Source organism: Aeromonas sp. 3P (genome assembly GCF_051919745.1).
GTDB classification, from domain to species: Bacteria; Pseudomonadota; Gammaproteobacteria; order Enterobacterales; family Aeromonadaceae; genus Aeromonas; species Aeromonas veronii.
Window position 1 is genome coordinate 3,530,844 of record NZ_JBQBED010000001.1, and the last position, 113,924, is coordinate 3,644,767.

The window sequence follows — 113,924 nt, forward strand, 5'->3', positions numbered from 1 at the left end:
TTTGATCCGAATGAAATCTGTGTACAAGCAAGCTGTCGTTGCGCTGGCCGTAATGGTTGCTCTGAATGCGCAAGCTGCGGCACCGGTCAGCGATCTGGGCGGTGACTCGGGTGGTGGCGTTGTCCTTAGTGGCAACAACGGTGCCATCGTGCCCACCGGTAGCCTGGAAGATCGGGTTGCCCTGCTGGAGCGCACCCTCAATGCCCGTCTGCGACTGCAAGCTGAATTGCAGCAACAGGTCGACTCCCTGCAAGGGGAGGTCTCCGAACTGCGCGGTCAGCTGGAGCAGCAGACCTACCAGATGGAACAGTCGCAAGAGCGCCAGCGTCAGCTCTACCAGGAGCTCGACAAGGTTGCCAGCAGCCAGCAAGCTGCTCCAGCCGCCCCGGCCCCTGCTACTGCCACACCGGCTGCTGCCGCCAATTACTCAACCAATCAGGATGAGAATCAGGCCTACGACGCAGCGGTCAACATGGTGCTCAAAGAGAAGAACTACGACAAAGCCATTCCGGCTTTCCAGGGCTTTATCAAGCAGTACCCCAATTCGGGCTATGTTCCCAATGCACACTACTGGCTCGGCCAGTTGCTGTTCAACAAGGGTGACAGAGCCGGAGCCTCGGCCCAGTTTTCGACCGTGGCCAACAAATACAGCAAATCCCCCAAGCGAGCCGATGCGCTGCTGAAGCTGGGTATGCTGGCGCAGCTGGATGGCAAGAAGGCGGAAGCCAAATCCTTCTATGAGCAGGTGATCAAGGGCTATCCCAACACCTCGCCAGCCCAGTTGGCCAAACAGAGTCTGGCCAAGCTGTAACATTGCTGTATGTCACTGTTTTCGTAACGCTACTGTAAAAACAGCCTGCATTTGTACGCACAGTGAGCAAACGGATTTAAATTACGAATTTTCTGTTGCACCGGAAATTTAAATCCGTAATATAGGCCGCCGTCAGAGCCGAAGCAGTAATGCAGTCGGAACTGGTCGTGGTGAGGGTCGTTAGCTCAGTCGGTAGAGCAGTTGACTTTTAATCAATTGGTCGCTGGTTCGAATCCAGCACGACCCACCATTTTCTCCACTCGGTGGAGACAGAATTCCCAGGTCGTTTAGCTCAGCTGGGAGAGCACCTCCCTTACAAGGAGGGGGTCACTGGTTCGATCCCAGTAACGACCACCAGTTTGTAGAAAAAATGATTTAGATGGGTCGTTAGCTCAGTCGGTAGAGCAGTTGACTTTTAATCAATTGGTCGCTGGTTCGAATCCAGCACGACCCACCATCATTTCAAGAATCCCAGGTCGTTTAGCTCAGCTGGGAGAGCACCTCCCTTACAAGGAGGGGGTCACTGGTTCGATCCCAGTAACGACCACCAGTTTGTAGAAAAAATGATTTAGATGGGTCGTTAGCTCAGTCGGTAGAGCAGTTGACTTTTAATCAATTGGTCGCTGGTTCGAATCCAGCACGACCCACCATCATCTCAGAATCCCAGGTCGTTTAGCTCAGCTGGGAGAGCACCTCCCTTACAAGGAGGGGGTCACTGGTTCGATCCCAGTAACGACCACCAGTTTGTAGAAAAAATGATTTAGATGGGTCGTTAGCTCAGTCGGTAGAGCAGTTGACTTTTAATCAATTGGTCGCTGGTTCGAATCCAGCACGACCCACCATCATTTCAAGAATCCCAGGTCGTTTAGCTCAGCTGGGAGAGCACCTCCCTTACAAGGAGGGGGTCACTGGTTCGATCCCAGTAACGACCACCAGTTTGTAGAAAAAATGATTTAGATGGGTCGTTAGCTCAGTCGGTAGAGCAGTTGACTTTTAATCAATTGGTCGCTGGTTCGAATCCAGCACGACCCACCATCATTTCAGAATCCCAGGTCGTTTAGCTCAGCTGGGAGAGCACCTCCCTTACAAGGAGGGGGTCACTGGTTCGATCCCAGTAACGACCACCATATTTGCAGTAAAAAGTTTAAAAAATGATTTAGATGGGTCGTTAGCTCAGTCGGTAGAGCAGTTGACTTTTAATCAATTGGTCGCTGGTTCGAATCCAGCACGACCCACCATCATTTCAAAAATCCCAGGTCGTTTAGCTCAGCTGGGAGAGCACCTCCCTTACAAGGAGGGGGTCACTGGTTCGATCCCAGTAACGACCACCATATTCGCAAGCGAGGCTGAGATATCAGCTGCGATTGCAGAGAAAGTCCCCATTCAGATGGGGATTTTTTTTGCCCGCAATTCAGTACTCCAGCTTCTTCTGTTGCCGTTGTGGCGAGCCAAGCTCCACCTCTTATAGTGCCACTCTGCCACTCTGCCACTCTGCCACTCTGCCACTCTGCCACTCTGCCATTTCGCACATCCTCTACTCTGCTCTGCCGAGATTGCCCGACTGCACTCCTGTCCATCGTGATGCTGCTTATATGAACGCCTGTTAAAGCAAATGCCAGCAATAAAAAGGGCAGGCCAAGGCCTGCCCGCAAAGATGCGCAAGGTGTTACATGATCCCGCGGATCAGGATCCCGCTGATCAGCAGCGGCGCCACCACGCGCCAGCACCAGAGCAGCGCCAGACGCAGGGCGGGTGACAGGCCCGCAGGCAATATGGCATCACCCAATCGCCAGCCAAGCAGCAGGGTCAGTACCAGACCAAACAGCGGCATCATCAGGTTTGAGGTCAGATAGTCGAGCAACTCGAAGATGGTCTTGCCAAACAGGGTCAGATCGCTCCATGGGCCGAACGACAGGCTCACCGGAATGCCGGAGGCCATGATGAGCAGAGTCAGTACCCTGCAGGCGCCACGACGCGACCAACCCCACTCCTCGGTGGTGAAGCGCACCAGATGCTCCAGCATGGAGATGGAGGAGGAGAGAGCGGCGACCAGCAGCAACAGGAAGAAGATCACCCCCAGCCCCTGACCGAACGGCAGATGACTGAACACGGCAGGCATGGTCATAAAGGTGAGCCCTGGGCCCGCGGTGGGATCGATGCCGGTGGAGGCCAGCGCCGGGAAGATCATCAAGCCCGCCAGCACCGAGATAAGGCTGGCCAGTGTGACCACCCAGACCCCGGAGCGCAGCACCCCTTCGCTATTGGGCAGGTAGGCGCCATAGGTCGTGTGTACCCCGAGCCCGATGGAGAGGGAGAAAAAGGCCAGCCCCAGCGCGTCCAGCACGCTCTGGCCGGTCAGCATGGAGAAGTCCGGCAGCAGCAGCTGGCGCACACCCGCCATGGAGCCCGGCATGGAGAGACCGACCCCCACCAGCAACAACATCATGATGAAGAGCGCGGGCATCATCCAGCGCAGTGCCCGCTCCACCCCTTTCTGAATACCCCCCTGCACGAACCACCAGGTCAGGCCTGCGAAGATCAGATGGGTCAGCACCGGCCACCAGGGGTTGCTGACATAGCCGTTGAACAGGGCGGTGAGGGCGCTCCCCTCGCTCAGGTTGAGCTTGCCAGCCATCGCCAGCGCGGCGTAACCCACGGTCCAGCCACCGACCACGCTGTAGAAGCTGTAGATAAAGAAGCCGCAGGCGATCCCCATATACCCCATCCAGCGCCAGTTCGGCCCCACCAGTTTGCGAAAAGCGCCGAGCACCCCGCGCTGGCTATGGCTGCCGAGCAGGGTTTCGCCGACCTGTACCGCTACCCCCAGGGTGAAGCTGAACAGCAGAAACACCAGCAGAAAGGCGCCACCGCCATTGGTGGCGGTCACATAGGGAAACTTCCAGATGGCACCAAGGCCAATCGCTGTGCCTGCTGCGGCCAGCACATGACCGAGACGGGAAGACCACTGAACCTGGCTCATACAACCTCCGGGTAACACGACATCGAAGCAATACTCCTGAGTAGCAATAAACGACAGACCATAAAAAAGGCCGCCTGAGGCGACCTTTGCAATGAACATTCAGAAAAACTGTGCGTGCAAGGTCACCTCTCTTGCGAGCTAAAAAATCGACCAAACAGCACGAGGATGGCAGACATGAGGTGACAACCTGACTAATGAATGAGGAAACAGCCTAAACCATGGAAAGAATAATTGACACATAAAATCAAAAATTTTTTATGTGTGCCGCTGTCACCACTCTGGCTATACGTACAACTCAGTGGGGGAAAACCTCGCCGGGCCGTATCTTTTCTACCTTGTGGCTATTTACTGGGCGATAATCGACGTAGCTTCTTCTGGAACTAGTGACAGCTACATGGCGCTGACGGGAACAACGATGAGACAGGATGTCGTATGAGATGGATGGTGCTGCCCTGGTTACTGATCAGCCTGAGTGCGTCGGCGCAGCCCGGATTAACCCTGCTGAGCCACGACTTACCCCCGTTTACCGAATACCGCGACGGCAAGCTCGACGGATTCGCCATTCGTTTGATTGATGAGGTGCAGGAGGAGCTTGGCACTCGCTATCCGGTACGGATTTACCCGCTCAAGCGTGCGCTGGCGCTGGCACGGGTCGAGCCCGGCTATGGACTGTTCGTGGTACAGCGGCTCCCGGAGCGGGAGTCCCATTTCAAATGGGTTGGCCCGCTCTTTATCAATCGGGTCTTTATCTATCAGGCGCCGGATAGTCGCCACCCGCTGACCTCGCTGGCGCAGCTGCGAGATCTGCCCAGAGTGGGGGTAGTGCTGGGCAATGCCGATGATGTGCGGCTGACCCATGAGGGCTACACCAATCTGGTGCGCTACAAGACGGTCGGGGAGGCGATAGAGCGGCTGATGTTGGGCAAGATCGATGCCTTGCCGATGGCGGAGCTGGTGATGGAGGCCACCCTCGACAAGATGGGGTTATCCCGGCGCAGCATCGTCAGCAGTGGTGTACTGCTCCATCAGGCCGGTCTCTATATCGTCTTCTCCAAGGGAACGGATGATGCCGAGATCTCCCGCTGGCAGCATGCCCTGGAGGCCGTCAGAGCCGCCCAGGGGCGGGCCGATGAGCCCACCCGCGAAGAGTAACCGTCATACCAGACCGCGAATCAAGATCCCGCCGATCAGCAAGGGGGCAATCCAGCGCCAGCAGTTCATCAGCAAGTGATGCCAGTGGCTGGCAATCCCCTGCGGCAGTGCCTTGCGTCCCAGTTTCCAACCCAGCAGCAGCGTCAGCATCAGGCCGAACAGCGGCATCATCAGGTTGGAGGTGACAAAGTCCAGCAACTCGAAAATGGTTTTGCCAAACAGGGTGGCGTGTTGCAGCGGGCCAAACGACAGGCTGACCGGAACACCGCTAACCATGACGAATCCAGTGATGGCGCTACAGGCCGTGCGACGTGACCAGCCCCAGGTCTCGCACAGGAAGCACTGCAAATGCTCCAGCAGGGAGATAGCCGAGGAGAGCGCCGCAAAGACCAGCAGGGCGAAGAAGATCACCTCAAGCACCTGACCGAAGGGCAGCAGCTGAAACACCGCCGGCATGGTCATAAAGGTGAGACCGGGACCGGAGGCCGGATCGATACCGGTCGAGGCCAGCACCGGGAAGATCATCAAACCCGCCAGTACTGCCACCATGCTGGCCAGCAGCACCACCCAGAGGCTGGAGCGACCAACCCCTTCGCTGGTCGGCAGATAGGCACCGTAGGTGGTGTGGATGCCCAGACCGATGGAGAGGGAGAAGAAGGCCAGTCCCATGGCATCGAGCACGCCGGACATCCCCAGCTTGCTGAAGTCGGGCATCAGGAAGTGACGTACTCCCGCCATCGCATTGGGCAGGGTGAGGCCAAAGGCGACCAGCATCAGGATCATCAGGAACAGGGCCGGCATCATCCATCGCAAGGTGCGCTCCACCCCTTTCTGAATGCCGCCTTGCACCACCATCCAGGTGAGGGCGGCAAACAGCAGATGGGTGAGGATTGGCCAGACGTCGCCGCTGACATAGTCATTGAAACGGGCGGTGAGGGCTGCCGCATCCCCATGATTGAGCTGACCGGAGATGGCCATGCCGGTATAACCCAGGGTCCAGCCGCCCACCACGCTGTAGAAGCAGTAGATGAGCAGGGTAGAGAGCACCCCCATTACCCCAACCCAGCGCCACTGTTTGCCGAGCAGCTCGGAGAAGGCACCCACTACCCCGCGGCGACTCATGCTGCCGAGCAGGGTCTCCCCCATCAGTACCGCCACCCCCAGGGTGAAGCTGAAGAGCAGAAAGACCAGCAGGAAGGCGCCGCCGCCGTTGACGGCGGTGACATAGGGGAATTTCCAGATTGCGCCGATACCGACAGCGGAACCCGCTGCGGCGAGGATGTAGCCGAGTCGGGATGACCATTGGGACTGCTTCATAAGAACTCCAATCGAGCGCCCCTTGGCAGGGGCAGAATGGCGCTCATGTTACGGAGGTCACGGCGCAATCACTACGACGGTTATCAGGCGTAAATGCGATTTATTGGCACGATTGGCTAATTTAATTCTGTTTTTTGCCCAATCCTGCCACCAAATAAAAACCGGAGCGAGATTGCTCCGGTTTGGTCTCTGACAGCTGCTCGTCGGCGGACTAGATCACTCCCAGCTCCCGTAGCCGCTCCATCAGGTAGCTGTGGGCGGTATGGCGCTCGGAGAGCACCACATCCGGGCGCGGGTGGAGGAACAGCGGCAGGGAGATACGCGACTTGGCGGCACTGCCACCGGTCGGGTTGATGACGCGGTGAGTGGTGGAAGGGTAGTAGCCGCGAGAGGCCTCCTGCAGCATGTCGCCGATGTTGATGATGAGGGTGCCAAAGTCGCACGGCACGTCCATCCACTCGCCATCGGAGCCCTTCACCTGCAGCCCCGGCTCGTTGGCGGCGGGCAGAATGGTAAGCAGGTTGATATCCTCGTGGGCGGCGGCGCGGATGGCGCCCGGCTCCTCGGTGCCATCGAACGGCGGATAGTGCAGCACCCGTAGCAGGGTCTTCTGGCTCTCTTCGATCATCGAGGAGAGGGGGCAGCTGTAGTTGGCGGCGATATCGGCCGGGGTGTGCTGCTCGACCCAGCCCAGCAACTCGGCGGCCAGACCGTTGGCGAGACGGTAGTACTCCATCGCCTGCTCTTTCAGCTCTTCCGGCATCTGGCCCCAGGGGTAGATGTGGAAGTACTCCTTGATGTCTTTCTGGCTATGGCCCTTGGCCACCTCGGAGACCGAGGGCGGGAAGTAGCCATCCTGGGTTTCGCGGTTGAACAGGAAATCCTGCTTCTGCTCGCTCATGAAGAAGCGATACCAGTTGTCGTAGATGGATTGCACCAGCTCTTTCGGGATGGGGTGGTTGGTCAGCACACCAAAGCCGGTGGTACGCAGGGATTCGGTGAAGCGTTGGGCCGCATCGGGTGAGCGGTAATCGACGGTCAGGACTTTCATTGTTTTTGTTGCGCGCCAGTTAAAAGATGGCGCAGTTTACCTTGCACCTGATAACAAGGAAAGCGGGTTGGCCGCCCTGTCTGGCACGGCGTTGAATAGTGACAAAAACATCAAATAAACCGCGCCAGACCGCACGGGAGCGCATCCCTTGTTATGGCCTTTTATCCTCTCTAGAATGCCGGTCACTATCTTTTCCGGAGTCTGTTCATGTCCCCCAAAATCCTGTTGCTGACCCTGCCGGTATTGCTGGCGGGATGCAGTGCCCTGTCAGAAGATGAGTGCCGCACCATGAGCTGGTACAACCTGGGTTATCAGGATGGATCGGAAGGCAAAACCCGTCAGGCGACCCGCGATTACGTTTCGTCTTGCAGTGAATATGGCCTCAAAGTGGATGAAGCCGAGTGGAAACGGGGCTACGACAAGGGGCTGGAGCTCTACTGCATTCCCGAGCTGGCTTACAGCAAGGGCAAGGAGGGGCAGGCCTATCTGGGGGTATGCCCCAATGATGCCAGCTTCCTCAAGCAGTATCAGCGTGGCTACGAAGAGTACAAACTGGCTGCCCGCCTGCGGGAGATCAGCGACGAGCTGGAGCGTACCGAGCGGGATATCGATACGCTGGAGCGCAGCATCCGCAACGAAACCAACACGGAACAGCGCGACTACTACCGCGCCAAGCGCGATCGGGCCATTCGCCACTACGAATCCCTGCGCCGGGAGTACAACCGTCTGCGCTATCCGGATCGGGTGATCCAGTTCTCCTTCGGCGGTTAATCCCTCTCTTCATGGCCAGCCCGCGTGCTGGCCATGTTGCACCTTGTCAGATCAGGGTAGTACCCAGCGCTGCAGTGCCAGTGCGATACCATCTTCGTTGTGGTCGGCCGTGACCTGGTGTGCATGGCTCTGGATCTGCGGGGCCGCATTGCCCATGGCCACCGCCAGCCCCACCTGCTCGAACATGCTGATGTCGTTGTTGTTGTCCCCAAACGCCACCACCTGCTCCATCGCAATCCCTTCGCTGGCTGCCCACCGGGCAAGCCGGTTGCCCTTGCTGCAACCGGGCTGTACCAGCTCCACCGCATAGGGGGCCGCCCAGTCGCGGGTAAAGGGCATCTGCTCGACCACCTCGCCCATAAAGGTGTGCAGGCGTGCCGGATTCTGATTGAACAGCTCCAGTTTCCAGACCGGGTTGTCGAGCCAGCCTGCCAGCTCCTCGACCGGGTGGAGGGCGATCTTGAGGTGGTCCGGCTGATTGGCCGACCAGTGGCGGATGCGGGTGACATGATCTTCACAGCCGATGTAGCCAATGCCCTCGCTCAGGTGGAACAGGGCCCCCATTTGCTGCGCCTCGACCGCGGCCAGCAGCTCGGTAAGCGGGGCGGTCGCCAGCGGGTCGCCGCTGAGGATCCGGTTCTGCACCGGATCATAGAGATAGGCGCCATTGCTGCAGATGAGGGGGGTATCGAGGGCCAGCTCGTGGTGGAAGGGGCGTGCCGTCATGTAGTGGCGCCCCGTGACCAGCAGCACCTTGATGCCGTGGGCGCGGGCCTGCGCCAGGGTTGCCCGGGTGGCCGACGAGATCTTGTGATCCCGGGTCAGCAGGGTGCCATCCATATCGAGCGCGATGGCCTTGTATTCACTCATAGCTCCTCCAGCATCGAACAAATCCGCAAAGAGCTTTACCGTCCCAGACCCGGCGCTCCGATGCAAGTCTTGCCCGTGGCCGAAGCGCCGAACTGTGATCCCTTCGTGGCTCAGGTGCAGCTGGCCAGCTGTTGACGACGGTCGGCACGGCGGCGCAGCAGATAGAAACCGGCGGCACTGGCAAGGGAGCAGAGGGTGGCGAGATAGAAGGGCCACTCGGTACCGGCCAGCAGCACCAGACTGCCGAGCAGCACCGCCAGTATCTCGCTGCCTACGGCGAGGGCGCGGTAGAGCCCCATCGCCTGCCCCTGTTGCTCCGGGTGACTGCGGTTGGAGATCGCCACCGAAGTGGCCAGCTCTCCCAGACTCATTCCGATGCCAGCGGGAACGAAGGTAAGCGCCAGTCCCCACCAGTGCACGGGCAGGATAAAGAGCAGCATGCCGCTCGCCATCACCAGATGGCCGACAATGCCGAGGGAGCTGCCGCGCCAGTGGCGGGCGATGCGAGAGCCGAGCCAGGAGCCCGCCATCATGGGCAAACTCACCAGCACCGCCGCCTGCGCCAGCTGGGCCGGATCCCAGGCCAGCCGCTCCACCAGCCAGATATTGAAGTAGGTGAAATAGAGCTGCACGGCGCCATAGCTGATCAGGGTAAGCGCGAAGTAGGGGAGCAGGGCCGGTTGCAGCAACAGCTGGCGGCTGGAGAGGGTCGGGGCCTGCCGGGCGGCCGCCACCGGTGGACGATAGGGGATCAGCCAGTAGACCAGCAGCAGGTTGAGCAGGGTCATCATGACGGCCAGCCAGGCGGCCAGACTGTAATCCCCCGAGATCACCGCGGCGTAGCCCCCGATCACCGGCCCCACGACCCAGCCCAGATTCATGCCGATGTTGATCCAGGCGAAGCTGCGGGCCTTGTGCTCCTTGCCGGCGAGATCCGCTGCCATTGCCTGCACGATGGCGATGTTGCCGTTGCACAGCCCCTCCACAATCCGGCTGAGTAGCAACAGGGGGAGGGAGCGCCAGGCGATACCGAGTGCCATCAGGGCATAGCCTGCCAGAACCCCCGCCAGCGAGAGCAACAGCAGTGGCTTGCGGCCATAGCGGTCGGAGAGGCGACCGAGCCAGGGACTGCCCACCAGCTGGAACAGGGGATAGAGCCCCATGATGACCCCCAGCCACACCTTGCGGCTCCAGTCGGAGGCATCCGGCGTCAGCATGCCGTGGGCCGGATCCAGCAGCAAGGGTGCCAACACCGGGGAGGGGAGACTGAAACCTGCAACTGCCAGCGTGACCGTCATGACCAGCACCCAGAGGGGATTTTTGTGCCCGTGTTTCTCCATGTTGCACCCATTAAATAAAGTTATTTGTTTATTTATGCTGATTCATAGACGGGATTAAGTAAAGTGAATTGTTGATTTAATAAAGGGCGCTCCCCATAATGAGATCATGAACGCAAGCACCGACAAGATCCTGTTTCTGCTCAAGAGCCATGGCCCGCAGAGCGCCGCCGCGCTGGGGGAGCAGTTGCAGATGACCTCCATGGGCGCCCGCCAGCACCTGCTCGCACTGGAGCAGGAGGGGTGGGTCACATTCAGCGACGAGGCGCGTGGGCGCGGTCGTCCCGTGCGGCTGTGGCAGCTCACCGAGCAGGCCTGGCAGCGCTTCCCCGATAGCCATAGCGATCTGACCGTGCAGTTGATCGACAACGTGCGCGAGCTGTTTGGCGAGGAGGGGATGGAACGGCTGATCCAGCAGCGGGAGCAGCAGATGCTTGCTCGCTATCAGGAGGCGCTGGGGTCCCATGGTCTCTCTGGCCGGCTGGCGGTGCTCAGGGAGCTGCGTACTCGCGAGGGCTATATGGCGGAGATCCGCCGCGAAGAGGATGGCAGCTGGCTGCTGTGGGAGAGCCACTGTCCCATCTGTGCGGCGGCGCGTACTTGCCGCGGTTTTTGTCGCAGCGAGCTGGCGCTGTTTCGCCAGCTGCTGGCGCCAGCGACGGTGGAGCGGGAGCAATATCTGCTGGAGGGGGCACACCGCTGCCTCTATCGCATCACGCCGCCCGTGCTCTGATTTCGTCAAACGCCCAAAAACAACAAAGCAGGCGCCGGGATGCCTGCTTTGTTGCCTTCGGGGAGGGGGTTCTCTCGTTCCAGCCCGTCGTTTCCCGATAAGGTAAGACGGCTGATGGGGCTCTTGACCCGGTAAGGTCCTTCACCGCAGAGACCCGGTCAGGTATCTGCTTTGCCACCGGAAGATGTAACCATAGTATCCCTCCCGTGCCGGTGAGTGGTTGCAAAGTAACCACTTATTTCGGTTGTTTTTGCAATAGTTCACCCTTAATCTAGGAAAAGTGGATTAGTCATTGCAACGAGGAAGGGTAAATGCTGAAACTTGATCGCATAGACAGACATATTCTCGAGCTGATGCAGGAGAATGGCCGCATCAGCAATCTGGAACTGGCCGAGCTGGTCGGGCTCTCGCCGTCCCCCTGCTCCCGCCGGGTCAAGGCGCTGGAGGATGCCGGCCTCATCGACACCCACGTTACTCTGCTCAACGCCCGCCAGCTTGGCCTCACCCTCACCGCCTACATTCACATTTCCATGGACAGACACACGCCCGAGCGGTTCGAAAACTTCGATCGCGCCATCAGCGAACTGCCCGAAGTGCTCGAGTGTGATCTCATCACCGGCAATGATGCCGACTACCAACTCAAGGTGGTGGTGCGCGACATGGAGCACTATCAGCACTTCCTGCTGGACAAGCTGACCCATATTCCGGGGGTGACCGGAGTGCGCTCCAGCTTCGTGCTGCGTCGCATCAAGCACAAGACGGCACTACCGCTCAACCATCTGGGGTGAGCCCGCGCAAGCCGCTTATAGAAACAGAAAGAGGAGGCCAGTGGCCTCCTCTTTTGCTATTCGCTCTTGGTTATTCGGTAGTGGTTATCGGGTCTGGATTAGCTGTCGCGGTGACGGGGCGACTGCCGCTGTCAGACGCTGACCTGGCTGATGTCTTCCACCTGCAGCAGCCAGCCGCTCTGCTCCTGCTGCGGTTCGCCGCTGACTCGCAGCCGCTCGCCGGTCGGCACCCACTGCCCCTCGGGCAGGGAGACCAGCAGGCTCTCGCTGCCGTTGTCGAACAGCCAGCGATCTTCGCCAAGCGATTCAATCAGATAACCTTCCATCTCCACTCTGGACTCGGCTTGCCAGGATGGCGCAACGGAATCACGGCTCTCGATGAAATCCCCCTGAACACCAAAACTGGCTAGCCCCCACAGAATGGAGAGCCCGACGATGAGCCCGACGATGGATGTTTGCATCTTGTCTCTCCTCTTTTGGAACTGTAGGGCCAGTATGGGAACAGAAAACTGAGCGCACCATGAACAAGGTGGCAAAGTGCTGGCGAGATCGCGAAAAAATCCGGCCAACTGGCCGGCAGTGTCATTTTATGGTCCCTGGATCACACTATTTGGCGGCTTCTTCTGCCATCCGTTCAGCTCTTGGCTTATTCGTCCACATGGCTACCCCGCGATGATCCCCACAGATCCCCTCTGCCACCACGGCGCGAACCCGGGTGCCATCTTTGCAAATGGCCTGCCAGGCGTCGGCATCATCGATGGCGAGCGAGTTGGGGGGCGGCGTGGTTTGGCAAGCTGTGAGCAGCAGAGCGCACAGGGGGAGCAATTTTTTCATGGCGGACTCCTCGGGGTGATGGGGGACTGAGAGGATTGGGATGACCTCTCCATCAGAGCTTCACTCCCCAGCATCAGTGATAACCGGTTAAGGGGCAAGGGGAGACCACTGACGGTCGCAGGTGTCGTGCAGCCGGGGCTTGCCCTGTGCCCTCCTTGGGCCTAAGGTGGGGCCGTTTTACTGCCTGATTGAAGGAGCGTTTTCATGTCCACTCTCTATCCCCGCGTCGGGGTTGGCGTCATCCTGACCAACGCCCATGGCCAGGTGCTGTTTGGCAAGCGCAAAGGGAGTCATGCTCCCTACTGGTCGATCCCGGGTGGTCATCTGGAGTTGGGGGAGAGCTTCGAGTCGGCGGCGATCCGCGAGGTGGCCGAGGAGACGGGACTTAAGATCCATGGGCCCGAGGTGGTGGCGGTGACCAACAATCTGGAGACCTGGCGCGAGAGCGGGCTGCACTATATCTCGGTGACGCTGCATGCCAAGGCCGATGGCGAGCCGAAGCTGCTGGAGCCGGAGAAGTGCGAAGGTTGGGTCTGGTGCGATCCGCGCGCGTTGCCCGAGCCCCATTTCGACGCCAGCCGCCAATCCATCGCCTGCTGGCTGGCGGGACGCTGCTATCTGCCGAGTGATGTGCCAATAGTGTCAGCCTAATCAGTCTGATTGTCATAAAACGATCATCGCGCTGTCATAATATCCCCTCTCCATCGGGAGAAGAGAGATGAGGGAGAAGAGCGTGGGACAGGTATTTATTCAGTTTTTATGGCTGGGCTGCATCAGCTTTGGTGGTCCGGCCGCTCATATCGGCTATTTCCAGCGCACCTTCGTCCAGCGGCTCGGTTGGCTGACACAGGCCGAATTTGCCCGCCTGCTGGCGCTGTGCCAACTGCTGCCGGGGCCCGCCTCCAGCCAGCTTGGTTTCGCCATCGGTCGTCATCGCGCCGGTCTGGGCGGGGCGCTCTCTGCTTTTGTTGGCTTCACGCTGCCCTCATTTCTTCTGCTACTGGCGGCTGCGATCGGCATCGGCCAGCTGGGCAGCAATCTGTGGCTTGATGCGGCGCTGCACGGCCTCAAGCTGCTGGCGCTCATCGTGGTGGCCGATGCGGTGCTCACCATGAGTCGTCAGTTCTGTGCCACGGGAATGACCCAAGGGATCATGGTGGTGACCGCTGCTGCACTCTGGTGGCAGCCCGGTCTGCTGACTCAACTGTTGATGCTGGCGGGAGCGGCGCTGATCTGCGCCCGCAGCCAGCGCGGGGCGGGTAGTCGCCCAGCCTCCGCCGAGCTGCCTTCTGCCGCCAGCAGTCAGCCTCATTGGCCGACCCTTCTGCTGTTTGGCATCCTTTTTATCGGTCTGCCGCTGCTCGGTAGTCCGCTTGGTCAGCTGGTTGCCGACTTCTATCGCGCAGGTTGTCTGGTGTTTGGCGGTGGCCATGTGGTGCTGCCGCTACTGCAAGAGAGCGTGGGACACACTCTCAACGAGCAGCAGTTTCTGACCGGTTACAGCTTGGCCCAGTTGGTGCCGGGCCCCATGTTTACCCTTGCCACCTATCTTGGCGCCCAGTTGCAGCCCGAGATGCCGATGATCGGGGCCCTGTTGGCGACCCTGGCGCTCTTTGCACCCGGCTTTCTGCTGCTCTGGGCGGTGGGCCCCTGCTGGCAACAGTGGCTGGCCCGGCCCCGTCTGGCGGGGGCCGTCACCGGAATCAACGCCGCCGTGGTGGGCTTGTTGCTGGCGGCCCTCTATCAGCCGGTGTGGCAGAGCGCGGTGCTGGCGCCGACCGATCTGGCGCTGGCTGCCATCGGCTTTTATCTGCTGCGTGTGGTGAAGTTGCCGGTGCCGGCCATCGCGGCCCTGCTGGTGATGGCCGCCATCCTGCTGGCGTGAATGCGGTGAAATCCCGATAAAAAAACGGCGCCTCCATAACGGAGGCGCCGTTTTTATTGCAATGGGTAAACCGTTCAGACTTCGGGTTCGAAATCCAGACTCAGGCTGTTGACGCAGTAGCGCTGGCCGGTCTCGGTCGGTCCATCGGGGAAGACGTGACCGAGGTGAGAGCCGCACTGGCGGCAGGTGATCTCAACCCGCTTCATGCCGTGGCTGTTGTCTTCGGTGTACTCCACCGTCCCCTCGATGGCCTTGTCGAACGAGGGCCAGCCGCAGCCGGAATCAAACTTGGCACCTGAGTGAAACAGTACGCTCTTGCAGCAGACACAGAGGTAGTCGCCGCTCTTGCGATTGTGGAGCAGGGCACCGCTGTAGGGTCGCTCGGTGCCCTTCTCCCAGCAGACGTGAAACTGCTCGGCGCTTAGCTTGCTGCGCCACTGTTCCGGGTTGTTACTGCTCATACCGACTCCTTGCCATCAATCACGGGGCCCAGCATAGCGGCTACCCAAAGCTGACTCCAGTATGCCTGTTATGGTTTGCCCGCATTTGTGATCGAGGTGGCAGCCATGTCCGCACCGGACGCAGGGAGAAGCGCCTGCTGTGGTGGTTGGGCATCCTCCGCCGTGCTGGCCAGCGCCACCCGCTCCAGCAGCTTGAGGGAATGGGCGCGACCGACCGCCACCTGCCGTTTGATGTCATCGGGCAGGAACGGCAAGCCGTCGTTGGTGGCGGTGTCGATGGTCTGGATCCACTCCAGCCCTTCCCCCGGCGGCGGCAGGCGGAACTGGATGTCGTAGTCGCTGGCATTGAACAGCACGTACCAGCGCTCGCCGACACAGTTGATCATGCCGATATCCATGGCAAATGCCTGCCCCATGGGGGCGTGCCAGTCCTGATCGGTGAGCTGGTGGCCATCCGGGTGATACCAGTTGACCTGATGGCAGTTGGGCGTCGCACCGTTCCAGCTGTCATCGCTCAGTTGCAGGTTGGAGAAGACGCACGACTCCGCCCGCAGCGCCATCATCTGCTGGGTGAAGGCGAACAGCCGCTCGTCCTCCGGCCGCCACTGCCAGTTGACCCAGCTGATCTGGTTGTCCTGACAGTAGGCGTTGTTGTTGCCGAGCTGGCTGCGACCCATCTCGTCGCCGGCGAGGAAGTGGGGCGTGCCTTGGGAGAGCAGCAGGGTGGCAATCAGATTGCGCTTCTGCTGCTGGCGCAGGCTGTTGACCCGCGGATCCAGAGTCGGCCCCTCTACCCCGTGGTTATAGGAGAGGTTGTTGCCGTGGCCATCCCGATTGTCTTCACCGTTGGCCTGGTTGTGGCGCTGGTTGTAGGAGACCAGATCCTCCAGGGTGAAACCGTCGTGATAGCAGAGGTAGTTGACGCTGGTGTGGGGGGAGCGCCAGTTTTTCGGGAAGATATCCCGCGACCCCACCAGACGGGTGGCAAAGTCCCCCATCTTGCCTGCATCGCCACGCCAGAAGGCGCGCACAGTATCGCGATAGCGGTCGTTGATCTCCTGCCACTGGCTCGGGAACTGACCCAGCCGGTAGCCAAAGGGGCCGATATCCCAGGGTTCGGCGATCAGCTTGACCTGTGACAGCACAGGATCGGCCATCACCGCCTTGAAGAAGGCACCCATGGGCTCGAACTCGCCCGCTTCCCGCGCCAGTGTCACCGCCAGATCGAAACGGAAGCCGTCCACCTGCATCTCGGTGACCCAGTAGCGCAGGGCATCGAGCACCAGCCGCAGGGTGTTGGGGTGATCCAGATTGACGCTGTTGCCACAGCCGGTCACGTTGGCGTGACGGGTGTAGTCCGGGCCGTGGGGGCCCGCTTCGAACGCGTAGTAACCGGCGTTGTCAAAGCCCTTGAACGAGAGGGTGGGGCCGTCGAAGCCCGAGGCGGCAGTGTGGTTGTAGACCACATCCAGGATCACCTCGAGCCCGGCCCGGTGCAGCTCGCGCACCATGGTCTTGAACTCGGTCACCGCCTCGTCCGGCTTGGTGCTGTAGCGCGGCTCCGGGGCGAAGAAGGCGATGGGGTTGTAGCCCCAGTAGTTGGTTAGTCCCAGCTGCTCCAGTCGCGGTTCCGACATGAAGGCGGCCACCGGCATCAGCTGCACCGAGGTGATACCGAGGCTCTTCATGTGCTCGATAACCAGCGGGTGACAGATGCCAAGGTAGGTGCCCTGCAGTGTTTTGGGGATCCCCGGATGCTGCTTGGTAAAGCCCTTGACGTGGGTCTCGTAGATAATGGTGCGGGCCGGACTGATCCCGGGTTTGCCAACCCCTTGCCAGTCAAAACTGTCATCCACTACCACCGACTTGGCAATCATCCCGGCACTGTCACCCTGATAGAGGGCTTCATCCCAGTAGGTGGGACGACTGAGCGCCTTGGCGTAGGGGTCAATCAGCAGTTTTTGCGGATCGAACAGCATCCCCTCCTGCGGGGTGCCATAGACCCGATAGCCGTAGCGCTGACCGGCCTTTACACCGCGCACGTAGCCAAAGCGATACTGGCCACGGCGGCCGGGCAACTCCAGCCGCATCAGCTCCTGCTCCTGCTCGTCGTACAGGCAGATCTCCACCTTGTCCGACTGGGGGGCCCAGACGCAGAAGTGGCAACCGTTCTCGTCAAGGCGGGCCCCCAGCGGGTGGCCCACCCCTTTTTCCATTACAAGCATCAAGACTCCTGTTTGATAAACAAGGTCGCCAGCGGCGGCAGATCCAGCACTATGCTGTGTGCCATCCCCTGCCAGGGGGTCGGCTCGGCAGCGAACACCAGACCTACATCATAGTTACTGCCCCAGTAATACTCGCTGTCGGTGTTGAGCACCACCCGATAGTGGCCCGCAGCTGGGACGCCGATCCGATATTCGAGACGGGGCACCGGGGTGAAGTTGCAAGCCACCACAATAGCCTGCTTGCCCTCTTTGTCCGCCCGCAGCCAGGCAAAGATGCTGTTGTCGGCATCGTTGTGATCCAGCCAGCGGAAGCCGGTCTGCTCATAATCGGCCTGATACAAGGCAGGCTCATGACGGTAGAGGTGGTTGAGATCGTGGATCAGCCGCTGCTGACCGGCATGCTTGGGATATTGCAGCAGATGCCACGGCAGCTGGGCGTCGTGGTTCCACTCGTTGCTCTGGGCGATTTCGGTGCCCATGAAGTTGAGCTTCTTGCCCGGGTGGGCGTACATGAAGCCCATGTAGGCCCGCAGGTTGGCGGCTTGCTGCCACTCGTCGCCCGGCATCTTGTAGAGCATGGAGTGCTTGCCGTGCACCACCTCGTCGTGGGAGAGCGACAGGATGAAGTTCTCGTCATAGTGGTAAACCATGGAGAAGGTCATGTCGTTGTGGTGGTAGCGACGGTGGATCGGCTCTTTCTGCATATAGGTGAGGGTGTCGTGCATCCAGCCCATATTCCACTTGAAGCCAAAGCCGAGGCCGCCGAGGAAGGTGGGGCGGGAGACACCGGCAAAGGCGGTGGACTCTTCGGCTATGGTCATGGCGTGGGGATACTTGCCGTAGACCTCCTCGTTGGTCCACTTCAAGAGGCTGATCGCCTCGTAGTTGTGGTTGCCGCCATCGACGTTCGGTACCCACTCACCGGCGTTGCGGGAGTAGTCCAGATAGAGCATGGAGGCGACCGCATCCACCCGCAGTCCGTCGATGTGGAACTTGTCGAGCCAGAACAGGGCGCTCGCCACCAGGAACTGGCGCACTGTGTCGCGGCCAAAGTCGTAGATGTAGGAGTTCCAGTCCGGGTGCCAGCCACGGCGCGGATCTTCATATTCGTAGAGCGGGGTGCCGTCGAAACGGGCCAGTCCGTGGGCATCGGACGGGAAGTGGGCGGGCACCCAGTCCAGAATGATGCCGATGCCAGCCTGGTGGCACTGGTCGACGAAGTATTTGAAATCATCAGCGGTGCCGTAGCGGCTGGTAGGGGAGAACATTCCCACCGGCTGGTAGCCCCAGGAGCCGCTGAAAGGGTGCTCGGAGACCGGCAGCAGCTCGATGTGGGTGTACTCCATCTCCTTGACGTAGGCGACCAGCTCCACCGCCAGCTCGCGCCAGCTCAGGCTGTCGCCATTGGGGTGGCGTTTCCAAGAGCCGACATGCAGCTCATAGATGGAGAGCGGCTGCTCACGCTTGTCGTTGTGCTGGCTGGCAATCCACTCGGCATCCTGCCACTGGTACTGGGCGTGGTCATAGACCACGGAGGCGAACGACGGATACTGCTCGCAATAGAAGCCGACCGGATCGCTCTTGTGGGGCAGCCGGTTGCCCATGGGGTCCTTGAGCTCGAACTTGTAGCGATCCCCGGCCTTGAGGCCCGGCACAAACAGCACCCAGTGACCGCAGAGGCTGCGCTGCATCGGGTGGCGGCGGCCATCCCAGAAGTTGAAATCGCCGATGAGGCTCACGGCGGTGGCGCTCGGTGCATAGACCGCAAAACGCACCCCTTCTACCTGCAGGCCAAGATGCTCCACGGTGCGTAACTGGGCGCCAAGGGTGTGGTAGAGGTTTTCCGGTTGGGCGGTCAGTTCGGCCAGGCCTGCCCAGGCGGCATCCTGAAACTGATAGGGGTCGATGACCTCGGTGGTGGCATCTTGGTAGCTGGCGAGCAGCTGATAGGGGAAGGAGTTTTTGCGGCGGGTGAAAACAGTTTCAAAAAGACCCGATTCATCGGTGGGCGCCAGGGTGGCAACGACTTTGCCCGACTTGAGATCCTTGACGCGAACTTCGAGGGCATCAGGCAACCAGGCGGTCAGTTTGAGGCCGGGCCCATCCGGATTGGCCTGCAGGCCTAAGTGAGAGAAGGGATCGGAACAGCGGGCAGCAACCAAACGTTCAACGAGCATCGAGATTTCCTTTCATGACAGAGCATCCACTCCGGCCGAAGCCGGAGTGGATTTAGGTGAGAGCGCTGTGGGAGACAGCGTCTCAACGACTGGCCTCATCACGGGCTTGGCTCATCTTGCCAGCCAGTGCCTTGAGTGCCTCATTGGCAAAAATATCTTCCAGATCAGCGGAGAGCTTGCGGCGCCAGTTAGGGTATTCGTAACTGGTGCCCGGTACGTTGACCGGCTTGTCCATCTCCAGCCAATCTTCCAGCTGGGTACTGAACAGGGCGCAGCTGCCGCGGGACATGTGGATCTGCAGACCGTGGTTGAGTTCGGTGTTCATGCCGACCCAGTTCACGTCATGACTGATGTTGTCAGAGATGACCTTGTGGGCATGCAAGCTGTCGAGGATCCGCTGTTTGGCCTGGTGACGATCAGCATACAGAGTCTTCAACACATCTTCATCCGGATACAGACCCAGTTGACGGCCGAGCGCCAGATCGTCGCAATGCCAGAAGCCCTTGAGGGTCGGCATGTCGTGGGTGGTCAGGGCCGACATCGCCTGCTCGGTGTAGTGCGCCGGGGAGATAAAGCCGCCATCTTCCTTGGAGCGCTCGAAGAAGAACACCTTGTAGGAGTGAACGCCGTTCTCTTTCAGGGTCACGTCGATCCCCTCCGGCACGGTGCCCAGATCCTCGCCGATCAGCAGGCACTGGTTGCGGTGGGATTCGAGGGCCAGAATGCCCAGCAGATCGTTGACCGGATAGTAGATGTAGGCGCCCTTGGCTGCGGACGCTCCGGGCGGTACCCACCACAGGCGCAGCAAGGCCATCACGTGGTCGATGCGCAGTGCGCCGCATGAGCGCATGTTGGCACGGAACAAGTCCACCATCGGCTGGTAGGCCGCTTCAAACAGCTTGTTCGGGTTCATCGGGGGCAGGCCCCAGTTCTGACCGAGCGGGCCAAGGATATCGGGCGGCGCACCGACCGAGGCTTTCGGGCAGTAGAGATCCTGGTTGGCCCAGATCTCGGTGGAGCCTTCGGAGACGCCCACAGCCAGATCCCGGTAGATACCCATCACCATGCCGGCAGCCTTGGCGCGGGCATCGGCTTGCGCCAGCTGCTCGTCGGCCAGGAACTGCAGATAGAGGTAGAAGTTGACATCTTGCGGGTGCTCGGACATCCAGGCGGCAACGGCAGGGTTGTGGTAATCGCGCAGCTCCTGCGGCCATACCGGCCAGCCCCAGGCATTTTCGCCTTTGGCATAGAAGTGGGCCTGCAGGGCATCAAATGCTGCCTGCTGTTGCAGGCTGTCGCCACCGGCGGCCACGAAGGCATCAAAGGCGGCCTGACGCTCGGCGCCAAGGCTGGCTTCGTCGAACACCTGACGCAGCATGCCGAGTTTGGTCTGGATCACGCCGGTGTAATCGACGTTCTCTTTGGCGCGCAGATCGGCCAGATGTTGCTGGAAGGCAGGACTTGCCACTTCTGCTTTCAGGCGAGCGCTTTGCTGGAATTCGGGCACCGCTTCCACATTGATATAAGCCACGTTGAGCCAGCGACGGGAAGAGGGGCTGTAGGGACTGGCGCTCTCCGGATTAGCCGGATAGAGGGCGTGGATAGGGTTGAGGCCGACGAAGTGGGCACCCCAGGCGGCGGCTTTCTCGACCAGCTGGCCCAGATCGCTGAAATCACCGATACCCCAGTTGTGGCGGCTGCGCAGGCAGTAGAGCTGCACGCTCGGACCCCATACCTTGCGGCCATCGGCAATCGGCGCCTGCTTGTAGCAGGCCTTGGGGGCGACAATGAGGCGCATGGTGGCCAGCGGCTCGTCATTGCCCTCTTCCAGCAGCACCAACTGGTGATAACCCAGCTCCGGGGCCATATCCAGAGTGGCGCGATAGGCCTGGCACTCCATCTCTTCAAACTCGGCCACGCCGACCAGCTCACCCTCGATGGGGGTGAATTGACCGGACAGCACTGCACCCTGCTCCTGCTGGAGCTGCCAGGTGAGGGCGTCGTTGACGAATTCGATGGGGAGGCGAACCTCAAGGGTAACGGCGTCGCCGGTGCGAACCACCATCACAGGATCCAGCGCCCGCAGCCAGTGCTGGCGATGCTCCTCTTCCAGCTGCTGCACCAGTGCGGCCTCGTCATCGACGCGGTAGCCCATGGCGCCCAGCATGGCGGCCTTGCTCTCTTCTGATACCTGGGCCGGGTGGCCCCAGGCATCGACATACTCGCTGGCGATACCTTTTGCGGCAGCCAGCTGTTCAATCAGGGTGGTCATAGTTTGAGAATTCCCGCTGTGGATTCTATCTATACTATTTTGTTTGATTTTTATGGGGTGGTACTTGAACAGTGGCTCTTTGGCCATGCTAAACCGCACACATTTTTACATATCTCTGTGAATGGTTGTGTGACCGAGTAGGCACTATTGTTGATATCTGCGCGATGCCACGATCTGGCACTTTTTTCGTCAAAACGTGGTAATCAGTTACATAAACAGAAAATTAATTTCACAGTTTTTCATGATATAGCGCAATTTCAGACAGAATGTTGGTTGACTCACCGGAGAGTTCTAGTAAATTTACAAGCGGAATTTTCTTTGACTACTGAACAGTTAGGTAACTAAATATGACTATCAAAGTAGGTATTAACGGTTTTGGCCGTATCGGTCGTTTCGTATTCCGTCTGGCTTGCGAGCGTGCAGACATCGAAGTTGTTGGTATCAACGACCTGATCGATGTTGACTACATGGCTTACATGCTGAAGTACGATTCAACTCACGGTCGTTTCAACGGTACCGTTGAAGTTAAAGACGGCAACCTGGTTGTAAACGGCAAAACCGTACGTGTTACCGCTGAGCGTGACCCGGCCAACCTGAAGTGGGGCGAAATCGGTGTTGACGTTGTTGCTGAAGCTACCGGTCTGTTCCTGACCGACGAGACTGCTCGCAAGCACATCGCTGCTGGTGCCAAGAAAGTTGTTCTGACTGGCCCGTCCAAAGACGCTACCCCGATGTTCGTAATGGGTGTTAACGACTCTACCTACGCTGGCCAGGACATCGTTTCCAACGCTTCCTGCACCACCAACTGCCTGGCACCGATCGCCAAGGTTCTGAACGATACCTTCGGTATCGAGTCTGGCCTGATGACCACCGTTCACGCTACCACTGCTACCCAGAAGACCGTTGATGGTCCGTCTGCCAAAGACTGGCGCGGTGGCCGCGGTGCGGCTCAGAACATCATCCCGTCCTCTACCGGTGCTGCCAAAGCTGTTGGCGTAGTTATCCCGGAACTGAAAGGCCTGCTGACCGGTATGGCTTTCCGTGTTCCGACTCCGGACGTGTCTGTTGTTGACCTGACCGTTAACCTGAAGAAAGCTGCCACCTACGCAGAAATCTGCGAAGCGATGAAAGCTGCTTCCGAAGGCGCTATGAAAGGCGTTCTGGGCTACACCGAAGACGAAGTTGTATCTACCGACTTCCTGGGTGAGCGTCAGACCTCCGTATTCGACGCCAAGGCTGGTATCCAGCTGAACGACAAATTCGTTAAAGTTGTATCCTGGTACGACAACGAAATGGGCTACTCCAGCAAAGTTCTGGACCTGATCGCTCACATCTCCAAGTAATTTGGGATGCGCAATCGCGTAGCTTGAAAAAGGCGGCCATTGGCCGCCTTTTTGTTTTTCGGTTTCCCCTGATGACAGGAGTCCACATGCAATCCATTCGTCCCCTGACAGCCAATTGCAAGCTTGCCAACAATGCGGCCGGTCTGCCGGTTCTCACCATCAACAACGACTATGCCAAGGCCGAGATCAGCCTGTTTGGCGCCCATGTGCTGAGCTATCAGCGTCATGGCGAGCCGGCCTCCATCTGGCTGAGTGACAAGGCGGTGCTGGATGGCAGCAAGCCTGTTCGCGGTGGTATCCCGATCTGCTGGCCCTGGTTTGGCCCAGCGCCCGCCCGCGTCGGTAGCGGCAAGCCCTCCCACGGTTTTGCCCGTACCACCCTCTGGATGCTGGACGGGGTCTCCGATCACGCTGACGGCACGCTTGTTCATCTCTCCCTGCGCGATAGCGATGCAACCCGCGCCCTGTGGGATCACTCCTTCGAGCTGGAACTGGACGTGCTGGTGGGCAAAGAGCTCTCGCTGGTGCTGACCACCCGCAACACCGGTAGCCAGCCGTTGGTCTATAGCGGTGCGCTGCATACCTATCTGACCATCAGTGCGCCGGAGGCGGTGAGCGTGACCGGTCTGGGCGAGCCCTATGCCGACAAGCTGACCGGACAGGATGCCAAGCAGCAGGGTGCATTGACCTTGAGCGGGCCGCTGGATCGGGTCTACTGGCAGCCAGAGGCGCTGGTGAGCGTGCAGGATGGTGAGCGCGAGACCCGGGTTGTCAGTGGCAACCACGACAGCGTGGTGGTCTGGACCCCCTGGCTGGAAGGGGCTACCGCCATGGCCGACATGAGCGACGATGGCTATCGCACCATGCTCTGCGTTGAAGCGGCCATCGCCGGTGATACGGGAGTGACCGTTGCGCCGGATGAAGAGCACAGTCTCTCCACCGTGATCATCTGAGCAGGATGAGGTTCAGATAAATAAAGAGGGCTCCCGCGGGAGCCCTCTTTGCATCTCATGACGGCGGCAATCAGGCGTTGCCCTGGGTCTTGAGCTTGAGTTCGGCGGCGAAATTGAGCATGCGATCGAGGGGGATCAAGGCTTTGACCCGCAGATCTTCATCGACATGGATCTCGTGGCGCTCGGCACCGTCGGTGAGGGCCTCCTTGATCGCCACCAGACCGTTCATCGCCATCCAGGGGCAGTGGGCGCAGCTGCGGCAGGTAGCGCCATCGCCACCGGTCGGTGCTTCCACCATCTCTTTCTCCGGACAAGCCTGCTGCATCTTGTAGAAGATGCCCCGATCGGTCGCCACGATCAGCTTCTGCTGTGGCAGCTCCTTGGCTGCCTTGATCAGCTGACTGGTGGATCCCACCGCATCGGCTAGCTCGATCACCGAGGCGGGGGATTCCGGATGAACCAGCACGGCGGCGTCCGGATTCTGCTCTTTCAGCTCGCGCAGGGCGCGGGCCTTGAACTCGTCGTGGACGATGCAGTGGCCTTGCCAGCGCAGCATTTGCGCCCCGGTCTTCTTCTCGATATAGGCACCCAGATGACGATCCGGGCCCCAGATGATCTTGTGACCCTGGCTGTCGAGGTGCTCGACGATCTCGAGCGCGATGCTGGAGGTCACTACCCAGTCCGCCCGTGCTTTGACGGCGGCCGAGGTATTGGCGTAGACCACCACGGTATGGTCGGGATTGGCATCGCAGAAGGCGGAGAACTGCTCGATGGGGCAGCCCAGATCGAGGGAGCATTCGGCCTCCAGAGTCGGCATCAGCACCCGCTTGTGGGGGCTCAGGATCTTGGAGGTTTCCCCCATGAAACGTACCCCGGCGACGATCAGGGTTTGCGCCTCGTGATCGCGGCCAAAGCGGGCCATCTCCAGCGAGTCACCGACGAAACCACCGGTGGCTTCGGCCAGCGCCTGGATCTCGGGATCCGTGTAGTAGTGGGCAACCAGTACCGCTTTGCGCTCCTTGAGCAGCGCCTTGATTTCTGTGGTCAAGGTCGTTCTCTGCTCGGCACTCAGGGGAAGAGGTTTGGCCGGAAAGGGGTAGTCCATCGCGACTACCGGCGGGACACTGCTCAGTGCATTGCTCATTGCGACTGTTCCATCAACGCTCGGGAAGGCAAAAATTATAACCAGAAGCCTGCCACAAACCCATCAACAAATCGGGTGAAGCGCAAGTGGGCGAATATACTCAACTTATTCGTTGTTATTCTGCCATAAGGAGTTGTCGCATGAAGCAACGTTCCCTCAAGTTCAAGCTGTTGTGCCTTACCATGGGGCTGTTTCTGCTGACCGGGCTGGCCATGACCCTGTTGCAATCGGCCTCTTTCAGCTCTCTTCGCAACATGGTGATGACCCAGACCAGCGATGCATTGGAAGAGGAGGTCTCCCGCAGCCTGCAGTATCAGGCGGAGCGCTATGCCATTCAGATTGCCTCGCTGATGCAGAACTCCTATCAGATCCCCCTGACCGTGACCGCCCAGATTGAAGCCGGGATGGCCAAACCGGAACTGCGCTTGTCGCGGCCCCAAGTGGAGTCTCTGCTCGGTAGCAGCCTGCAGCAGGCGAGCGGGATCAGCTCCATTTATGCCCAGTTTGAACCGGATGGCTATGATGGCGAGGACGGCAACTGGCTGGGCGGAGCCAGCCACTCGGTGGCAGGCAAGGGGAGTCTGGAGGTCTATTTCACCAAGGATCAGGGAGGCGCCGTCGCCCAGCAAGCGGTGGACGCCGCCGCCAGCGAGGCCAAGTTTGATACCTCCCTCAACGAGTTCGGCATTCGCAACAGCGAGTGGTATCTCTGTGGTCGCGATACCCGCCAGCCCTGCCTGATGGAGCCCTACCTCTACGAAATCAGCCCGGGCAACAAGATGCTGATGACCAGTCTGACGGTGCCCGTGCTACGTGACGGCAAGTTTGTCGGGCTGGCCGGGGTGGATATGAACCTGCCCATCTTCCAGCAACTGGCTGAAAACCTTGGCAAGAGCCTCTATGACAACAAGGCGGATGTGACTCTGGTCAGCAAGATTGGGCTGATTGTGGGCAGCAACCGCTATGCCGACAAGCTGGGCCGTCCACTCAAGGAGGTGGGCCTGACCCTGCCTGACGGTCAGCCGGTCAGCAGCGACAGTGACTTTATTCTTCATCAGCCCATCCGGGTTGAGGCAGCCAATACCCAGTGGTGGTTGATGATCAAGGTGCCCAAGGCGCTGGCGCTGAGCAAGGCGCACGCCATCAGCAATGAACTGGGCGCCCTGCTGGTGGATGCCCAGCGGCAGCAGATCATCGCCATGGGCGGGATTACCCTGTTGGTGCTGGGCTTGCTGGTCTGGTTTATTCAGACCATCACAGCGCCGCTTTCCCTTATCAGCCGCCATGTGGGCCATCTCTCCAGCAACGAGGGAGACCTGACCCAGCAGATGGAGATCGACACCCATCAGGAGCTGATCGATCTGGGGTCCCAGCTCAATGCCTTCCTCGGCAAGCTGCGGGGCATGGTGCAAATGAGCAAGGGGATCGGTCAGCAGGTCTACCAGCAGGCGCGGGAGATGAAACATACCGCCGACACCATGCGCAACAGTCTGGATGAGCAGAATCTGGAGCTGGAGAGCGTGGTGAGCGCCATGCATCAGATGAGCACCACGGCAGTCAGCGTGGCAGGTTATGCCGAGCAGGCGGCGCAGGAGTCGGAAGCGGCGACCCACCACATCAATACCGCCCAGCAGACCCTCAGCAATGCTCGCAACGAGATCCATACTCTGGTCGGCGATATGCATGAGGCGGATAAAGCGGTGGCGCTGGTGGCCCAGCGCAGCACCAATATCAGCAGGATCCTCGATGTGATCCGCGCCATTGCCGAGCAGACCAATCTGCTGGCCCTCAACGCCGCCATCGAAGCGGCACGAGCGGGTGATATGGGCCGCGGCTTTGCAGTGGTGGCAGACGAGGTGCGGGCGCTGGCCAACAAGACTCGTGAATCGACCGACGAGATCGGCCAGCTGATTGGCAGCCTGCAGACCGAGGTGAGCAGCAGCCAACGTCTGATGAATACCGGCATCGAGCGCTCCACCACCACGGTGCAGGGCACCGAGCAGGCGTTCGAGGCACTCAATCGGGTGGTGACCCAGATCCAGCAGATCCACGACCACATCAGTCAGGTGGCCACCGCCGCCGAGCAGCAGAGCGCCGTCAGTGACGATATCAACAAGAATTTGATGCGGATTGGTGATACCGCCAACGTGATCGGGCAGGAGGCCAGCTCCAGCCATCAGCTGAGCGAAGCGCTGGAGCAAGCGGCCACTGCGCTCGCCAGTCAGCTCGATCGGCTGCGTACCTGAGTGGCAGCCAGAGAGACAAAAGCCCGCGAGCGATCGCGGGCTTTTTTATGACTCGACGGCAGAGTTGCGTCAGTTGCGGGGTTCAACCAGCAGGATGTGGGAGTCGGCCCCGACCACCCTGACCTTGCTGCCCGCAGGCAGCGACTCGTCGCAGCGCACCGTCCAGACCGTGTCGTCCAGATGCACCCGACTGGTGCCCTGAGTCACATCATCCAGCAGGGTCAGCTCGCGGCCCATATAGCTCTGCATCCGCTCGTTGATGGTGCTGGCGGCATCCTGACCCGAGTTATCGCGCTGGTGCTGCCAGCGCCACCAGGCCCAGGTGGTGAGCAGGGATTGCACCGCAAACAGCAGCAACTGCGCCTGCCAGCCAAAGGGCCAGATCAGCAGCAGCAGGCCCACTTCCAGCGCGGCGATGCCGGTCCAGAGCAAAAAGCCCACCGAGCCGAGCACCTCGATGGCCAGCAGAATAAAGCCGAGCCCCAGCCAGTGCCAATGGGTCAGCCCCTCTAACAGGGCTGTCATGACTTGCTGCCCTTGCCATCTTTGTTGAACAGCTCGGCCATGCCAGCCACCGAGCCAATCAGGCTGCCCGCTTCCAGCGGCATCATGATGATCTTGCTGTTGGGGCCTTCACCGATGCGGGCCAGTGCCTCGGTATATTTCTGGGCCACGAAGTAGTTGATGGCCTGCAGGTCTCCTTCCGCAATTGCCTGGGAGACCATATGAGTCGCCTTGGCTTCCGCCTCGGCTGCCCGCTCCCGTGCTTCGGCGGCGAGGAAGGCGGCCTGACGCTCACCTTCGGCTTTGAGGATCTGGGACTGCTTCTCACCTTCCGCTTTCAGGATTTTGGACTGGCGCACCCCTTCGGCCTCCAGCACCTCGGCCCGTTTCTGACGCTCGGCCTTCATCTGGGCGTTCATCGCCTCGACCAGTGCCAGCGGCGGGCGCACATCTTTAATCTCGATGCGGGTCACCTTGATGCCCCAGGGGGCGGTAGCGGCATCCATGGTGCGCAACAGCTTCTCGTTGATGGTGTCGCGCTGGGAGAGCATCTCGTCCAGCTCCATGGCACCGAGCACGGTGCGCATATTGGTCATGGTGAGATTGCGGATGGCGCTGGTGAGATCGTTGACCTCATAACCCGCTTTGCGGGCATCCACTACCTGCACAAAGCTGATGGCGTCGATGGTGACGTTGGCGTTGTCGCGGGAGATCACCTCTTGCGCCGGGATGTCCAGCACCTGCTCCATCATGATGATCTTGTGACCGACCCGATCCACATAGGGGATCAGCAGATTGAGACCGGGTGAGAGGGTGCGGGTGTAGCGACCAAAGCGTTCTACCGTCCAGTTGTAGCCCTGGGGCACTATCTTGACTCCGGCCGCCAAGGTGGCGATCACCAGGAATACGAAAAATCCCAAGACAATCAGTGATTCATTCATCGTGCTTCTCCATGTTCGGTGTATCGATAGACTACACTCGGTGTCCTCAGATCACCATGAGTCCTTGTCTTGATCCTCTGTGGCCCCAAAACAGGGCGTGTGCACCAGAACGGGGGCTAGCGAATGCATTGCGGTGAGCTGCTGCTGGCGCTGTAACGGTGGGAAAGTTGGCGCAATCCTTGCTATAAATCACTTTACCGCAGGGTATACCGGTTGCCACTGTGCAGCCGCAAGGGTATAGATACAAACAAATTGGCAGTGGCATGACGCAGGCGTCAGCTCCGCAAGGGGCTGGCGCCTTTTTTACTGGCGGCGCTGGGGGATAAACAGCATGAAGAGTGTGTGCGCATATTGTGGGGTAGGATGCGGGGTTAGTCTGGAGCAGAGTGACACGGGGTGGCAGTTAAGTGGTGACGCTACCCACCCCGCCAACAAGGGGGCACTCTGCATCAAGGGGAGCAGCCTTATCGACAGCCTCGATTTTCCCGAACGTTTGCTCTACCCCCGTTGGCATGGCGAGCAGTTGGATTGGGATCGTGCGCTCGATCGGTTGGCGGGCGAACTGGATCGCATCATCTCGGAGTCCGGCCCGCAGAGTGTGGCGATCTATTTATCTGGTCAGCTCACCACCGAAGATTATTACGTGGCCAACAAATTGATGAAAGGGTTTATCGGCTCACCCCATGTCGATACCAATTCACGGCTCTGTATGTCATCGGCGGTGGTGGCCCATCAGCGTGCGTTTGGCGAAGATCTGGTGCCGGCGTGCTATGAAGATCTCGAGCTCGCCGATCTGGTGGTGCTGACCGGTGCGAATACGGCTTGGACCCATCCAGTGCTGTTTCGGCGTTTGCAGCAGGCCCGGGTACAGCGCCCCGGCATGAAGTTGGTGGTGCTCGATCCGCGGGAGACCATGACGGCCAGCCAAGGGGATCTGCACCTGCCGCTGCGCCCGGGCAGTGATGTAGCCCTGTGGAACGGCCTTTGCCGTTACCTGCTTGATAGCGGTGGTTGGGATCAGGAGTATGTTGCCCGGCATGTGGCTGGTTTTGCTGAACTGGCCAGTGAACTGGATCACGCCTGCTGGCGCCCAGAGGCGGTGGCAGCCAGTTGCGATCTGCCACTCTCGGATCTGCTGGGCTTCTACAGGCTGTTTGCGGCCAATGCGCGCACCGTTACCCTGTTTTGTCAGGGGATCAATCAATCGGAACAGGGCGTCGATCAGGCTGGCTGTATCATCAATGCCCATTTGTTGACCGGGCGCATCGGTAAACCGGGAGCGGCTCCTTTTTCCATGACGGGTCAGCCCAACGCGATGGGGGGGCGCGAAGTGGGGGGGCTGGCTACTCAGCTGGCGGCCCACATGGGATTTGATGAGGCAAGCCGCGATCGTCTGGCTCGGTTCTGGGGGGCGCCGCAGCTTGTCAGTGGTCCGGGTCATAAGGCGGTGGCGTTGTTTGAGGCACTTCATCGTGGTGAGATCCGGGCGCTCTGGGTGATTGGCACCAATCCAGCGGTTTCGTTGCCTGATTCGCTACGGGTATGTGACGCGCTGCGGCGTTGTGAGCTATTGGTGGTATCCGATGTGACGGCGGCAACCGACACCGCCCGTCTGGCCCATCTGTTATTGCCGGCAGCCGCCTGGGGGGAGAAGGGGGGACAGTGACCAATTCGGATCGCACCATCAGCCGGCAGCGCGCATTTTTGGCTGCCCCCGGAGAGGCTCGTCCCGACTGGTGGACATTAACACAGGTGGCGCGTCGGTTGGGCTTTGCCGACGCGTTTCCCTATGAGCATGAGCAGCAAATTTTCTGTGAACATGCCGCCTTGTCGGGCTTTGAGAACGACGGATCGCGCCAGTTCGATATCTCCGGCTTGGCCACGCTGGATCGCACTCAGTTTGAGGCATTATCACCCATCCGCTGGCCCGTTAATGGCGCCAATCCGACCGGCTGTGATCGACTGTTTTCCGATGGGCGTTTTGCCACTCCGGATGGTCGTGCCCGGCTGGTAGTGGCTGCGCCGCAGAGCGAGAGCCCGGCATCTCCGACGGGTGAGGGCGTGGCCTTGTTGCTCAACTCTGGGCGGTTGCGGGATCAGTGGCACACCATGACGCGTACGGGTCATGTGGCACGATTGCAGGAGGCTGAACCCTGGCCATCTCTGCGATTGGGGCCGGCCAGCCTGCTGGCGCTGGGAGCCGAGCCAGGCTCCTTGCTGCGGATCCGCAGCCAGCAGGGGGAGAGCCTTGCACTGGCCTCCCGTGATGAGGGGCTGCGAGAAGGGGAGGCCTTTTTACCGATGCACTGGAGCGAGGTCTACAGCCAGGGGGCGGGTGTCAACCGGCTGGTGTCAGCCCGGCTCGATCCGCTGTCGGGGCAGCCTGCTTTCAAGCAGACGCAGGTCAGGGTAGTGCGCCAGCCATTGTGCTGGCAGGGGTTGTGGTTGGCGGAGCACCGCTTTGCGCACCCCGTCTCCTGGTGGGCCCTGCGCACCCTGAGGGGAAGCAGTGGCAAGCGTGTTTGTCAGTGGTTGGCTGATTGGCACGAGACAGCCGAGCAGGTGTGGTGTCGCCTCTGTGCCGGGGGGAACTGGCTGCGAGTGCCACAACCGCAGGGGTGGCTGGCGATCGAGTTGCTACAAGGGCGCATAGTCAGCTTGCTGTTGGTCACGCCGACCCCCCAATCGGTCAGGATCGATGGGCTGGCCAGTCTGCTTGGTGCGCCACTGCAAGCCGATGCGCTTGTCTCTACCCTGGATCAGGCACTGGCGGGCACCAGTCGACAGGTCTGTTCCTGTCTGCGCGTGAGCGAGCATCAGATTCTGGAGGCGATCACCCGGCAGGGGGTGAATGAGGTGGCAGGCTTGCAGGCACTGCTGGGATGCGGCAGCAATTGCGGGACTTGTCTGCCGGAAGTTGCACGTTTGCTGGCCACTCGGCAGACATAATACCTGAACTACCCCTGATACCTCTTGATGGATAAAAAGGAGGTATATTCAACAAGTTGGCTTTCAGATTGCCTGAGTTGGCACAACTCAGTCTCATGGAAGAGATCATCATGTTCCTCACCTCTCCCGGCGGTGTGAGCCGCTCCCTACTGTTGATCCATGCCGATGATCCGCAGCAGGCCAATCGGTTGGCTGTCCTTGGCAGCCATTATGGTCATCGAACCCGGATCCTCGATCGCCGCGCTTTGGTGGCGGAAGGCGAGGCCGCCGATGGGCTTCTGATCAGTTGCCGCCGCTTGAGTGCCGAGATCCGTATCGGACTTATCGAGCGGCCCGCCTTGGCCAAAGTGCTGTTTTGTAGTCGTCTGAGCGTGGCGGAGCAGGAGGTACTGTTGGCAAAGGGGGTGTGGTTGGTGCCCCATGATTGCGGTGAGCAGGAGCGAATCGAATCCTGGCTGACACTGGCTCGCCAGCTGCAAATGGTATTGGGGGACGGGGTGCGGCGGGAGCAAAATCTGCAGCAACAACTGGAGGAGCGCCGCTGGGTGGAGCAAGCGAAAGGGCAGTTGATGCAGCGCCAGGCGCTGAGTGAAGAGGCGGCCTATCAGTTGTTGCGCAAAACCGCAATGGATCAGGGCAAGCGTATCGGCGTTCTGGCTCGTCAGCTGTTGCAGCTACTGGCGGACTAACTTGCTCGAGCTGTCTGGCCAAACTGGTGCAGCAGCGACCCGAATTGGCGCAACGGATGGCTCGGGTGGTGAGGGGGGAAGCCTGAAAGGCAGGTGTGGCACCTCTGTGCTCGGGATCACATAAACTGGCATGCAATGTGAATAGCAGTGAATAGCAATAAAGACATGAAGTGATAACGCATTAGCCGCAGTCGCCATCCATGGCGTTGTGATTGCGGCACACATTGACCTGACGATGTCAGGTAACAGGCACTGTCGCCTCACCGATCACCCGATCGGTGAGGCGTTTTTTTTGTGGCTCAGCCAATGGCAATGGCGCCGTTTGCTGGATCCGCTTCACACAGGGAGAGACGTGATGAGCATGATCAAATGGGGGGCGCTCTGTGGCGCCGTCTTGTTGGGGGCCGCCGCACAGGCACAAGTGGGTGAGCCGGAAAAAGAGACACTGCGGCTCGGGTTTATCAAGCTGACTGACATGGCGCCGCTGGCAGTCGCCTACGAGCGGGGCTATTTCGAGGACGAAGGGCTCTATGTGACCCTGGAGGCCCAAGCCAACTGGAAAGTCTTGCTGGATCGGGTGATCGGTGGCGAGTTGGATGGCGCGCACATGCTGGCAGGTCAACCACTGGCCGCCCATATCGGTATTGGCACCAAGGCCGAGCTGGTGACCGCTCTGTCACTGGATCGCAACGGTAACGCCATCACAGTGGCCAATTCGGTCTGGGAACAGATGCAACCGGCCCTGGTCAACCATACGGGACCGATCAGCGCTGCTGCATTGCAGCCCGCCGTGGAGCAGTCGCGCCGTGATGGCAAGCCGTTCAACATGGGCATGGTATTTCCGGTCTCTCCCCACAACTATGAGCTGCGCTACTGGTTGGCTGCCGGTGGGCTGCACCCGGGGTTTTACGCCCCGGAGCGAGGTGATAACTCGGGTCAGCTCAAGGCCGATGTGTTGCTCTCGGTGACCCCTCCTCCCCAGATGCCAGCCACGTTGGAGGCAGGCACTATCAAGGGGTACTGCGTGGGCGAACCGTGGAATCAGCAGGCACTGGCCAAGGGGATTGGCAGACCGGTGATTACCGATAGCGAGATTTGGCACGCCAATCCCGAGAAGGTATTGGGGGTCACCCGGACCTTCGCCGAACAGTATCCCAATACCCATGTGCGAATGGTCAAGGCCCTGCTGCGGGCGGCCTACTGGCTGGATGAGCAACATAACCGCAATCGGCCTGAAGCGGCCCGTCTGCTGGCGCGTCCCGACTATGTAGGCGCGGATGAGCAGGTGATCGCCAGTTCAATGATCGGCACCTTCCGCTACAGCAAGGAGGATGTGCGTCAGGCCCCCGACTTTACCCTCTTTTTCCGGCAACACGCCAGCTACCCCTTCTACTCGGATGCGGTCTGGTTTTTGACCCAGATGCGTCGCTGGGGTCAGATCCCCACCGCCAAGCCAGATAGCTGGTACGACGCGGTCGCTCGGGCTGTTTATCGACCCGATGTCTACCGCCAGGCTGCCGAAGCACTGATTGCCGAGGGCAAGTTCAAGGCTGCCGACTTTGTCGATTTTGCTCATGAGAGTGGCTATCGGGCACCGGATGCCGGTTTTATCGACGGCATCACCTTTGACGGGCGCCAACCCAACGCCTATCTCGCGCAGTTCCCCATCGGCCTCAAGGGCGATGAGCGGGCAGAGTAACCAAGGAGCATCCTATGAATCTCAATATTTGCAAACGTCTGGGCTTGCCCTTGCTGGGTTGTGCACTGTTTCTGCTGCTATGGCAGTGGGGGGCTGGCCATGTCAACACCTCCCTGGGGGCCCTGCCGGGGCCAGTTGCGACGCTGAGTCAGGCGGGACGGCTTGGTGAGGAATTTGTGGCCGAGCGGGAGCGTGAGCGCGCATTTCTGGCGCGTCAGGCTCAGCGCAATGCCGAGCGGTTGGCGATCGATCCTGCCGCCAAGGTGCGCATCGTGCCCTACACCGGGCGACCCACCTTCATCGATCAGGTATTGACCAGCTTGCGCACCGTGTTGCTCGGTTTTGGTCTGGCCAGCCTACTGGCCGTGCCGTTTGGCATCCTGCTGGGGATGAATCCGCGGCTTTATCAGGCCATCAATCCACTGGTACAGGTGCTAAAACCTATCTCCCCACTGGCATGGCTGCCGCTGATCACCCTGGTGGTGAGTGCCCTCTACGTCAGTAGCGATCCGCTGTTTGCCAAGTCGTTCATCGTTTCGGCGGTGACGGTGGCGCTCTGTTCGCTGTGGCCAACCCTGATCAATACCGCGGTCGGGGTCAGCACGCTGGATCCGGATCTGGGGAATGTCAGCCGGGTGTTGTGTCTCTCCTGGCCTACCCATGTGCGCCGTATCGTGCTGCCGAGCGCCTTGCCGATGATCTTCACCGGTTTGCGGCTCTCGCTCGGGGTGGCCTGGATGGTGCTGATTGCCGCCGAGATGCTGGCGCAGAATCCGGGGCTCGGCAAATTCGTATGGGATGAGTTTCAAAGCGGCGGTGCCAGCTCGCTGGCACGCATCATGGTGGCGGTGCTCACCATAGGACTTATTGGATGCGGTCTTGATCGACTGATGCTGTCGCTGCAGTTGCGCTGGTCGTGGGATAAACGCGCCGAGCTGCGCTAACAAGAGGGATAAGGGATGAGCGCATTCTTGCAATTGAGCAACATGGGGGTGGGGTTCACCACCGAGCGTGGTTACTTCGAGGCGCTGGCCAATGTCAACTTGCGCATCGAACAGGGGGAATTCATCTCCCTCATCGGTCATTCGGGATGCGGCAAGAGTACCTTGCTAAACCTGGTGGCCGGGCTGTGCGAGCCGAGTTGTGGCGGGGTCATTCTGGCCGGTCGCGAAGTCCGTGGGCCTGGCCCGGAGCGAGCCATGGTTTTTCAACACCATGCGCTGTTGCCCTGGCTCTCGGTGTTCGAGAACGTCGCCCTGGCGGTGCGCCAGGTCGAGTCGGGTCGGGGCCGGGTGAGTGAGCGGGTGATGGAGTTTCTCTCTCTGGTACAGATGGATCATGCCGCCGACAAGATGCCACACGAAATATCGGGGGGGATGAAGCAGCGGGTTGGCATTGCCCGCGCGTTGTCACTCAGCCCCAAGGTGCTGTTGATGGATGAGCCGTTTGGCGCGCTCGATGCGTTGACCCGGGCGCATCTGCAAGATGCCTTGATGGCCATTCAGGCCAGGCTCGGTACGACGGTGCTGATGGTGACCCACGATGTGGATGAGGCAGTGTTGTTGTCGGATCGTATCGTGATGCTGACCAACGGCCCCAGCGCCACTATCGGTGAGGTATTGACGGTGTCGCTGCCCCGGCCGCGGGATCGGGTGGCGCTGGCCGACGATCATCACTACCACAGGCTACGCCAGCAGGTGCTGCGTTTTTTGTATGAAAAACAGCGCAAGGTCACCCCGCTCAAAGGGGAAGAGAGCAAGCCACAGGCCGGCAAGTTGCGGGCGTGAGAGAGTAAGGAGTACAGGGATGAACAAACAGCGATTGGTGGTAGTGGGCAACGGTATGGTCGGCCACCACTTTGTGGAGCAACTGGTGGCGGCCGGCGGGTTGGCACAGTTCGAGTTGAATGTGCTGGGGGCGGAGCCAGATCCGGCATATGACCGGGTCCACCTCTCCGAGGTGTTTGGTGGCAGAGCCCCCGAGGCGCTGCGGTTGGCGGATCCGGGCTGGTATCACGATCAGGGCATCCCCCTGCGTCTGGGGGCGAGCGTGGAGGTGATCGATCGGCAAGCGGGTCTGGTGCAGTTGAGTAATGGGGAGGCTATTGGTTATGACCGTCTGGTGCTGGCCACGGGGTCGATGCCCTTTGTGCCACCGATCCCGGGACGAGATCGTAGCCACTGCTTTGTCTATCGCACTCTCGATGATCTGATTGCGATCCGCGAAGCCTGTGCCCATGCGCGCAGCGGGGTGGTGATCGGTGGTGGACTGCTCGGGTTGGAGGCGGCCAATGCCTTGCGCCTGCTCGGTCTGCAAACTCATGTGGTGGAGTTTGCGCTTCGCCTGATGCCGGTTCAGCTCGATGAGCTGGGGGGAGAGTTGCTGGCCAGCAAGATTGCCGCGCTCGGCGTAGAAGCGCACTTGGGCAAGGTGACCGAGCGTATCGTCGATGGTGAGCAGGCTCGCCACCGGTTGGTGTTTGCCGATGGCGGGCACCTGGAGTGCGACGTGCTGCTCTTCTCGGCCGGGATCCGTCCGGCCGATAGTCTGGCGCGCGGTGCCGGGCTGGCGGTGGGTGAGCGCGGCGGTATCGTCATTGATGAGCAGTGCCAGTGCTCGGATCCGGCCATTCTGGCCATTGGTGAATGTGCGTTGTGGCAGGGGCGGATCTTTGGTCTGGTTGCTCCCGGCTATCAGATGGCTCGTGCCGCCGTGGCCACCCTGTGTGGTGGCGAGAGCCGTTTCAATGGCGCTGACATGTCTACCAAGCTCAAGTTGATGGGGGTGGATGTGGGGGCCATCGGTGATGGTCAGGGGGTGACCGCAGGCGCCCAGTCGCTGTTGCTGCTTGACCGAAGCACAGGGGTCTACAAAAAACTGGTGGTTGATGAGCAGGGTGAGCGGTTGTTGGGGGCCATCCTGGTGGGGGATGGGGCCGACTACGATCGGTTGCTCACCTACTACCAGCAAGGGATGCCCTTGCCCACCCCGCTATTGGCGTTGCTCACTGGTGAGGGGGATACGGTGGCCGCACCGCTGACCTTGCCAGAGAGCGCAACCCTCTGCTCCTGCCATAACGTGAGCAAGGGGGCCGTGGCAGCGGCGGTTCGGGCCGGGCATCACGAGCTGGGTCAGATCAAGGCCGTGACCCGCGCCGGCACCGGCTGCGGGGGGTGCAGTAACCTGCTTAAACAGGTGCTGGATCAGACCCTGAGCGAGCTCGGGGTCGAGACCGACAATCATTTGTGCGAACACTTTGCCTTCAGCCGTCAAGAGTTGTGCCATCTGATCCGGGTCGAGCAGATCCGCGACTTTGACACGCTGCTGACTCGCCATGGTCAGGGGCTTGGCTGCGAGGTGTGCAAGCCGGTGATCGCCTCCATCCTCGCCTCGCTATGGAACGAACACGTGTTAGAGAAGCCGCATCGGGCGCTGCAAGACAGCAACGATCGTTTCCTCGCCAACATCCAGCGAGATGGTACCTATTCGGTGGTGCCACGGATTGCAGGGGGGAAATTACCCCGCGCGGGCTCATCACCCTTGGGGAGATCGCCGAGCGTTACGGGCTCTTTACCAAGATCACTGGCGGCCAGCGGATCGACATGTTGGGGGCTCGGCGCGATCAGTTACCGGCGATCTGGCGTGACCTGGTGGCGGCGGGCTTCGAGACCGGCCAAGCCTATGGCAAGTCGGTGCGTACCGTGAAGTCATGCGTGGGGTCCACCTGGTGCCGCTACGGGGTACAGGATTCGCTGGCGATGGCCCAGCAGTTGGAGCACCGCTACAAGGGGTTGCGAGCACCCCATAAGCTGAAGTTTGCCGTCTCCGGCTGTACCCGTGAGTGTGCCGAGGCCCAAAGCAAGGATATCGGTGTGATTGCCACCGAGCGGGGCTGGAATCTCTATGTCTGTGGCAATGGCGGCATGCGCCCGCGTCATGCTGACCTGTTTGCCACCGATCTGGATGACCAGACCCTGATCCGCTACATCGACCGTTTGCTGATGTTTTATGTGCGTACCGGGGATCGCTTGCAGCGCACCTCGGTCTGGCTGGAAGGCATGGAAGGAGGGCTCGACTACCTCAAGTCCGTCATCATCGAGGACCGACTCGGTATCGGGGGCGAGTTGGAATCGGCCATGGCGGCCGTGGTGGGTAGTTGGGAGTGTGAATGGAAGGCCACGTTGGCCGATCCCGACAAGCTGCGGCTGTTTGAGGCCCATCTGAATCAACCAGAGGAGATCACCCCGCCGCGCCATGAGATCCGTGGTCAGTGGGTGCCCGAGATCAAGGAGGTGGTATGACGACATCCGGTATGGCGTGGCTGCCCGCCTGTGAATTGACGCAGCTGGAGGAGGGCGTGGGACGCAGCCTGCGGGTGGCCGATCGCGTGGTCGCACTGTTTCGCTGTGGTGGCGAGATCTATGCCCTCGACGGGATGGACCCGGTGGCGGGGGTGGCGGTGATGGACTCCGGCTTGGTGGGTGACTGCCAGGGGGAGCCTATGGTCGCCTCGCCCCTTTATAAGCAGCGCTATTCGCTGCGCGATGGCCGCTGCCTCGATAACCCTGCGCTGGGGCTGCGGCCTTGGCCTATCAAGATCGAGGAGGGGCAGGTCTGGCTGGCCCAGCCTGACTTGACGTGATCCCCTCAGGCGCCCCAGCCCCTTGGGGCGCCTGCTCTTAGCGGCCGCTGGCTGCTCTCTTATATTCCTTATAGTTCTAAATGAACGTTCTTTATTATTTTGTTGCGCGCTGGCGCCCCGCTAGAGTGCGCTCATCAGGTATGGAGAGGTGCAAAATGGATTATTTGCCGATGTTTGCCAAGTTGGAAGGCCGCCCGATACTGCTGGTGGGCGGGGGCGAGGTTGCCCTGCGCAAGGCGCGCCTGCTGCTGGCGGCCGGTGCCCGGCTGACCCTGGTCTCCCCGAAGCTTGAACCGGAATTTGCGGAATTCACCGGGCGTTTCAGCCATCTGGCGGAGCGCTTCACTCCGGCCCATCTCGCAGGCCAGATTTTGGTGGTAGCGGCGACCGACAATCTCGAAGTCAACGCACTGGTTTATCAAAGTGCCAATCAGCTGGGTCTGTTCGTCAACGTGGTGGATGACCCCAAGCGTTCCAGTTTTATCTTCCCCTCGATTATCGATCGCTCGCCGCTGATGGTGGCGGTCTCCAGCGGCGGCAAGGCGCCGGTGCTGGTGCGCCTCTTGCGCGAGCGGCTGGAGAGCCTGCTGCCGCGCCATCTCGGCGGGCTGACCGAGCTATCCGGCCGGGTCCGTGACAAGGCCAAGCAGGTGCTCTCCTCGATTTCCGATCGCCGCCGCTTCTGGGAGCGCGCCTTTGCTTCCAACACCCTCGCCAGCCTGATTGAGAAAGAAGATTGGCAAGGTGCCGAGCAGTGGCTGAGCGATGGCCTCGATCAGGCGAAAAGCGAAGTGGGCGAGGTGGTCTTGGTCGGCGCGGGCCCCGGCGATCCGGGCCTCTTGACCCTCAAGGCGCTGCAACAGATTCAACAGGCTGAAGTGGTGCTCTACGACCAGCTGGTCTCCGCCGAGATCCTCGATCTGGTGCGCCGCGACGCCACTCTGGTGTCAGTTGGCAAGAAGGCGGGTGCCCACAGCGTGCCGCAGGAGGAGACCAATCGCCTGCTGGTGGAATACGCCAAGGCGGGCAACCGGGTGGTGCGGCTGAAAGGGGGCGATCCCTTTATGTTTGGCCGGGGTGGCGAGGAGCTGGAAGTGCTGGCCGACGAAGGCATCCCCTTCTCGGTGGTGCCCGGCATCACGGCCGCCGCCGGTGCCACCGCCTATGCAGGTATTCCGCTCACTCATCGTGATTACGCCCAGAGCGCTGTCTTTATCACGGGTCATTGCCAGATCGATGGCAAGGAGCCCGACTGGCAGCAGCTCGCCGCCACCAGTCAGACCCTGGTCATCTACATGGGGCTGATGCGCTCCGAGCATATCCAGCAGCAGCTGGTGGATCACGGCCGAAGCCAAGCCACCCCCATCGCCATCATCGAGCGCGGCACCACATCCCGCCAGCGGGTGCTGACCGGCACGCTGGCCGACTTGGCCGAGCTTGCCAAACAGGCGGTGAGCCCGTCGCTTATCGTCATCGGCGAAGTAGTGGCACTGCGCGAGCGGCTCGCCTGGTTTGGAGAAAAAAGCGGCGAGCAGCTGCGCGCTAACCCGGATCTCGATGGCTGCGACCTCAAGCTGGTGCAGCTGGCCTGACCGAGAAAGAGATATTTGATGCGGCTGCCGATGCGGCCGCGCACTGAACCACCCAGCGCCCCGAGCAGGCGCATAAGCAATGACCCGAGGACCAACATGGACCGTGAAAGATTGACCCACTTGCAGCAGCCGAACGCGGAGAGCAGTCATGCAGGTGTCTCTCGTGAAAGATTGACACATCTGCAGCAGCTGGAAGCCGAAAGCATCCATATTATCCGCGAGGTGGCTGCCGAATTTGAAAACCCGGTGATGATGTACTCCATCGGCAAGGACTCCTCCGTCATGCTGCACCTGGCCCGCAAGGCCTTCTATCCGGGCAAGATCCCGTTTCCCTTGCTCCACGTCGATACCGACTGGAAGTTCAAGGAGATGATCAAGTTCCGCGATGAGACCGCCAGGAAGTACGGGCTGGATCTCATCGTCCACAAGAACCCGGAAGGGCTTGCCATGGGCATCAACCCCTTCGTCCACGGTAGCGGCAAGCACACTGACATCATGAAGACCGAGGGGCTCAAGCAGGCGCTCAACAAATATGGCTTCGACGCCGCCTTCGGTGGCGCCCGTCGCGACGAGGAGAAGTCCCGCGCCAAGGAGCGGGTCTACTCCTTCCGTGACAAGTCCCACCGCTGGGATCCGAAGAACCAGCGCCCGGAGCTGTGGCGGGTCTACAACAGCCAGGTCAACAAGGGGGAGAGCATCCGGGTGTTCCCGCTCTCCAACTGGACCGAGCTGGATATCTGGCAATACATCTATCTCGAGAACATCGACATAGTGCCGCTCTACTTCGCCGCTTACCGTCCGGTGGTGGAGCGCAACGGCATCAAGATCATGGTGGATGACGATCGTATGCCGCTGACCGCCGAGGATGAGGTGAAGCAGGAGCTGGTGCGTTTCCGCACCCTCGGCTGCTATCCGCTCACCGGGGCCATCGAATCCGATGCCACCACCTTGCCGGAAATTATTGAAGAGATGCTGCTCACCACCTCGAGCGAGCGGCAAGGGCGGCTGATTGACCACGATCAGGCCGGCTCCATGGAGCAGAAGAAGCGTCAGGGATATTTCTAAGGAGTCGTCAGCATGAACAGCCATATTCAGACCGCCATCACCGAACAGGGCATCGAAGCCTATCTGCACGCCCAGCAGCACAAGAGTCTGCTGCGTTTTCTCACCTGCGGCAGCGTGGATGACGGCAAGAGCACCCTTATCGGTCGCCTGCTGCACGACTCCCAGCAGATCTATGAAGATCAGCTCAAAGCGCTGGAGTCCGACAGCCAGAAGCTCGGCACCACCGGCGAGAAGCTGGATCTGGCGCTGCTGGTAGACGGCCTGCAAGCGGAGCGCGAGCAGGGCATCACCATCGACGTGGCCTACCGCTATTTCTCCACCGCCAAGCGCAAATTTATCATCTCGGATACCCCGGGCCACGAGCAGTACACCCGCAACATGGCCACCGGCGCCTCCACCTGCGATCTGGCCATCATATTGATCGATGCCCGCAAGGGTGTGCTGGATCAGACCCGCAGCCACAGCTTTATTGCGAGCCTGCTTGGCATCAAGCAGTTTGTGGTGGCGGTCAACAAGATGGATCTGGTGGAGTTCAGTCAGGAGGTGTTCGAGCGCATCAGTGCCGATTACCGCGAGTTCGCCAAGAAGCTCAGCGTCGACACCATCCATATCGTGCCGGTCTCGGCACTGGACGGTGACAACGTAGTCAACCAGAGCGACAAGCTGGCTTGGTATCAGGGCGAAACCCTGCTTGCTCTGCTGGAGTCTGCCGAGGTTGAGCGCGAGCTGGAGCGCCATCCGGTGCGCCTGCCGGTGCAGTATGTGAACCGCCCCAATCTCGATTTTCGCGGTTTCGCGGGCACGCTTGCCTCCGGCATTCTGCGGGTGGGCGACAAGCTGGCGGTGCTGCCGTCGGGCAAAGAGAGTACCGTGACCCGCATCGTCACCTTCGACGGGGATCTGGAGTACGCCCTGCCGGGTCAGGCCATCACAGTCACCTTCGCCGACGAGATCGACATCAGCCGCGGCGACCTGCTGGTGGATGCCGCCCAACGTCCGCAAGTGACCCAGAATGTGCTGGCCCATATCGTCTGGATGGGGGAGGAGTCCCTGCAACCGGGTCGGGTCTACGACGTCAAACTGGCCACCAAGAAGAGTCGCGGTCAGGTGGAGGCCATCCGCCACCGAATCGAGATCAACAAGCTGGACGAGCTGCCCGCCAGCGAACTCAAGCTCAACGAGATCGGCCTGTGCGAGCTGAGCCTCACCGACCCGGTGGCGTTCGACCCGTATCAGGAGATCCGCGATACCGGCAGCTTTATCCTGATCGACCGGCTGACCAACGTCACCGTCGGCGCCGGCATGATAGTGGAAGGCTTGGCCGCCAAAGCGGTAAAAGGGCACTACAGCGAGTTCGAGATCGAGCTAAACGCCTTGGTGCGCAAGCACTTCCCGCACTGGCAAGCCCTTGCCATCGGTAACGACACAAGCAAGGAGTAAGCCCATGACCTGGCAACAATTCCTGGTGCTGGGTCTGCTGGCTGCTCTCGTGGCCCTGCTGATCCAGGGCAAACTCCGCCCGGCGCTGCTCTTCTCGGGCGCCGTGCTCATCACCTACCTGAGCGGGCTGGCGGATATCAATGCCGTGGTGGCGGGCTACACCAACAGTGCCCTGCTGACGTTGGTGCTGTTGCTGCTGGTGTCGCTGGCGGTGGAGAAGACCCGCATCATGAGCTGGTTCGCCAATCTGGTGGGCACGGGTTCATTCAACAAGGTGCTGGTGAAGGTGTGGTTCTCCACCGCCTTCCTGTCTGCCTTCGTCAACAACACCGCCGTGGTGGCTTCCATGCTGGGCGCGGTCAAGCGCAACCCCAACCATGCGCCGTCGCGACTGCTGCTGCCCATGTGCTTCGCGGCCACCTTTGGCGGGGTGCTGACCCTGATCGGCACCTCCACCAACCTTATCGTCAACAGCTTCCTCATCAAGATGGGGGCGCCGCCGCTCGGCATGTTCGACTTCTTTATGGTGGGGGCGGGCACCCTGCTGACCGGTCTGGTGGCCGTGCTGCTGTTTGCCCGTCACCTGCCGGAGCAGGATACCGAGATGAGCCGCGAATCCGGCTACTTTCTCGAAGCCAAGGTGGGCGCCGGTTCGCCGCTGGCGGGGCGCAGCGTCAAGGAGAACGGCCTGCGCAGCCTGAAAAGCCTCTATCTGGCGGAAATCATTCGCGGCGATCAGGTGATCTGCCCGGTGCAGCCAGAACACGAGCTGCACGAAGGGGACGTACTGCTCTTTTGCGGCGATGTGGAGAGCGTCGGCGTGTTGCAGGAGATGAAAGGGCTGGATCTCTACGGCCAGCACCGCCTCAACGGCCAGCATCTGGTAGAGGTGATCGTCAGCCACAGCTCGCGGCTGGTGGGTCAGACCATCAAGGATGCCGAATTTCGCACCCACTTCGATGCGGTGGTACTGGCGGTGCGCCGCGGCGAAACCGTAACTGTTCACCCAGATGGCATTGACAGGAAAAAGTGAGACGATCATCCCTTGATCCACTGTTGCCCCTTGCCTGATCCCGCCAGCTTGGCACCATCACGTCATGAGCAAACCCATTACGCCACCACCCGGCCTGCCGCTGACCCTCGAGCAAGCCAACGAGCTGATTTACAAGCTGATGGCGCGCATCGCCGAGCTTGAAGACCGCCTCAACCAAAACAGCAATAACTCCTCCAAGCCCCCCTCCACTGATGGCTCGGGGACCCCGCCTGCGCGCAAGCGCCCCGCTTCCGGCAAGGCTCGTGGTGCCCAGCCTGGCCACAAGGGGCAGCGGCGTGAACGTCATCCTGAGGACGACCGACTGACGGCAATACCACACTATCCTGCCCGGCAGTGCGCCTGCTGTGGTGAGCAGGTGGTGTCCCATGACAAGCCCTACCGGGTTCATCAGGTGTTTGACCTGCCCGAGGTCAGCTATGTGGTGACAGAGCATCAGCTGTATCGGGGCACCTGCCGTGGGTGCGTCACCACCAGTGAAGCAGCCCTGCCCGATACGGTGAGCCACAGCCAGATGGGGGCTAATCTGCTGAGCTATATCGCTTTGCAGAGTGGTCAGTTCCACCAGAGCATCAGCAAGATACAGCAGCAGCTCAAGCAGCACTTCGGTTTGAGCTTTAGCCGAGGCGCCATCAGTGAAGCGCAAGGCCGGGTCAGCGCCATGCTCACCCCGACCCACCAAGCCATCAAACAGCAAGTGCAGTCTGCCGCCATCATCCATGCCGATGAAACCCGGCACCAGCGGGGCGGTGAGCGACGCTGGATGTGGCTGGCCCTGAGCAAGGTCGCGGTCTGCTTCATGACGGCGTTTGGCCGCGGTCAGGAGGCAGCGAAGCGGTTGCTGGGCAGTGAGCTTGATGGGGTGCTGGTGACCGACCAGTATGCGGGATACCGCTTCATCGACAGCGCCCAGCGCCAACTGTGCTGGGCGCATGTGCTGCGCAACGTGGCGGCGATTGCCGAGAGTAGCGACGCCGTCAACCAGCCTATCGGAGCCCGGCTGGTACTGCTGGCTGACACGGTGTTCAGAACCCGGCATGGCTATGAACAAGGCTGCTTAAGCCGGGAGCAGTACCAGCGAAGGTTGCAGCGATGTCGGCAAAGCTGGCGAAGGCAGCTGGAGCGGGGCAGTGTACTGTGTTCCAAGCGCTACCGTGGGCGCTGCCAGTTACTGCTCAAGGACGATGAGATGCTATGGCGTTTTATGGAAAACGACGAGATAGCGCTGACCAACAATGAAGCGGAGCGGGCGCTGCGTGGCTATGTGCTGTGGCGCAAGGGAAGCTATGGCGTCTGGTCGCATCGAGGCGAGCAGTTCAGGCAGCGTATCCTATCGTTGGTGGAGACGGCCAAGCGATTGGGCCGCTGCCCGCAGGAGTGGCTGAGGGCAGTTGTCAGGTCCTGCATCGAGAAAACCGACTACCCGTTCCCGGAGGAGTTGGTGCTGTCAACACCGTCCCGGTGAACGGTTACGCGAAACCCAGCTTACCGGCGGCCTCGGCCAGATTGAACTGCACGCCGGTGATACCCTGCTGCTGGCCCCCGGCCCCCAGTTTGCCCGTAACAAGTCGCTGGGGCGGGAGTTTGTGGTGGTGAGCGGGCTGGAAGCCTCTACCCGCCTCGATGGCAAGCGCAGCGCCGCCGTGGTGCTGGGGTTTCTCGGGGTGCTGGCGCTCTCGGTATTCGATCTGGTGCCGCTGTTCAAGGGCTTGCTGCTGATGCTGGTGGCGCTGCTGCTCACCCGCATTCTGACCCTGGACGAGATCCGCCGCCGCTTCCCGCTGGATATCTGGCTGGTGGTGGGCGGGGCGCTGGCCATCGCCGATCAGCTGGAAAAGAGCGGACTGGCCAAGCTTATCGCCGACTGGCTGATGGGAGAGTTTAACGGTGCCAGCCCCATCATCGCCTTTATCGGTATCTATGTGTTTACGCTGGTGCTGACCGAGCTGATGAGCAACAACGCCGCCGCCGCGCTGGCCTTCCCCATGGGTTACCAGCTGGCGCTCAGCATGGGTGTCTCGACCATGCCGTTTATTCTGGCGGTGCTGTTCGGGGCGAGCTCCAGCTTTATCCTGCCCTACGGCTACCAGACCAACCTGATGGTCTATGCCGCGGGCAACTACAAGATGCCGGACTACCTCAAGCTGGCGCTGCCGGTCTCGCTGGCCTATAGCCTAGGGGTGATTGTGATGGTGCCCCTGCTGTTTCCGTTTTAAGGCGTGAGCGCCAATCAAGGCGTGTTGGATGAGTAATGCCATGGCATCAGCACGTTGTCGGCGGATAGTCCGAGGCGGCTCCCCGTGGTGCCGGACAGTTTAAGTTTTGAGGCGTGAGCGCCAATCAAGGAGTGTTGGATGAGTAATATCGTGTGGCACAAGCATGCCGTGGACAAACAGAGCCGGGCCGAGCTTAAAGGGCAAAAGCCACTGGTGATCTGGTTTACCGGGCTCTCCGGGGCGGGCAAATCGACCCTGGCGGGGGCGCTGGAGCAGGCGCTGGCGGCACAAGGCAAGCACACCTATCTGCTGGATGGGGACAATGTGCGCCACGGTCTCTGTGGCGATCTCGGCTTCGATGATGCCGCGCGGCAGGAGAATATCCGCCGGGTCGGCGAGGTGGCAAAACTGATGGTGGATGCGGGACTTATCGTGCTCACCGCCTTTATCTCGCCATTTCGTGCCGAGCGCGAGCTGGTGCGCAGCCTCTTGGGGGAAGGGGAGTTTGTCGAGGTGTTTGTCGATGCACCGCTCGCCATCTGTGAAGAGCGCGACCCCAAGGGGCTCTATAAAAAAGCGCGGGCAGGGGAAATTACGAATTTTACCGGTATCGACTCCGCCTACGAGGCACCGGAACAGCCGGAAATCCATCTGCTTAATGCCGGTAAACCGGTGGATACGCTGGTGGAGGAGTTGCTGACCGCCCTGCGGCAGGGGAACTACCTGTAATTGGATCGGAAGAACCTAAAACAAGCTCTCGCCAGCCGGCCAGTTGGCCACCACAGGCGCTGCTGGGCTGGCGGCAGCCACTATAAGCAAAAGCTTGGTCATTATCGGAAAACCCATAAATCCAGCTTATAGTGGCGCCAGCGAGCCTTGAGCCACCCCAAGGCAGCCGATAGCAACCCCGCAACGGGATATTCCGATCCTTGCTTATATCGCGGCGGGGTTATTCGCGATTGTCCGAATACGCTGCGCTATTCGAACCTACGGGGTTGTTTTATTTTTCCACTTAACACCAAAGGCAACACGATCCTTGTCTAGCTTTAAAAACTGTGAGTCTTTTATTATTCTTTGCGTGTTAATTTTGTACTTTGATGTTTCATCAATAGAAATAAATATTTGTTTGTCAAAATAAGAGTAAGTTGAAATCAGGTTTTCTATTGATGTTACATCCATGTTCTTGAATAGCAGACTATCGTGAATGATATTCGGTAGGCATGTCTTCTCTAGAAATGTTAGATCTAGGGATATCATGTTCGCAAATCCTTTTCCTGTTCCTCTGTCATCACCTCGATCGAAATTATAGTCATTATCAAAAATATGGATTTTTGGACTTATTGGATTTTCCGTATATATACGCTTGATATATTTAGCTAACCCTTCGTTTATTGTGGTTTGAATTTTTTCAACTGAATCGACAAGTGCATATTTTATATCTGAACTAATGGACTTTATTTTTTCCTTAACATCTTCGTCCTTTTCCCAAAAATTATTTTGCTGGGTTAGCCTTTTTTCAAGGCGATCAAGTTCAATTAATTTTTCAAGCATATAAACGGACTCTTCTTTAGAGTCAACAATTTCAAGGAGTTTTTCGTCAATTGTCTGTATTTCTTTGTTGATGTCATTGATATTTTCAATGAGAGAGCGTTTTTCTTCATTAAGTTGATTCCTCATTATCTTGCTAATTCCATTATGAAATGAATCAACTTGTGACAGGCGATCTTTATCTATCTCTGGGAAGAACTCAACTAATTGGACAAAGCTTTTACTATTTTTTAGTGTTGTTTTTGAAAGACTGTCTTCAACTCGACTCAGGCTGGTTTCTAGCTTTATTCTCATTTCAATGAGAGAATCTTTATTTCTCTTAAGTTCAGAATTTTCTTTGCTGATTAATGATTTTATGTCAGTTACATTTGTCTCTAGGGCTTTCTTAATACTAGCAATGAGGTCTCTAAGTTCTAAAATTTTATCCTCATTTAGTTTAAATGTTCTTTTGTTAATTTTAGTTATCGCACCAGTATTAAACGTTCCCTTGATATCATTCTTGCGCTCTGTCTCAGTCTTCTTGTTCTGTTCGAGTTTTTCGATAGTGCTGTACTCGTTGAATAGCTTAAGAATGCGCTTTCTGATAGATAGCCACCCTTCTTTGTGAAAGTTGTCCAAAGGTCGCTTATCATTGTAGTTGTCTCTCTGGTAGATTCTATAGAATCCGCTTACACACTCACGAAAAGATAGTGAATTTTTGTCAATGTTATATTTCTTCTGAAGAAAGATCCTGAAATCTTCAATAGTTAAAACAGATTGTTCTTCAATATGATAAACATCATTACTGGTGCTAGTGTTTCGAACGAAAGAATATGTTTTATCAAACTCAAATACCATGCCGACATCAAAGTCGCCGATGTTCTTAATTACATCATCACACTTTATTGGGAAGTCATCTCCGCCAAAAGCAAAATCAATTAACATTAAGATAGATGATTTTCCAATTGAATTATGAGCATCGTCAGCACCAACTACAGAGTTTAAACTGCTTTTGAACATCAAGGTTGTTTCTATAATTTTTTCGCAGGTAATAGATTTAAGCAATTTTAATAACTCCGTTAGTTGAGTCTAAATTTATTCTTTTTAGAGAAAATAGGATATCAAGAGCTTCAATATACTCTGGAATGTCAGAAAATAGTTTTTTATTCTTTATGTATAGTTCTGTAACCGCCACATCACCATCGATTTTTGACATTAGCTTTGCGGCTTTATAAATTCCACTTTCATCAATCGCTATAATTTTATTCGGCATTATCATCAGAAAATATCTCGCAATTTTGAATAAAGTAAGAAACTAAAACTTCAGCTTTAGTTCTTTCTGTTATTCCAGTATTGACCATGAACCACTCACACATGTGTTCAAAGATTTGACTTTGACTAAAATTTTGGAGTAATAGAGCGGTATAGAATGTTCTTACTTGATTGCATATAAATAGAGAGCTTGCTTTCCTTTGCATTTCAAGGTGCTTGAGAGATTCTTTGATATGGGCGAAGTAGTTGATGACAAACATATTGACTTTCATTTCATTAATTGGCCCAAAAGTGTCATCTGTTTTTTCTGATACCTTAAGTGCATCATATGAAAGTTTAGTGTCTGCTAATTCGTCTTTATTTAGTTTGCTGATGTTTTCTGCGACAATAGAAATGTCTCTATGCAAGGTTTGAGTATCCCAAGTTGCGGTGAGAGCATGTATTTTATTAATTGTTCTCTTTATTTCAACTAACTGCCTATATTCGGTGACAGTTTTTTTAGTGTCATACATCTTGTGGCATTCTTTACAAAGAGCAATGAAATTACCTTCTGAGTCAATGTCATCACAGAGTTTTTCTTCATTTACTAGCAGTGTTATTTCACTAGGCGTGGCGTTTAGTGGATATATATGAGCTACATCAAACACCCGAACCGGTATATTAGATGCTTTTCGTTTGATTAGACTCTTTCGGCATAGGGGGCATTTTCCCTGAACTTCTGAGAGTAGGCCCATTTTAATCGTATCGTTCACCTGTGCTCGTCTTAACTGTTCTGCCAATCTGATAATACTCCGCAGTGAGAATTTATAAGTAGAGTAAATTGAGCCACTGAATAGACTGACACTATGACAGTCACCATTGCAAAAAGGAGTGTAGGGTAAGGACACGACTCACAGGCCTGTTGCATCAAGCAAAGCTACCGCCCCTGAATCCCAGCCTCCAGTCTGCTGCTTTTTACCTGCGTTTTGGCATTGGCCTGACTCATGGCTGACTCCGACAAGAGGTTGCCAAGCGGCTATGTTACCGAACGGGGCTGGGGTGAAAAGCGCAAGCGGGCCGTTTCCTGAGCAAGATCGATAAATTAATCATTAACGGGTTTAAATGTGGTCGATCAACCGCTTGGGCCCATCAGCGCAGAGGAAAATCAGACGGTGAAAGCGGGAGTATCGTCCTCTTGTTGGCGGGTATGAAAAAACCAAATGGGCCTGCGGGCCCATTTGGTTTTTCTGCGGTGATTGTTTGTGTTGTGGTTATCTGGCTTGGCGTACCGGCACGGTGCGGGCGGTGGCCACTTCGTAGCGGCTCTGGGTTGCCGGAGCGCCCTTCTGGAACTGGCGTACCAGCCGGTCGAGATCGCTCAACTGGTTGACCAGCTGGGTGATGCCGTGCACGGCGTGCTGGCTGCCCACGCTGGAGTCATCGGCCAGGGTCTTGATGCTGAGCACGTTGCGGTTGATCTCGGCGGTGACGTGGGACTGCTCCTGCACCGCCTGGGCAATCTGGCTGCTGCCGGAGGCGACCTGCTGCAACATGTTGTTGATTTGCTGGAGTATGGTGCCGGTCGCGGTGGCCTTCTGCTGGCAACTGTCGGCAAGTTGGCAGCCCTTCTCCATCGCTTGCTCAGCCTCGCCAGAGCTGTTTTGCAGCTCGGTGATCATCTTCTGGATCTCGCTGGTCGAGGATTGGGTCTTGATGGCGAGGGTGCGGATTTCGTCAGCCACTACCGAGAAACCGCGACCCGCTTCGCCAGCCCGGGCCGCTTCGATGGCGGCGTTGAGGGCCAGCAGGTTGGTCTGGTTGGCGATGTTGTTGATCACATCGAGGATGCCGTCGATATCGCGGCAGTGGCCGACCAGCGCACTGATCACGCTCTTGGAGGTGATAAGTTCGCTGTTCATGCCCGCCACGGCAGCCACGGTTTCGGCCACGCTACTGTTGCCGCTCTTGAACAGCACGGCTGTTTCATCCAGCAGGCTGGAGGAGTCAGTCGAGCTTTGTGACACCTCGCGAATGGATTCCGACATTTCGGTCACGGCAGTGGCTACCTGATTGGTTTCGGCCTGCTGCTGTTGCAGGTTGTCGGTGATGGATTCGGCGTTGCGCAGATCCCCCTCGGCGGCCTGCAGGATCTTGCTGCAAGTCTGTTGGGTGCGGGCCAGCACGGCGTTGAACTCGGCCTGATTCATCACCATCGAGAGTTCGATGGCGGCGATATTGTCCACCTTGTTGGTGTAGAGCAGCTGCATCAATGGGTTGTCAAAGCGGCTGCGGGCCATCTTGTTGAGCTTGCCGAGGCGACGGGAGAGGGCATTCAGGGTGATGGCCGCTATCGCCAGCGGCAGGGCGGCCAGCGCCAGTTGCCAGTTCATATCGTGGCTGTAGCCCAAGGCAAACATGGCGAGCAGGCTCAGCAGCAGGCAGAGGTTGATGGTCAGGGTATGGGAGAAGGTGGGCAGCTTGAGCGCCAGCGGCAGCTTGTTGTTGCGAAGGTCGGCATAGACCTTCTCGGCCCGCTGTTTGATCTCCTCGCTCGGGGCGGTGCGCACCGACTGATACTCCACCACCCGGCCGCTGGCATCCTTGATGGGGGTGACAAAGGCGCTGACCCAGTAGTGATCACCGTTCTTGCAGCGATTTTTCACCGGTCCCATCCAGCTCTTGCCATCCCTGATGTGACCCCACAGATCGGCAAAGGCCTGTTTCGGCATGTCAGGATGGCGCACCAGATTGTGGTGTTCCCCCTTCAGCTCGTCGAGCGAGAAGCCTGCAATATCGCAGAACTCATCGTTGGCGTAGGTGATGCGGCTCTCCAGATCCGTGGTGGAGATGAGGCTCTGGTGGTCTGGATAGAGACGTTCTCTTTGGGTAACCGGTTGATTGATTCTCATGGCCTTGCTCCCGAGCTGTGGTGGTTAAAATTTGATCTGCATCAAGACATGTGCAAGGGGCGGGCCAGCTGGCAAAAACTAATGATTGATGTATTATTAGCGAGGTTTGGAGAGGAAAAGCGCGTGGTTGTTTGCAATATGCAACGGATCTGACGGGGTGTGCCTTTGCGGCATCTGCAATTTGCAACCTATTCTGGGCAAGCCCATAAGCTTGGAGCCAGCAGCTGGATGCGAAGGAACCACAAACAGACGGGGCATCCGCTGCCCCGCCAGAGATCAGGGGGAGGGTCGGGAGCGGGTGAGGAGGGTGTGCTGACGAGCTGCATCACTTCAATCTGGATACCCTGCACCAGCACAGTTTTCAGATCCTGCAGGTACTCCTCCAGCGGCGACTCTTGCAGCAGCTGGGCAAGCTCGTTGCCCACCGGGGTGAGGCGGTAGTAGAGCAGGGTGATGTTGTTCTGCTTGCACTGCAGCCGCCAGCGCTGGTTGCCGAACTCCAGCTCGACCCCATCGGCGGGCAGTGGGCCGGACTCCAGCTCCGCGCGATGCAGCAGCCCGAGCTCAAACAGTTGCAGCAGGGCGTTGTAGGGCAGTCGGTATTTGCCAAGGCCGAGGCGCGTTGCCTTGGCGCGACTCAGCAGGGTCGCTCCCTTGTGCAGCCCCAGCAGCAGTCGCTGCTCGTCGGTGCCGGTGTAGTGGCAAGTCAGTGAACAGATGCGCTGAAACAGCTGGGCTTCGCGCTGGGTCATCTCTTTGAGGGTGGCGAGCGCCCGGATGGAGAAGCGGCCCGGCGTGGCGACTTCCAGCGCGAAGATCCGCCCCCACAGCTGCTGCATCGGCACCATGCTGATATCTTCCGCCAGTTGCAGGAAGCGGGTCAGCCAGTCGCTGTCCATCTCGCCGCCAGCCGCAGTCTCTTCGCAGTGGCGGGAGGCCATCACCATGATGGCTTCCAGATTGCGCTGACGGGCGGCCTGATCCGCCAGATGGCGAAAGGTGGCGCGCTGTTCGAAGGTGCTGTCGGTATTGCGGGTGAGCATGCCGTCGATGCCGCGACTGCGGGCCAGACGCAGGGTCTGCTCCTGGCTGCTCAGGATCGAACTCTCTTTTTTCGGGGGGGGGAGGTCTGCCATGCTGACTCCATTCGCACAGGTTCTGGAGCTGAATGTTACTCCAACCGGGATGCCAAGATAACAAAGCGGCCTCCGTGGAGGCCGCTTTTTTTGCAACGGGAGGATTACTCCTCGTAGACGCTCACCTCGACCGCTTCCATCGAATAGGAGGCGGTGGCCATCTCGTGGCTGGAGCTGACAGTGCGCATCTTGCCCTTCACCCAGATGGCATCCCACAGATCATCCACCGGCGCACCCTTGGGGTAGCTCACATAGATCACCTGATTGGTGGGGGGCGGCGGCACATGGATGCAGGCGCCGAAGTAGGGCACCAGCAGGAAGGCGGTGATCTTCTTGGCATCCCCCTCCAGTGGCACCACGAAGCCCGGAATGCGCACATCCTGGTTGTCCAGCTTCTTGTTTACCCCGCCCACCGGTTGCGGAACCGACATGGGATCTTCGTGATTGACCTGGGGCGGTGGCAGCAGTTTCTCCCCTTCTGGGATGAGTACATCCCAGTCGATGGTCTTGTAATCGGCGGCCAGAGCGGGCAACACCAGCAGGCTGGCGAGCAGCGCCACAATTTTCCACTTCATCATCTGTCCTTCTGTTTCTATTTTTGGGCGTCTCGCTAGACGCGAATGCTCATGCCATCGCTCAGGCTGTAGCGGTAAGCGCGGGCGGCAGGGAGCAGGCCAATCACCATGCCTGCCAGCCAGACTACGCCCAGCAATTGCCACTCGTAGGCGCTCGGCAGCCCCAGACTCAGTTGCAGGCCATAGTGGCTGAGCAGCCAGGGCGAGGCAAGCCCCTGTCCCAGATAGAGCACGGCAACCCCGAGAGCGATACCGACCGTGGTCAGCGCCATGGCTTCCAGCGCCAGCAGCAGGAACAGGTGGGCAGGGCCCGCGCCGAGGGATCGCAATATGGCGAGCTCCCGGCGCCGCTCGTTAAGCCCCGCCAGCAGGGTAGTCAGCATGCCTATCAGGCCCGCGACTACCACAAAACCGGCGATCACCGACAGCGCGGTTTCCGCCACGCTCATCAGGCTCCACAGCTCCTGCAGGGCGGCCCCCGGCAGGATCGCCATCAGCGGCTCTTTGGGATAGGTGTTGACGCTGCGTTGCAGCTGGAACGCCAGAATCCGGTTGCTCAGCCCCACCATAAAAGCGGTGATGGTTTTCGGGGTGAGATCCTGCGCCAGTGCCTGCTCCGGCGTCACGTTCTTGCTGTGGCGGCCGGTATCCCAGCCCAGATGGATCGCCTCTATCCCCGCCAGCGGCACATGGATGGTGCGATCGATGGGCGTGCCGGTCGGCGCCAGAATACCCACCACCTTGAACGGCAGATTGTCGTGCTGGCTGAACGAGGTGTTGCCAGCGCCGTGGGCGATGACGATGGATTGGTCGAGGTGATAGCCGAGCTTCTCGGCTACCTGGGCGCCGAGTACCGCTTCAAACGGCGTGTCGAAGGGCCGCCCCTCGCGCAGTTGCAGCGACTGTTGCTGACCGTACTTCAGGTGGGTGAAGTAGTCGCCATTGGTGCCGAGCACCCGAAATCCTTTGTGGGAGTCGCCAAGGGAAAGCGGGATGGTCCAGGCGACGCCCGGTTTCTGTTTGATGGCCTGATAGGAGTCCCACCCCACGTTGTTGGTGGGGTTGCCGATGCGAAACACCGAGTAGAGCAGCAGGTTCACCTGACCGGATCGGGCGCCAACGATGAGATCGGTCCCCGAGACGGTGTTGGAGAAACTTTCGCGGGCCTGGGTGCGCACCCGCTCCACTCCGAGCAGCAGGGTGACGCTGATGGCGACGGCCAGCAGGGTGAGCCCGGCGGTGAGGCGGCGGGCCCAGAGACTTTGCAGGGCTAGCTTTAGCATGATGCCCTCCGGTTGAGCTGTTGCAGGTTTTCGACCCGCGGGAACAGGGGTTCGAGATAAGGGTCGTGACTGACGAAGATCAGGGTCGAGCCCTGCTTGTCGCACTCCTCGAACAACAGCTTGATAAAGGCGGCCCGGTTGTCGGTGTCGAGTGCCGAGGTGGGCTCGTCGGCGATCACCAGTGGCGGCGAGCCGATCAGCGCCCGTGCGGCAGCCACCCGCTGCTGCTGGCCAATGCTGAGGGCATGGACGGGGCGATGCAGTGCGTCATCCGGCAGTTGCAGCTCCGCCAGCAGACGGCGCGCCTCCTGCTCCGGACTCCCTTGCAGGCGGGCCCGTTTGGTGGGCGAAAAGGTGAGGGCAGCGGTCACGTTGTCCTGCACCGAGAGAAACGGCAGCAGATTGAACTGCTGGAAGATATAACCCAGATTGGCCGCCCGGAAGTGGTCACGGGCACGGCCAGAGAGCCGGGCCAATGGTTGGCCCAGCACCTCCAGGGTGCCGTGGTTGGCGGTCTGGATCCCGGCCAGCAACCCGAGCAGGGTCGACTTGCCAGAGCCCGACGGGCCCTTGATAAAGACTCGCTCACCCTCGCGGATGGTGAGGGCGGGCAGATCGAGTACAGCGTCGCCACCTGGCCAGGCAAAGGCCAGATCGCGGATCTCAACCACGGCTTTTTTCATGGCGTTACCAGCTCAGCTTGTTAGCGGACGGGGTCAGCTCGCCAGCGGTCTGGCCAGTGGGCAGGATCCCCTGCACGCTCAGCTTCTCAAGGCTCGGATAGACGCTGAACAGGGTCGCCTCAAGGCCGGTCAGTTTGGTCGGCGTGGCGCAGGTGTAGGTGTACATGGCGCCCATATCGGCGTGACCCGCTTCGTCATGATCATGGTGGTCTTCATGTTTGTCGCTGGCAGCCTTGTCATGGTCATGGTCGTGATCATGCTCTTCTTTGGCGGCTTGCAGCTCCTGCTGGGTCAGTTTGCAGCCAGCGGCCGGGTCGAAGCGGAACAGGGCGTCAGGCTGCTGGAGGCGGGTGACCGCTTTGGCATATTGCGCCTTCTCTTCATCGCTCTTGGCGGCGTGCTCGAAGCCCACCAGATCGGCTGCGGGTGCCTGCAGCTCGATCATCAACTGGTCGCCATCGACCACCAGATTGAGGTGGCCGTGGCCATGCTCGTGGGCGCCGTGGCTGTGGCTCTCGTGTTCGTCGTGATTTGCGTGTGCGCCAAAGGCCGCAGCGGCCAGTAACAGAGTAACTGCTTTCATCTTTAATCCTTTTTCAAAACAAATAGCGAAATTAAACAAAGGGATAGAGAAAAGCAGAGGCGGGCGGCGCACGGATGGCATAGCTGTGAAGCGTGGCGGTATCCGCCGAGCGTTGCATGGTTGCAACAGTGGGCAGAACAGAGGTCGAACCGGGGAAACAATAGGGGGTGGCGGTGATGACCTGTTTGCCATCCAGATGGAGGGCGCAAACCAGGCAGTGATGGTCGTCGTGGCCGGGCAGGGCAGATTCAAACTGGTGCCGGGCAAGGGCAGGCTGCAGCCATAACCAGCCCAGCAGCAAGATCCAGATTTTCAGCTTGATACGACCCATAGACCCTTATGGAAAGGGCGCCATCAGCGCCCTTTCTCTCTGACTTAGAGATGGGACTTGATGAGCCCCATCACGGTAGTAATGTTGTTGGCATCGAGCTGGCCATCTTTGGCAAACAGCACCTTGCCCTCTTTATCCAGCAGGATGATCGCCGAGCTTTCCGGCGTCAGATCCCAAGCGTTGCGCGCCATGCCCTTGGCATCCAGCACCATGGCGGACCAGGGGAACTCTTTCTTGCTGTCCTCGGCACTGCTCTTCACGAAGCCGGAGGTGCCCCAGATGGCGTCATTGCTGTTGATGACGGTAACGGTCTGGTACTTGTCTTGCGGCAGTTTGGCGGCCTTGATCGCCTCGATCATCGGGGCGTTCAGCTCCTTGGCACTGGAGCGACCGGCAATATGCTGGATCAGGAACACCTTGCCGGTGAGCGAGGTGCTCTGCCACGGCTGGTAGCCGATATCCTTGCCGTTCAGTACCAGCTCACCCTTGTCGCTGACATTGACCAGCGGCACCGGGTTGCCATCCTTGAAGTTGTGAGCAAAGACCAGAGATGGCAGCAGCGCCAAAGTAAGTACGAGACGTTTCATCCTGATGACACTCCATTTGTTATGTTATAACGAGTTTCGGATTGAGGGAATGGGCGAGCTTCATCCTAAACTGATCGGATCTGTTTAAAAAGTGTTAAATAAGATCGCAATTCAGAAGCGTCGGCGCCCCGCCAGTCAGGTTGTTGGCTGGCAAGGGCGGCTAGGATGGCATGACATCGATAAAAATCAATGAATTGGCTGCTGGTCTGAGCTGTCTGCGTCAGTAGAGCGACTCGCTGATGAGGGGGATCTTGGCCATGGTCATCTGCTGGGCCAGCAGGGACGAGCCGGTCAGCAGCACATGGCGCTGATTGTTGATCACCACCACATCACCGGGTACGCCACTGTCTGCCGTAATGGCCAGCCAGGCAGGGGAGACGCTGCCGATGCTGATATCCGGATAGATGATGCTGAGCACATATTGCGGCGCCAGCTCCGCCAGCAGGCTGGCCATCAACAGTGCCTTCTCGTCGCTGTCGGCCTTGTTATCCTGCAGCGCCTGCAGCGGCGGCGCGAAGTGATCGAGCTGCTCCGGCTGGGTGGGGATGGCGTTCAGCCACTCCTGCAGCAGGCTGACGCTGGTGGCGAGATCCTTGGCCGCAAATTGCTGCGCCAGTGGCTTGAGGTGTCCTTTGAAGTGGTAGAAGAGCTGGGAGTAATCGGGTCGCACGCAAGGCAGTTTGCGATTGGCAGGATGGACGCAGGGGATCACCCTCATCTGGTAGAAGGCATCCTCCTGATACTGCTGGTAGGCTTGCCAGAACAGCATCGACTCCATGCTGTCGTCCCGCAGGGTGAAGGCCTGCTCCAGATTGCGAAATTTGGTAGCGGTCTCGGGGCTGCTCTGATTGATCAGGTTGATGCTGTTGTAGAGCCGCGGGCTGATGTAGGCGTAAAGGGTCTCCAGCGGATTGGTGAGGGAAGCCTTCAGCAGGCTCATCTCGTGGCGACTGGCGGCCATCACCTGATCGTCGGTGGTCAGCTGGAAGTGCTTGCGCTGGCCATCGGTGGATTGCCACTGCCAGCTCATGTTGATTTCGCTGGCGTTGCTTGTAGCACCAAGAGTGGTGCAGAGAGTGAGGCTGAGCAACAGCGCGGGGGTCAGCTTCATGATGGTGCTTCCTGCCGTGGACGATAATTAACAACTAGGTGAGCCGGCACCACTTTGGTGATGTTTCGTTTTGTGATCTGGATAACAGATTGATGTGACTTTTAATTTAATTGTGAAATTAAGTCACTCTGGAGGGGTTATGAAGCCTTGGATCATAGTGCTGTTTGGGCTGCTCAGCCTGCCAGCCATAGCGGGTCAGGTGATCGTCAACAAGGGGATGTCTGTTGCGGATACCTTTGCCCTGCGTGATCAGCTGGCACGCGAGCACGAATGGCAGGAGTGGCTGCGCTACCAGCAGGCCATCAAGTGGCTGGAGGTGTTGCCGGTCAACTGCGAGCTGATGAGCCAGCCGGGCGGCGGCTATCGCTGTGGCGGTGATTACTATCGGCCTTACCAGAAAGATGGTCGTGAAATATACATTCAGGGCAATCCTGCCGAAGATGCGGCCGGTCAGCTGCCGCAAACACCGACAAAAAAGGCGCCATAAGGCGCCTTTTTTACAAGCGAAGTGACGCTTACTTGGCAGCGTAACGCTCGGCAGAGGTCTTGATCTCGGCTTCGGCAGCAGCCTTGTCGCCCCAGCCTTCCACCTTGACCCATTTGCCCGCTTCCAGCTCTTTGTAGCGCTCGAAGAAGTGCTTGATCTGGGCTTTCAGCAGTTCCGGCAGATCGTTCACATCCTGGATGTGGTCGTACTGCTTGGTCAGCTTGGAGTGCGGTACAGCAACGATCTTGGCATCTTCGCCAGATTCGTCGGTCATCTTCAGCACGCCAACCGGGCGGCAGCGAATGACGGACCCGGCCAGCAGCGGGTAGGGGGTCGGAACCAGTACGTCGACGGGGTCACCATCCAGAGAGAGGGTCGCGTTCACGTAGCCGTAGTTGCACGGATAGAACATCGGGGTAGACATGAAGCGATCGACGAAAATAGCACCGCTGTCCTTGTCGACTTCGTATTTGATCGGGTCGGCATTCTGCGGGATTTCGATGATGACATAGATATCGTCGGGCAGGCTCTTGCCGGCCGGTACCAGGTTCAGGCTCATGATAATTCCTTCGTTGTTAGTATCAGGTTTGCAGGCCGATATTATAGCGATGTGATGTTAAATGACCATATTTCAGCGGCTATCGCTAACAAAGAAGGGGGATGTTTCCGCTTTGCGGCGCTTTGATGTGTGCGGGATGCAACAAAACGGCTGTTTTGATGCCCTGCCGCTGACCTTGGCCACCGGCAGGGCATGTGGAGTTGCGAGTAAAAGAGGGTCAGAGCGAGTAGGGGAGTCTCGATTCGTTGACCAGTCGCGACAGGGCTGTCACTACATGAGGGTCAAACTGGGTGCCTGAGCGGGACTGGATATACTCCATGGTCTGCGCCAGCGTCCAGGGCTCCTTGTAGGGGCGCTTGCTGAGCAGGGCATCGAATACATCGACCACCGCCACAATCCGCGCCGACAGCGGGATCTGCTGGCCAGCCAGCTGCTGCGGGTAGCCCTTGCCATCGAAGTGCTCGTGGTGGCCCCGGGCGATTTCGGCGCCGAGAGAGAGGTAGCTGGTTCCCTCCACCATTTCACCCGCCTTGTGCAGGATATTGGCGCCGATACCGGCGTGCTGCTCCATGATGGCCCGCTCTTCCGGGTCGAAACGCCCCGGCTTGTGCAGGATATGGTCCGGGGTGCCCACCTTGCCCACATCGTGCAGGATGGAGGCCATCCCGATCATCTCGACAAACTCCGGGGTCAGCTGCTCGGGATAGGCCGCCATCTGCTTCAACTCGGCCACGATGGCATCCGAGAGCTTCTGCACCCGCAAGACATGCTCGCCGGTATCGGAGTCGCGAAACTCTGCCAGCGCCGCCAGCGCCACCACGGTGGCCTCCTGGGCACGAAGCAGCTGGTTGTATAGATAGAGATTGTCGTAGGCCGCCGAGATGCGCTGGCAGAAGACATCCAGCAGGTCGCACTCGAGAGGATCCAGAGGCTGGGTTGGGGTGAAGCTCAACACGAACTCGCGGCCATTCTGGGCGGCGATATAGAGGGAATCCTGAGGGTGTTCAAAGCGGTTGCAGCGCGCCGCCAGTGCCTTCATGACCGAGTCATTGAGGGTGGGGAAGTCGGTGATCTTGCCATTATCCAGAAGAGTCTCGTAGTCGCCGGTAGCGGCGAGGATCTCTAGCCCCTGTTCGCCGGGACGGCGCTCGGCACAGATAGCCCCTTCGGTGCCCACATCGAGAATGGCGCTGATCTGTTTCAGCACGCCGGAGGCAAACTCTTTGAGTGAATGAAGATGGTAGAGATCGCCCGCCCCTTCCAGAATTTTTCCGAGCCCCTGCCGGCTCTTGTCTATGGCGCTGAGGGTTTCGTATGAACGCAGGGATGCGATGACGGTGGTATATAGCTTTTGTACCGTCAGCTCGGTCTTGGTCTTGTAGTCATTGATGTCGTAATCGAGGATTACCCGCTGCTCGGGGGCTTGGCCGGGTTGGCCGGTACGCAGCACGATCCGCACCAGTGAGTTGTGCATTTCGTTGCGGATCCGGTGCACCAGCCGCAGACCTGCGTCTTCTGTCTCCATCACCACATCGAGCAGGATCAGCGCAATCCTGGGATTGGCCTCCAGCATACGGCCAGCCTCGGCGCCGCTGTAGGCATTGAGCAGCTCCAGCGGACGGGATTTGTAGTGAATGTTGGAGAGGGCCAGGCGGGTGGCATGATGGATATCCGGCTCATCATCCACGATCAGCACTTGCCATGGGTTGAGTGCCTTGGGGACCACGACCTCCTCATCATCGAGTTCGATGATGTCGTCGTCCAGCAAGATATCGTCCTTGTCTTGGGCACTGCTCATATCGGTTACGCCTCCGGCGCTCAATGAGTATGTGAACAGTATGCACGATCACATCCGCTCGGATCATCAGGATAAGTAGATATCGTGAGCTGGCTCCGCCTCTTTATCGCTACTCGAAAGGTTCCAGATACCCCTGGATCGACTTCTTCAACCAGGCCAACACCTTGCCGTGATAGGCGTTTTCCGCCAGATAGACCCCGTAATCGCGCCACTGCAGGCTGAACTTGTGTTTCAGGGTCAGCAGGGAGCCTTGTCGCAGCTGACTCTGGATCAGCGGCGAGGGGAGCACTGCCCAGCCCAGCCCGTCCAGCACCGCATTGCGCATCAACTCGAAGCTGGAGAGGCCGATATGCTGCCCTCCCACAGGTAGCAGGCTTTTTACAGAAAATTCATCTACATACGAGAGAGTGACCTGGGTGTGATCGGTCAGATCCTGCTGTTTGACCCGCTTCAGTCCGGCCAGCGGATGGCTGGGTGCCACCACCATCAGGGTGCGGATCGGGTTGAGCACGTCGATATTGAGGCCGCTGCGCTCCTGATCTTCGGTAATAAGGCCAAAAGCGGCATCGACGAATCCCTCTTCCACCAGCGCCGGCAGTTCGGGTGGGGAGGCGAGCACCAGAGAGATACTGGTACCGGGAAACTGATTGTGCAGGCTGGCCAGCATCTCGCGCCACACCGGCTCGGGAATCGCGTCATCGCGGGCAACCCGCAGCGCCACTTCGGCCCCCGAGGCGTAATGTTTGCACTTCTGCTGCAGGCTGTTGGCTGCCTGTAGCAGGCGGGTGCAATCATCCAGCACCAACTCGCCGATCTCGGTCAGCCGACTCTGATTGGCACCTCGTTCAAAAAGTTCGACGCCAAGCTCAACTTCCAGCGCCGCGATGGAGGTGCTGACGGCGCTGCGGCTTTTGCCGAGGCGACGGGCGGTGTTGGCAATAGAGCCGCTATTGGCGGACTCTACAAAGAGTTCTATTTGATATAGCTTCATCTTTTACAGGCTGTGGCGGAGTTTTTCACCATCACCTTAGCGTGCCGAACCAAGGCAAGGCAAACCTGCAGCGTCGGAATAATCGACGCTGAGCGATTGTCGCGAGTTGCTTCTCCCCGTTTACCATCTCTCCCGTCGAAGCAACAAAGGCATCTTATATGTTATTAAGTCGTATGTTTCTGGCCCGGCTGTTTTTGACCGGCGCCATCGTGACCGAGGTCGCCGGTACCTCCAGCATGGCCATGATCCCCGAGCAGGGGGCTGGCTGGATGAATTACATCCCGATGTGGCTGTTGATCGGTTTCTCGTACTGGTTGCTGGCGAAAGCCGCCAAAACAATCTCCATTGGTATTGCGTTTGCGCTCTGGGAGGGGCTCGGGATCACCTTGATCACCATAGTGTCGGTCATGTTCCTTGGTTACGATGTGACCGTTCAGGAGCTGATTGGCCTGGCTCTCGCGATAGTGGGGATTGTTATGGTGACCATGGGGGAGACCCATGATGAGCCCGCAGACAAGTCAGTAGAAGCGGAGGCCACAGCATGAGTCCGTTTGTGATTGTACTGGGTGCCGCACTGATCGATATCGGCGCCAACATGGCCATCAACCGCTCCAAGGGTTTTCGTTACAAGGGGTGGGGATTCCTGGGGATCATGCTGGTACTCGGCGCCTTTACCCTGCTCTCGGAAGCGGTAAGTGGCGGCCAGATTGACCTGGCTGTTGCCTACGCCACCTGGGGGGCTATCGGCATCGTCGGTACGGCGCTGGGTGGTTTGCTCTTCTTTGGTGAGCGGCTCAAGCCCATCGGCTGGGCTGGCATGATGGTGATGGCGCTGGCTGTCGTTATGCTGACTACCGCCTGATAACCTGAAGCAATAAGAAAAGCCGCCCGGTTGCAACCGGGCGGCTTTTGTTTGGCTGATTGCTTGGTCGATGCAGGCTCAGCGCGGCGCTTCGTAGAGCTCCAGCGGCAGGCCGTCGGGGTCGGCGAAGAAGGTAAAGCGCTTGCCGGTCAGCTCGTCCACCCGCACCGGCTCTACCTCGACCCGATGGGCCAGCAGGTGGGCGATGACCCGGTCAAGGTCGCTGACCCGAAAGGCGAGATGGCGCAGGCCGCACGCTTCGGGGCGGGAGGGGCGCTCGGGAGGCGAGGGGAAGCTGAACAGCTCCAGCTGGCTGCCGTCCGGCAGGGCCAGATCCAGTTTCCACGACTGGCGCGCCTCGCGCAGGGTCTCGGCGATAATGGGTAGCCCCAGCACCTTGTGGTAGAAGTGGCGCGAGCGTGGGTAATCGCTGGCGATGATGGCCACATGGTGGATGGCGTCAAACAGCGGAAAGGTCATGATGTTTCCTTGTCAGCAGCATAGTGAACGGGCAGCCTGCGCTGCCCGTGTCGTTGATCTAGTTGAAGAAACCGCCGAACCAGTCATCCAGCGCACTGCGTGGCGTCGCACTGCTGGCGCAACCGGCCGGGGAGCCCATGGTGGAGGCTTTGGCCGGCACCTGCAGGCTGCCCGGGCAGTCGCTGGTGACGCGGGTGCCGCTGGCGCGGGAGAAGTTGGCCCAGGTGACCCCTTCCGGCATCTTCAATCCCAGACTGTTGACGCCGCGCTGGCTCATGTAGCCGCTAAAGAGCTGCAGGGCACCGCTGGCACCGGTCAAACCCGCCGGGGTGTTGTCGTCGCGACCGACCCAGATACTGACCAGTTCGTTGTTGTCCATCCCGGCAAACCAGGAGTCGCGCAGCTCGTTGGTGGTGCCTGTCTTGGCCGCCATGGTGGCGCCCGGGAACTTGGCACTGAGGGCGCGGGCCGTGCCCTGACTCACCGTCTTGGTCATGGCGAACAGGGTCAGCCAGCTTGCTTGCTGGTCGGTGACCCGCTTGGCGGTCTGATCATGCTGATAGAGCAGGCTGCCATCCCCGTTGACTACGGCGCGAATGGCCGACAGCGGCTGGGTGAGCCCCTGATTGGCGATGGGCAGATACATCTGGTTCACCTCCAGCGGGGAGAGGGCGACCGCCCCCAGCACCAGCGACGGATAGGGCTGGATCTCCTGCTGGACTCCCAGCTTGTGCAGGGTATCGACTACCTTTTCCAGCCCCACCTGCAGACCCAGATTGACGGTCGGCACGTTGAGTGAGCTGGCCAGCGCATCCATCAGCGGCACGCTCTGGCGGAACTTGCGATCATAGTTCTGCGGCGTCCAGACCTGACCATCCTGACCGCGAATACGGATCGGCTGATCTTTGAGCGGGGTCGCCAGGGTCAGGCCGTTGGAGAGACCGGTCAGGTAGACCGCCGGCTTCACCAGCGAGCCGATCTGGCGGCGGGCATCCAGCGCCCGGTTGAACCCGGCGTAGCGGGGATCGCGGCCACCCACCAGCGCCACTACTTCGCCCTTGTGCCAGTCGGAGACCACCATGGCCGCCTCCAGCTTCTTCTTGCCGCGCAGCTTTTCTATATCGGCGAGGCCCGATTCGACCGCCCGCTCGGCCGCGTGCTGGGCGATGGGGTCGAGGCTGGTGAAGATCTTCAGGCCAGACTGCTTGAGCAGATCGGCGCCGAAGCGGCTCTGGATCTCTCGCTTGAGCAGTCCCATAAAGGCCGGGGTGCGACCATAACTCATCTGGCCGCGGGCGATGATGCCGAGGGGCTGGCGGCTGGCCAGTTCATACTCGGCCTGGGTCAGGCTGCCGTGATCCATCAGCAGCTTCAGCACCAGATCACGGCGGGTCTTGGCCCGCTCCGGGAAGCGCCAGGGATCGTAATAGGAAGGGCCTTTCACCAGACCGACCAGCAGGGCGACCTGATCGATATCCAGCTCGTTGACCGGAATGCCGAAGTAGAAGTAGGAGGCGAGGCCGAAACCGTAGACCCCTTGCGAGAAGTTCTGCCCCAGATAGACCTCGTTGAGGTAGGACTCGAGGATCTCGTCCTTGCTGTAGCGATAGTCGATCAGCACCGCCATGTAGGCTTCCTGCAGTTTTCGCCACAGGCTGCGCTCACGGGTCAGGAAGAAGTTTTTGGCCAGCTGCTGGGTCAGGGTACTGCCCCCCTGCACGGTACGACCCGCGATCAGGTTGGCGAACATGGCGCGCATGATGGCCACCGGCGAGACGCCGCCATGCTGGTAGAAGTCGCGATCTTCGGTGGTGAGCAGGGTCACCAGCAGGCTGTCGGGCACTTCGGCGATACGCACCAGCAGGCGATCTTCCCGATCTTCGGTATTGAGGCGATCGAGCAGCACCGGGTCCATCTGGGCGTAACCGAGCTGGCGCTGGTTCTCCAGCGACTGGATCCCCTCAAGGCGCGGGCCGTTGAAGGTGAGTCGCAGGCCACGGGCTCCATCGGCGCCATCATAGAACTCGAACGGGCGGCGAATCAGCTCGATGCGGTTGCCGTTGATGGTGTATTCACCCGGCGTGTGAGGCTGGCGCACCTGCTTGTAGCTCAGCATGTTGAGCTCGCGCAGCATCTGGTCTCGCGACAGGCGCTGGCTGGGGTAGAGCTCCAGCGGGCGGCTGTAGACCATCACCGGCAACTGCCACTTCTCGCCATCGAAGCGCTCGCGCACCTTGGTATCGAGGTAGATGCCAAACACCACCATAAAGGCCGCCACCACCAGGGAGAGCTTGAAGCCAAGCCAGAACAGCTTGCGCCAGATGGTGCGTTTGGGCGCTGCCTTCTTGGGGGCACGCTTGCGTCGTTGGGTTGCCATAAATCCTCTTTGCTTTCCTTTCTACTTGTTATGTCGCATTCGCGAACGTCCGAGCGGGATTAACCCGCCGAACCTAGATGCCCATCTTCTTTTTGGTGACCCTGGTCGGCATCGCCTCCAGCGGATTATCCGGCCAGTAGTGGCGGGGATAGCGCCCCTTCATCTCTTTCTTCACCTGTTCGTAGGAGCCAGCCCAAAAGGCGGCCAGATCGGCGGTGATCTGCAGCGGCCGCTGGGCGGGGGAGAGCAGCTCCACCACCAGCGGTACCCGGCCATCGGCCACGCAGGGGGTCGAACCTTGCCCGAACATCTCCTGAATGCGCACCGGGATCACCGGTGCCTGCCCCGGCTGATAGCGGATCCGCACCCGGCTGCCGGTCGGTGCCGCAAAGTGGCTCGGCAGCGCCTCGTCGAGCCGTTTGGGCAACGGCCAGGGCAGGGATTGGCGCAGGATGTCGCTCATATTGAGCCTCTTCAGTTGCTCCAGCCGGGTCATGCCGCTCACCGCTGGCAGCAGCCACTGTTCTAGGTCGGCCAGCAGGCTGTCGTCATCCATGGCTGGCCACCCCTCATCGGGCAGCCACTCACGGGCGCAGCGCAGACGGGCCAGCAGCCCTTCGCTGCTCTCGTCCCAGGGCAGCACATGCAGCCCCTTGCGGCGAATGCCTTGCAGCAGGCAGCGCCCTTTCTGCTCGTCAGAGAGTTCGGTCAGCGGTCGCTGGCTCAGCACCAGCTCGCCGATCACCTGCTGGCGTTCGGCGCGCACCCGCTCTTCCCGTTCATCCCAGTCGAACCACTGCCGTTCGCTCACCAGTTCCGGCAGCAGGCGCACCAGCTCGTCCAGATCGACCTGTTCGGCGATAAAAATGCGGCTGCCACGATCGTTCTGCCCCATCTCGATGGCGATGAGGGCCCCTTGTCCCTGACAGGGATGACCTTCTACCAGATCGCAGCTCACCCCACCACTGAGTTGATAGCGACTGCCGCTACGCAGTTTGCCGATGCGATCCGGCCAGGCGAGAGCGCAGAGCAGCCCCAGCCACTGACCATGCGCACAGGCAGGGCGGGCGCCAAGCCGTTCAAACCAGCGGGCCGCGCTCTGGCGCAGGGCACTTTGACGGCGGTGGAACAGCACAGAGAGGCGCTCCGATCCTCGCAGATCTTCTTCCTGCAACGCCACCAGATAAGCGGCATCGGCGACAATCCCTGTCAGACCTTCTGACTCCAGCTCGCGGGCGCGCAGCAGCATGCGAGCGAGGCGAGGGTGAGTACCGAAGGCCGCCATGGCGCGGCCAGCGGGAGTGAGTTGTTGCTCACCCTCCGGCTTCATGGCGCCAAGGGCCACCAGCAGCCGCTGGGCGCTGGCCACCGCGGCGGCGGGGGGCATGTCCAGCAGCGGCAGATCTTCCACCTTTGCCCCCCACTGGGCGGCATCCAGCAGCAGGCCGGTCAGCTCATGAGTGAGGATATCTGGCGGGCTCTGCTCGGCGAGCCGCTCCTGCACCTCGCTGCTCCAGAGCCGGTAGCAGACGCCAGGGCCGAGACGACCGGCGCGACCTGCCCGCTGGGTGGCGGAGGATTTGGCTATCTGGCGGGTCTCCAGTCGGGTAACGCCGCTTTTCAGATCAAAGGAGGCCCGTCGTTCCAGCCCGCTGTCGATAACGACAGAGACCCCTTCGATGGTGAGGGAGGTCTCCGCCACATTGGTGGTGAGCACCAGCTTACGGCGACCAGCAGGCGCCGGTTCGATGGCCGCCTGCTGCGCCGCCATATCGAGGCGACCGTAGAGGGGGGCGAGGGTCACGTCGTCCGGCAGTTTGTCTGCCAGCCATTGCGCCAGCCGCTCGATCTCACCCTGTCCCGGCAGAAAGACCAGCAGGCTGCCATCTTGCTCGGCCAGCGCTTCGAGTACCACGGCGCCGACCTGCGGCTCCAGCCACTGCTGGCGGTTGGCTGGGCGGTAGTGGTAGTCGATGGGGAAATCGCGCCCTTCCGAGCGAACCACAGGGGCATCCGGCAACAAGGTCTCGAGTGCCATGCCATCAAGGGTTGCGGACATAATCAAAAGCTTGAGGTCATCGCGCAGCCCTTGCTGGCTCTCGATGGCGAAGGCCAGCGCGGTATCGGCGTGCAGACTGCGTTCGTGGAACTCATCGAAGATGACCAGCGAGACGCCAGTCAGCTCCGGGTCCTGCTGCAACATCCGGGTCAGCACCCCTTCGGTGACGATCTCGAGCCGGGTTGCTGAGCTGGTGCGGCTCTCGCCACGCACTCGCAGGCCGATGCGCTCGCCCACCTTCTCCCCCAGCTGGCGCGCTAGAAAGCTGGCGATATTGCGCGCCGCGAGGCGCCTTGGCTCCAGCATGATGATGCGGCCGGGCAGCCGGTTCTGACGCACCAGCTCCAGCGGCAGCAGGGTCGATTTGCCCGCGCCGGGTGGCGCCTGCAGGATCACGCTGCTGTGGCTGTCGAGGGCGGCAAAGAGTTCGGGCAATACCGAAACGATGGGGAGCTGGGACAAAGTGATGAGCACCTTCTGTGGCAACCGGTAAAACGGCGCCTATTCTGCCACAGCCACCCGCGCCACCGTGAGTGGATGTGCGGATATGGCCACTCGGGCGGGAGGCTGGCGAGACATGGCCGGATGGCTGCCATAGAATGGGCTCATCCAATGAGCGTGAAAAAGGCATTATCACCACATGGCCAAACTCTTCTTTGCCCTGCCCGTCAAGGAGCTCGCCCCCGAGCTCATCGCCTGGCGCGATCAGCTGCCCTGGCCCGGTCAGCCGGTGCCGCAAGCCAATCTTCACCTGACCCTCGCCTTCCTCGGTGAAGCGGACGAGGTGACCACCCGCCGCCTGATTGCCGCCGTTGAGCGCCAGCACTGTCCGCCGCTCTCCATCAGGCTGGATGAGACCGGCTGGTTCAGCCGGGCCAAGGCTGCCTGGATTGGCCCGAAGGAGTGGCCCAACGAGCTGACCGTGCTGGCAAAGGCGCTGCGCCGCCACGGCGAGAAGTTGCGTCTTGGCAATGGCGAGCAGGGTTATCGCCCCCACGTCACCCTGTCGCGCAAGGCGGGTGAGGCGCCTGCCATCCTGCCTGCCCCAAATTTTCTGCTGCAGGCCGATGAGTTCTGCCTCTATCAATCCATCTCGACCCCGGACGGGGTGCGCTACGAGCCGCTTGCCTGCTGGCCGCTGCGCGCCCGGGTAAAAGAAGACGCGCGGAGGGCTAACCCGTGATTTTTGATCCCCCCTGCAATCGGGCCAGCTGGTGGCCCGCTACAAGCGCTTTCTGACCGATGTGCAACTCGATAACGGCGAGGTCATCACTATCCACTGCGCCAATACCGGTGCCATGACCGGTTGTGCCGATCCGGGCACCCGGGTCTGGTACTCCACCTCCGATAACCCCAAGCGCAAGCTGCCCAACAGCTGGGAGATCGCCGAGAGTCCGGCGGGCCACTTTATCTGCGTCAACACGGCGCGCGCCAACCAGATTGCCCGGGAGCTGATCGAGCAGGAGGCCATTGCTCCGCTGGCGGGTTACAGCCGGTTGCGCACCGAGGTGAAGTATGGCGAAGAGAACAGTCGCATCGATCTGTTGCTGGAAGATGACGAGAAGGGCAATTGTTACATCGAGGTAAAATCGGTCACCCTGCTCGACGAGCGGGAGGAGGCTGGCATGGGCTACTTCCCCGATGCGGTCACCGCCCGTGGTGCCAAGCATTTGCGCGAGTTGATGGCGATGAAAGCGGCGGGCCACAGGGCAGTGCTGCTCTTTATGGTGTTGCACTCCGGAATAAGCCGGATGCGCCCTGCAACCCATATAGATCCGCACTATAGTCTGCTAATTGAGCAGGCAATCGCGGCGGGGGTTGAAATTTTATGCTATCGGCCCCATGTTGGGGTGCAAGGCATGGTGGCTCAAGGGTTTATCCCGTTTGAATCTGGTCACCTGTTACCCGAGGGGAGTGCATAAATATTGGAGTGGGTAACATTATTGGTACGGCTCGTTTGCTTACCCGTTACCCTTCTGCTATAGATGTCGCCCTCAATTTATGGATGGCACGGGTAGCGTGCTGAATTAGGAGACAGGGCATGCCAACAGGCGAAAACAGGAAATCTCTGGGCCCCCTGGCCATTGCGGGTGTCGCGCCTTACCAGGAAAAGCCGGGTGAGGAGTACATGAATGACCAACAAAAGGCGCATTTTCGCAAGATCCTGGGTGCCTGGCGCAACCAACTGATGCAGGAAGTTGATCGTACCGTCGACCATATGAAAGACGAGGCTGCCAACTTCCCGGATCCCGTGGATCGTGCCGCGCAAGAAGAAGAGTTCGCTCTTGAACTGCGTACCCGCGACCGTGAACGCAAGCTGATCAAGAAGATCGAGAAGACCTTGCAGCTGCTTGAAGACGATGATTTCGGTTACTGCGAACACTGCGGTATCGAGATCGGTATCCGTCGTCTGGAAGCCCGTCCGACTGCCGACCTCTGTGTCGATTGCAAGACGCTGGCCGAGATCAAGGAAAAACAGATGGCCGGTTGATCCCGACCCTCTGGTATATGAAAAAGGGAGCTCGCGGGCTCCCTTTTTTATTGAGCTTTTGGCGGTCGCGCCCCAGAATGCAGCCTCAATGAATCGCTTACCCGAACAGTCATGCCAGTGAATCCCCCGTCCTCACCCTTTGCACGTCCCTATGTCGGCCGCTTTGCCCCCTCACCCTCAGGCCCGCTTCATTTCGGTTCGCTGATCGCCGCCCTCGGCAGCTTTTTGCAGGCCAGAGCGCAGCAGGGACGCTGGCTGGTGCGCATCGAGGATATCGATCCGCCGCGGGAGATGGCGGGGGCTGCGGCCCTGATCCTCAAGACCCTTGAGGCATATGGCCTCGAGTGGGATGGGGAGGTGATGTTCCAGAGCGTGCGCCACGGCCGTTATGACGAGATCATCGACCAGCTCTATCGGGCGGGGGACCTCTACTGGTGCCGCTGCACCCGGCGCGAAATCATGGCCGCGGGCGGTCTCTACAGCGGCCACTGCCGCACCCTCGGGCTTGCGGCCGAAGGTTGCGCCGCCCGGCTGCGGCAGCACCATCCGGTCTACCACTTCGACGATCGTTTGCAGGGCCATATCGCGGTCCCGGCGGCGCTCGCCGAGGAGGATTTTATTATCCGTCGCCGCGACGGGCTCTACGCCTACAACCTGGCGGTGGTGGTGGATGATATGGACAGCGGTATCACCGAGATAGTGCGCGGCGCCGATCTGCTGGAGCCCACGGTGCGCCAGATTGCCCTTTATCAGACCCTGGGGGCTCCGGTGCCCGACTGGGTGCACCTGCCGCTGGCGGTGCTGGCAGATGGCAACAAGCTCTCCAAGCAGAACCATGCGCCGGCACTGGCGCTTGATGAGGTGCGACCGGCCCTGTTGCAGGCACTGCACTTCCTCGGCCAGTGCCCGCAGCCCGAGCTGATGGCAAGCCGGATCGACGAGATCATCCGGTGGGGCATCGCCAACTGGCTGCTCGAACGGGTGCCCGCCAGCGAGAAGATCCCGCTCGCGGATTGCTGAGTCGACCAGGTGATTTTTGTTTGATTGAGCGTAAATTGCCGCTGTTGATTGTGATTTTATCGGGATGATCCGTTTCAAACGGGATCAATTGTCAGCACGGTTTTTCATTTGGTTAGGCGTGAGCTATGATAGGCCGCTATTTTTTGGCCTCCCGTCAATTTAGAAGTCATGAAGAGGTGTACCATTTTTTCCCAGATCGCAAACTTTTGCCGCAAGGTGCTCGGCAAGGAAGACGGCGAGCAGTCGGTGGAATCCCCCATTCCAGCCCGTGTCGCCGGTCAACGTCGTACCTTAAGCCGTGATCAGCACCCTATTTCGCGCAAAGAGATCAGCGAGAATGCACTCAAGGTGCTCTATCGCCTGAACAAGGGCGGCTACGAAGCCTACCTGGTCGGCGGCGGAGTCCGGGATCTGCTGCTCGGGAAGACGCCCAAGGATTTCGACATCGCAACCGATGCGACGCCGGAGCAGATCAAGGCGCTGTTCAGCAACTGCCGCCTGATTGGCCGTCGTTTCCGCCTGGCCCACATTGTCTTTGGTCGTGACGTGATCGAAGTGGCCACCTTCCGGGGTCACCACCATCAGGTCAATACCAGCAAACATGTGTCGGCCCAGTCTGATGAAGGCATGCTGCTGCGCGACAACGTCTACGGCACCATCGAAGAGGATGCCGAGCGCCGCGACTTTACCGTCAACGCCCTCTACTACAGCGCCAAAGATTTCACCCTGCACGATTTCGAAGGGGGTCTGGAAGATCTGGCCGAGCGCAAGCTTGAGCTGATCGGCGATCCCGAGACCCGTTATCGTGAAGATCCGGTGCGGATGCTGCGCGCCGTGCGCTTCGCCGCCAAGCTGGATATGACCATCAGTCCGCGTACCGCTGCCCCCATCAAGGAGCTGGCGCCTCTGCTGCAAGACATCCCTGCAGCCCGCCTGTTTGAGGAGACCCTCAAGCTGTTCCTGGCTGGCGACGGTCTGGCGACCTACAAGCTGCTGCGTGAGTATGGCCTATTCCAACAGCTCTTCCCACAAGTGGCTGCGCTGTTTACCCCGCACGGCAACTCGCCCTACGAGCAGTTTATCGAGCAGGCACTGATCGACACCGACACCCGCGTTCGTGAAGATAAGCGCGTCACCCCCGCCTTCCTCTACGCCACCCTGCTGTGGGGCTGCGTCGAGGCCCGTGGTCGGGTGCTGGAGAACGAGAGCGGCCTGCCCTGGTATGACGCCTTCATGCTGGCGATCAACGAGGTGCTGGACAATCAGGTGCGGATCATCGCCGTTCCCCGCCGTTTCACCACAGATGTCCGCGACATCTGGGCACTGCAACAGCGTCTGACCCGTCGTCAGGGCAAGCACCCCGAGCGCGCCATGGAGCATCCTAAGTTCCGCGCGGCGTTCGACTTCCTGTTGCTGCGCAACCGGGTCGAGCGCGGTCTCGGCGAGCTGGCCAGCTGGTGGGAGCGCTATGTTGCCTCCAATCCGGATGTGCGTCCGCAACTGCAGCGTGAAGCGACCCGTCGCCCGGCAAGCGGTGAGCGCGGCGAGGCTCGCAGCCACGATGGCGAGAAGCGCAGCAGCAACAGCCGCAACCGCCGTCGCCCCCGTCGCCGCAAACCGAAAGTGGCCGAGTGACAACAGACGTGATGACCGAGGTCTTCATCGCCATTGGTTCCAACCTGTCTGATCCGCTGGGTCAGGCTCGTCGCGCCGTTGCCGCGTTGGCAAGGTTGCCGGAATCTGTGCTGGTGGAGGCCTCGTCGTTTTACAGCAGCCGCCCCATGGGGCCTGCTGACCAACCGGACTACGTCAATGCCGTGGCCCGGCTCAATACCCGGCTCGCGCCCCTTGCGCTGCTGGATCAATTACAAAAAATCGAGCTGGAACAGGGACGTGTGCGCAAAGATGAGCGGTGGGGGCCGAGAACTCTGGATCTCGATCTGCTGCTCTATGGGGATCAGGTGATCAACCATGAGCGCCTGATCGTACCCCACTACGGCATGAAGGAGCGGGAGTTCGTGCTGCTGCCCCTTGCCGAAATTGCGCCTGCTCTGGTGCTGCCCTGCGGCACCCCGCTCGCCCGACTGGTTGCCCGCTGCCCGCACAATGATTTGGCCATCATTGCTCTGCGTGCAGACGTACAGGAGCCTCTATGAGCAAGATCACCACCGCCAGCCTGCTGAAGATGAAGCAGGAGGGTCAAAAGTTCACCGCCATCACCGCCTATGATGCCACCTTTGCCAAGCTGTTCGACGACGAGGGGGCCCACGTGCTGCTCATCGGCGATTCACTGGGCATGGTGCTGCAAGGGGGCCAGGATACCCTGGCGGTCAACATGGATGAGATGGTCTATCACACCCGCTGTGTGGCGCGCGGTGCCAGCAAAGCACTGGTGGTCGCCGACATGCCGTTCATGAGCTACGCCACCCCCGAGCAGACTTACCAGAACGCTGCCCGCCTGATGGCGGCCGGTGCCCGCATGGTGAAGATGGAAGGGGGCGACTGGCTCTGTGACTCCATCCGCCACCTTACCCGCAACGGGGTGCCGGTGTGCGGTCACCTCGGCCTCACTCCGCAATCCGTTCATGTCTTTGGTGGCTTCAAGGTGCAGGGGCGCGATGAGTTTCAGGCCCAGGAAATTTACCGTCAGGCCCTCGAACTGCAAGCGGCCGGTATCCAGCTGCTGGTGCTCGAGTGTGTGCCCACTGCGTTGGCCGAGCGCATCACCAAGGCGCTTCGCATCCCGGTGATCGGCATTGGTGCCGGCCCCGCGACCGACGGTCAGATTTTGGTGATGCACGATGCCTTTGGCGTCACCTCCGGCTATGTGCCCAAGTTCACCAAGAACTTCCTGGCCGAGACCGGCGATGTGCGTGCCGCCATCCGCCTCTATGTGCAGCAGGTGAGCGAGGGGAGCTTCCCCGGCCCGGAGCACTGCTTCAACTGATCCTGGCGGTTGCATGATGGGGGCTGCGGCCCCCGTCTCTGCTTCTCAGCCTCGCACAGTTAATCCGTATAGCTAATCCGTATCTTATTGATTCATCTAAAGGTGAACTGCTGATAGCCATGTTCGTGCCCCATCCCGCCCGAGCGCTACCGGTAGATGCAACCCGTCTCTCTTTTTGATTTATCGGAAGGTGAACTGCTGATGTTGGTCGTAAATAATCCCGTCGTTCTGCGTGAGCAGATAAGCCAATGGCGCCGTGAAGGGCGTGCCATCGCATTCGTGCCCACCATGGGTAACCTGCATCAGGGCCACCTGACGCTGGTGAAGGAGGCGCACAGCCACGCCGAGAAGGTGGTGGTCAGTATCTTCGTCAACCCGATGCAGTTCGACAAGGCCGAGGATCTTGCCAACTATCCGCGCACTCTGGAGCAGGATTGCGCTGCGCTGGAAGCGGCCGGTGTCGATATGGTGTTCACCCCGACCCCGGAGATCATGTATCCGCAGGGACTGGCCAGCCAGACCTTCGTCGAGGTGCCGGGTCTCTCCAATCTGCTGGAGGGGGCGCTGCGCCCGGGTCACTTCCGTGGTGTCAGTACCGTCGTCACCAAGCTGTTCAATCTGGTACAGCCGGATGTGGCCTGCTTTGGCCAGAAGGATTACCAGCAGCTGGCGCTTATTCGCAAGATGGTGGCCGACATGGCGATGCCCATCGAGATCGTCGGCGTACCCACCGTGCGGGCCGAAGACGGGCTGGCGCTCTCTTCCCGTAACGGCTACCTGACTGCGGCCGAGCGTGCCATTGCCCCCGAGCTGGCGCGCACCATGAACTGGATCGCCGAGCAGATCGAAGCGGGTGACCACCACCTGCCCTCCTTGGTGGCGCAGGCCAGCCAACGCCTCGACAACGCCGGTTTTCGTACCGATGCCATCGACATCGTCGATGCCGCCACCCTCGAATCCGCCACAGACGAGAGCGCGCAGCTGGTGATCCTGATGGCCGCTTATCTTGGCAAGGCCCGCCTTATCGACAATCAAGTGGTCACGCTGCAGCAAGCCTGAGCCCGCCACAACCAGGAGGACCCCATGTCCAAGAAGGTTTACTGCATTGCCCAATTCCTGCCCAAACCCGGTCAGGAGCAAGCCCTGTTTCAGGTGCTGCAGGCGCTCGAGCCCAACACCCTGCGTGAGGATGGTTGCCTGCAATATCGGGTAACCCGCCACATCGCGAGCCCGTTTGCCGAGGGGGAAAGCTTTCCCATCGTGTTCAACGAGATTTGGCAAGATATGGCCTCTTTCGAGGCGCACTGCCAGCGCGTGGAGATCAAGGCTTTCTTCGAGCGTTACTGTCTGGCGGAAGATGGTTTGGCCGCGAAGTGGAATGTCTGCGTCTATAGCGACGAACCCGAGCAGTACGACGCCCCCGTAAAGAAGTAATTCCCCCGATTGCCAGCGGACGCCTCCTCGGGCGTCCGCTGCTTTTTCACGCCTGCACTCTCCTGCATCCCGGCGTTTTGTTCTGCGGCCCAGCCCGCATCTCCCTTCGTTTCTATCCACTTTCGGCCTGATGGCCGCTACAGGTACTCATGATGTTTGTCCTGATTGCATCGCTTGTTTTCTGTCTGCTCTGTTTTGCTCTCACCCGGTTGCCTACCGGTTTGCCGCTCTCGCGCAAGGTGCTTGCGGGTCTGCTGCTTGGCACCCTGTTCGGGCTGGCTCTGCAACTGGGGTGGGGGGCCGATGATGCCGGCGTCCAGCAGACCCTGGAGTGGGTCAATATCATCGGCGGCGGCTATGTCAGTCTGCTCAAGGTGGTGATGATGCCGCTGGTGTTCACCTCCATCCTCTCCGCCATCAACAAGCTGGAGCAGGCCCAGTCTCTCGGCAAGATCAGCGCCGTACTGATCGGCTCCATGCTGACGCTGGTGATGATCGCCGGTGTGGTGGGGATGACGGTGACCCATCTGAGTGGTCTCACTGCCGAGGGGCTGTTGAGCCACGGCAGCGACACGGCAGCGCTGCAACAGAGCATGAGCACCATCGACAGTGCCCAGACCCTGCCGGCCCTGCTGCTCTCGCTGGTGCCCACCAACTTTGCCGCCGATATGGCGGGTAGCCGCGGTCTCTCGGTGATCGGCGTGGTGATCTTCACCGTGCTGGCGGGGGTTGCCCTGCTGCAGTTGAAGGTGGAGCATCCAGAGGCTGGTGCTCGCGCCGCCGTGGCCATCGACACCCTGCAACTGTGGGTGATGAAGATGGTGCGGGTGGTGATTGCGCTCACCCCCTATGGCGTGATGGCGCTGATCGCCCGGGTGGTGGCCCACTATCCCCTGAGCGAGATCCTCAGCCTGCTCGGCTTTATTCTGGTCTGCTACGTTGCCATTCTGGTGATGTTTGCGGTGCACATGGTGATCCTGCTGCTGATCGGCCAGAACCCGCTGCACTACCTGCGGGAAGTGTGGGGTGTGCTCACCTTTGCCTTTATCTCCCGCAGCAGCGCGGCTTCCATTCCGCTCAGCATCGAGACCCAGCAGCGCCTTGGCGTGCCCGCCAGCATCGCCAACTTTGCCGCCTCGTTCGGTGCTAACCTCGGCCAGAACGGCTGCGCTGGCATCTATCCGGCTATGATGGTGGCGATGATTGCCCCCATGCTCGGCATCAACCCCTTCGATCCCCTGTTCCTGCTGACTCTGCTGCCGGTGATTGCACTGGGCTCCATCGGGGTGGCTGGCGTCGGCGGTGGCGGCACCTTCGCCGCGCTGATCGTGCTCTCCACTCTCAGCTTCCCCATCGCGCTGGTGGGGGTGATGATCGCCATCGAGCCGCTGGTGGATATGGGCCGTACCGCCCTCAACGTCAACGGCTCCATCATGGCGGCCATGATCACCAAGCGGTTGCTGGGCAAACAGCAGCTGGCCCAAGCGGAGCCGCCGCAGGAACAGGCCGCCAGCTAACCCCGAGCGTTACCCAATATGAAAGAAGCCCGCAGTTGCGGGCTTCTTTATGTCGACTGTATTGCCTTGTGAGCAGACGCGGTCATTCGGCAGATACGGGGTAACCGGCCCCTTTCCAGGCAAAGATGCCGCCCGGCACCCGATAGACCTGCTGATAGCCCTGAGTCACCGCCCAGGCGGCAGCGTTGTGGCTGCGGCCGCACTTGACGAAGCCGCAGTAGATCACCACAGGACGGGACTTGTCTTCACCCAACAGCGCCTGGAACTGCTCCGCCGTGCCGTTCCCCTCGACAATCTCGCTCCAGTTGTCACCGGCCTTGGCCTCCTTCACGAAGACAAAGTTCTTGGCGCCCGGAATGTGCTCCTTCTTGTAGGAGTCCTCATAGGGCATGGTGTCGATGATCACCAACTCCTCGCCCTTGTCCATGCGGGTCTTCAGCTCGGCTACGGTCAGCAGCTGATAGCCTCCTTGCTGTGTCTCTTGTGCCAGCTGCACTGCCGACTGCTCCAGCTTCACCTCCTGCTCGAACTGGTTGTCGCCACAGCCACCGAGGGCAAAACTGGCGGCGATCAGCGAGGCTACCAGAGTGCGGGATCGCAATGTCATCATGTCACTACTCCTTTGGAACGGGAAAAACGGGGCGGGAAGTTCGCAGCAGGGCGCCCGCAAGCGTCAGTAGCAGCAGATCCCGCACAATGGCCTCCGGCAGCGAGCTGAGATCAGCCCTGCCCAGACAGCCGCAAGAGATGTCGAGCCCGATGGCAACGCCATAGCCCAACACCGGAATAAACAGGGCGAGCAGCCCGATCACCAGCCACAGACCCCAGCGCCGGTTGGCGATGACTGCAAGCCCTGCGCAGAGCTCAAGGGCAATCAGCCCCCAGGCGGCGAACGGGATCAGCGGCGGCCAGATCAGGCCAAAGGCGCCGATCTGCTCGATGAACAGGGCGGGGGAGGCCAGCTTGAACCCGGCGGAGGCGAGGAAGAATCCCCCCAGTGCCAGATTGGCCAGCATGCGCAGATAAACAGCCATGGGATAGATCTTTATCATCCATGACTCCGACTGCCAGCCACAGGCGTTTGCTTCGCCATGTCCGGGCTATCGGCCGGATAGCGGGCCAGCTCCTGATAGTCGCCGTCCGCTTCGCAGCGAAAGACGGCAGCGGTTTCACCGCTCTGGCACCACTGCTGCCACTCGTCTGGCGGGCAGTGGAGGCGAATGGCGAGGCCACAGCCGGCACTGAGCAGGCGCGGCACGTCGCAGACCCGAAACGACAGGTCGTGTTGCTCCAGCCGCTTGCGCATCCTGATCGTGCCGAGAGTGGAGTGGAACAGGTAGAGAAACTCCTGATTCATGATTTGCCTCCCGTGCTGGCGCGCGCGCCGAACAGGGCAGCCCCCAGCGCACCGGCAAACTGGGCATCCGGGTGGGTGGCCACGTCGCAGCCCAACCCTTCGGCCAGATAGTGGCGGAAGGTGGCGCAGTGGCTGACGCCGCCGGTAAAGAGCACTGTCGGTCGGGCGCCGAGGCGGCCGATAAAGTTGGCACTGCGCCGGGCCATGGAGCGGACGATACCGGCCAGGATTGACTCGGCCGGAATGCCCGCCGAGCGCAGGCTGATCGCCTCCGATTCGGCAAACACGGTACACATGCTGCTGATGTCGTGGGGCTCGGCCCCTTGCAGCAGTTCGTCAAGCTGCTCGACCCGAGCTCCCAGAGTGCGGGTGATCACCTCGAGAAAGCGACCGGTGCCGGCGGCGCACTTGTCGTTCATCAGAAAATCGGTGAGGTTGCCGTCGCTATCGAGCTGGATCACCTTGCTGTCCTGCCCGCCGATGTCGATGACGGTGTGTACCGACGGGCAGAGCAGGCGAGCCCCCAGCCCATGGCAGGAGATCTCGGTAACCCGGCGATCGGCGAACGACGCCAGATCGCGGCCATAACCGGTCAGGGTCAGGTGGGGGCGCTCTGGCAAATCGGCCGAAAGTTCGGTCCAGCCTTGCTCGATGGCGGCCAGCGGACGAAAGGGGGTCGGCACCAGAAAACGGCGGACGATACGCCCGCCATCCCGGCTGTCGAACAGGATCCCCTTGGTCGCGGTGGAGCCCGAGTCAATCCCGATGGAGAGTGACACGGCGCCTCCTTACAGCATCTCGATAAAGGCGGCCAGCCGGGTGGCCAGTTGTCCCTTGTCGGCGCTGGAGTAGTCGGTCTCGACTGCCATGTAGGGGATGCCGTGGCGTTCGCGCACATGGCGCTTGATGGCGAGCGACTCCACCGCATAGGTGTGGCAAGCCTGCAGGATCACATCGATCACTCCGTCCGCCTGATACTCCTCCACCATCTGGCTCAGCAGATTCATGCGCTGGTGGTTGGGGGAGATGCAGGAGCAGCCGATGGCCAGATACTTGTCGGTCAGCGCATCGAACGGATCGCCCTCCTCGCTGACGCACTGCTCGGTCGCCTTGGCGCCGGTGCAGTTCTCGTAACCCACCACCCAGCCGCCGTGCTCCTCGATGAGACGCACCACCTTGTCGGCCGCGCCGCCGATGGGGCAGCCGGTGATGAGGATGCGCGGGCGGGCATCGAGCCGCTTGCCCTCGGCATACTCGACCTTGATGCGGCGGGTCATCTCCTGCAGCTCGCTGATGAGCAGCTCCTTGTCGAAGCGGAAGGTGGCGCCATAGACCACCTTGAGCAGGTCGGTGCCGCTCAGCGCCGGCGGGTTGAGCTGGCCCAGCCGGTAGAAATTGGCCAGCGCGCGGCGTTCGCGGTTTTTCAGCACGATGGCGTCTCGCAATGCCTGCTCGCTGATGGGCTTGCCGAACTGCTGCTCCAGCAACTCCTTGAAGCGGACGATTTCGCTGCGCCACAGGTTGCGGGAGGCTTCGTCATCGGCGCGGTTGGGCAACTGCATCACATGCACCGGTTTGAACTCGGCCATGTACTCGTACATCTTCTTCTTGCCGTCGCAGGTGGTTTCCCCCACCACCAGATCGGAGAAGTAGAAGTAGGGGCACTTGTCGGTCTTGCCAAAACCGTAGCTGCTCTTGATGAGCGGGCAGAGGTTGCGGGGCAGATCTTTCTCGGCCTCCTCGATGGTCTCGTCGCTGGTGGAGCAGAGCGATACCACCACGGCGCCGGCGGCTATCGCCACCTCCTGCGGCATAAAGGTACAGTAGGTACCGACCAGGGGGATCTGTCGCTCCTTGAGTGCCATTACAGCCAGAAAGCCCTGACGACGGGCATCTGAAAAACTATCGAATATGGCTGGCAACTCGGTGATAAGTGACATAGGCGATCCTGCCCTGATGAGAGAAATGAAGAGACGGACGAGCCATCCGTGACGGCACATCCAACCGCGAGAATTATACCTTTGGGGGTAATTCGAAAATTGCGGTGGATCACAAGGTGTCAGGTAAATCCTTAATGACAGGCAGGTTATTGAGAAGGGGGCTAGCAGGTTGAAGGGGCTACAGGGGGAATAAAAAACGGGCACCGCGAGGTGCCCGTTTTGGCAATCAGTGGCGCAGGCCGGTGCCGCGGGAGATGAGCCACCAGGCGATACCGTAGAGGGCCACGATAAAGCCGATGATGATGAGGTAGGCGGTGCCGAGCGGCACGTCGGAGATACCGAGGAAGCCGTAACGGAACGCGTTCACCATGTAGATGATGGGGTTCACCTGGGAGACACCCTGCCAGAAGGGGGGCAGCAGGCTGATGGAGTAGAACACCCCGCCCAGATAGGTGAGGGGAGTCAGTACGAAGGTGGGGATGATGCTGATGTCGTCGAAGGTCTTGGCAAACACCGCGTTGATGAGGCCACCCAGCGAGAAGAGGATGGCGGTGAGCAGCACGGTCACGCAGACGCTGAACAGATGGTGGATCTGCAGCGGCACGAAGAACAGCGACACCAGGGTGACGATGAGGCCGACACAGAGGCCGCGCGCCACGCCACCGCCCACGTAACCGGCGATGATGACGTAGTTGGGTACCGGCGCGACCAGCATCTCCTCGATATTGCGCTGAAACTTGGCGCTGAAGAAGGAGGAGGCAACGTTGGAGTAGGAGTTGGTGATCACCGACATCATGATGAGGCCGGGCACGATGAACTCCATGTAGGTGAAACCGCCCATGTCACCGATGCGCGAACCGATCAGGTTGCCGAAGATGACGAAGTAGAGGCTCATGGTGATGGCCGGTGGCACCAGGGTCTGGATCCAGATCCGGGTAAAGCGGCTCACCTCTTTGGCCAGAATGCTCTTGAAGGCGATGTAGTAGATGGCCAGATTCATGCTTTTCTCCCCTCTTCGACCAGATTGACGAACAGCTCTTCCAGCCGGTTGGCCTTGTTGCGCATGCTCACGACCTGCACCTGCTGGTTCGACAGCTGCTCGAACAGGCTGTTGAGTGACTGGCTCTTGTCGAGATCCACCTCGAGGGTGCGCTCATCCTGCATGCGGCCGTTGAACTCTGGCACCTCAGGTACGGCAGAACCTGGCGCAAGGTCGAGCAGGAAGGTCTCGCGACCCAGCTTGCCCAGCAGATTCTTCATGCTGGTGTTCTCGATCAGGCGACCCTTGTCGATGATGCCGATGTTGCGGCAGAGCATCTCGGCCTCTTCCAGATAGTGGGTGGTGAGAATAATGGTGACGCCCTGCTCGTTGAGATCCTTGAGGAAGGTCCACATGGAGCGGCGTATCTCGATATCGACCCCGGCGGTCGGTTCATCGAGGATCAGCAGCTTGGGCTCGTGCATCAGGGCGCGGGCGATCATCAGGCGACGCTTCATGCCGCCTGAGAGAGTGCGGGCAGGCATGTCGCGCTTCTCCCACAGATCGAGCTGGCGCAGGTACTTCTCGGCGCGGATCTTGGCTTCTGCCTTGGGCACGCCGTAGAAACCGGCCTGATGGGTGACAATCTGGATCACCTTCTCGAACTGGCTGAAGTTGAACTCCTGCGGCACCAGCCCGAGCTGGGCCTTGGCCTGTTCGAGATCGCTGTCGATGTCGTAGCCAAATACCTTCACCTTTCCGGCGCTCTTGTTTACCAGCGAGCTGATGACGCCGATGGTGGTGGACTTGCCCGCGCCGTTCGGGCCGAGCAGGGCGAAGAAATCCCCCTGCCTGACGGTAAGATCGATGCCTTTAAGGGCTTCGACGCCCCCCTGATAGGTCTTTTTCAGGCCGCTGATTTCCAGTGCGTTCATTGCAACCTCTGTGATGGTTGAATCCGGCTCGATACAGAAAAGGCGGCCAAGGCCGCCTGCACAGAGTAAAGGGCGCAAGGCCGCTTCACCCGTGATATTCCTGAACCTGGCTTACTCCTGAGGTACCACTTTGCCGATAAACGGCAGGTTGCGGTACTTCTGGGCGTAGTCGATGCCGCAGCCGACCACGAATTCGTCCGGGATGGCGAAGCCAATCCAGTCGACCGGCACCTGCACTTCGCGGCGGGAGGGTTTGTCCAGCAGGGTGCAGATGGCCAGGGATTTCGGCTCGCGCAGGGAGAGGATCTCGCGCACCTTGTTGAGGGTGTAACCGGTGTCGATGATGTCTTCCACGATCACCACATCCTTGCCCTTGATGTCGTCGTCCAGGTCTTTGAGGATGCGGACGTCACGGGTGCTGTGCATGCCGGAGCCGTAGCTGGAGGCGGTCATGAAGTCCAGGGTGATGGGCAGCTGGCACTGGCGGCAGAGGTCGGCCAGGAAGATGCAGGAACCGCGCAGCAGCGCAATCATCACGACTTCGTCAGAACCCTGATAGCGGGCGGTGATCTCTTCACCCAATTTGGCGATCCGGGCGGCTACTTCAGCCTCGGAGATCATCACCTCGACGGTGTGTTTCATCACTTACTCCCATAAGGCCAAAGGGGATTTGGCCGTTCATGAATATCAAAACCGATGATTCTACCACTCATGTTGAAGGGTGCTAGAGATACGTGGTGCTTTTATCGGCTTATTTTAATTGATAGAGTTAGCAGGCACTCAGGCATGATTAGTTAAAATACTATAAACACCATAATCAATAACTATTAGATGATAAAAACTATGGAACCACGCGCAGAAATAAGACGTCGTACCCGGCTGTCGCCGGAAGCTCGTCGCTCCCAATTGATGGAATGTGCCATCGAGGTGTTCTCCCGTCGCGGCATTGGCCGTGCAGGTCACGCCGAGATAGCCGAACAGGCCAAGGTCTCTGTGGCTACCGTCTTCAACTATTTCAACACCCGCGAGGAGTTGGTAGATGAGGTGCTGGCCGAGATCGAACGCTTTGTGAACCAAATGCTGTCGCAGGCATACGGTGACCAGGGCTCCATTTTCGACAAGATCCAGCGTCATGTACGCCTCTCTGTCGATGCCGCCTACGATCAACCGGATTATGCCGGTATCTGGCTGGAGTGGAGCTCATCGGTTCGGGAAGAGGTATGGCCCCGCTATACCCGGCTGCTCGATCACTGCCTTGAGCTGATCGCCAGCGAGCTGCAAACCGCCATGGATGCAGGGGAGATCACCAGCGTGCTGTCAGCACAGGATCTGGCCCGCTCTTTGACCGGTTTTGGCTATGTGATGATGCAGATGATCAATCAACCTCTGCGCCCGGCGCGCCAAGAGGTGACTGATTTCCTGTTCAAGTACGTGACGGCGCCAATTCAGGCTCGCTAACACGACTTAACGAAAAAACGGCGTCACTCATTGAGTGGCGCCGTTTTTTTATGGCCGAATGTGGCGGTCACCTCAATGGTGGCCATAGCCCCAGCGGTGGGTCAGCTCATGCTCGACACCCAGATGATCGAGGATGCGGGCGACCATAAAGTCCACCAGATCCTCGATGCTTTTCGGCTCATGATAGAAACCGGGCGCAGCGGGCATGATGGTCACCCCGAGCCGTGCCAGTTTCAGCATGTTCTCCAGATGGATCGCCGAGAAGGGGGTTTCGCGGGGCACCAGGATCAGCTGGCCGCGCTCCTTGATCACCACATCCGCCGCCCGCTCCAGCAGGTTGTCGGAGGTACCGTTGGCAATGGCCGAGACGGTGCCCATGGAGCAGGGGCAGACCACCATCTGTTTGGGGGCTGCCGAACCGGAGGCGACTGGCGAGAACCACTCCTCCTTGCCGCAGGCGACAATCTGCCCCTCCTTGGCGCCATATTGGCGACAAAGATAGGCAGAGAGCTCTTTCGGCGAGCCGGGCCAATCCTGTTGCTGCTCGGTCTTGAGTACCACACGAGCTGCCGAGGAGGCGAGCAGATAGACCCGATAGTCCGCCTGCACCAGACACTGGAGCAGGCGCAGGGCGTAGGGGGCGCCGGAGGCACCGGTCAGCGCCAGGGTGATCGTTTTGTTCATAGTTCGCCGTGGTAATCCTTGAGGCGGGCGATCAGCTTGTCATGAATGCCGCCAAAGCCGCCGTTGCTCATGATCAGAATATGGTCGCCATCGCGGCTCTCGGCCACCAGCCGATTGATCAGGGTCTCCAGATCGTTGAATACCTTGGCCGGACGGGTCATATGGGCCGTCACCTCGCCGAGATCCCAGCCGATGTTGGGGGGTTGGAAGAAGAACACCTCGTCGGCGCCATCGAAGCAGCCAGCCAGCTCCTCCTTGTGAACCCCCAGTTTCATGGTGTTGGAGCGCGGCTCCAGCACTGCCAGGATACGGGCTTTGCCTACCTTGGCGCGCAGACCGCCAAGGGTGGTTTCGATGGCGGTGGGGTGGTGGGCGAAGTCGTCATAAACGCTGATGCCAGCTACCTCGCCCTTGAGCTCCATCCGCCGTTTGGGGGATTTGAACTGGCAGAGGGCTGCAATACCGTGCTCCACCATGACACCGGCGTGGCGGGCAGCCGCGATAGCCATCAGGCCATTGTTGACGTTGTGCTCGCCGATGCACTCCCAGTGCACCTCGCCCTGCTTTTCGCCATCCAGCCACACCTCGAAAGCGGAGCCGTCATCGGCCAGCTTGACCGCTTTCCACTTGGCGTCGTCCTGACCGACCAGCTCCACTTCGCTCCAGCAGCCCATCTTGCGTACGGCGGTGAGGTTGTCATCGGCTTGCGGGAACAGCACCCGGCCGTTGCTCGGCACGGTACGCATCAGGTGGTGGAACTGGCGCTGGATGGCGGCGAGATCCGGGAAGATATCGGCGTGGTCGAACTCCAGGTTGTTCATCACCAGGGTACGCGGGTGGTAGTGAACGAACTTGGAGCGCTTGTCGAAGAAGGCGCAGTCGTACTCGTCCGCTTCGATGACGAAGAAGGGGGCAGAGCCGAGACGGGCGGAGACCGGGAAGTTGCCCGGCACGCCGCCAATAAGGAAACCGGGCTCCAGTTTGGCGTACTCCAGCACCCAGGCCAGCATGCTGGCGGTGGTGGTCTTGCCGTGGGTGCCGGCAACGGCCAGTACCCAGCGATCCTGCAGCACATGCTCCAGCAGCCACTGGGGGCCGGAGATGTAGGGCAGATTGCGGTCCAGCACATATTCAACACAGGGGTTGCCGCGGCTCATGGCGTTGCCGATCACCACCAGATCCGGCGCCGGATCGAGTTGGGAGGGGTCATAGCCTTCGGTCAGTTCGATGCCCTGTTGCTCGAGCTGGGTACTCATGGGGGGATAGACGTTGGCATCCGAACCGGTCACCCGATAACCAAGCTGTTTTGCCAACACCGCCAGACCACCCATAAAGGTGCCGCAGATCCCGAGAATGTGAATATGCATACCGCTTCCTTTCGCAGTAAAGGGAAGTGGGCATTCTAGGGGGTGTTGCGGTGGTGGCACAAGCCGCACTCATGGTGAGAGGCCCACAGATGACGCACTGGAGGCAGAAATATTGTCGCTGTCGCGGTGTGCGAGGCTGGAGTGGGTTGTTGGGCTTTATTTGAGGCTTGATTTTGTGTCGCACTTTCTTACAATTCTTCGGTTTTGTGACGCACCCTGCAGTTTTACGATATCGCCCTTTTCAAACGGAGAGTCCCCATGGGCAAGTTCCTGCTTTGCTATCTGGTCGGTGGTCTGGTGGCCATCAGTTGGGCTGCGCTGCCCGCTCATGGTCCCTGGGATCAGTGGGACCTCGCGATTTTTCATACCGTCAATGGCTGGCTCGGGCAGTCTGCGCTGTGGGCCGATCTGGTGGCCATCACTAATAACCGGCTGTTCGATCTGGCAGTACTGACCTGTATGGGGTTGATCCTGGCCCGCTGTTTCTTTGCCCGGGATTTGGCGGGGCGTCGCCAACTGGTGGCGATGGGCATTGTCATGCTGCTGAGTGCACTGGTGATCAACCAGCTTGGTCACCGATTGCCGGTGGAGCGGCCCAGCCCGACCCTGATGGTGCCCGATGCGCTGCGGGTGACCCAGCTAAGCGGTATTCCGACCAAGGACTCTTCGGGCGATAGTTTCCCGGGGGATCATGCCCTGTTCCTGATGATCTTCGCGGGTTACGCCTTACGTTATCTGCCACGTTGGGCGGGTCTCACCGCATTGTTGATGGTGCCGCTCTTTTCCGCACCACGCATTCTGGCGGGCGCTCACTGGTTTACCGATGTCTACGTCGGCGCACTGGGGCTGGCCACCCTCTGCCTGCCCTGGTTGCTGCTGACCCCCCTGGCGGATCGGCTGATAGAGCGCATCGCCCCCCGATTGTCCCGTGTGCCGCTGCTGCGCAGTCAGACCCACTGATTGAATGTCGCAAAATAAAACGCCCCGACATGAAAATGTCGGGGCGTTTTGTTATCCACCCGCGAGAGATCAGCTTTGATAGCCGTTCGGATTCTGGCTTTGCCAGCGCCAGGTATCGATCATCATCCGCTCCAGACCGCGCTCTGCCTGCCAACCCAGCTCGGCACGGGCCAGTGTCGGCTCGGCCCAGCACTCGGCGATGTCGCCCGGGCGACGGGGTTTGATCTGGTAGGGAATGGTGCGACCGCTGGCCACTTCAAATGCCTTGATCATCTCCAGCACCGAGTACCCCTGACCGGTGCCCAGGTTATAGGTAAAGACGCCGGTATCAGACTCGATGCGTGCCAGCGCTTTGAGGTGACCGATGGCGAGATCCACCACGTGGATGTAATCGCGCACGCCGGTGCCATCCGGGGTCGGGTAGTCGTTGCCAAATACCCCCAGCTCCTTGAGCTTGCCGACACCCACCTGGCTGATATAGGGCAACAGGTTGTTGGGGATGCCGTTGGGATCTTCACCAATCAGGCCGCTCTCGTGGGCGCCTACCGGGTTGAAGTAACGCAGCAGTACGATGGCCCAGCGGGGATCGGATTTGGCGAGATCACGGAGGATCTCCTCCACCATCAGCTTGGAGCGACCATAGGGGTTGGTGGCGCTGGTGGGGAAATCTTCCCGCAGCGGTACCGAGGCGGGATCGCCATAGACGGTGGCCGAGGAGCTGAATACCAAGCGGAAAACGCCAGCCTGGGCCATCTCTTCGCACAGCACCAGGGTGCCGGTGATGTTGTTCTGGTAGTAGGTGAGCGGGATCTGGCTCGACTCTCCGACCGCCTTGAGACCGGCGAAGTGGATCACCGATTTGATCTGATGGTTGGCAAACAGCTGCTGCAGACAGGCTCTGTCCAGCACATCCCCTTCGACGAAGGTGACCGGCTTGCCGGTGATCTGTTCGACCCGCTTGAGTGACTCCGGTGAAGAGTTGGAGAGGTTGTCCAGCACCACGACCTGCTGCCCCGCACCGAGCAGCTCAACCAGGGTGTGGGAGCCGATATAGCCGGCACCCCCTGTGACCAGTATTGTCATTTTTTATCCCGTGTTCTGGTGAAACTGGGGCAGAGTCTAGCGCCCCTGTCTAGTTGGGAAAAGGTTGGGATACCGATAACGCGTTCACCGCACCTCACAGAAGCCTTCACCACACCTCAATAATCGAGACTGATATCCCCTTTCGCAGTGCAGGAGCATGCCAGAGCAATGCCGCTCTCCAGATCCTGAGCACTCAATGTCATCACGCTCTGGCGCTCGATGTCACCAGTGGTGGTGCAACGACAGCTGCCACATACTCCGGCGCGACAAGCAGCCATCATGGTTTCACCAGCAGCTTCCAGCGCAGCCAGCAGGGTCTGACCCGGCAGGATCTTCACCTTTTTGCCGCTCTTTTTCAGGGTCAGCCAGAAGTGGTCGCTGGTGGTGGTGGCGGGGTCTGTGGGGGGAAGGCCAAAGGACTCCTGATGCAGCTGATCCGGCGGCAATCCCAGCTCAGCCAGCATGGCGCTGACCGCCGCCATATAGGGGGTTGGCCCGCAGAGATAGACATGGCGTTCGCGCAGATCTGGGGCCAATTCGGCCAGCATGGCGGGGGTAAGTCGGCCAATCCAGGGGTGATCTGCAGGGGCCTCTTCCAGAATCAGGGCATGGCGTACACCGGCATGGGCCTCAGCCAGTGCAGCCAAGTCATCTGCGAAGATCACATCTGCTGGCGAGCGGGCGCTATGAATAAAGTGGATATCGGCATCCGGCCGTTTGGCGAGCTCGTCCCGCAACATGGCCCACATGGGGGTAATGCCGGAACCGGCACTGAGCAGCAGTGGCCGTTCGCAAGGCAAGGCAGTCAGGTTGAAGTCGCCGAACGGGCCATCCACCCGGATCTCGCCCCCACTTGCAGGGTCTGGTGCATATGGCGAGAGACCCGTCCCACATCCTTGATAGTCACTTGCCAGCATTCATCCTGCGGGCTGGAGGAGAGGGTATAGGCGCGGCACTCCGGCTGGCCGTCAATCTCGGTATGCAGGGTGATGCACTGGCCAGCCAGCACGGGAGGGAGGCTGCCGGAAAGCGGCGCCAGCTGCCAGCTCACGACGTCGTGGGTGTTCTGTTGGCGGCCAATGCAGGTGAGCGTGAGAGAGGTCATCACAAGGCTCCTTAGGTTTGAAACGGTTCGAAAACGTCTGGTGAAAAAGCCGGATCCAGAAAAAAGGCGAGCCGGACGGCTCGCCAAACGCTTACAACATGAGGTGCCGATTAAGCCGCCAGGATCTCGGCCAAGTCAGCTTCGGCCGTGGTGGTCCCTTTCAGGCCGAATTGCTCCTCCAGCACCTTGAGCAGCGCCGGGGTGAGGAAGGCGGGGGCGGTCGGGCCGGTACGAATGTCCTTCACCCCGAGGGAGAGCAGGGTGAGCAGAATGACGATGGCTTTTTGCTCGAACCAGGAGAGCACCAGCGTCAGCGGCAGATCGTTGACCCCGCACTCGAACGCCTCGGAGAGTGCCAGCGCCAACTGGATGGCGGAGTAGGCATCGTTGCACTGGCCCACGTCCAGCAGGCGCGGAATGCCGCCGATGTCGCCAAAGTCGAGCTTGTTGAACTTGTACTTGCCGCAGCCCAGGGTGAGCAGCAGGCTGTCGCGCGGCGCCGCCTTGGCAAATTCGGTGAAGTAGGCGCGCTCGGCCTTGTCGCCGTCACAGCCACCTACCAGGAAGAAGTGGCTGATCTCTCCGGCTTTGACCTTCTCAATCACTGCGGGGGCGGCCTGCATCAGGGCGTTGCGGGCAAAGCCGATGGTGATGAAGTGCTCGAGCTCGGTGTGCTTGAAGCCTTCCAGCGCTTGCGCCTTGGCGATCACGGCGGAGAAATCATCCCCCTCCAGATGGGTTATGCCGGGCCAGCCGACGATGGAGCGGGTGAAGATGCGATCCGAGTAGTTGCCCACATTCGGGTCGATGATGCAGTTGGAGGTCATCACCACGGCGCCCGGGAAGTTGGCAAACTCTTTCTGCTGGTTCTGCCAGGCGGATCCGTAGTTGCCCACCAGATGGGGGTACTGCTTGAAGAAGGGGTAGGCTAGCGCAGGCAGCATCTCACCATGGGTGTAGATGTTGATGCCGGTTCCCTTGGTTTGCTCCAGAATGAGCTTGAGATCCATCATGTCGTGGCCGGAGACCAGAATGCACTTGCCGGAGATGGGGGTTACGCGTACCTGGGTGGGTTCCGGATGGCCGAAGGCGCTGGTTTCACCGAGATCCAGCATCTCCATGATTTTGAAGTTGAGCTGACCGATCTCCATGGCACAGCTGAACAGCCGACCCATTTCGCTCGGGTCTGTGCTGAGCCAGCTCATGATGCGGTGGAATTCGGCGGCCACCTCGTCACTCTGCTGATCCAGCACCCGGGCGTGCTCCATATAGGCGGCGGCGCCCTTGAGGCCGTAAAGACAGAGCAGACGCAGCCCCATGATGTCTTCGTTCACTTCGCTCTTGCCCCGATTGGGTGCGGCTGGTGCGGCATGGGCAAGTTGTTCCAGCAGTTCGGCACCGGGTTCGAAGTAAGCGGACTGTGGCAAATCGTTCACCTGCACCGCCATAGCGGTCAGACGATCGGCCAACTGCTGGCGATAGGCGAGGGCCTGATTGACGTAGGCCACGATGCGATTCGAGTCGAAGTTGACGTTGGTGAGGGTGGCGAAGAAGGCCTTGGGCACGAAGGCATCGATCTCGCGATCCATGATGCCCTGCTCGCGGGCGGCCAGCGCCCAGGCGCTGAGCCCCTGCAGGGTGTAGATCAGCACATCCTGCAGATCCGAGGTTTCAGCCGTCTTGCCGCACATACCTTGTGCGTAGGCACAGCCGTTGCCAGCCGGGGTACGAATTGTCTGTTCACATTGCACACAAAACATCATGCCTCTCCTAATTGGACATTTCAGTTGTCTGTTTTGTGGCGATTCTATTCCTCTTGCGAAAAACTTAATAGGCATTCAATTTGCCAATTAAGATTCCCTTGATGCAGATCAAAAACAAAAAAAGCCGCCCAAACAGGGCGGCAAGCGGGTGGATAAAAGGAGAGACAACTCAGGTTTGCAACAGAACATAACAATCAGACGGATTGGGCCGTGGTCTGGTCAGGAGCTTTCGGCCCGGAACTTACTCAACCCAGCATACGTACGCTGTAGTCGGCTTGGTTCACTATCAGGCCAGATAAGCGCGCAGCATCCAGACCAGTTTTTCCTGCTGCTGCACATAGTCGGAGAGGATGGAGGCAGTGCCCTCATCACCAGCTTCGGCTGCTTGACCCAGAATACGGCGCTGGGCGACCAGCAGTTCGCGGAAGCTATCCAGCAGGGATTCGACACAGGCGCGGCCATCGTGCAGCCCTTTTTGCTCCGGGATGGCAGAGACTTTCAGATAGTCGCTGAAGCTGTGCATCGGCACCCCATCCAGGGTCAGGATCCGCTCGGCCAGTGCATCGACTTTCAACAGCAGGTCGTTGTAAATCTCTTCAAATTTCAGGTGCAGTTCGAAGAACTGGTTGCCACGGATATTCCAGTGGAAGCCGCGCACGTTCATGTAGAGGATCTGGTAGCTGGCCAGCAATTTGTTCAACTCGGCTGCCAGGGCTTGTGATTGAGCAGTATCAAGACCAATCGGGCTTTTCATCATTCACCTCCAGATTTGGAAATCGGTTTGAAATTCTCTTTCGGAACGCAGTCAGAGTAACGCCTTGCAAAATGCAGGGACAATTGCTTGTGCCTAACTGTTTGATAGCTAAAGGCTATCAAACAGTACGCAGCAACAGGGGCAATGGATGAGTATTAGGGGAAGTATTTTTCCAGCAGCGCCATCAGGATGGCCTGACACTCGCGGTCCGGTTTGCTATCGACCCTGCTGGCGCGAAAGTGGAGCTGAAAGGCGCCCATGACGGCGCGGCTCTGCTCATCCCACTGGCCAGTCTGGGGCAGGCCATAGCCATAGCGGGCCAGTTGCTGTTGCCACATGGCTGCATCCCAATCGGGCAAGGGGCTGGCCAGTAACTCGGCCACCCGACCTTCATCTGGCCAGGCGCCGACTCCGTACGTCAGATAGAGCTGGCGCCAGGGGAAGTGAGGGCCGGGATCCTGCTTGCGCTCGGGAGCGACATCGCTGTGGCCCAGCACCTGGGTCGGTGGAATCTGGTAGCGGGCGGCCAGCTCCCGGCTGAGGGCGCCGACGGCGGCAATCTGCTGCGGGGTATAGGGTTGCCAGCGGCGGGCATCGGGGGCCAGCGGCTCATCTTCCGCTGGATAGCCGAGGTTGACGATCTCGATGCCAAGGGAGCTGGCATTGAGCCCGGCATATTGGTGCCAACGGCTGCGTCCCGCATGCCAGGCGCGCGCGCTGTCCGGCACCAGCTGATAGACGGTGAACGGTGTCTCGTGGCTGTCGCGGGGGATCAGGTAGTGGGCGCTCACCTTGTGCTCCTGCTCGGTCAGCAGGCGCAGGGAGTTGGCATCGTCTTCGTCGGTGTAATGGAGGATCAGAAAGGCGATCCGCTCGTTCTGGTTGGCGCTCTGATAGCGGGTCGAGAGCTGGTACTCGGACGGAGTACAACCACCCAGTGGCAGAAAGAAGAGGAGAAGAAGAAAGCGCCAGCGCCATCCCCCTGCCACAACCAGTCTACTGAGCGTGGGAGGAGTGAGTCGCTGGCACATGTCGAAGGCCCGGTCTGGTCAGTCGCGCGGCTGGTTAGCCGCGGTATTTGGCAGTGAGGCCGATCAGGAAGTTGCGCAGGATCTGATCCCCGCAGTCCTGATAGTGCTTGTGATCCTTGGAGCGGAACAGGGCACTGAGCTCGGACTTGGAGAGGTTGAAGTCGGCGAGCTTGAGGGTGCCGAGCATGTCCTCTTCCTTGAAGTTGAGGCCGATGCGCAGCTTGCGCAAGATCATGTTGTTGTTGATCCGGTTCGGGATCACCTGGGCCGGTGCATCTTCCCGCACGCCGCGGCGGGCGATGATGAAACCGTCGAGGAACTGGCTCAGGGCCGAGTCGGGACAGGCGACATAGCCTGCCTCTTGCTCTTCACCTTCCGCCGCCTCTTTCATCAACCAGCTGTGCAGCTGGGCGTGAGTGACCGTCAGGTTGCCCTTGGCAAACATCTCGACCATCTGGTCGTTGCTGATGGTGAGGGCGTAGCGCAGACGGCGCAGAATATCGTTGTTGGTCATGCTGACTCCTGTGTAAACGGCGCAACTTTACCATCTGGCGGCCCTCGCGTCAGAAAAAGCGGGGGCCGATACAGTTCGGGTCAAGCTCATCAAGCCTTGCCGAGATAACGGGGCGCCTCCTGGCGCACCAGTTCCAGCGCATCTTGCAGCTCCAGCAGCTCGGGTTCCAGCTCGCTGACCGGCACGCCGTCACGCAGCTGTTGTTCCAGCTGGGAGAGCAGCCGTTGCAGCCCCGGCACCCCGGAATAGGCACAGCCACCGTTGAGGCGATGGAGCTGGGCCAGCACCTCGCTATCTTCAATTTCGCCCGCCAGTGCGCTATCCAGCACAGGTTCCACTTCGTCGAAACTGGCCAGCAGCATGGTCAGCATCTCTCTGGCGAGATGCTCTTTCCCCGCCGCTTGCCGCACCGCCAGTGCCCAGTCGATCTGTTGGGCACCATTATTCTGGTGGCGGCGATGGGCAAAGTCGGTGATGAGCTGGGCCAGCATGCTCTCGTCGATGGGCTTGGCCAGATAGTCGTCCATCCCCTGCCGGATCAGGCGCTCCCGTTCGCCGGGGATGGCGTGGGCGGTCACCGCCACGATCGGAGTGGTGGTGTTGAGGGACTGGTTGCGGATCGCCTGGGTGGCGCTGATGCCATCCATGATCGGCATCTGGATATCCATGAAGATGATGTCGAATGGCTGGCTCTGGGCCTGCTTGACCGCCTCCTTGCCGTTTTTGCACACCACCACCTGACTCACCATCTCCTTGAGCATGGCGGCGATCAGCTTGAGGTTGGCGGCGTTGTCATCCACCGCCAGCACCTTGATCGGCTGCAACTGGCGCGGTGCAGGCTGGGCGGGCAGCTTCTGGCGGCTCGATTCCGGCGAGAGCAGGGCGTGCAGCAGCTTGCGGTGGTTGACCGGTTTGGAGAGACAGTGCTGGGCGCCATGGGCCAGCATAGCTTCATAGAGCGACGGCTCGTGGCTGCTGAGCAGCACTATGGTGTTCTGCTGCTGGCCGTTCAGTCTGTCGAGGCGGCCGAGCACTTGCTGCGGCGTATGCAGGGTGCTGCTGCCGATGATCACCATCTCCTGCTCGCTCATCTCGGGCCAGGGATCATCGCTGGTCAGTGGGTGCACGTCGAGGTGCCACTCCGCCAGCAGGGCGAGCAGAGAGGCTTGCGCGAAGGGATCCGGTTCCAGCAGCCAGAGCCGCTTGCCACGGATCCGATCCAGCGGCAGTTGATCGGTCTGGGGCAGGGGTGAGACCTCCACATCCAGACTGAACGAGAAGATGGAGCCCTTGCCGAGCTCCGATTCAAAGCGGATCTGGCCGCCCATCTGCTGCACCAGCTTCTGGGTGATAACGAGGCCTAGGCCTGTGCCGCCATAACGGCGGGAGATGGAGGAGTCGGCCTGATTGAAGGCCTGGAACAGCTGATGTTGCTGCTCTTGGGAGATGCCGATGCCGGTATCGCGGATCTGGACGTTGAGCCTCACCTTGTGGTTGCCACTGCCGGTCTGCTCGATATGGACATCGACGTTGCCCTGTTCGGTGAACTTGATGGCGTTGCCGGTGAGGTTGGTCAGCACCTGTTGCAGACGCATGGGGTCGCCGGTGAGGTAGTCCGGCACATCGGCATCCACCCGCAAGGAGAGCTCCAGCTGCTTGTCGTGGGCGCTGGGGCCGAGCAGGTGCATGGTCTCGTTGAGGGTGTCGCGCAGGCTGAACGGGATATGCTCCAGCTGCAGCTTGCCCGCTTCCAGCTTCGAGAAGTCGAGGATGTCGTTGATGATGCCAAGCAGGTTGCGCGCCGATTTCTCGATGGTCTGCATGTAGTCGGTCTGGCTCGGGGTCAGGCTGGTTTTCAGCAACTGGCGGGTAAAACCGATGACCCCGTTGAGCGGGGTACGCAATTCGTGGGACATGTTGGCCAGAAACTCCGACTTGACCCGCGCCGCCTCTTGCGCCCGTTTCTTGGCCATGTCGAGCTCGACGTTCTGGATCTCGATCTGCTCCAGGGTTTCGCGCAGGTCAGAGGTAGCCTGATCGATATTCTGCTGCATCTCTTCGTGATATTCGGAGAGCGCCTTGGCCATGGCGTTGATACCATTTTTCAGCATATCCAGCTCGCCGGTGAGCTGGCCGCTGACCCGGGTATCGAGCCGCCCCTCCCTGATCTTGTGCACCGCCTGCACCATGTTGGTGATGGGCTGGGTCACGCTCTTGACCAGACGGAAGCCAAACAGGGTGCTGAAGGCCACCCCGATGAGCACCATGATCACCGCAAAGAAGGTGTCGCGGTATTGCAGCAACATGGCCCTATCGGTCGCCATCTGCATCGAGATGTAGCCGATCATCGGCGGCTCTACATCGCTGGGCAGCGGGAAGCCATCCAGACTGGTTTCAGCCTGGATCGGGGTGCGCAAAATGATGTCGTCCCCCTGAAACGTCACGCTGGTCAGATCCGGAATGGGCTCGCCATCGGGCAGTCTGAGTCGGGTGAAATCCCGGTGATAGTTCGAGGTAACGAACAGCTGGTTGTCCTGGGTGAAGACAGCGATGGACTTGATGAAGGGGGAGTTCTTGCGGTGGGTCAGACCAATCAGCCGCTTGAGGGATTCGCGACTGTGCTGGGTCATCCCGTATTCACTGGCGATCGCCAGCGGTTCGATGATGTTGATCCCCTGATCAATGAGGTTGTTTTCCAGCTGCTGGTAGCGGTGGAAGGTGAAGTAACCGGCCATCAGGCCACCGATGATCAGGGTGGGCAGGATGGTGAAGGCGAGAACGCGTGCTCTCAGGCCATATTTGGTCATACGAACAGGCCACCAGTGAACAGGGTTGGCGATAGGGTTGATGGCAATACACGGGCTCTGTGGCCGTATTTGGTCATACTATTATTCTTGTGGGACAATACCGGCAGCAGATTCCACAATCATGACATAGCCACCTATAGGCACCAAGTTTTATGGCCCAGTTTTTCAAGCCCCAAAAGAAGTCCACCCAGCTCCAACGCATTGAATTTACGATAGACACCCTCGATCACCACTGCGTCGGTATCGGTCGCCATCAGGGCAAGGCGATCTTCGTCGAAGGGGCGCTGCCCGGCGAGACCGTCAAGGCACGCATCACCGAAGAGAAAAAGCAGTATGGTCACGCCGCCTTGCAACAGGTGGTGACCCCGGCAGCCAACCGTATCGCCCCCTTCTGCAGCCACTATCGCGAGTGCGGCGGTTGCAGTGCCCAGCACATGTCGGTTGCCGATCAGCAAGCCGCCAAGGCGGCGGGACTGGTCAGCCTGTTCGAGCGGTTGGGCAACATCAAGGCGCCTGCGCTGGAGCCGGTACTGACCGGTGAAGATCGTGCCTACCGCCGGGTCTGTCGTCTGGCCATCAAATTTGACAAGAACGGTCGCTGCACCCGGGTCGGTTTCCGCCGCCGCAACAGCAACGATCTGGTGGAGATCGACGGTTGCCCTGTGCTGGCTGAGCCGCTCTCTGCGTTGATTGCCCCGCTGCGTGAATGCCTCAATCGCCTCAAGAGCCAGCGCGAGCTGGGCCATGCGGAGCTAATCCAGGCCGAGCAGGGGATCATGATGCTGCTGCGTCACACCGGCCGCCCCAATGAGGCGGATCGCGCCCTGCTGGTTGAGTTTGCAAAAGCGCAGGGGATCGACCTCTACCTGCAGGCGGCTGATGATCGCATCGAAGCGCTGCAGCAACAATTTTCCCCATCCTATTCGCTGGATGGCCTGTCTCTTGCATTTGCTCCCGGTGACTTCATTCAGGTCAACGGCCCCATCAACCAGAGCATGGTTGAGCAGGCGCTGACATGGCTCGGGGCGAGCAAGGATGACAAGGTGCTCGATCTCTTCTGCGGTATCGGCAACTTCACCCTGCCGCTGGCCCGTCAGGCTCGCGAAGTGGTGGGTGTCGAAGGTGAACTGGCCATGGTGCAGCGGGCCGAAGAGAACGCCCGTCGCAACGGCATCACCAATGCCCGTTTCTACAAAGCCGACCTGAGCGATGACATCGTCGGTATGTCCTGGGCGCGGGAAGGGTTTGATCTGGTGCTGCTGGATCCGGCTCGCCCCGGCGCACTGGAAGTGATGGGACACGTCGTGAAACTTTCACCCAAGCGGGTGGTCTACGTCTCCTGTAACCCGGTCACCCTGGCGCGGGACAGTCAGGTGCTGGTGAAAGGGGGTTACCGTCTGGTGCGCCTCGGCATGCTCGACATGTTCCCTCACACCGGTCATCTGGAGTCCATGGCGCTGTTTGAACGGGAGTAAATGACTCATCAGTTCGGTGATGCGGATATGTAATCTGGCATGTCTGCGGCTGTTTGATCTGGTGTGGTATATGAAGTAATCCTGCTCATCAGTACGGCGATGCGGATATGTAATCCGGCATATCTGCGTCTGTTTGCGCTGGTGTGTATATGAAGTAATCCTGCTCATCAGTACGGCGATGCAGATATGTAATCTGGTGTGTCTGCGGCTGTTTGAGCTGATGTGATTGGGGTAATCTAGACCCTCGTCGTTCGGCAGGGCCTGTTGGCGCGCTCTATTGTCTTTCTGGACAATATGCCTTGAAAAGTGCGCTGGATATCCCCATTTGAGGCAATCTCATGAGGGGAGAAAGTGACAGCTTTCGGCCCGATAATTTAAAGGATTGATACCATGGTTGCGGTTCGCGATATTCATTTGAAAGACAACTTCACCCTGGAAGAGTGGGTCAGCTCGCTCTCCTTGAGTGACAGTGAAAAGGATCAGTTGCGAACCGTCTATCAGTATTGTCTGACGCTCGGTGACGAGGCGCTGACCAGCAAGCTGCTGGTGCGTGGCATCGAAATGGTGGGCATCCTGCAGATGCTCAGCATGGATATCGGCACCCTCAAGGCCGCCATCATCTACCCCTTCGTCGAAGCCGGTCTCATCAGCCAGGAGCGGATGGACGAGGACTTTGGCTCCAAGATCGCCAAGCTGGTGGAAGGGGTGCTGGAGATGGAGGCCATCCGCTCCCTGCAGACCCTCCATCGCAGCGAAACCTCGCCGGAGCAGGTCGACAACGTGCGTCGCATGTTGCTTGCCATGGTCGAGGATGTGCGCGCCGTGGTGATCAAACTGGCGGAGCGGATCGCTTGCCTGCGGGAAGCGAAGACGGCAGATGAAGAGACCCGGGTGCTGATGGCCCAGGAGATCACCAATATCTATGCGCCGCTCGCCAACCGTCTGGGCATCGGCCAGCTCAAGTGGGAGCTGGAAGATCTCGCCTTCCGTTACCTGCATCCGGATACCTACAAACAGATCGCCAAGCAGCTCGACGAGAAGCGGCTCGACCGCGAGCGCTACATCCGCGAGTTTGTGCAATCCCTGCGTAATGGGTTGAAAGAGGCGGGAGTTGACGCCGAGGTGTACGGTCGGCCGAAACATATCTACAGCATCTGGCGCAAGATGCAGAAGAAGCACCTCGAGTTCAACGAGTTGTTCGACGTGCGCGCGGTGCGGGTAGTGACCAAGCGGCTGCAGGATTGCTATGCGGCGCTCGGTATCGTGCACACCCAGTTCCACCACATTCCCCGCGAGTTTGACGACTATGTCGCCAACCCCAAACCCAACGGCTATCAGTCGATCCACACCGTAGTGGTGGGGCCGGAGGGCAAGACGGTCGAGATCCAGATCCGTACCGACCAGATGCATCAGGATGCCGAGCTCGGCGTCGCGGCGCACTGGCGCTACAAGGAAGGGGCACAGGCTGGCGGCAAGGCCAACACCTTCGAAGACAAGATCGAGTGGCTGCGCAAGCTGCTCGCCTGGCAGGAAGACCTCTCCGAGAGCGGCTCCCTGCTGGAAGATCTGCGCAGTCAGGTGTTCGAGGACAGAGTCTACGTCTTCACCCCGAAAGGGGATGTGATCGACCTGCCAGCTGGCGCCACCCCGCTCGATTTTGCCTATCACGTCCACAGCATGATCGGTCACCGCTGCATCGGCGCCAAGATTGACGGCCGCATCGTGCCGTTTACCTACGCGCTGCAGACCGGCGATCAGGTGGAGGTGATCACCCAGAAAGAGCCGAACCCGAGCCGCGACTGGATGAACCCCAACGCCGGCTTCCTGCGCTCCAGTCGGGCGCGGGCCAAGGTGGCGACCTGGTTCAGAAAGCTGGATCGGGACAAGAATATCGTGGCCGGTCGCGAGCTGTTCGAGAAGGAGCTGGATCGCCACAACCTCAGCATGTCCAAGATCGACAAGGGCAACATGCTGCGCCGCTTCAATCTGGAGAGCACCGACGATCTGCTGGCCGGTATCGGCAGCGGCGATATCCGCATCAACCAGGTGCTCAACTATCTCGACACCTGTTACAACAAGCCGACGGCGGAAGAGGAAGATCGCCGCCTGCTGGAGAAGCTGGAGCAGAAGGCCAATGCGCCGATGCGCCACAAGCCCAAAGACCATATCGTGGTGGAAGGGGTCGGCAATCTGATGACCCATATTGCCCGCTGCTGTCAGCCGATCCCTGGGGACTCCATTCAGGGCTTTATCACCATGGGGCGCGGCGTTTCGATCCACCGGGAAGATTGCGAGCAGTTGAAAGAGTTGTCACGTCGCAACCCGGAGCGGCTGATCGATGCGGTGTGGGGGGAGAACTACTCCGGCGGTTACGGCCTCACCATCCGGATCATCTCCACGATCGCTCCGGCCTGCTGCGCGATATCACTACCGTGCTGGCCAACGAGAAGATCAATGTGATGGGGGTGCGTTCGCGCTCCAACGTGCGCGAGCAGACCGCCGAGATCGACATGGAGCTGGAGATTTACAACATCAACGCCTTCAACCGGGCGTTGGCCAAGCTCAGTCAGCTTAATGACGTAATTAGCGCCAAGCGGCTTTGATAGCGAACCGACCGGCCCCAGTGGCCGGTCTGTATTTATGACCCTTTTTGAACGAATCGAAAGCGAATATCCCATGTCCCAACGTTACGATCTGCCCCAACTGCTCGATATCATGGCTCGCCTGCGCGATCCGCAAAACGGCTGCCCCTGGGATCTGAAACAGAGCTTCCAGACCATAGTGCCGCACACCCTGGAAGAGGCCTACGAAGTGGCCGATGCCATCGAGACCGAGGATTGGCAGGGGCTAAAAGGGGAGCTGGGGGATTTGCTGTTTCAGGTGGTGTTCTACGCCCAGCTGGGTAAAGAGCGGGGCTTGTTCGACTTTGCCGATATCGTCGATACGGTGAGCGAGAAGCTCATTCGTCGTCACCCCCACGTTTTTTCCGATGCAGATCTCTCCAACGAGCAGGCGGTAAAAGCGAACTGGGAGGCGGAAAAGGCCAAAGAGCGGGCGGCCCTCGACAAAGAGAGCGTGCTGGACGACATTCCGCAGGCGTTGCCTGCCCTGACCCGCGCCGCCAAAATTCAGAAACGCTGCGCCACTGTCGGTTTTGACTGGAAGACGTTGGGGCCTGTGGTGGACAAGATCCACGAGGAGATCGACGAGGTGATGGAAGAGGTGTTGATGGTCGATGTGGACGAGGCGCGGGTGAGCGACGAGCTCGGCGACCTGCTGTTTGCCACCGTCAATCTGGTGCGTCATCTGGGCAAGGATCCGGAGCAGGTGCTGCGAGGCGCCAACGCCAAGTTCGAGCGTCGCTTTCGTCAAGTTGAGCAGATAATCGCCGCAGAAGGCTTGAAAATGACCGATTGCACCCTCGAAAAGCTCGATGCAGCCTGGGATAAGGCGAAGGAAACCGAGCAAAGTTGATTTGGCGCAAGATGGGGGGGCGGTGAGCCTGATAGATTTTTGCTCATTGTTTGGGAGAGGGGTTTTTGGTATACTGTTTCCCCGTCCTGCTTCATCCCCGAAGCACCCCTTAAAATTCCCTAAACTTCTTTCAGGTTCAGCATGACGACCAAATATATTTTTGTTACTGGTGGCGTTGTTTCATCCCTCGGCAAAGGCATTGCCGCAGCTTCTCTGGCAGCCATTCTGGAAGCCCGTGGTCTGGATGTGACCATCATGAAACTGGACCCGTACATCAACGTGGATCCGGGCACCATGAGCCCGACCCAGCATGGTGAAGTGTTCGTAACCGAGGACGGGGCCGAAACCGATCTGGATTTGGGCCACTACGAGCGTTTCATCCGCACCAAGATGACCCGTCGCAACAACTTTACCACCGGACGTATCTACGCCGACGTACTGCGTAAAGAGCGTCGTGGTGACTATCTGGGCGCCACCATTCAGGTTATCCCGCACATCACCAACGCCATCAAAGAGCGGGTTATTGCCGGTGCCGAAGGCCATCAGGTTGCCATCGTCGAAGTGGGCGGTACCGTAGGTGACATCGAGTCCCTGCCGTTCCTCGAAGCCATTCGTCAGCTGGCCGCCGAAGTGGGCCGCAACAACGCCATGTTCATGCACCTGACGCTGGTTCCTTACCTGGCTGCGGCCGGTGAAGTGAAGACCAAGCCGACCCAGCACTCCGTCAAAGAGCTGCTCTCCATCGGTATCCAGCCGGATGTGCTGATCTGCCGCTCCGACCGTGCCATTCCGGCCAACGAGCGCGCCAAGATTGCCCTGTTCTGCAACGTGCCCGAGCGCGCCGTCATCTCCATGAAAGACGTCGACTCCATCTACAAGATCCCGGCACTGCTGAAATCCCAGAATCTGGACTCCTACTTCACCGAGCGTTTCGGTCTGGAGTGCAAAGAAGCTGATTTGTCCGAGTGGGAACAGGTTATTTACGAAGAGGCCAACCCGACTGGTGAAGTGACCATCGGTATGGTCGGCAAATACGTCTCCCTGCCGGACGCTTACAAGTCCGTCAACGAGGCGCTCAAGCACGGTGGTCTCAAGACCCGTCACTCCGTCAACATCAAGTACATCGACTCTCAGGATATCGAGACCCGTGGCGCCGAGCTGCTGGAAGGTCTGGACGCGATCCTGGTGCCGGGTGGCTTCGGTGAGCGCGGTGTGGAAGGAAAAATTCTGGCTGCCCAGTATGCCCGCGAGAACAAGATCCCCTACCTGGGTATCTGCCTCGGCATGCAGGTTGCCATGATCGAATTTGCTCGCAACGTGGCGGGCATGGAAGGGGCTCACTCCTCCGAATTCAAGAAAGATTGCGCGTATCCGGTCGTCGGCCTCATCACCGAGTGGGTGGATGAAGAAGGTAATGTCGAGACCCGTACCGAGAAGTCTGATTTGGGCGGTACCATGCGTCTGGGGTCCCAGCTCTGCCACCTGGTCGAAGATTCCAAAGTGCGTCAGATGTACGGCAGCCCGACCATTTACGAGCGTCACCGTCACCGTTACGAAGTCAACAACAAGCTGCTGCCGCAGATTGAAGCGGCAGGTCTGAAAGTGACTGGTCTCTCCGCCGACAAGAAGTTGGTGGAAATCATCGAGATCCCGGATCACCCCTGGTTCGTGGCTGCGCAGTTCCACCCGGAGTTCACCTCTACTCCTCGTGATGGCCACGCTCTGTTCGCCGGTTTTGTGAAGGCGGCAGGCGAGTATCAGAAGCGTAATTTGAAGTAATTGAAAATAAATGCGGTTGGGGCACTGTGCCACAGCCGCTTTTTTTGGCATATTTTTGTTGTTTTTTTACGAAACCTGAGGAAATACACATGTCCAAGATCGTTAAAGTGATCGGTCGTGAAATCATCGACTCCCGTGGTAACCCGACCGTTGAGGCCGAAGTTCACCTGGAAGGTGGTTTTGTTGGTATGGCAGCCGCTCCGTCTGGCGCGTCCACCGGTTCCCGCGAAGCGCTGGAACTGCGTGACGGCGACAAGAGCCGTTTCCTGGGTAAAGGCGTGCTGAAAGCCATTGAAGCCGTAAACGGCCCGATCGCTCAAGCTCTGCTGGGTAAAGATGCCAAGGACCAGGCCACTGTCGACCAGATCATGATCGACCTCGACGGTACCGAGAACAAATCCAAGTTCGGCGCCAACGCCATCCTGGCTGTTTCCCTGGCTAACGCCAAAGCTGCCGCTGCTGCCAAAGGCATGCCGCTGTACGCCCACATCGCCGAGCTGAACGGCACCCCGGGTGTTTACTCCATGCCGCTGCCGATGATGAACATCATCAACGGTGGTGAGCACGCCGACAACAACGTCGACATCCAGGAGTTCATGATCCAGCCGGTTGGCGCCAAGACCCTGAAAGAAGCCGTTCGCATGGGCGCAGAAGTGTTCCACAACCTGGCCAAAGTGCTGAAGTCCAAGGGCTACAACACTGCAGTTGGTGACGAAGGTGGTTTCGCTCCGAACCTGAAATCCAACGCCGAAGCGCTGGAAGTTATCGCTGAAGCCGTTGCCGCGGCCGGTTACAAACTGGGCACCGACATCACCCTGGCTATGGACTGCGCTGCTTCCGAGTTCTACGACGCAGAGAAGAAAGAGTACAACCTGAAAGGCGAAGGTCGTGTCTTCACCTCCAACGGTTTCTCCGACTTCCTGGCTGACCTGACCACCAAGTTCCCGATCGTCTCCATCGAAGATGGCCTGGACGAATCTGACTGGGAAGGTTTCGCCTACCAGACTGCTGAACTGGGCAAGAAAATCCAGATCGTGGGTGACGACCTGTTCGTAACCAACACCAAGATCCTGAAGCGCGGTATCGACAACGGCATCGCCAACTCCATCCTGATCAAGTTCAACCAGATCGGTTCCCTGACCGAAACTCTGGCTGCCATCAAGATGGCCAAAGACGCTGGCTACACTGCCGTCATCTCCCACCGCTCCGGTGAGACCGAAGACGCGACCATCGCCGACCTGGCTGTTGGTACCGCTGCTGGCCAGATCAAGACCGGTTCCATGAGCCGTTCTGACCGTGTTGCCAAGTACAACCAGCTGATCCGTATCGAAGAAGCTCTGGGTGCCAAAGCTCCTTTCCGCGGTCTGAAAGAAGTTAAAAACCAGGCTTAATTTGCTGGTTTGCCAGCCTCGGCTGGAATGAAAAAAACCGGAACCCTTGGGTTCCGGTTTTTTTATGCCTGCTCCTTGCTGCAACGCCCTGAGAGGCGAGGGCGTTGTGCCTCTGGTGTCGGGTCAGATAAAGGGGAGCATGCGCTGATAGCGCCCTGCATGCGCCTTGAAGCCCAGTTTTTCAAACAGGGCGATAGAGCGGACGTTATCTGCATCGATATCTGCGGTGAGGCAGGTGACTCCCAACGTGTTGGCGTGGGCGAACAGCAATCCCAGCGCTTCCGACATAAACCCTCTGTGCCAATAAGCCGCATTGAGCAGGCAACCTACCTCGCAGCTGTGGCCCGCCTCGCTGAAACTGTGCAGCCCGCAGGTGCCGATCACCTTATTGCTCTTCCGCTCGACAATCGCCCACTCCAGCGACTCACCCGTTTGCTCCAGCCGCACTACGCTCGCCATCATCTGCGCCACCATGGCGGGAGAGGTAAAGCAGGGATCAGAGGCAAACTCCATGGTCAGCGGATTGCCATAAATCTCGAACAGATCGGCGGCATCCTGCGGGCCAATGGTGCGCAGTACAATCCGAGTGCCGGTTAAGTCAGGCTTCATTTATCTCCTTGGAGGGTGTTACGCAAGCAAAGCTACAGGTGGATAAAATGACCGTATAAAAGTCGGTCTCAAAGAAAACTGGTACTATCAAGAAATATTGTTTTCGCGAATGTCCGATTACGCTTCGCTAATCGAACCTACGGGCTAAACACAACTCATAGTAAATATGCCATGCGTTGCGGGTCACTCTTAAACTGGTTATTATTAATTTTATGTGTATTGTTCTATTATTTGCCTGATTTTTTGAGCTGCTAAGATAATTTGGAACGTAGTTAATCCAGAGATGAGGATTGAGCTCAATAGTATTGAGCCTAACATTAACTCACTCAAATCAGATATGAAGAACCAAATTGTTAAACTAGCGGTGCAACACAGTATACAAATTAAGTAAGATGCTATTATACGATCAGAGATCTTATGGAATGAGATCCATTCGTAAAGTTTCTTGTTGGACATATTTTCTAATGGTGCATTAACTTTTTGAGCCACTTGAAAGGTCACTCCAGTAAAGATGACTGGAAGTGAGGGGATAAACTTCCAGAGTTCAGCATTACTTTTAAGTTTTCCTCCTATAAGTATAAACACCTCCGGATAACTATATGTAATTGCAGCAGTTATGAGAATAACAACAAACTCCGGTGATATAATAGTAAAGCGTAAAATATCTATAATTCTATTCATTAGTGACCCAAATGCCTTTTTTCTTTGATTTCATCAAATATTCCAAGAGCTTTGCGATAGAGGGCATCTGGCTCTGGGTTTTTATCGAAGGAAAAATTTTTTACAGTCTCGGATGTTTTAATGGTTATAACTTCATTGTCTCTTTTCCCCTTAACTGTTCCATGACCATAGCCATCAGCTGCCATCAGTATCGCAGCGTCACCGATCGGAAGAGGCTCTTCTGATACATATTGTTTATCTGCTGTCTGGTTTGCCGCTTTTTCAATGTGATATGGCAGATCTGTATTTAGCGGCTCACTTTCTGGAGCATCTTCGACGATAGTCATACGGTCAGTATTTCGCTTGATTAGGTAGTCCTTTAGCTCAGCCCAAAGGCAGCCAAACATTGGATTTGGAGGAGATATTTTTGCATTAACATGATAGATACCATCCAATGATGACACTTTTGCAGCAAAAGAACGTAAGTCTGAGACCAACTCAATGTCACAATCAACGAAAAAACGTTGATGAGTTTCTTCGATAATAGAACAGAAACGATTAACAAAAGCTTTTTGTTCTATGTGGTTATAGACATTAAGAAACGCAATGCCTGAATGGGATGGTATATATACAAAGGGGCTAGAAGCAACTTTCAAGTTAGGTTCAATTTGTGTTTCTTCTGTTCTTCGATGAGTATCTACCACAGTTACCTCACCTAACGGCTTGTATTTGCTTAGGCGACCAAAAATATAATGCTCCCCGTTGTATTTAACTTCTTGGACGTCAATGAATGTCCAAGATGAATCTCTATAAGATACGGAAACCGGCTCTTTGATTGCATTCATTAATTTTTCTTGATCGAGAGTGCCAAGTTTCAATACTCGACCTAAATAATATGTTCCTGAGCTTGCCACTCATGACTCCTTTAAAAATGTATAATGCCCGTCTAAGGGGCTGACAACACATAACACCAAACACAACAACCGTCACAACTGCGGCTCATTGGGACTGGAACGCCGTGCGTTGGCTGTCCCTCTTGAAGTGCTTGTTAGCACTTTAACTTCCGGCGAGTAAAGAGAACAAATTTTTGGTGTAACTCATGACACTCTTTTGCCATTTCATTAAGCTCTCGGAGTTGTTTATCAACATGTGCTGGATAATCCCAAGCTCCCCTATAGGCGTCTGGGACACATGAAAACAAAGGGCCACCATTCAAGTCGTATGAACTCAAAGCTAGTTGATGAACAAATGAATGACACTTTTTCCATAGTTCGGAACGTTTTGCTTCGATCTCTTCGTTCAAAAAGTGATGCTCCACATTGTTCCACTGATCAACAAATTTATTAATGTCTCTCAAGCTATTGTCATGATAAGAGTCACCTAAATCATGATCTCTTAAAAATGGAACTGAGTATCCATCCGATGGAAAATCGGTTAGAAACCGGTTGAATAAATCTACATCAACTTGCCTGAGTTGCTTACTGTCTTCGAGAGCAAACTCTGATGATTTGTATACAAAAAATTTATTTACCAAATTGTGGATTAATGCGAATACAATCAAACCTAACCCAGCAAGCGGCTCGACAGAACTTGATTGTAATTCTGCAAGAGTGAAATACTCCCCACCATTTAGATTGAATGTATCTACTAAGAAATTATAGAAAATTTCTTTAAACGCTGTTGGTGTTGCTAACACAGTGCCACCAAGGGTTGCCACGAACCACGTCAGTTTGTTGGTGAAATCCGGAAACAACCAATGATTTGTAGCTTTTTCGACAATGTTTTTTATTTCTTTTTTTGTGAACACCTAACTTATATCTCCTCTTGAGTGCTAACAGTGATTAGATGGAAGGCGGTACTAATCCGTTAGCAGAGAATTCCATATAACTCCGTAGCATCTTCACCGCCGTCGAGTTAAAAGTATCATTACATCATAATGTTACCAGCTTACTTTTCGTAATAGGTGTATTCGCTTGATTTCCTCTTTTTTCGCCACCGTTACTGCTGTGTGAAAAAACAGTGTTCAGAGCACTCTTGGAAAGCGCCGCCAAATCACGCTTGCGTGAACAGCTTAGAAATGAACATAAGGCTGTCACCATGTTGAGTCGGTCGTGGTGGGCAGCTCTCGCTTATCCATTCCATCCGGCATGGCTACCGCCCCTGAATTTCAGCCTCCAGTTTGCTGCGTTTCACCAACGGGATGGGGTTGGCATGGCTCATGGGAGACTCCGACGAGGCAAGTGTTGCCAAATGGCAATATTAACCATGGCGCTGTGTAGAGAAAGCTCAATATTGAGATTTTCTGTGCAAGATCAATAAATTAATCAAATGTCACCCACGATTGATGACGCGCTGAGATAGCGTGAACAACCATTCTTGAACTATCACCATAGAATATTCATGGTCATATCTGGCTTGAACCAGCATAAAACTCTTTGTTATTGTCCGTACCCCCCCGCTGAAATAGCTTATTTATCTATAAATCAACAAGATAGCATTATGTGGTGGCGTCGCGGGGGCATCTGCTATCGGGAAGGAGAGTTATGAAGTCGCAGTTCAAAGTGGCGCTGGCCATGTTGGCCCTGTTCGTCGTCCAAGGCTGCACAGCCCCGGATTCATCCACCAAGCGCAATGCACCCGGCCCGGTGCTGACAGTGCATTACGAAAGCGCCCCCCTGATCCCCGTCACCATCGCAGGTGAGCAGTACCAGTTTTTGCTCGATACCGGGGCCAGTATCACCTTTATCGATCGTCGTCTGGCCAGCCGCTTCAAGGCGCTGACCTTAAGCGAATTGCCCAGGGCCTATCAGGCTGATTTTGCCAGTGTGAACAGCGTTTCGAGCCAACTGGGCAGCGAGCAGCTTGGCTTTGTTGAGCCGCAGCCCTTCTCGCTGGGGTCGGTCACCATTGATGACAGCGATCTGTGGGCAACTATTGATTTCGATCTTTTCTCCCAGTCTCTCGGCAGCCGTATCGATGGCATCCTCGGGATCGACACCATCCGCCGTTTCAACTGGGTGTTTGATCGCGACAGGCATCAGCTCACGGCTTCGCTGACGGCACCGTCGGCAGCCACGTTCGAGCGTTGCATCGGCTATGAAGACAGCTACAACCGCTCCCCGGCAGTGTATCTGACCCACGGTGAGAGCAGCGTGCGCATGTATCTGGATACCGGGGCCGATCAGAGCTATGCCGACCATGCCTTTATCGACTTTATGGCGAGCCAGAAGGCGATCTCTGGCGAAGATGCGATGCCACGCAAAGGGGTGGACGCCAGCGGTATGGTGGAGGGGCGTGAACATATCCTCACCGGCCTGCACTTTGATGAGCGCCAGCTCGGTGAGCTGCGCGTGTCGGAAAACAGCAATGAGCAGTATGGTCTGGGGCTGGATTTTGTTAACCGCTTCAATCGCTTTGCGATCATGCCCGGGCGGATGATGCTCTGCTACGACGCTGACAGCCTGGCGCGCAAAGTGCCGCCAGTCCTGCGCAATATCGGGGTGCGCTTTGATGGCGAGCATCTGCAGGTCTACTACAGCGACGAACGGGATCTTGCCCCCTATGGTCTGGCCAACGGCGACATTCTGGAACAGATCAACGGGGTGGCTTATCGTCCCCTCGAGATTGACAAGGTGCGTGAACTGCTCAGCACCAGCAAGCCGGGGTCGCTCAAGTTGCGGATTGTGCGGGAAGGAAAACCGCTGGATATCGCCATCTAGTCAAGGTGGGGGCGGCAAGACGAGCCGCCCCTATGAGCCTCAGCCCTTGGTCGGATTTTCCATGCAGGTGAGGGTTGGCTGGCCGTAACGCTCCAGCGTGGCGTCGTCCCCCTTGGTGAAGAAGGTGAGGTTTTGCCCTTCATAACGGGCGCCGCTGGCGCTGGGGGCTTCATAGGCGAGCACTTGTTGCTGCTTGTCGCCCTCGCTCAGGTTGATCACCGCGGCGGGCAGCTTGGCATCGTTATAGAAGTAGGTGGAGAGAGTGACGTTCTTGCCGCACTTGTAGTTGACCGGTGCCGGCACCATCAGCTGGCCGCCGCTGATCTGCAGTTCGGTGATCCGCAGCAGGTAGTTATCCTCCACACACTGGCGCAGATCCTGTCCCTTCCAGCAGTCGTTGCGACCCTTGATCCAGCCGCGCTGCATGGCGCGCTCGGTCTTGAGCTGTTCGGGAGAGAGCGCAGCAATCGCCTTGGGATAGAGGGCGGCCAGTTCGTTATCAAGGGCGGCCAGTCCGGCATCCTTGCAGATCAGGGTTTCGACCGACCCGGAGGCTTTGGTGCAGTCAAAGGAGGGGGTTGCGGCGCTGGCCAGCAGAGGAGCAAACAGCAGGGTGGCAAGCAAGGTCTTGTTCATCGATAGATTCCAGCAATGAAGAGGGCATATCTGCCTACTACAGCACACTCTACAGGGCAATGCAGCAGGGGATCTGTGCGCACTTGCACTGCTGAATGGTTGCCAAACGGAAAATCCCGACACTCCTGGCTGGAATGTCGGGTTTTTTGTGGCCGCGATAGAGGGGGAGGCGGCTTGCCCGGTTGATCAGGCCAGCGCCAGTTGCTGACTGCGGGCGCGCCACAGCCGCTCGTGGAAGAAGAACACCACGGTGTTGATGGCCGGTTCGATCATCGCCATCACGCCGCCGGTGAGCAGCTCGCCGCTCAGCAGGAAGGCAACCCCGAAGGCCACCGAGAAGTGGACCACCGCGAAGCTGCTGGTCTTGGCCTGCAGGCTGTGCTTTGGCTTGAGCTTGTGCCAGCCAAGGTCATGAAAGTAGAAGGCGACCGTGTTGACGGCAGGCTCGATCAGGGCGATCAGGCTGGCGGTCAGCAGCTCACCGGTCAGCAGGTAGGCCACGGTAAAGGCGACACCGAAGTGCAGGATGGCAAAGCTGATGGTCTTTTTCATGATGGCGGCTCCCTCTATTGATGATGAGAGTATCCGCCGAAATGAGATTAAATGAAAACTATTCTCATCTATTGCCGAGATAGAGAGAACCTATCAACGGGCGAGTGGCCGGTGCGCTTCAGCGGTTGCCAATCGCAACCAAGGCGATAAAGTACAGCTTCTTCACACTTGCCCATGAAAAAGGATCTTTCATGAATATCAATGCCACCCTGCTTGGCCAGTTCATTGCGTTGCTGATGGTCATCGTCGGCCTCATCGCCTGGCGCGCCGCAAGAGCGAGCATCCGGTGCTGATCACCCTTATCTGCTCCCTGCTCTGCCTGTTTCCGCCTTTTGGCCTGCTGGCCCTGTTGCTGGTTGCGCTGAAACAGGATCTGCCCGCCCGTTCATAGGGCGCGCAGGTTCAGGCTGCCGCACACACCGGCCGCACCAATAGAAAAAGCCCCGTGATGGGGCTTTTGCTTTTGAACTCGGTGAGCAGAAGACCTTGGTCACCCATCTTTTGGGTTCGGGCTATGCTATGCCTTGCTCAAAAAGGTGGGTGTCCCAGATTTGGGGCCATAAATTAGGCTCCCACCGTATGCACAACGCCGATCTCTTTATCACGAGGGTAAAATGTTACACCTGACTGGAGTAGAATTTTATATCCATTGTCATAGAATGCAGGTGGGAACAAAGAGTGAATGCCTACCGTATGTCCATTGCCTAACCAATCAAAAGCTTTTTCTAGCGGAATTCTAACAACACCGCGAATTTGTCTTGAGTAATCAAGTGGTCGCCCTGCTCCTTCAACACCTTTACATCTGAACAATAAACCATGTTGAGCGTGAGGGCGCAGAAAATAAGAAGGTGCAGCGATCCTCAGGTCAACTAATTCAGTGCTCTGGCCGTGCCAATAACCAGGCTTACTTTTCTTACGATATTCCAAGTCTGCACCAATAAGATAAATGTATGCGTATTTATTAACCTCATTCACAACTCGCTTTTGGAAGTGTAAAAAGTGACCATCACGAGTACATTTTGCTTCGTAGCATGCAAACCATAATGCAACCCAAATATTATCAACTATGTCTAACCAAGTAGTCTTTAATCCATAGTGCTGTAACAATGGTTCAGCGGCATAATCTTCGAACTTTGAAAATGCACTACATACTTCACGATATTCGTTGATCTTAGAGTTCATTCTGCTTTCACGGTTGTATTTTGCGCTATCAGAGTCAATTCCTCGATATAATGTGGGGCGTAGTTCAGGGTATAGAGTACTCTGTCCTCGAAAGTAAACCCCCTCAAGTGAATTATGTTTTAGGTATCCGGCAGCCATGATTAAGGCATGGGATTCCTCTACATCGAGAATTTTAAAACCATTCTCATGTATCCATTCTGAACCAATGATATTGATATCTTCAAACGCCATTCTTGCTCCTAAATTTATAACGCCCACAGCTCGCGCGGCTTTGTAGTGAAGGCGCAGCCGCAACGAAAAAGCCGTCGCTGTGCCTGCGTTTGTTAGGCCTTATATGCTTGCTAAATGAGACTATTGATTGCATAGCCACAGGCCTTTAGTTCTTTTGCTACTTCGGTTTTCCATGCACCGAATGAATCTAAGGTGACGTATACAACACCACTTATATCATTCGGTGTCTCAATATCCCCCTTCACAAGCGAGCATACGTTTTCTCTGCCCAGCTTTGCCATAAGGTAGCCATGCTCAAATACAACGTTTTGTCGCGCTCTATTTTTAGGACTAACATTCGATTCATGGACGCCGCGCCCGTGATCACAAGCTGTGTAAAGCACAAGCGCAAAATCCGCATCATTGGAATAGTGTTCAATTTTTTCAATAATCGTCATGCCGGCGCTGGCTTGTTCATGCAAGATAATTGCTTCAAGACCCAGCTTTTCAATAAACCGGCTGACCTCTTGCTTCGCTTCATTATCTCGCCCATGAACAATAAACACCTTTCGCTTATTTCTTGCCACGACCTTTGGCTTGCTTGGTGACGGATTCTGAAACGATCCACCTTGCGAGGTCGGCTGAGCTGGCTGGCCAAACTCAAGCATATCTAGAACCGGGGTAAACTCCTCAGATAGATATGTTCTTCGCTCAGCATATGTCCCGAACTTTTGCTTGATGAACCCCCAGAAAGTGTCCAGGTTTCTGTGTTGCTTTAACCATTGAGGAAGAAAAGGAGAAACATCGGGATTGCTTAACAATTCATGGCGCAAGAGCTCAAACTCTCGCGAGTCAGCCGCCAACCCAGTAGCCCTAGAGGTCAAAAGGTTCACAAGATAGCTGACCTTATCGAAATCACTCTCTAAAAATTCGATGCTCAAATTTAATTCCTTTGCTCGGTGCTATGTGCCTGTCTGGCCTAACAGTGATTAGATGGAAGGCGGCACTAATCCGTTAGCAGAGCATTCCATATAACTCCGTAACATTTTCACTGCCGCCAAGTAAAAATAATCATTAAATCATAACGTCATCAGCTTTCTTCGCATGCTGAGCGTATTCGCTTGACTTCCTCTTTTTGCGCCACCGTTACTACGGTATGAAAAATCAGTACTTAGGGCACTCTTGGAAAGCGCCGCCAGATCACGCCAGCATGAGCAGGTCAGAAATAAAAATGGGGCCGTCACCATGTTGAGTGGGTCGTAGGCAACTCTCGCTTATCCATTCCATCCGGCATGGCTACCGCCCCTGAATTACAGCCTCCAGTCTGCTGCGTTTAACCAATGGGATGTGGCTGGCATGGCTCATGGGGTGACTCCTACGAGGCTTTGTTGCCAATCGGGTATATTAGCGGCGGGTAGGCGGAGGAAAAGGGCCAGATGGCCGATTTCTGATCTGGATCGGCTAATTAGTCAATAACGACTGATCTGGTGTGCAGGCGGGATGCGTGGCCGCCATTGGTGAGGAAACAGTTAGTCGGGAAAAGGGTTGGTGGGTAAAGCGGTAGCGGGTAAAAAACAAGAAGCCCCTGAACGGGGCTTCTCTTTGCTGGCCATGCCGTCACTGTGAACGGCTTGGGTGAGCGACTTGCTGGCGCCTTGACCGGGCGCCGGAGCGGGCTGGTGCGGGCTTACTCTTCGACCTTGTTGAGCCACTCGACCTTGTATTGGGCGCCGGCGCCCTGCGCCAGCTTGGCGCACAGCGGTTTCAGGAAGGCTTCAATCTGCTCGTCCAGCATCCAGGGCGGGCTGATGATCAGCATGCCTGAGCCGTTCATGCCCCAGTCGGCAGTCTGACCGGCCACTTCCAGCTCGGCCACCAGCACGTTGCCGAAGTTTTCCCGCTTGATGGCGCGCAGCATATCGCGGGATTTGTCCGCCTCCTGCCCAAGGATGGGATACCAGAGGGCGTAGATGCCGGTCGCCCAGCGTTTCTGCGCCTTTTTCAGGGTATCGACCACGGCGAAGTAATCTTCTTTGAGCTCATAGGGCGGGTCGATCAGCACCAGCCCGCGGCGCGGGGTCGGTGGCAGCAGGGCGATCAGCCCCTCGAAGCCATCACGGTGGTGTACGGCGACGCGAGGGTCATAACCCATGTTGGCGCGCAGATCTTCGACCTCGTTGTTGTGCAGCTCCATCAGCGCCAGCTTGTCCTGCTCGCGGGTGAGGCGACGCGACAGCTCCGGCGAGCCGGGGTAGTAGTGCAGCTCGCCGTTCTGGTTCATCTCTTCGATGACGCCGAGATAGGGGGCCATGGCAGACCACTGGGCCCGCTCGTCCCACAGGCGGCCGATGCCGTCGGCATACT

98 protein-coding genes, 12 tRNA genes and 8 pseudogenes (1 of these 118 only partly in view) are annotated in these 113,924 nt (G+C 58.7%); 61 read left to right on the forward strand and 57 right to left on the reverse strand.

Annotation, left to right across the window (positions count from 1 at the left end; genetic code table 11):
- Positions 1-10 precede the first annotated feature (10 nt).
- The 13 genes from ybgF to ACTG19_RS16450 all read left to right on the forward strand — a co-directional run bounded on the left by ybgF (position 11) and on the right by ACTG19_RS16450 (position 2,142).
- Complete coding sequence (gene ybgF / locus ACTG19_RS16390; protein ID WP_257686916.1) at positions 11-811, forward strand: tol-pal system protein YbgF; 801 nt, start codon at positions 11-13, stop codon at positions 809-811.
- Between the two features lie 174 nt (positions 812-985).
- Positions 986-1,061 (forward strand) — tRNA-Lys (locus tag ACTG19_RS16395).
- A 31-nt stretch (positions 1,062-1,092) separates the two neighbouring features.
- Positions 1,093-1,168 (forward strand) — tRNA-Val (locus ACTG19_RS16400).
- Positions 1,169-1,192: 24 nt separating this feature from the next.
- Positions 1,193-1,268: transfer RNA gene (locus ACTG19_RS16405), tRNA-Lys, on the forward strand.
- Between the two features lie 17 nt (positions 1,269-1,285).
- Positions 1,286-1,361, forward strand: a tRNA-Val gene (locus tag ACTG19_RS16410).
- A gap of 24 nt (positions 1,362-1,385) precedes the next feature.
- Positions 1,386-1,461, forward strand: a tRNA-Lys gene (locus ACTG19_RS16415).
- A 16-nt stretch (positions 1,462-1,477) separates the two neighbouring features.
- A tRNA-Val gene (locus ACTG19_RS16420) sits at positions 1,478-1,553 on the forward strand.
- A gap of 24 nt (positions 1,554-1,577) precedes the next feature.
- Positions 1,578-1,653 (forward strand) — tRNA-Lys (locus tag ACTG19_RS16425).
- Between the two features lie 17 nt (positions 1,654-1,670).
- Positions 1,671-1,746, forward strand: a tRNA-Val gene (locus ACTG19_RS16430).
- 24 nt (positions 1,747-1,770) lie between these two features.
- A tRNA-Lys gene (locus ACTG19_RS16435) sits at positions 1,771-1,846 on the forward strand.
- A 16-nt stretch (positions 1,847-1,862) separates the two neighbouring features.
- Positions 1,863-1,938: transfer RNA gene (locus ACTG19_RS16440), tRNA-Val, on the forward strand.
- Positions 1,939-1,973: 35 nt separating this feature from the next.
- Positions 1,974-2,049 (forward strand) — tRNA-Lys (locus ACTG19_RS16445).
- 17 nt (positions 2,050-2,066) lie between these two features.
- Positions 2,067-2,142 (forward strand) — tRNA-Val (locus ACTG19_RS16450).
- 335 nt (positions 2,143-2,477) lie between these two features.
- Here ACTG19_RS16450 and ACTG19_RS16455 read toward each other — a convergent pair.
- Complete coding sequence (locus tag ACTG19_RS16455; RefSeq protein ID WP_216975957.1) at positions 2,478-3,791, reverse strand: sodium-dependent transporter; 1,314 nt, start codon at positions 3,789-3,791, stop codon at positions 2,478-2,480.
- A 432-nt stretch (positions 3,792-4,223) separates the two neighbouring features.
- Here ACTG19_RS16455 and ACTG19_RS16460 point away from each other — a divergent pair, with 432 nt between their 5' ends.
- Positions 4,224-4,943, forward strand: a complete 720-nt coding sequence (locus ACTG19_RS16460; RefSeq protein WP_201973586.1) for a substrate-binding periplasmic protein — start codon at positions 4,224-4,226, stop codon at positions 4,941-4,943.
- 3 nt (positions 4,944-4,946) lie between these two features.
- Here the strand turns inward: ACTG19_RS16460 and ACTG19_RS16465 are convergent, their stop codons facing one another.
- The gene (locus ACTG19_RS16465; protein ID WP_429150307.1) at positions 4,947-6,260 is read right to left on the reverse strand and encodes a sodium-dependent transporter; all 1,314 of its coding nucleotides are present in this window, start codon (positions 6,258-6,260) and stop codon (positions 4,947-4,949) included.
- Positions 6,261-6,471: 211 nt separating this feature from the next.
- On the reverse strand, positions 6,472-7,311 hold the full coding sequence (locus tag ACTG19_RS16470; RefSeq protein ID WP_236327055.1) for an isopenicillin N synthase family dioxygenase: 840 nt from the start codon (positions 7,309-7,311) through the stop codon (positions 6,472-6,474).
- 207 nt (positions 7,312-7,518) lie between these two features.
- On the opposite strand from ACTG19_RS16470, the gene ACTG19_RS16475 reads away from it, so the two are divergent.
- Positions 7,519-8,082, forward strand: coding sequence for a DUF2799 domain-containing protein (locus ACTG19_RS16475; RefSeq protein WP_005362971.1), 564 nt, complete (start codon positions 7,519-7,521; stop codon positions 8,080-8,082).
- Between the two features lie 51 nt (positions 8,083-8,133).
- Here ACTG19_RS16475 and ACTG19_RS16480 read toward each other — a convergent pair whose 3' ends face one another.
- Both ACTG19_RS16480 and ACTG19_RS16485 read right to left on the reverse strand, forming a co-directional pair.
- On the reverse strand, positions 8,134-8,952 hold the full coding sequence (locus ACTG19_RS16480; protein ID WP_439989272.1) for a Cof-type HAD-IIB family hydrolase: 819 nt from the start codon (positions 8,950-8,952) through the stop codon (positions 8,134-8,136).
- Between the two features lie 110 nt (positions 8,953-9,062).
- Positions 9,063-10,292, reverse strand: coding sequence for an MFS transporter (locus tag ACTG19_RS16485; protein WP_439989273.1), 1,230 nt, complete (start codon positions 10,290-10,292; stop codon positions 9,063-9,065).
- A 106-nt stretch (positions 10,293-10,398) separates the two neighbouring features.
- Between ACTG19_RS16485 and ACTG19_RS16490 the strand changes: the two genes are divergently transcribed.
- Together ACTG19_RS16490 and ACTG19_RS16495 are read left to right on the forward strand one after the other, a co-directional pair.
- Positions 10,399-11,022, forward strand: coding sequence for a helix-turn-helix transcriptional regulator (locus ACTG19_RS16490; RefSeq protein ID WP_107682760.1), 624 nt, complete (start codon positions 10,399-10,401; stop codon positions 11,020-11,022).
- 311 nt (positions 11,023-11,333) lie between these two features.
- A complete protein-coding gene (locus ACTG19_RS16495) occupies positions 11,334-11,810 on the forward strand; it encodes an Lrp/AsnC family transcriptional regulator (protein ID WP_005304871.1) in 477 nt (158 codons plus the stop codon).
- Positions 11,811-11,941: 131 nt separating this feature from the next.
- On the opposite strand, the gene ACTG19_RS16500 is transcribed toward ACTG19_RS16495, so the two are convergent.
- Both ACTG19_RS16500 and ACTG19_RS16505 read right to left on the reverse strand, forming a co-directional pair.
- Entirely contained in the window at positions 11,942-12,271 is a 330-nt protein-coding gene (locus ACTG19_RS16500) for a hypothetical protein (protein WP_439989274.1), read from the reverse strand.
- A 145-nt stretch (positions 12,272-12,416) separates the two neighbouring features.
- Entirely contained in the window at positions 12,417-12,644 is a 228-nt protein-coding gene (locus tag ACTG19_RS16505; RefSeq protein ID WP_005335715.1) for a hypothetical protein, read from the reverse strand.
- 204 nt (positions 12,645-12,848) lie between these two features.
- Between ACTG19_RS16505 and ACTG19_RS16510 the strand changes: the two genes are divergently transcribed.
- Both ACTG19_RS16510 and chrA read left to right on the forward strand, forming a co-directional pair.
- The gene (locus ACTG19_RS16510; RefSeq protein ID WP_439989275.1) at positions 12,849-13,295 is read left to right on the forward strand and encodes a nucleotide triphosphate diphosphatase NUDT15; all 447 of its coding nucleotides are present in this window, start codon (positions 12,849-12,851) and stop codon (positions 13,293-13,295) included.
- A gap of 82 nt (positions 13,296-13,377) precedes the next feature.
- Positions 13,378-14,529 carry a chromate efflux transporter gene (gene chrA, locus ACTG19_RS16515; protein WP_439989276.1) on the forward strand — a complete coding sequence of 384 codons (1,152 nt, stop codon included), beginning with the start codon at positions 13,378-13,380 and terminating at the stop codon, positions 14,527-14,529.
- Positions 14,530-14,603: 74 nt separating this feature from the next.
- On the opposite strand, the gene msrB is transcribed toward chrA, so the two are convergent.
- The 4 genes from msrB to malQ form a co-directional block, all read right to left on the reverse strand.
- Positions 14,604-14,990, reverse strand: a complete 387-nt coding sequence (gene msrB / locus ACTG19_RS16520; RefSeq protein ID WP_439989277.1) for a peptide-methionine (R)-S-oxide reductase MsrB — start codon at positions 14,988-14,990, stop codon at positions 14,604-14,606.
- A gap of 68 nt (positions 14,991-15,058) precedes the next feature.
- Complete coding sequence (gene glgX / locus ACTG19_RS16525; RefSeq protein WP_439989278.1) at positions 15,059-17,215, reverse strand: glycogen debranching protein GlgX; 2,157 nt, start codon at positions 17,213-17,215, stop codon at positions 15,059-15,061.
- Positions 17,215-19,392 (reverse strand): 1,4-alpha-glucan branching protein GlgB, encoded by a 2,178-nt coding sequence (gene glgB, locus ACTG19_RS16530; protein WP_439989279.1) that lies wholly within the window; start codon positions 19,390-19,392, stop codon positions 17,215-17,217. The genes glgX and glgB overlap by 1 nt, the downstream gene beginning before the upstream one ends.
- Positions 19,393-19,474: 82 nt before the next feature.
- Positions 19,475-21,664, reverse strand: a complete 2,190-nt coding sequence (malQ, locus tag ACTG19_RS16535; RefSeq protein ID WP_439989280.1) for a 4-alpha-glucanotransferase — start codon at positions 21,662-21,664, stop codon at positions 19,475-19,477.
- A gap of 347 nt (positions 21,665-22,011) precedes the next feature.
- Here malQ and gap point away from each other — a divergent pair, with 347 nt between their 5' ends.
- Together gap and ACTG19_RS16545 are read left to right on the forward strand one after the other, a co-directional pair.
- Positions 22,012-23,007, forward strand: coding sequence for a type I glyceraldehyde-3-phosphate dehydrogenase (gap, locus tag ACTG19_RS16540; RefSeq protein ID WP_005335708.1), 996 nt, complete (start codon positions 22,012-22,014; stop codon positions 23,005-23,007).
- A gap of 86 nt (positions 23,008-23,093) precedes the next feature.
- Entirely contained in the window at positions 23,094-23,960 is an 867-nt protein-coding gene (locus ACTG19_RS16545; protein WP_043821739.1) for a D-hexose-6-phosphate mutarotase, read from the forward strand.
- A gap of 70 nt (positions 23,961-24,030) precedes the next feature.
- On the opposite strand, the gene nadA is transcribed toward ACTG19_RS16545, so the two are convergent.
- On the reverse strand, positions 24,031-25,104 hold the full coding sequence (nadA, locus tag ACTG19_RS16550) for a quinolinate synthase NadA (protein WP_279486537.1): 1,074 nt from the start codon (positions 25,102-25,104) through the stop codon (positions 24,031-24,033).
- Positions 25,105-25,244: 140 nt separating this feature from the next.
- Here nadA and ACTG19_RS16555 point away from each other — a divergent pair, with 140 nt between their 5' ends.
- Entirely contained in the window at positions 25,245-27,350 is a 2,106-nt protein-coding gene (locus ACTG19_RS16555; RefSeq protein WP_439989281.1) for a methyl-accepting chemotaxis protein, read from the forward strand.
- Positions 27,351-27,419: 69 nt separating this feature from the next.
- Here the strand turns inward: ACTG19_RS16555 and ACTG19_RS16560 are convergent, their stop codons facing one another.
- Both ACTG19_RS16560 and ACTG19_RS16565 read right to left on the reverse strand, forming a co-directional pair.
- Complete coding sequence (locus ACTG19_RS16560; protein ID WP_005335704.1) at positions 27,420-27,875, reverse strand: NfeD family protein; 456 nt, start codon at positions 27,873-27,875, stop codon at positions 27,420-27,422.
- Entirely contained in the window at positions 27,872-28,795 is a 924-nt protein-coding gene (locus ACTG19_RS16565; RefSeq protein WP_047439600.1) for an SPFH domain-containing protein, read from the reverse strand. The genes ACTG19_RS16560 and ACTG19_RS16565 overlap by 4 nt, the downstream gene beginning before the upstream one ends.
- Positions 28,796-29,126: 331 nt before the next feature.
- Between ACTG19_RS16565 and ACTG19_RS16570 the strand changes: the two genes are divergently transcribed.
- The 17 genes and pseudogenes from ACTG19_RS16570 to cysC all read left to right on the forward strand — a co-directional run bounded on the left by ACTG19_RS16570 (position 29,127) and on the right by cysC (position 46,867).
- Positions 29,127-30,461, forward strand: coding sequence for a molybdopterin-dependent oxidoreductase (locus ACTG19_RS16570; RefSeq protein WP_439964508.1), 1,335 nt, complete (start codon positions 29,127-29,129; stop codon positions 30,459-30,461).
- Positions 30,458-31,744 (forward strand): nitrate reductase, encoded by a 1,287-nt coding sequence (locus ACTG19_RS16575; protein WP_439964507.1) that lies wholly within the window; start codon positions 30,458-30,460, stop codon positions 31,742-31,744. Before ACTG19_RS16570 ends, ACTG19_RS16575 begins: the two co-directional genes overlap by 4 nt.
- 110 nt (positions 31,745-31,854) lie before the next feature.
- Positions 31,855-32,433: an ANTAR domain-containing response regulator gene (locus ACTG19_RS16580; RefSeq protein ID WP_323876334.1), complete on the forward strand. Its 579-nt coding sequence runs from the start codon at positions 31,855-31,857 to the stop codon at positions 32,431-32,433.
- Positions 32,434-32,788: 355 nt separating this feature from the next.
- On the forward strand, positions 32,789-34,132 hold the full coding sequence (locus ACTG19_RS16585) for a CmpA/NrtA family ABC transporter substrate-binding protein (protein WP_047439598.1): 1,344 nt from the start codon (positions 32,789-32,791) through the stop codon (positions 34,130-34,132).
- Between the two features lie 14 nt (positions 34,133-34,146).
- Positions 34,147-35,076, forward strand: coding sequence for an ABC transporter permease (locus tag ACTG19_RS16590; protein ID WP_047439596.1), 930 nt, complete (start codon positions 34,147-34,149; stop codon positions 35,074-35,076).
- A gap of 15 nt (positions 35,077-35,091) precedes the next feature.
- Positions 35,092-35,919, forward strand: a complete 828-nt coding sequence (locus ACTG19_RS16595) for an ABC transporter ATP-binding protein (RefSeq protein WP_421280691.1) — start codon at positions 35,092-35,094, stop codon at positions 35,917-35,919.
- Between the two features lie 55 nt (positions 35,920-35,974).
- Positions 35,975-37,591, forward strand: a pseudogene (gene nirB / locus ACTG19_RS16600) (nitrite reductase large subunit NirB); the annotation flags it as partial.
- Positions 37,528-37,728 (forward strand): annotated as a pseudogene (locus ACTG19_RS16605) (hypothetical protein); the annotation flags it as partial. The pseudogenes nirB and ACTG19_RS16605, both read left to right, overlap by 64 nt.
- Before the next feature lie 6 nt (positions 37,729-37,734).
- Entirely contained in the window at positions 37,735-38,433 is a 699-nt protein-coding gene (locus tag ACTG19_RS16610; protein ID WP_439965715.1) for a hypothetical protein, read from the forward strand.
- The gene (nirD, locus tag ACTG19_RS16615) at positions 38,430-38,774 is read left to right on the forward strand and encodes a nitrite reductase small subunit NirD (RefSeq protein ID WP_052200078.1); all 345 of its coding nucleotides are present in this window, start codon (positions 38,430-38,432) and stop codon (positions 38,772-38,774) included. The genes ACTG19_RS16610 and nirD overlap by 4 nt, the downstream gene beginning before the upstream one ends.
- A gap of 155 nt (positions 38,775-38,929) precedes the next feature.
- Positions 38,930-40,366, forward strand: a complete 1,437-nt coding sequence (gene cysG, locus ACTG19_RS16620) for a siroheme synthase CysG (protein ID WP_421280685.1) — start codon at positions 38,930-38,932, stop codon at positions 40,364-40,366.
- 96 nt (positions 40,367-40,462) lie between these two features.
- Positions 40,463-41,431 carry a sulfate adenylyltransferase subunit CysD gene (gene cysD, locus ACTG19_RS16625; protein ID WP_052200077.1) on the forward strand — a complete coding sequence of 323 codons (969 nt, stop codon included), beginning with the start codon at positions 40,463-40,465 and terminating at the stop codon, positions 41,429-41,431.
- Between the two features lie 12 nt (positions 41,432-41,443).
- Positions 41,444-42,871 carry a sulfate adenylyltransferase subunit CysN gene (cysN, locus tag ACTG19_RS16630; protein WP_439989283.1) on the forward strand — a complete coding sequence of 476 codons (1,428 nt, stop codon included), beginning with the start codon at positions 41,444-41,446 and terminating at the stop codon, positions 42,869-42,871.
- Between the two features lie 4 nt (positions 42,872-42,875).
- Positions 42,876-43,904: an SLC13 family permease gene (locus tag ACTG19_RS16635; protein ID WP_439989284.1), complete on the forward strand. Its 1,029-nt coding sequence runs from the start codon at positions 42,876-42,878 to the stop codon at positions 43,902-43,904.
- A 64-nt stretch (positions 43,905-43,968) separates the two neighbouring features.
- Positions 43,969-45,387 (forward strand): IS66-like element ISAs21 family transposase, encoded by a 1,419-nt coding sequence (locus ACTG19_RS16640; RefSeq protein WP_004576012.1) that lies wholly within the window; start codon positions 43,969-43,971, stop codon positions 45,385-45,387.
- A gap of 1 nt (position 45,388) precedes the next feature.
- Positions 45,389-46,138: pseudogene (locus tag ACTG19_RS16645) on the forward strand (SLC13 family permease); the annotation flags it as partial.
- Positions 46,139-46,276: 138 nt separating this feature from the next.
- Positions 46,277-46,867, forward strand: a complete 591-nt coding sequence (gene cysC / locus ACTG19_RS16650) for an adenylyl-sulfate kinase (protein WP_439989285.1) — start codon at positions 46,277-46,279, stop codon at positions 46,865-46,867.
- A gap of 258 nt (positions 46,868-47,125) precedes the next feature.
- On the opposite strand, the gene ACTG19_RS16655 is transcribed toward cysC, so the two are convergent.
- The 12 genes and pseudogenes from ACTG19_RS16655 to ACTG19_RS16710 all read right to left on the reverse strand — a co-directional run bounded on the left by ACTG19_RS16655 (position 47,126) and on the right by ACTG19_RS16710 (position 58,114).
- Positions 47,126-48,730, reverse strand: a complete 1,605-nt coding sequence (locus ACTG19_RS16655; RefSeq protein ID WP_439989286.1) for a DUF2326 domain-containing protein — start codon at positions 48,728-48,730, stop codon at positions 47,126-47,128.
- Positions 48,723-48,944: an ABC-three component system middle component 7 gene (locus ACTG19_RS16660; RefSeq protein WP_439989287.1), complete on the reverse strand. Its 222-nt coding sequence runs from the start codon at positions 48,942-48,944 to the stop codon at positions 48,723-48,725. The genes ACTG19_RS16655 and ACTG19_RS16660 overlap by 8 nt, the downstream gene beginning before the upstream one ends.
- Positions 48,928-49,689: an ABC-three component system protein gene (locus tag ACTG19_RS16665; RefSeq protein WP_439989288.1), complete on the reverse strand. Its 762-nt coding sequence runs from the start codon at positions 49,687-49,689 to the stop codon at positions 48,928-48,930. The genes ACTG19_RS16660 and ACTG19_RS16665 overlap by 17 nt, the downstream gene beginning before the upstream one ends.
- Before the next feature lie 498 nt (positions 49,690-50,187).
- Positions 50,188-51,825 carry a methyl-accepting chemotaxis protein gene (locus tag ACTG19_RS16670; RefSeq protein WP_439989289.1) on the reverse strand — a complete coding sequence of 546 codons (1,638 nt, stop codon included), beginning with the start codon at positions 51,823-51,825 and terminating at the stop codon, positions 50,188-50,190.
- 284 nt (positions 51,826-52,109) lie between these two features.
- Positions 52,110-52,961, reverse strand: a pseudogene (locus ACTG19_RS16675) (TIGR03899 family protein); the annotation flags it as partial.
- Positions 52,962-53,065: 104 nt separating this feature from the next.
- Entirely contained in the window at positions 53,066-53,539 is a 474-nt protein-coding gene (locus ACTG19_RS16680) for a DUF3299 domain-containing protein (RefSeq protein ID WP_026034852.1), read from the reverse strand.
- Positions 53,540-53,571: 32 nt separating this feature from the next.
- On the reverse strand, positions 53,572-54,819 hold the full coding sequence (locus ACTG19_RS16685) for an ABC transporter permease (RefSeq protein WP_042052401.1): 1,248 nt from the start codon (positions 54,817-54,819) through the stop codon (positions 53,572-53,574).
- The gene (locus ACTG19_RS16690; protein WP_139462061.1) at positions 54,813-55,502 is read right to left on the reverse strand and encodes an ABC transporter ATP-binding protein; all 690 of its coding nucleotides are present in this window, start codon (positions 55,500-55,502) and stop codon (positions 54,813-54,815) included. Before ACTG19_RS16690 ends, ACTG19_RS16685 begins: the two co-directional genes overlap by 7 nt.
- 4 nt (positions 55,503-55,506) lie before the next feature.
- A complete protein-coding gene (locus tag ACTG19_RS16695; protein WP_439989290.1) occupies positions 55,507-56,085 on the reverse strand; it encodes a DUF2796 domain-containing protein in 579 nt (192 codons plus the stop codon).
- Between the two features lie 31 nt (positions 56,086-56,116).
- On the reverse strand, positions 56,117-56,416 hold the full coding sequence (locus ACTG19_RS16700) for a hypothetical protein (RefSeq protein ID WP_439989291.1): 300 nt from the start codon (positions 56,414-56,416) through the stop codon (positions 56,117-56,119).
- A gap of 44 nt (positions 56,417-56,460) precedes the next feature.
- A complete protein-coding gene (locus ACTG19_RS16705) occupies positions 56,461-57,003 on the reverse strand; it encodes a YtfJ family protein (RefSeq protein WP_439989292.1) in 543 nt (180 codons plus the stop codon).
- A 220-nt stretch (positions 57,004-57,223) separates the two neighbouring features.
- Positions 57,224-58,114: a hypothetical protein gene (locus ACTG19_RS16710; RefSeq protein WP_043821720.1), complete on the reverse strand. Its 891-nt coding sequence runs from the start codon at positions 58,112-58,114 to the stop codon at positions 57,224-57,226.
- A 139-nt stretch (positions 58,115-58,253) separates the two neighbouring features.
- Here ACTG19_RS16710 and ACTG19_RS16715 point away from each other — a divergent pair, with 139 nt between their 5' ends.
- Positions 58,254-58,601: a hypothetical protein gene (locus ACTG19_RS16715; RefSeq protein WP_103250935.1), complete on the forward strand. Its 348-nt coding sequence runs from the start codon at positions 58,254-58,256 to the stop codon at positions 58,599-58,601.
- Positions 58,602-58,629: 28 nt separating this feature from the next.
- Here the strand turns inward: ACTG19_RS16715 and ppa are convergent, their stop codons facing one another.
- The 3 genes from ppa to ACTG19_RS16730 form a co-directional block, all read right to left on the reverse strand.
- Positions 58,630-59,160, reverse strand: coding sequence for an inorganic diphosphatase (gene ppa / locus ACTG19_RS16720; RefSeq protein WP_252655752.1), 531 nt, complete (start codon positions 59,158-59,160; stop codon positions 58,630-58,632).
- Positions 59,161-59,377: 217 nt separating this feature from the next.
- A complete protein-coding gene (locus ACTG19_RS16725; RefSeq protein WP_252655750.1) occupies positions 59,378-60,958 on the reverse strand; it encodes a response regulator in 1,581 nt (526 codons plus the stop codon).
- 109 nt (positions 60,959-61,067) lie between these two features.
- Entirely contained in the window at positions 61,068-61,949 is an 882-nt protein-coding gene (locus ACTG19_RS16730; RefSeq protein WP_021229560.1) for a LysR family transcriptional regulator, read from the reverse strand.
- 158 nt (positions 61,950-62,107) lie between these two features.
- On the opposite strand from ACTG19_RS16730, the gene ACTG19_RS16735 reads away from it, so the two are divergent.
- Both ACTG19_RS16735 and ACTG19_RS16740 read left to right on the forward strand, forming a co-directional pair.
- Positions 62,108-62,494 carry a DMT family transporter gene (locus tag ACTG19_RS16735; RefSeq protein WP_005335660.1) on the forward strand — a complete coding sequence of 129 codons (387 nt, stop codon included), beginning with the start codon at positions 62,108-62,110 and terminating at the stop codon, positions 62,492-62,494.
- Positions 62,491-62,811 carry an SMR family transporter gene (locus tag ACTG19_RS16740; RefSeq protein WP_005335659.1) on the forward strand — a complete coding sequence of 107 codons (321 nt, stop codon included), beginning with the start codon at positions 62,491-62,493 and terminating at the stop codon, positions 62,809-62,811. Before ACTG19_RS16735 ends, ACTG19_RS16740 begins: the two co-directional genes overlap by 4 nt.
- Positions 62,812-62,889: 78 nt before the next feature.
- Here the strand turns inward: ACTG19_RS16740 and gloA2 are convergent, their stop codons facing one another.
- From gloA2 to hrpB, 3 genes are all read right to left on the reverse strand, one after another.
- Complete coding sequence (gene gloA2, locus ACTG19_RS16745; RefSeq protein ID WP_439989293.1) at positions 62,890-63,291, reverse strand: SMU1112c/YaeR family gloxylase I-like metalloprotein; 402 nt, start codon at positions 63,289-63,291, stop codon at positions 62,890-62,892.
- 58 nt (positions 63,292-63,349) lie between these two features.
- Positions 63,350-65,668, reverse strand: a complete 2,319-nt coding sequence (gene mrcB / locus ACTG19_RS16750; RefSeq protein WP_042052390.1) for a penicillin-binding protein 1B — start codon at positions 65,666-65,668, stop codon at positions 63,350-63,352.
- Between the two features lie 73 nt (positions 65,669-65,741).
- Positions 65,742-68,189: an ATP-dependent helicase HrpB gene (gene hrpB, locus ACTG19_RS16755; RefSeq protein WP_439989294.1), complete on the reverse strand. Its 2,448-nt coding sequence runs from the start codon at positions 68,187-68,189 to the stop codon at positions 65,742-65,744.
- 178 nt (positions 68,190-68,367) lie between these two features.
- Here hrpB and thpR point away from each other — a divergent pair, with 178 nt between their 5' ends.
- The 10 genes and pseudogenes from thpR (at position 68,368) to ACTG19_RS16805 (ending at position 77,136) form a co-directional block, all read left to right on the forward strand.
- Entirely contained in the window at positions 68,368-68,910 is a 543-nt protein-coding gene (gene thpR / locus ACTG19_RS16760; RefSeq protein WP_113739796.1) for an RNA 2',3'-cyclic phosphodiesterase, read from the forward strand.
- A pseudogene (gene sfsA, locus ACTG19_RS16765) lies at positions 68,907-69,649 on the forward strand (DNA/RNA nuclease SfsA). The gene thpR and the pseudogene sfsA overlap by 4 nt, the downstream one beginning before the upstream one ends.
- Positions 69,650-69,768: 119 nt before the next feature.
- Complete coding sequence (dksA, locus tag ACTG19_RS16770) at positions 69,769-70,218, forward strand: RNA polymerase-binding protein DksA (RefSeq protein WP_005335644.1); 450 nt, start codon at positions 69,769-69,771, stop codon at positions 70,216-70,218.
- A 111-nt stretch (positions 70,219-70,329) separates the two neighbouring features.
- Positions 70,330-71,238 carry a tRNA glutamyl-Q(34) synthetase GluQRS gene (gene gluQRS / locus ACTG19_RS16775; protein WP_439989295.1) on the forward strand — a complete coding sequence of 303 codons (909 nt, stop codon included), beginning with the start codon at positions 70,330-70,332 and terminating at the stop codon, positions 71,236-71,238.
- A gap of 168 nt (positions 71,239-71,406) precedes the next feature.
- Positions 71,407-72,873 (forward strand): polynucleotide adenylyltransferase PcnB, encoded by a 1,467-nt coding sequence (pcnB, locus tag ACTG19_RS16780; protein ID WP_005335642.1) that lies wholly within the window; start codon positions 71,407-71,409, stop codon positions 72,871-72,873.
- Positions 72,874-72,884: 11 nt separating this feature from the next.
- Positions 72,885-73,394 carry a 2-amino-4-hydroxy-6-hydroxymethyldihydropteridine diphosphokinase gene (gene folK / locus ACTG19_RS16785; protein WP_113739794.1) on the forward strand — a complete coding sequence of 170 codons (510 nt, stop codon included), beginning with the start codon at positions 72,885-72,887 and terminating at the stop codon, positions 73,392-73,394.
- Complete coding sequence (gene panB, locus ACTG19_RS16790; protein ID WP_005335640.1) at positions 73,391-74,185, forward strand: 3-methyl-2-oxobutanoate hydroxymethyltransferase; 795 nt, start codon at positions 73,391-73,393, stop codon at positions 74,183-74,185. Before folK ends, panB begins: the two co-directional genes overlap by 4 nt.
- A gap of 201 nt (positions 74,186-74,386) precedes the next feature.
- Positions 74,387-75,244 (forward strand): pantoate--beta-alanine ligase, encoded by an 858-nt coding sequence (gene panC / locus ACTG19_RS16795; RefSeq protein ID WP_005335639.1) that lies wholly within the window; start codon positions 74,387-74,389, stop codon positions 75,242-75,244.
- A gap of 24 nt (positions 75,245-75,268) precedes the next feature.
- Positions 75,269-75,619 carry a putative quinol monooxygenase gene (locus ACTG19_RS16800; protein ID WP_342401198.1) on the forward strand — a complete coding sequence of 117 codons (351 nt, stop codon included), beginning with the start codon at positions 75,269-75,271 and terminating at the stop codon, positions 75,617-75,619.
- A 152-nt stretch (positions 75,620-75,771) separates the two neighbouring features.
- Positions 75,772-77,136, forward strand: coding sequence for a cation:dicarboxylate symporter family transporter (locus ACTG19_RS16805; RefSeq protein ID WP_439989296.1), 1,365 nt, complete (start codon positions 75,772-75,774; stop codon positions 77,134-77,136).
- 82 nt (positions 77,137-77,218) lie between these two features.
- Here the strand turns inward: ACTG19_RS16805 and ACTG19_RS16810 are convergent, their stop codons facing one another.
- The 8 genes from ACTG19_RS16810 to hpt all read right to left on the reverse strand — a co-directional run bounded on the left by ACTG19_RS16810 (position 77,219) and on the right by hpt (position 82,989).
- Entirely contained in the window at positions 77,219-77,746 is a 528-nt protein-coding gene (locus ACTG19_RS16810; RefSeq protein WP_439989297.1) for a rhodanese-like domain-containing protein, read from the reverse strand.
- Between the two features lie 4 nt (positions 77,747-77,750).
- Positions 77,751-78,170 (reverse strand): MauE/DoxX family redox-associated membrane protein, encoded by a 420-nt coding sequence (locus tag ACTG19_RS16815; protein WP_439989298.1) that lies wholly within the window; start codon positions 78,168-78,170, stop codon positions 77,751-77,753.
- A 14-nt stretch (positions 78,171-78,184) separates the two neighbouring features.
- Positions 78,185-78,493 (reverse strand): DUF3343 domain-containing protein, encoded by a 309-nt coding sequence (locus tag ACTG19_RS16820; protein WP_113739791.1) that lies wholly within the window; start codon positions 78,491-78,493, stop codon positions 78,185-78,187.
- Entirely contained in the window at positions 78,490-79,272 is a 783-nt protein-coding gene (locus ACTG19_RS16825) for an acyl-CoA dehydratase activase (protein ID WP_113739790.1), read from the reverse strand. The genes ACTG19_RS16820 and ACTG19_RS16825 overlap by 4 nt, the downstream gene beginning before the upstream one ends.
- Positions 79,273-79,281: 9 nt before the next feature.
- On the reverse strand, positions 79,282-80,433 hold the full coding sequence (locus tag ACTG19_RS16830; RefSeq protein WP_113739789.1) for a double-cubane-cluster-containing anaerobic reductase: 1,152 nt from the start codon (positions 80,431-80,433) through the stop codon (positions 79,282-79,284).
- Positions 80,434-80,659: 226 nt separating this feature from the next.
- Entirely contained in the window at positions 80,660-81,433 is a 774-nt protein-coding gene (locus tag ACTG19_RS16835) for an ABC transporter permease (RefSeq protein WP_005362866.1), read from the reverse strand.
- Positions 81,430-82,347 (reverse strand): ABC transporter ATP-binding protein, encoded by a 918-nt coding sequence (locus ACTG19_RS16840; protein WP_100652864.1) that lies wholly within the window; start codon positions 82,345-82,347, stop codon positions 81,430-81,432. Before ACTG19_RS16840 ends, ACTG19_RS16835 begins: the two co-directional genes overlap by 4 nt.
- A gap of 111 nt (positions 82,348-82,458) precedes the next feature.
- Positions 82,459-82,989, reverse strand: a complete 531-nt coding sequence (gene hpt, locus ACTG19_RS16845; protein WP_005335618.1) for a hypoxanthine phosphoribosyltransferase — start codon at positions 82,987-82,989, stop codon at positions 82,459-82,461.
- Positions 82,990-83,190: 201 nt separating this feature from the next.
- On the opposite strand from hpt, the gene ACTG19_RS16850 reads away from it, so the two are divergent.
- Entirely contained in the window at positions 83,191-83,805 is a 615-nt protein-coding gene (locus ACTG19_RS16850; protein ID WP_113739788.1) for a TetR/AcrR family transcriptional regulator, read from the forward strand.
- Between the two features lie 72 nt (positions 83,806-83,877).
- Here ACTG19_RS16850 and ACTG19_RS16855 read toward each other — a convergent pair whose 3' ends face one another.
- Positions 83,878-84,489 (reverse strand): flavin prenyltransferase UbiX, encoded by a 612-nt coding sequence (locus tag ACTG19_RS16855; RefSeq protein WP_101325777.1) that lies wholly within the window; start codon positions 84,487-84,489, stop codon positions 83,878-83,880.
- A complete protein-coding gene (gene mpl, locus ACTG19_RS16860; RefSeq protein WP_005335612.1) occupies positions 84,486-85,856 on the reverse strand; it encodes a UDP-N-acetylmuramate:L-alanyl-gamma-D-glutamyl-meso-diaminopimelate ligase in 1,371 nt (456 codons plus the stop codon). Before mpl ends, ACTG19_RS16855 begins: the two co-directional genes overlap by 4 nt.
- A gap of 258 nt (positions 85,857-86,114) precedes the next feature.
- Here mpl and ACTG19_RS16865 point away from each other — a divergent pair, with 258 nt between their 5' ends.
- Positions 86,115-86,816 carry a phosphatase PAP2 family protein gene (locus ACTG19_RS16865; RefSeq protein WP_201990119.1) on the forward strand — a complete coding sequence of 234 codons (702 nt, stop codon included), beginning with the start codon at positions 86,115-86,117 and terminating at the stop codon, positions 86,814-86,816.
- Between the two features lie 69 nt (positions 86,817-86,885).
- Here the strand turns inward: ACTG19_RS16865 and galE are convergent, their stop codons facing one another.
- From galE to barA, 7 genes and pseudogenes are all read right to left on the reverse strand, one after another.
- The gene (galE, locus tag ACTG19_RS16870; protein ID WP_439989299.1) at positions 86,886-87,899 is read right to left on the reverse strand and encodes a UDP-glucose 4-epimerase GalE; all 1,014 of its coding nucleotides are present in this window, start codon (positions 87,897-87,899) and stop codon (positions 86,886-86,888) included.
- A 116-nt stretch (positions 87,900-88,015) separates the two neighbouring features.
- Positions 88,016-89,004: pseudogene (locus ACTG19_RS16875) on the reverse strand (2Fe-2S iron-sulfur cluster-binding protein).
- Positions 89,005-89,114: 110 nt separating this feature from the next.
- A complete protein-coding gene (gene hcp, locus ACTG19_RS16880) occupies positions 89,115-90,764 on the reverse strand; it encodes a hydroxylamine reductase (RefSeq protein WP_439989608.1) in 1,650 nt (549 codons plus the stop codon).
- 289 nt (positions 90,765-91,053) lie between these two features.
- Positions 91,054-91,521: a Dps family protein gene (locus ACTG19_RS16885; protein ID WP_005362843.1), complete on the reverse strand. Its 468-nt coding sequence runs from the start codon at positions 91,519-91,521 to the stop codon at positions 91,054-91,056.
- A gap of 155 nt (positions 91,522-91,676) precedes the next feature.
- Positions 91,677-92,552 carry an N-acetylmuramoyl-L-alanine amidase gene (locus tag ACTG19_RS16890; RefSeq protein WP_439989300.1) on the reverse strand — a complete coding sequence of 292 codons (876 nt, stop codon included), beginning with the start codon at positions 92,550-92,552 and terminating at the stop codon, positions 91,677-91,679.
- Between the two features lie 34 nt (positions 92,553-92,586).
- Positions 92,587-93,066, reverse strand: a complete 480-nt coding sequence (locus ACTG19_RS16895) for a DUF1456 family protein (RefSeq protein ID WP_005335594.1) — start codon at positions 93,064-93,066, stop codon at positions 92,587-92,589.
- A gap of 89 nt (positions 93,067-93,155) precedes the next feature.
- Positions 93,156-95,873: a two-component sensor histidine kinase BarA gene (gene barA, locus ACTG19_RS16900; protein WP_100645154.1), complete on the reverse strand. Its 2,718-nt coding sequence runs from the start codon at positions 95,871-95,873 to the stop codon at positions 93,156-93,158.
- A gap of 152 nt (positions 95,874-96,025) precedes the next feature.
- Here barA and rlmD point away from each other — a divergent pair, with 152 nt between their 5' ends.
- From rlmD to eno, 5 genes and pseudogenes are all read left to right on the forward strand, one after another.
- The gene (gene rlmD / locus ACTG19_RS16905; protein ID WP_100652875.1) at positions 96,026-97,348 is read left to right on the forward strand and encodes a 23S rRNA (uracil(1939)-C(5))-methyltransferase RlmD; all 1,323 of its coding nucleotides are present in this window, start codon (positions 96,026-96,028) and stop codon (positions 97,346-97,348) included.
- A 390-nt stretch (positions 97,349-97,738) separates the two neighbouring features.
- Positions 97,739-99,951: pseudogene (relA, locus tag ACTG19_RS16910) on the forward strand (GTP diphosphokinase).
- Positions 99,952-100,024: 73 nt separating this feature from the next.
- The gene (gene mazG, locus ACTG19_RS16915) at positions 100,025-100,822 is read left to right on the forward strand and encodes a nucleoside triphosphate pyrophosphohydrolase (protein WP_439840627.1); all 798 of its coding nucleotides are present in this window, start codon (positions 100,025-100,027) and stop codon (positions 100,820-100,822) included.
- A 141-nt stretch (positions 100,823-100,963) separates the two neighbouring features.
- Positions 100,964-102,601 carry a glutamine hydrolyzing CTP synthase gene (gene pyrG, locus ACTG19_RS16920; protein WP_005335584.1) on the forward strand — a complete coding sequence of 546 codons (1,638 nt, stop codon included), beginning with the start codon at positions 100,964-100,966 and terminating at the stop codon, positions 102,599-102,601.
- A gap of 89 nt (positions 102,602-102,690) precedes the next feature.
- Positions 102,691-103,992, forward strand: a complete 1,302-nt coding sequence (eno, locus tag ACTG19_RS16925; RefSeq protein WP_005335583.1) for a phosphopyruvate hydratase — start codon at positions 102,691-102,693, stop codon at positions 103,990-103,992.
- A gap of 123 nt (positions 103,993-104,115) precedes the next feature.
- On the opposite strand, the gene ACTG19_RS16930 is transcribed toward eno, so the two are convergent.
- The 3 genes from ACTG19_RS16930 to ACTG19_RS16940 all read right to left on the reverse strand — a co-directional run bounded on the left by ACTG19_RS16930 (position 104,116) and on the right by ACTG19_RS16940 (position 107,068).
- Positions 104,116-104,601 (reverse strand): GNAT family N-acetyltransferase, encoded by a 486-nt coding sequence (locus ACTG19_RS16930; protein WP_088868522.1) that lies wholly within the window; start codon positions 104,599-104,601, stop codon positions 104,116-104,118.
- A gap of 680 nt (positions 104,602-105,281) precedes the next feature.
- Complete coding sequence (locus ACTG19_RS16935; RefSeq protein WP_204787757.1) at positions 105,282-106,175, reverse strand: hypothetical protein; 894 nt, start codon at positions 106,173-106,175, stop codon at positions 105,282-105,284.
- Positions 106,176-106,309: 134 nt separating this feature from the next.
- Positions 106,310-107,068 (reverse strand): hypothetical protein, encoded by a 759-nt coding sequence (locus tag ACTG19_RS16940; protein WP_088868525.1) that lies wholly within the window; start codon positions 107,066-107,068, stop codon positions 106,310-106,312.
- A 736-nt stretch (positions 107,069-107,804) separates the two neighbouring features.
- On the opposite strand from ACTG19_RS16940, the gene ACTG19_RS16945 reads away from it, so the two are divergent.
- The gene (locus ACTG19_RS16945) at positions 107,805-108,980 is read left to right on the forward strand and encodes an aspartyl protease family protein (RefSeq protein WP_439989301.1); all 1,176 of its coding nucleotides are present in this window, start codon (positions 107,805-107,807) and stop codon (positions 108,978-108,980) included.
- Positions 108,981-109,019: 39 nt separating this feature from the next.
- Here the strand turns inward: ACTG19_RS16945 and ACTG19_RS16950 are convergent, their stop codons facing one another.
- Together ACTG19_RS16950 and ACTG19_RS16955 are read right to left on the reverse strand one after the other, a co-directional pair.
- Positions 109,020-109,616, reverse strand: coding sequence for an MliC family protein (locus ACTG19_RS16950; protein WP_127006138.1), 597 nt, complete (start codon positions 109,614-109,616; stop codon positions 109,020-109,022).
- 186 nt (positions 109,617-109,802) lie between these two features.
- Positions 109,803-110,168 carry a DUF2061 domain-containing protein gene (locus ACTG19_RS16955; protein ID WP_005343334.1) on the reverse strand — a complete coding sequence of 122 codons (366 nt, stop codon included), beginning with the start codon at positions 110,166-110,168 and terminating at the stop codon, positions 109,803-109,805.
- 191 nt (positions 110,169-110,359) lie between these two features.
- Here ACTG19_RS16955 and ACTG19_RS16960 point away from each other — a divergent pair.
- Positions 110,360-110,559, forward strand: a pseudogene (locus ACTG19_RS16960) (hypothetical protein).
- A gap of 173 nt (positions 110,560-110,732) precedes the next feature.
- On the opposite strand, the gene ACTG19_RS16965 reads toward ACTG19_RS16960, so the two are convergent.
- The 3 genes from ACTG19_RS16965 to ACTG19_RS16975 form a co-directional block, all read right to left on the reverse strand.
- The gene (locus tag ACTG19_RS16965; RefSeq protein ID WP_439989302.1) at positions 110,733-111,581 is read right to left on the reverse strand and encodes an FRG domain-containing protein; all 849 of its coding nucleotides are present in this window, start codon (positions 111,579-111,581) and stop codon (positions 110,733-110,735) included.
- 110 nt (positions 111,582-111,691) lie between these two features.
- The gene (locus tag ACTG19_RS16970) at positions 111,692-112,501 is read right to left on the reverse strand and encodes a TIR domain-containing protein (RefSeq protein ID WP_439989303.1); all 810 of its coding nucleotides are present in this window, start codon (positions 112,499-112,501) and stop codon (positions 111,692-111,694) included.
- 746 nt (positions 112,502-113,247) lie between these two features.
- Positions 113,248-113,924: the 3' portion of a 23S rRNA (adenine(2030)-N(6))-methyltransferase RlmJ gene (locus ACTG19_RS16975; protein ID WP_043821648.1), read on the reverse strand. Its footprint extends 178 nt past the window's final position; only the last 677 of its 855 coding nucleotides appear in the window; its start codon lies beyond the right edge, outside the window — the gene reads right to left on this strand; it ends in the stop codon at positions 113,248-113,250.

Bases quoted from the DNA above. Each gene is read 5' to 3' on its own strand.
- ybgF (WP_257686916.1), top strand. From the start codon at position 11: ATGAAATCTGTGTACAAGCAAGCTGTCGTTGCGCTGGCCGTAATGGTT.
- ACTG19_RS16455 (WP_216975957.1), bottom strand. From the start codon at position 3,791: ATGAGCCAGGTTCAGTGGTCTTCCCGTCTCGGTCATGTGCTGGCCGCA.
- ACTG19_RS16460 (WP_201973586.1), top strand. From the start codon at position 4,224: ATGAGATGGATGGTGCTGCCCTGGTTACTGATCAGCCTGAGTGCGTCG.
- ACTG19_RS16465 (WP_429150307.1), bottom strand. From the start codon at position 6,260: ATGAAGCAGTCCCAATGGTCATCCCGACTCGGCTACATCCTCGCCGCA.
- ACTG19_RS16470 (WP_236327055.1), bottom strand. From the start codon at position 7,311: ATGAAAGTCCTGACCGTCGATTACCGCTCACCCGATGCGGCCCAACGC.
- ACTG19_RS16475 (WP_005362971.1), top strand. From the start codon at position 7,519: ATGTCCCCCAAAATCCTGTTGCTGACCCTGCCGGTATTGCTGGCGGGA.
- ACTG19_RS16480 (WP_439989272.1), bottom strand. From the start codon at position 8,952: ATGAGTGAATACAAGGCCATCGCGCTCGATATGGATGGCACCCTGCTG.
- ACTG19_RS16485 (WP_439989273.1), bottom strand. From the start codon at position 10,292: ATGGAGAAACACGGGCACAAAAATCCCCTCTGGGTGCTGGTCATGACG.
- ACTG19_RS16490 (WP_107682760.1), top strand. From the start codon at position 10,399: ATGAACGCAAGCACCGACAAGATCCTGTTTCTGCTCAAGAGCCATGGC.
- ACTG19_RS16495 (WP_005304871.1), top strand. From the start codon at position 11,334: ATGCTGAAACTTGATCGCATAGACAGACATATTCTCGAGCTGATGCAG.
- ACTG19_RS16500 (WP_439989274.1), bottom strand. From the start codon at position 12,271: ATGCAAACATCCATCGTCGGGCTCATCGTCGGGCTCTCCATTCTGTGG.
- ACTG19_RS16505 (WP_005335715.1), bottom strand. From the start codon at position 12,644: ATGAAAAAATTGCTCCCCCTGTGCGCTCTGCTGCTCACAGCTTGCCAA.
- ACTG19_RS16510 (WP_439989275.1), top strand. From the start codon at position 12,849: ATGTCCACTCTCTATCCCCGCGTCGGGGTTGGCGTCATCCTGACCAAC.
- msrB (WP_439989277.1), bottom strand. From the start codon at position 14,990: ATGAGCAGTAACAACCCGGAACAGTGGCGCAGCAAGCTAAGCGCCGAG.
- glgX (WP_439989278.1), bottom strand. From the start codon at position 17,215: ATGCTTGTAATGGAAAAAGGGGTGGGCCACCCGCTGGGGGCCCGCCTT.
- glgB (WP_439989279.1), bottom strand. From the start codon at position 19,392: ATGCTCGTTGAACGTTTGGTTGCTGCCCGCTGTTCCGATCCCTTCTCT.
- malQ (WP_439989280.1), bottom strand. From the start codon at position 21,664: ATGACCACCCTGATTGAACAGCTGGCTGCCGCAAAAGGTATCGCCAGC.
- gap (WP_005335708.1), top strand. From the start codon at position 22,012: ATGACTATCAAAGTAGGTATTAACGGTTTTGGCCGTATCGGTCGTTTC.
- ACTG19_RS16545 (WP_043821739.1), top strand. From the start codon at position 23,094: ATGCAATCCATTCGTCCCCTGACAGCCAATTGCAAGCTTGCCAACAAT.
- nadA (WP_279486537.1), bottom strand. From the start codon at position 25,104: ATGAGCAATGCACTGAGCAGTGTCCCGCCGGTAGTCGCGATGGACTAC.
- ACTG19_RS16555 (WP_439989281.1), top strand. From the start codon at position 25,245: ATGAAGCAACGTTCCCTCAAGTTCAAGCTGTTGTGCCTTACCATGGGG.
- ACTG19_RS16560 (WP_005335704.1), bottom strand. From the start codon at position 27,875: ATGACAGCCCTGTTAGAGGGGCTGACCCATTGGCACTGGCTGGGGCTC.
- ACTG19_RS16565 (WP_047439600.1), bottom strand. From the start codon at position 28,795: ATGAATGAATCACTGATTGTCTTGGGATTTTTCGTATTCCTGGTGATC.
- ACTG19_RS16570 (WP_439964508.1), top strand. From the start codon at position 29,127: ATGAAGAGTGTGTGCGCATATTGTGGGGTAGGATGCGGGGTTAGTCTG.
- ACTG19_RS16580 (WP_323876334.1), top strand. From the start codon at position 31,855: ATGTTCCTCACCTCTCCCGGCGGTGTGAGCCGCTCCCTACTGTTGATC.
- ACTG19_RS16585 (WP_047439598.1), top strand. From the start codon at position 32,789: ATGAGCATGATCAAATGGGGGGCGCTCTGTGGCGCCGTCTTGTTGGGG.
- ACTG19_RS16590 (WP_047439596.1), top strand. From the start codon at position 34,147: ATGAATCTCAATATTTGCAAACGTCTGGGCTTGCCCTTGCTGGGTTGT.
- ACTG19_RS16595 (WP_421280691.1), top strand. From the start codon at position 35,092: ATGAGCGCATTCTTGCAATTGAGCAACATGGGGGTGGGGTTCACCACC.
- ACTG19_RS16610 (WP_439965715.1), top strand. From the start codon at position 37,735: ATGTTGGGGGCTCGGCGCGATCAGTTACCGGCGATCTGGCGTGACCTG.
- nirD (WP_052200078.1), top strand. From the start codon at position 38,430: ATGACGACATCCGGTATGGCGTGGCTGCCCGCCTGTGAATTGACGCAG.
- cysG (WP_421280685.1), top strand. From the start codon at position 38,930: ATGGATTATTTGCCGATGTTTGCCAAGTTGGAAGGCCGCCCGATACTG.
- cysD (WP_052200077.1), top strand. From the start codon at position 40,463: ATGGACCGTGAAAGATTGACCCACTTGCAGCAGCCGAACGCGGAGAGC.
- cysN (WP_439989283.1), top strand. From the start codon at position 41,444: ATGAACAGCCATATTCAGACCGCCATCACCGAACAGGGCATCGAAGCC.
- ACTG19_RS16635 (WP_439989284.1), top strand. From the start codon at position 42,876: ATGACCTGGCAACAATTCCTGGTGCTGGGTCTGCTGGCTGCTCTCGTG.
- ACTG19_RS16640 (WP_004576012.1), top strand. From the start codon at position 43,969: ATGAGCAAACCCATTACGCCACCACCCGGCCTGCCGCTGACCCTCGAG.
- cysC (WP_439989285.1), top strand. From the start codon at position 46,277: ATGAGTAATATCGTGTGGCACAAGCATGCCGTGGACAAACAGAGCCGG.
- ACTG19_RS16660 (WP_439989287.1), bottom strand. From the start codon at position 48,944: ATGATAATGCCGAATAAAATTATAGCGATTGATGAAAGTGGAATTTAT.
- ACTG19_RS16670 (WP_439989289.1), bottom strand. From the start codon at position 51,825: ATGAGAATCAATCAACCGGTTACCCAAAGAGAACGTCTCTATCCAGAC.
- ACTG19_RS16680 (WP_026034852.1), bottom strand. From the start codon at position 53,539: ATGATGAAGTGGAAAATTGTGGCGCTGCTCGCCAGCCTGCTGGTGTTG.
- ACTG19_RS16685 (WP_042052401.1), bottom strand. From the start codon at position 54,819: ATGCTAAAGCTAGCCCTGCAAAGTCTCTGGGCCCGCCGCCTCACCGCC.
- ACTG19_RS16690 (WP_139462061.1), bottom strand. From the start codon at position 55,502: ATGAAAAAAGCCGTGGTTGAGATCCGCGATCTGGCCTTTGCCTGGCCA.
- ACTG19_RS16695 (WP_439989290.1), bottom strand. From the start codon at position 56,085: ATGAAAGCAGTTACTCTGTTACTGGCCGCTGCGGCCTTTGGCGCACAC.
- ACTG19_RS16700 (WP_439989291.1), bottom strand. From the start codon at position 56,416: ATGGGTCGTATCAAGCTGAAAATCTGGATCTTGCTGCTGGGCTGGTTA.
- ACTG19_RS16705 (WP_439989292.1), bottom strand. From the start codon at position 57,003: ATGAAACGTCTCGTACTTACTTTGGCGCTGCTGCCATCTCTGGTCTTT.
- ACTG19_RS16710 (WP_043821720.1), bottom strand. From the start codon at position 58,114: ATGAAGCTGACCCCCGCGCTGTTGCTCAGCCTCACTCTCTGCACCACT.
- ACTG19_RS16715 (WP_103250935.1), top strand. From the start codon at position 58,254: ATGAAGCCTTGGATCATAGTGCTGTTTGGGCTGCTCAGCCTGCCAGCC.
- ppa (WP_252655752.1), bottom strand. From the start codon at position 59,160: ATGAGCCTGAACCTGGTACCGGCCGGCAAGAGCCTGCCCGACGATATC.
- ACTG19_RS16725 (WP_252655750.1), bottom strand. From the start codon at position 60,958: ATGAGCAGTGCCCAAGACAAGGACGATATCTTGCTGGACGACGACATC.
- ACTG19_RS16730 (WP_021229560.1), bottom strand. From the start codon at position 61,949: ATGAAGCTATATCAAATAGAACTCTTTGTAGAGTCCGCCAATAGCGGC.
- ACTG19_RS16735 (WP_005335660.1), top strand. From the start codon at position 62,108: ATGTTATTAAGTCGTATGTTTCTGGCCCGGCTGTTTTTGACCGGCGCC.
- ACTG19_RS16740 (WP_005335659.1), top strand. From the start codon at position 62,491: ATGAGTCCGTTTGTGATTGTACTGGGTGCCGCACTGATCGATATCGGC.
- gloA2 (WP_439989293.1), bottom strand. From the start codon at position 63,291: ATGACCTTTCCGCTGTTTGACGCCATCCACCATGTGGCCATCATCGCC.
- mrcB (WP_042052390.1), bottom strand. From the start codon at position 65,668: ATGGCAACCCAACGACGCAAGCGTGCCCCCAAGAAGGCAGCGCCCAAA.
- thpR (WP_113739796.1), top strand. From the start codon at position 68,368: ATGGCCAAACTCTTCTTTGCCCTGCCCGTCAAGGAGCTCGCCCCCGAG.
- dksA (WP_005335644.1), top strand. From the start codon at position 69,769: ATGCCAACAGGCGAAAACAGGAAATCTCTGGGCCCCCTGGCCATTGCG.
- gluQRS (WP_439989295.1), top strand. From the start codon at position 70,330: ATGCCAGTGAATCCCCCGTCCTCACCCTTTGCACGTCCCTATGTCGGC.
- pcnB (WP_005335642.1), top strand. From the start codon at position 71,407: ATGAAGAGGTGTACCATTTTTTCCCAGATCGCAAACTTTTGCCGCAAG.
- folK (WP_113739794.1), top strand. From the start codon at position 72,885: ATGACCGAGGTCTTCATCGCCATTGGTTCCAACCTGTCTGATCCGCTG.
- panB (WP_005335640.1), top strand. From the start codon at position 73,391: ATGAGCAAGATCACCACCGCCAGCCTGCTGAAGATGAAGCAGGAGGGT.
- panC (WP_005335639.1), top strand. From the start codon at position 74,387: ATGTTGGTCGTAAATAATCCCGTCGTTCTGCGTGAGCAGATAAGCCAA.
- ACTG19_RS16800 (WP_342401198.1), top strand. From the start codon at position 75,269: ATGTCCAAGAAGGTTTACTGCATTGCCCAATTCCTGCCCAAACCCGGT.
- ACTG19_RS16805 (WP_439989296.1), top strand. From the start codon at position 75,772: ATGTTTGTCCTGATTGCATCGCTTGTTTTCTGTCTGCTCTGTTTTGCT.
- ACTG19_RS16810 (WP_439989297.1), bottom strand. From the start codon at position 77,746: ATGATGACATTGCGATCCCGCACTCTGGTAGCCTCGCTGATCGCCGCC.
- ACTG19_RS16815 (WP_439989298.1), bottom strand. From the start codon at position 78,170: ATGGCTGTTTATCTGCGCATGCTGGCCAATCTGGCACTGGGGGGATTC.
- ACTG19_RS16820 (WP_113739791.1), bottom strand. From the start codon at position 78,493: ATGAATCAGGAGTTTCTCTACCTGTTCCACTCCACTCTCGGCACGATC.
- ACTG19_RS16830 (WP_113739789.1), bottom strand. From the start codon at position 80,433: ATGTCACTTATCACCGAGTTGCCAGCCATATTCGATAGTTTTTCAGAT.
- ACTG19_RS16835 (WP_005362866.1), bottom strand. From the start codon at position 81,433: ATGAATCTGGCCATCTACTACATCGCCTTCAAGAGCATTCTGGCCAAA.
- ACTG19_RS16840 (WP_100652864.1), bottom strand. From the start codon at position 82,347: ATGAACGCACTGGAAATCAGCGGCCTGAAAAAGACCTATCAGGGGGGC.
- hpt (WP_005335618.1), bottom strand. From the start codon at position 82,989: ATGAAACACACCGTCGAGGTGATGATCTCCGAGGCTGAAGTAGCCGCC.
- ACTG19_RS16850 (WP_113739788.1), top strand. From the start codon at position 83,191: ATGGAACCACGCGCAGAAATAAGACGTCGTACCCGGCTGTCGCCGGAA.
- ACTG19_RS16855 (WP_101325777.1), bottom strand. From the start codon at position 84,489: ATGAACAAAACGATCACCCTGGCGCTGACCGGTGCCTCCGGCGCCCCC.
- mpl (WP_005335612.1), bottom strand. From the start codon at position 85,856: ATGCATATTCACATTCTCGGGATCTGCGGCACCTTTATGGGTGGTCTG.
- ACTG19_RS16865 (WP_201990119.1), top strand. From the start codon at position 86,115: ATGGGCAAGTTCCTGCTTTGCTATCTGGTCGGTGGTCTGGTGGCCATC.
- galE (WP_439989299.1), bottom strand. From the start codon at position 87,899: ATGACAATACTGGTCACAGGGGGTGCCGGCTATATCGGCTCCCACACC.
- hcp (WP_439989608.1), bottom strand. From the start codon at position 90,764: ATGTTTTGTGTGCAATGTGAACAGACAATTCGTACCCCGGCTGGCAAC.
- ACTG19_RS16885 (WP_005362843.1), bottom strand. From the start codon at position 91,521: ATGAAAAGCCCGATTGGTCTTGATACTGCTCAATCACAAGCCCTGGCA.
- ACTG19_RS16890 (WP_439989300.1), bottom strand. From the start codon at position 92,552: ATGTGCCAGCGACTCACTCCTCCCACGCTCAGTAGACTGGTTGTGGCA.
- ACTG19_RS16895 (WP_005335594.1), bottom strand. From the start codon at position 93,066: ATGACCAACAACGATATTCTGCGCCGTCTGCGCTACGCCCTCACCATC.
- barA (WP_100645154.1), bottom strand. From the start codon at position 95,873: ATGACCAAATATGGCCTGAGAGCACGCGTTCTCGCCTTCACCATCCTG.
- rlmD (WP_100652875.1), top strand. From the start codon at position 96,026: ATGGCCCAGTTTTTCAAGCCCCAAAAGAAGTCCACCCAGCTCCAACGC.
- mazG (WP_439840627.1), top strand. From the start codon at position 100,025: ATGTCCCAACGTTACGATCTGCCCCAACTGCTCGATATCATGGCTCGC.
- pyrG (WP_005335584.1), top strand. From the start codon at position 100,964: ATGACGACCAAATATATTTTTGTTACTGGTGGCGTTGTTTCATCCCTC.
- eno (WP_005335583.1), top strand. From the start codon at position 102,691: ATGTCCAAGATCGTTAAAGTGATCGGTCGTGAAATCATCGACTCCCGT.
- ACTG19_RS16930 (WP_088868522.1), bottom strand. From the start codon at position 104,601: ATGAAGCCTGACTTAACCGGCACTCGGATTGTACTGCGCACCATTGGC.
- ACTG19_RS16945 (WP_439989301.1), top strand. From the start codon at position 107,805: ATGAAGTCGCAGTTCAAAGTGGCGCTGGCCATGTTGGCCCTGTTCGTC.
- ACTG19_RS16950 (WP_127006138.1), bottom strand. From the start codon at position 109,616: ATGAACAAGACCTTGCTTGCCACCCTGCTGTTTGCTCCTCTGCTGGCC.
- ACTG19_RS16955 (WP_005343334.1), bottom strand. From the start codon at position 110,168: ATGAAAAAGACCATCAGCTTTGCCATCCTGCACTTCGGTGTCGCCTTT.
- ACTG19_RS16965 (WP_439989302.1), bottom strand. From the start codon at position 111,581: ATGGCGTTTGAAGATATCAATATCATTGGTTCAGAATGGATACATGAG.